This window comes from Gilvimarinus sp. 1_MG-2023 (assembly GCF_030548285.1).
The window spans coordinates 288,358-403,700 of record NZ_JAUOSC010000002.1 but is presented as its reverse complement, the minus strand read 5'-3'; the positions used below and the strand labels follow the sequence as shown (position 1 = coordinate 403,700).

The window sequence follows — 115,343 nt, the reverse complement described above, 5'->3', positions numbered from 1 at the left end:
GGCGTTATTTGCCGATTCTGGATTGGTCGCGCACCTACACCAAAGCGACGCTGATGGATGACATGCTGGCGGCCAGTATTGTCACCGTTATGTTGATCCCGCAGTCGTTAGCCTATGCGCTGCTAGCGGGTTTGCCGCCGGAGGTGGGGTTGTACGCCTCGTTATTGCCACTGCTTTGCTACGGTTTGTTGGGCACCAGTCGCACCATGGCTGTGGGCCCCGTAGCGGTCGTGTCACTGATGACGGCAGCCGCAGTGGGTGGTTTGGGCTTGGCTAGCCTTGAGCAAAAGCTTGCCGCGGCCGCTGTCTTGGCTCTGGCCAGCGGTGGCTTCTTATTGTTATTGGGCTTGCTTAAGTTGGGCTTTTTAGCCAATTTTTTATCTCACCCTGTGATTGCCGGCTTTATAACGGCCTCGGGAATACTGATTGCTTTGAGCCAGGTGAAGCATTTGCTTGGGGCAAGTGTCGCCGGTGACACCTTACCGGAGTTGCTGGAGGGGCTATGGCTGGCCCGAAATCAAATCAATTTGGCGACGTTGTTGCTGGGAAGCGCAACCTTATTGTTTTTATTTTGGGTGCGCGCAGCGCTCGCCCCACTGCTGCAAAAGTGGGGCTTGAGCGCGCGCAGTGCTGCCATACTGGCCAAGACCGGCCCAGTGGTTGCGGTGGTCGCCGGGGTGGTGTGTGCCCGATGGTTTGACTTGGCTTCCCAGGGGGTGGCTCTGGTGGGTGAGGTGCCCGCGCGCTTACCTGCTCTGAGTTGGCCGCAACTGGATTGGGCACTGTGGCAGCAGTTAGCTGTGCCCGCCATCTTGATTGCGGTAATCGGTTTTGTTGAGTCGGTTTCTGTCGCACAAACACTGGCGGCCAAGCGGCGCCAGCGCATCGATCCCGACCAGGAATTAATGGCGTTGGGGGCGGCTAATATATCCGCCGGCCTCAGTCAGGGCTTTCCGGTTACCGGTGGCTTTTCCCGTTCTGTGGTCAATTTTGACGCCGGCGCACAAACGCCGGCGGCGGGTATTTTTACCGCACTAGGGATGGCGTTGGCGGTGCTGTTTTTAACCCCCGCGTTGTACTTTTTACCTAAAGCCACGCTGGCGGCCACCATTGTGGTGGCGGTTTTATCACTGGTGGATTTGTCGATTTTAGGCCGCGCCTGGCGTTTTTCGCGGGCCGACTTTCTCGCGGTCGCCTCGACCATTGTGATCACTTTGTTGGCCGGCGTGGAGTGGGGGGTAAGTGTCGGTGTGCTGAGTTCCATAGGCGTCTACTTAATAAAAGCCTCGCGTCCCCATTTGGCGGTGGTAGGTCAGGTGCCGGGCACCGAGCATTATCGCAATGTCGAGCGCCATCAGGTGATTACTCAGTCGCATGTGTTGTCCATTCGGGTCGATGAGAGTTTGTTTTTTGCCAACGCTCGCTTTTTGGAAGAGCAGATTTATCGCAAGGTGGCGGACAACCAGCAGATTCGCCACGTTATCTTGCAGTGCAACGCTGTGAATGCGGTGGACTTAAGCGCGCTGGAGTCGCTGGAGGCGATAAACCAGCGGCTGGCGGACGGCGGCATTAAGCTGCATTTGTCTGAGGTTAAGGGGCCGGTGATGGATCGATTGCAACGCAGTCACTTTTTAACGGCTTTAACTGGCAATGTTTATTTGTCACATCACCAAGCGGTAGCGGCGCTGGATGAGGAGGACTTTGTTATTTAAGCATTGAACTCTGAGTGGGCGGTCTGATCCAACAATCATACGGCGCTGGGCGAGGACAAAGGCCGGGTGTTATCATGCAACCCTGTTTGGCGTTGATCCTACCTGTGTTGTGCAACGTATTATCGACTGGGCCAGGTGTTATCGTCGTGTTTTCCCGGGCAGTCGTGAGTGTGTGGATTTCGCCTGCAATGCGCAACTCTTGCAAGTGCCTCTCGCCATTTATCATTTTTATAAGCAGGGTTTCGGAGTTATATGTCGCCAGCGTTTTCCCGCAGTTTGATTTTCGCTTTTTTGATGCCGCTCTGCGCTCTGGCCGCCACCCCCTCTCTCGAATTGACCGGTGCCGAAGGATCGCTGCGCGATAATATCCACGCTTATCTTGGTATCAGTGGGCAGGACTGCGAGGCGACCTCTTGGCGTTTAGCCTCTTACGCAAATCAAGCCGATACAGAAATACGGGATGCCGGCCGAGCTTTAGGCTATTACCAGCTCACGTCTCAAATGCAGATTGAGCAAACCGATGATTGTTGGGTGATGCAGGTAGAGGTGACACCCGGGCCGCGCGTTACTTATGTCAGTGTGACGGCTCAGCTTGAAGGTGAAGGTAAAACGAATGCTGCTATGCAGCGAGCGCTGGCATCCAACCCTATGGTGGAGGGTGGTTATTTCCATCACGGCCAATACGAAAGTTTTAAAAGTGCTTTGTTGCAACAGGCCAGCGTGCAGGGCTTTTTCGATGCCTCGTTTGTTAGTGCGCAAGCGCTGGTGTCTCAGCAGGATAACAGCGCCCGGGTCAGTCTGGTGTTGGACACCGGCCCGCGCTACCGTATTGGTGATATTTCTATTTCGCACGACATTCTCAGTCGCTCGTTAATCGACCGCTATGTGAATTTAGAGTCCGGCCAGGCGTATCGGTCCGGCGACTTGGTGGATTTAAAAAGTGAGTTTCAAGCCAGTCAGTATTTTTCTTCGGTGGCTGTAGAGCCGCAGTTGGATGAGCTGGCCGACGGTAAAGTACCTATCAATATTGATTTGCAATCCGGCGCTAAACACCACTATTTAGTTGGTGCCGGTTATTCGTCCGACACTGGGGCAAGAGTGCGTTTAGGTTATGAAAATCGATACATAAACGACGCAGGTCACCACTTAAACCTTAATGTAAATGCATCGGAGGTGATTACCACTTATCAGGTGGATTACTCTATCCCGATGTGGCGCCCAGCTTATCAGACATTACGCTTGTACACCGGTTTTAGCCAAGAGGATATTAATCAGAGTGTGAGTAATCGTTTGGCCAGTGGCGTCAATTACTCTAGCTGGAATAACAGCGATTGGTTTAATCATTATGGCTTGAGTGTAGAGGAAGAAGAATTCTATTTTGGTGACGGCCCCATCACGACATCGGAGCTGATCATTCCTATGTTTAGCACCACCTACACCACAACAACTGACAGTGTGAAGTACCCTCGGCGGGGCTGGAGTGTATTTGTTCGCTTAAAAGGCGCCAGTGAATCAACGGGTTCGAGCACTAACTTTGCACAGGCATTTGGCCGCTTCAAATTTATATTGCCCGCGGGGGAGGGGCGGTTGTTATTCCGACTTGATGGGGGCATAACCGAGGTTGATGATTTTTCGAAGTTACCTATATCGCAGCGTTTCTTTGCTGGTGGCGATGCCAGTATTCGCGGTTATGACTACAAAAATGTGGGGCCGCTCAACGACGATGATATCGTCATCGGTGGTTCGCGCTTGCTGACGGGCTCAATTGAGTACGACCGCAAAGTTTATGGTGATGTTGTCTTGGCGGCATTTGTGGATGAAGGCAGTGCTTTTAATGGAAGCTATGTCGAGTCCTATCGCGGTGTGGGGATGGGGGTGCGTTGGTTGTCTCCTGTTGGGCCAGTGCGTGCGGACATCGCCAAAGCACTTGATGGTCATAAAGGCTGGCGATTGCACTTAAGTGTGGGGCCGGATTTATGATTAAACGTTGGTTGAAGCGTGTCCTGCTGAGTGTTGCATTATTCTTAATGTCGACGCTGCTTATTATTGGTTCTGTGCTGGCGACTGAGCTCGGTACACACTGGTTGTTAACACAGGTGAAAAGCTTTACCGGTGTACAGTTTACCTACCAAGGTGGGGCTTTGATTCGAGGGGTGCGCTTAAGCGATGTTCGTTATCAAACGCCGGGCTTGGATCTTTCGATGCAAAAGCTCACGCTGGATTGGCATCCTAATAGAATTTTTTGGGGCGCACTGTATATCGATCAGCTCGATGTCCATGGTGTGGCAATAAAACTCAGTGCAACCGAGTCGTCGTCTGAGCCTAGTGCGCAATGGCCCGAACCAGACCTGCCGTTTAAAGTTATCTTAAAACAACTCAATGTCCGTGAGCTAAGTGTGCAAAGTGCCGAGGCCGATGCTGTTGTGGTTGATCATATCGCGGCTGAGGCAAGTTACGGCGTCGGCGAGCTTGACGTCAGGCGATTGCGTATCGAGATTGATAAGAGCCACATCCAGTTAGACGGGAGTGTTCAATTGGCCTTTCCCTATGCTTTGGATGCAAACCTTGAGTGGCAGTTGCCATCGCTTGACGCCGATGTTGAGTCTTGGCGTTCAAAGCTGCCAGAGATTGTGAACAATAATATCTGGCAAGGAGAGCTAACGCTCGGTGGTGACCTGCGCAATTTACAATATTCGGTGAATACCCGCATGCCGCTTGTTGCCAATTTATCGGGCGATTTAATGACGGCGGCGAGCCAACATAAGATCGAATTTAATCCTGAGCTGACAGCTCAGTTGAACTTGCCTGAACAACGTCTACCCCAATCGATTATTGACTTAGGTGAGCAGCAACCGGACTTAATAGCGGGCGAGGTTCAACTGCAAGGCTGGCTGCCTGCCTACCAAATAAACGCCGATGTTAATGCAAGCTTGCCCGAGCTCGACCCATTGCAGCTGCAGGTAAGCGCTAACGGTAACCTTGAGCGAATGACCGCGCAATTATTTGAGTTGTCCTTGGGGCAGGCGTCGCTGACGGCAACCGGCGAGCTAGGTTGGCAGCAAGGCGTTCGTTGGCAACTAAACGTGCAAGGTGAAAATATAAACCCCGGCGTATACGTCAGTGACTGGCCGGGCAATATTCAGTTTGCCTTGCAGTCGCAAGGGCATAAGACTGAGCAAGCCTTATCGATGTCGGCCAACATCGAAAATTTGGAGGGACGGCTTCGCTCATTAATGGTCGCGGGGGCAGGGCAGGTTGAGTTTGCTTCTGGCCAGTGGCAGATACAAAACCTAATGGCATCTCTGGGTGGTAATCAATTGAATATTGAGGGTGCTTGGGGGGAAACTGTTGAATTGACGGGGAATATTAACGCTCCATTGCTTGCGCAAATAGACCCCGCCCTCGGCGGTCAATTGCAAGCGAATGGTCAGCTGTCAGGAACATTTCCCAACCTAACATTTACCGGTGAAGCCAATGCAGAAAATGTTCGTTGGCAGGGATATTCGGTTGAGTCTTTACAGTTGCAGTCGGGCTCAGATGATGTAAGTGCTCAGTCTTTGAGGCTGCAAGCTCGCGCCCTTGGCATTAACTTAAATGGTCGAAAGTTACAGTCGGCATCACTCAATGCGCAAGGTGATGCCGGTCAGCATCAACTTGATCTAGAGCTGGAAACCAATCTCGATAATCAGCTGCAGGTCAGTGTGCAAGGTGCGTGGCAACAATCTCAGTGGGCTGGTAACTTGCAGTCCTTGCGCTTGCGCTCTCCCTATGTTGAAGATGTCACTCTAGCAGCACCAGCCGCCATTGAGCTTTCTTCTACCCAGGCATCACTGGAAGCCTTATGTTTGCAAATGCTACCTGCCAGTGATGCGGCTAACACTCAAGCCAGCAACAAGCTTTTGGCCGCCTGCTTTGAAGGGCGCTGGCAGACGGCCTCAGGTATAAAAGCGCATTTTAATTTGGAGCGCTTGGCGCTATCGCTGTTTGACCCCTGGGTACAAAAAGACATGAGTCTAGCTGGGTATCTGCACGGTGCTGGTGAAGTTGATTGGCTGGGTGATGAGAGCAAAGTGAGTGTCCACGTTGATTCTTTTGAGGCAGAAATAATTCACGTTGCCAGTAAAGGTAAGGCCGAGCGTTATAAGTTGGGTCAAATTCGAGCTGATATTCAAGGCGACGACACCTCCATAGTAGCTAAGGCAATAACCACGGTGGAGGGTTTTGCCGAGGTTAAAGCTCTGGCTAATTATGAGCTGGCCTCGGGTAAAGTCGAGGCCCAGTTGGATGCCAATGTTGATAACTTGCGACCCTTCATGGCGTTCGCCCCCGGGGTGAGAAATTTGCGCGGTGAGCTTATGGTTGACGCCAGCCTTAACGGGCTTTTGTCTCAGCCAGAGCTGGCACTTACTGTTGATCTTAACGAAGCCTCGATGGATTTGCCGCCCTTGGGTATTCAGTTATCAGCCGTTAATGCCAGTCTGCGCGGCGATCAAAATAGTTTAATGCTCGATGCCAGTGCCAGCCCTAGTGAGGGGGCTTTGAAGCTGCATGCTCAAGTGGAAAATCCATTGGGCAGTGACTGGAAAATTGATGGCGAGTTAAATGGCGAGCGTGCCAAAGTCGTTCAGTTGCCTGAATTAAATTTATGGGTCAGCCCTGACATCACCCTTGTCGCGTCTGAGCAGTCGGTGAACATCAAAGGTTCTGCCGCTATTCCTAAAGCAAAAGCGGTGATTAAGACACTGCCTACGGGGGCGGTTAAAGTATCGAATGATGTTGTGGTGTTGGATGATGAGGCGTCAACAGGCTCGAGTCTACCTATTAACATGAACCTGCAAGTTGCACTTGGGGATGAAATTGAGGTGGAGGCTAGCGGTTTTAAAGCGGGGCTGGGAGGGAAGTTAACCTTAAATAAAACGCCGACAAGAGCACTCTACGCCACAGGCGATATTGTTGTGCTCGATGGGAAATACGAAGCTTATGGTCAACAGCTTGCTATTGAGCGAGGCACGGTCTCATTTCAAGGTCCGCTGGACAACCCTGGGCTAAACGTCACGGCTACACGCAAAGTTGAGGATGTGGAGGTCGGTATCGTCATCGGTGGCACATTGCAAAAGCCAGCGACTGAAATCTATTCCAGCCCTCAGCAAACCGAAAGCAATGCATTGTCGATGTTGTTCACGGGCAAAAAACTGAATTCTGCCTCATCGGGTGAAGCAGGCATGTTGATTAATGCAGTAGCGAAATTGGGGGTCAAGCAGGGCCAATTCTTGGCAGATGACATTGCCAATAAATTTGGGCTGGATGAGTTGACCATCAAATCCGAAGACAGTGTTGATAACAGTCAGTTGTGGCTGGGGAAGTATTTGACGAAAGACATCTACATTCATTACGCCATCGGATTATTTGATAGTGTCTCGACTTTAGGGCTGACCTATTTTATATCCGATAATTTTCAAATTGAGGCAGAGTCTGGGGTGGTTCAAAGTGCGGATCTAATTTACACATTAGAGCGCTAACTCCAGTGAGATCGCCCTATATTGGGTTGGTAAAATATTTTGGTGCACACGCAAGCTCCAAAGTGGTGCTTATTGGTTGGGTTCAAATTATTGTCGGGTTAGTAGTGAGGCGTTTGGTGGTGCATTGTGCGTTAAGTTGGTGCCATTAAGCCGTTTTTATATGCCTGTTAGCTGCCTGACGTGTTAGCAAAATTTAATAATAACAATAGGTTGGCTGTTTTTTTCGGAGCTTGGCATAGCCGTTGCTAACGTCATTGCAACTCTGAGCAAACTTCTAAGGAAAAGACAATGGCCTATATAGAACCCTCCGAATTCGTTACCAAGATGGTTGATTCGGGCGAACAAAAAGTATTTATGTCCACCAAAGACACGCTAATACGGGCCATTATGGCTGGTGCCATTTTGGCGCTGGCGGCCATGTTTGCGATCACCGTTACCGTGAAAACCGGCTCGCCACTGGTTGGGGCGTTATTATTCCCAGTGGGTTTTATCATGTTGTATCTGATGAAGTTCGACCTGTTAACCGGTGTGTTTACCTTAGTGCCACTGGCGTTGTTGGATAAGCGCCCAGGCGTTAGCTTCGCCGGTGTGATGCGCAACTGGGGGTTAGTGTTTATTGGTAACTTTGCCGGCGCTATGATGGTCGCCTTTTTTATGTCATTTATCTTGACCTATGGGTACAAAGTGGATGGTGGTTTACTCGCGGCGAAAGTTAGTGCTATCGGCGAATCGCGTACGGTAGGCTATCAGGCGCACGGCGTTACCGGTTGGTTAACTATCTTTATTCGCGGCATGTTGTGTAACTGGATGGTATCCATGGGTGTTGTGGGTGCCATGATTTCCAGCTCGGCTGGCGGTAAAATGGTCGCCATGTGGATGCCGATTATGCTCTTCTTCTTTATGGGCTTTGAACACTCAATCGTTAATATGTTCTTATTCCCCTTCTCAATGATTATGGGCGGCGACTTTACCGTTAGTGACTACCTGCTGTGGAATGAATTGCCCACGGTTTTGGGGAACTTGGCTGGTGGCCTCTTATTGGTGGGCTTACCGCTCTACCTAACACATGTTAAAACCAGCCCTGAAAGGCAGCTTGTATAAGGAGCTTAAGCGCTTGCCCGATGAATGCAGTAAGCGCTTATTAGCATGCCAAAACAATTAAAGATAAGCCTCGGCCAATACACGTGCGCCGGGGCTAAGTCGGTTAATCAAGATGCGATGGGTGCCTGCATACCTAAAGAGCCGCTACTCGGCTATAAAGGTGTGGTGGTTGCGATTGCCGATGGCATCAGCAGTAGCGATGTCAGCCAGATCGCCAGCGATATGGCAGTCACCAGTTTTCTTACCGATTACTATTGCACCTCAGAGGCCTGGTCGGTAAAAAAGTCGGCAGTGCGTGTTCTGCAGGCAACCAACTCATGGCTGCACGGCCAAACCTATAACAGCCCTCATCGCTATAACAAAGACAAAGGGTACGTCAGCACTTTTGCCGCTCTTATTCTTAAGTCACACAGCGCACATATTTTTCACAGTGGCGACAGTCGAGTTTATCGGGTTGTTAGCGGTGCCCTAGAGCAGTTAACTCAAGACCACCGCCGCTATGAATCACGCAACAACAGTTATTTAACTAAAGCTTTAGGCATTCATGATCATGTTGAATTAGATTATTGTGAGCGGGATTTAGCCGTGGGTGATATATTTTTTCTGGCCACTGATGGGGTGTATGAATATATAGAGACGGGTGATGTGAGCCGTGCTATTGATGAGCAGTCGGATTTGAATGCAGCGGCACGGGCATTAACCGAGTTGGCGCTTTCGCGTGGTAGTCAGGATAATCTCAGTGCCCAATTGATAAAGATTGAACACCTTCCCGAACGACAGTTGTCTGAGGTTCAGCAGCAAATCACGCAATTGCGACCGCCGCCTAGGTTGCAAGCGCGCATGGAATTTGATGGCTACAAAATTTTGCGTGAGCTTTATATCAGTAGTCGCAGTCATGTGTTTTTAGCGCAAGATATGGATACGCAAGAGCGCGTTGTGATTAAAACACCATCGCAAGAAATGCGCACTGATCCGCTTTATTTAGAAAGTTTTTTAACGGAAGATTGGATAGCACAGCGTATCGATAATGCCCATGTGTTGCGGTGCGTTACGCCGACTCGGGCTCGACAATATTTATATTTAGTGAGCGAGTATATCGAAGGTCAGACATTGACCCAGTGGATGCAAGATCACCCTGAGCCCAGCCCCGTCGATGTGCGAAATATACTCGAGCAAGCAATACGGGGTGTGCAGGCTTTTCACCGGCAAGAGATGCTGCATCAGGATTTAAGACCTGCGAATATCATGGTCGATAATCAAGGCATGGTAAAAATCATCGATTTTGGCGCGGTGCGAGTGGCCGGTGTGCAAGAGTTAACACAAGCATCACAAAAGATTGTTGGTACGGCGCAATACACAGCGCCGGAATACTTTATTCAGGCCAGAGCGAGCCAGCGCTCAGATATTTTTGCTCTGGGCGTGATTGCTTATCAAATGTTAAGTGGTGGCCATTTGCCCTATGGTGCGAGTGTGTCCAGGGCGCATTCAGTGACCGCGCAAAGGCGATTAAAATACACCAGCTTGCTTTCGCACCGGCCAGATCTACCTAGCTGGTTGGATGAAACGCTTAAGCGGGCAGTCGCTATTACACCGCTCAAACGCTACGCCGAGTTGAGCGAGTTTGCCTTAGATTTACAGCGCCCTAATCCAGAGTTTTTACGCCAAACCCAGCGCCCGTTTATTGAGCGTAATCCGGTCAGGTTTTGGCAAGGGGTATCACTTTTGTTGTTAATTCTTTTACTCTGGCAGTGGGGTGGGGATTACCTCTGAAGGCAAGTTAACAGGAACTGGAAGTTTTTGCGTGGAAATAAAAACGGCGAGCATTGGCTCGCCGTTTTTATTAATGGCACTGTTACATTGTAGGAGGCTAGGGGGTGAAGGTCACCTTAACGCTGCCGTCTACTTCGCTGGCTTCAATGTAACCAATCGCGCCTGGTGTGCTGGCTACCGCCGCTTTTACCGAGGCGGAAGAGTCGAGCATACGCGGTGGCTGACCCTTGCCGGTAAAAACCTGCTTAGACCAAAACGCATTGAGCTGAGCCTGTGAGCGACCAGTGACTTTGGTGTGGAACTCATCGCGCAGTTGCTGCCCCTGAGCAAGATCAATCGGGTCGGCCGTTTGTCCGCCGGGCAGTTGTTTGCTGCGGCCAATGTATAGGTCGCGTATCTGATTTTTCTCCATGCTGTCGGGGCCGGAGGGGTGCACAATGACCACTACCTCGGCTAGAGCCGCAGAGGATGCTAGCAACAATGTCAGTAGAAAATATTTCATGGCTGATCCTCCCTTAAAAGGCTGCGTCGAGTTTAATCGAGAATATATCGGCATCGTCATAATTAATCACTGGGCCAATGTTGCCATTTAAATTGCCTCCGGTATCACCGAAGCCAGATACACGGCTCAAGTCAAACTTAATCGCGATATTGCTCATTGCATCCCAACGCACGCCGACACTTTGCGAGGTGCGCTCGATATTTTGAATGTCTGAGGCGACGACTAACCCATATACCGGGCTGCCGGGTGTGGTGACTTGTGCCCGGGTAAGCGGGCGCTCTTCGTCATCGATGGACTCTTTTACTGAGAGTGTTACATAAGGGCTAAAGCTGCCAAAGGTACGGGCCACGGTAATATAGGCCGAGTCGCTATCGACAATCGGGCCATCCACTTCAAAGCGGGTCAGCTCGGAGATAACTTGCCAGGTGCCATTATTGAAGCTTAAGCCAACACCGTAAAAATGAGTGTCAAAGGTATCGCCACTAACCGCTAATTCTGCTGTGGCATAGTTACTGCGCACAGTCCAAATAAAATCGGTCCAGCTAACAGCGCCGCCGTACAGGTTGTCAACATTGACATCAACCAGTTGTCCGGCGATATCCACACTGTCGTCGGTTTCGCCACCAAACCCCTGTAGGCTTAGAGTCGATGTGTCGAAATTTATATCGTACAGTGCGTCAACCCCGGTATAGCTGGTAATGGGAATGCCGCCGTAAACATCAATCGGTGGGCGGCCCCATGGCTGTGCGTAACCCACTTCGAGCGAGTCGGAGTACATAAAAAGCGGCAGGCGCATTTTGCCGGCGCGCATTTTTAAATTGGGAGAAAACTGGTGGCTAATGTAGGCCCACTCAAAATTCGGATCCCACTCATCATTGCCACGGCCAACCAATTGCATGGTGATATCCGTGGTGTCCGAGATCGTGAAGCTGCCCTGTAAGCCAAACAAGCTTTCGTTGGAAAAAGTGCCGTCTTCGGTGTAACCGGCGAAACCGCTGTCGTTACTGGCAACACCATAGGCGAGGCTCATAAAACCATTAAAACGCAAACGCTCTTGAATAGGTTTGTTCACTTGTTGCTGCAGCACCTGAATCTGTTGCTCCAGGTTATCTAAACGGGCTTGATCGTCGGCCATAGCTTGACCGCAGGCTAGAGTGAGCCCTGCGATACACGCGTTGGCAATCAAGAATTTAGGGTGGTTAAGGGTCATAGCTCTCTCCTAAGAAGCATAATGATTACACCTTAAACTGAGAGGCGACATCTCCCAGTCGTTTGGAAATATTGTCTATATCCTGACAAATAGAATTCGTAGTACCGGTGCTTTCGGTGACGGTTTCGGTATTTTTATGGATGTCGGTCACGTGTTGTAGCACCTGATCGAACGTCGAACTTTGTTCGTGTGTGGCGCGGGCGATCTGATCGTTAAAAGCACTGATTTCTTGCACGCTGGATAGAATGGTTGCCAGTGCTACTTCTGATTCTTGTGTGGCTTCGACACCGCTATTGACGCGGTCTACACTGTTTTCCATGGACTCAACCGCACTTTGTGAAACGCTTTGCAGCTCACTGATCACCGAGTGAATTTCTTCGGTGGCCTGGCGGGTTCTCACTGCTAAATCACGTACTTCATCGGCCACCACGGCAAAACCCCGACCGTGCTCCCCGGCGCGGGCGGCTTCAATGGCGGCATTGAGGGCGAGTAAATTGGTCTGTTCGGCCACCGTTTGAATGGTGTTGAGCAATTGTCCGACATCGGTGCTGAAAGTATCGAACTTATTGACCACCAGGGCTGTTGATTTTACATCTTCGGCCAGAGCGGTAATCGTATCGACATTTCTGTTTAGGGTGGCTTTGCCCTGTGCGGCAGTGGCATTAATTTCGGTGGCTTTTTCCGAACCACTGCTGGACAGTTGAGCAACTTCTTGCACGCTGCTCATTAACTCTTCAATGGCATTGCGAGTGGCTGAAATGGCTTGTGCCTGAGCGCTAATTTCGCTGACATTCTTGCCGCTGGTATCGGTTAGCCGGGCGGATACTTGTGATAGTGCCTGCACGTCTTGCAAAATTTCCCCGAAAGACTTGTGCAGCTTTTCGACAAAGCGATTGAAGTTTTCGGCCAGCGGCTGAATTTCATCTTGGCCTGGGTAATCAATGCGGCACGTTAAGTCCCCCTCGCCCGATGCCATGTCGTGCAAAGATTGGGTGACTTGATTTAAGTTGCGGGTGATAGAGCGGCCAATAATAAGGCTCATCACTATCAAGACTATGATGGCAATAACGGCAATGGCTAGAGAGATACGCGACGCGCTGGATGCACTGGTCAGAGTATCGGCAATGGTGTTGGTAAAGCTTCTCTCGGTGCTGGCTTTCATGCTCTCCAGCGAGGCCCTGAGTGTTTGCAACCGCTGCGCATTTTGTTTGGCATCGTTAGCGACCTTGGAGAAATCCACCGTACCATTGATAAAGCCTGTGGCAATTTCGGTGGCGGTATTAAACCAGCTGGTTAATTGGCTTTCGGCCTGATTGACCCCAGCGGTGCCCAGCTGACCCAATCGATATAAATTGTCTGAAATTAGCTCGCGCTGCTCTTGGGCTTGCTCCAAAATATCTGGATCGCCCGTGGTTACGGCCGAGTTAATATTCTGCTCCATCGACAGCAAGGTGCCTAAGTTGATAGTGGTCAGTTCCAGTGAGGGGTAGAGGTTGTCTTGCACCTCGGCTAATCGCTCGGCATTGTTGCGTTCGACAAATAGTGAATAGCCCTGGCTAATAACAAAGGCCAGCAGCGCAATAGCGACAATAAGCAGTAATTTATGGGAGATTTTTAAACCAAACACGCTAACTTCCTTTGTGGTTATGCCTATATAAGACGCGCCCTGATTATAGAATAGTCAAGAAAGGCAATAAATGTGCGTTTGTTTATAACAATATTGCTCTAAACGGCCCTTCGCTCTGTTCTATATCATCAACGTCGTCTTACTCGGCGCAGTGTGCGATTGATTCGTTATCGACCAAATATAGGAAGTCTATAGTGTTACTGTGACATATAGGCTCATTTACATATTTGTCGCGAATAGCTCTAAGCTATCAAGATTATAGGTTTGATTGTCTTAACTAGCGTCTTGAGAATGGTTATTATTTCCTTAGTGCATTAATGCTTAATGCTTAATGAGGTGGAGGAACTGATATGACCAAGACAATGACTTTTGCCGTTTTACACTTTAGCGTCGCCTTTTTGGTGACCTACGCCCTGACCGGCGATCTTTTGATTGGCAGTGCTGTTGCTTTAATTGAGCCGGCTATTAATACGGTAGCGTTTTATTTTCACGAGCAGGTATGGCAGCGCTGGGTGGAAAATCGAGCCGTAGTGGCAGAGGTGTTTGCGCAACGTATAGCGTAAAGAGTGTGAGCTTCTGCTATGACGGGGATGTTGGATTTTCGCGCTTTTTTTGCAAAATACGACCAAAGAATATACCGGCTTCAAATAATACCCACATGGGTAGGGCCAGTAGAGTTTGGGAAATGATATCGGGCGGGGTGAGAAGCATGCCGATGATAAAACAGCCCACCACGACATAGGGTCGTTTGCGAGCCATGCCGTCGGCAGAGATAACGCCTGCGAGTATCAATAAGATAGTGGCGATGGGTATTTCGAAGGCTACGCCGAAGGCAAAAAATATCTTCAATACAAAATCTAAATAGCGGCTTATGTCGGTCATGATGGCGACATTGGCCGGTCCCACCGACGTGAAAAAACCAAATATCAATGGAAAGACCACAAAATACGCGAAAGCCATACCCAGATAAAACAACATCACCGACGAAGCCAAAATGGGTAAAGCCAGGCGTTTTTCATGTCGGTATAAGCCCGGCGCTATAAACGCCCATATTTGATAGAGCACAAAGGGCACGCTCACAATAAAGGCGGTAAACAGCGTCAGTTTAAACGGGGTCAGAAAAGGCGAGGCCACATCTGTGGCGATCATGCTGTTGTTGTCGGGCAAATAAGCTTGCAGCGGCGCCGAGACAAACTGATAAATTTCACTGGCGAAGGGCAGCAAACAGGCACAGACTACGCCGATCACGAGCAGAGCTTTGAGCAGGCGGTTGCGCAGTTCAATTAAATGCTGAACCAGCGGTAGCTCCTGATCGTTTGAGTTGCTCATGATTTTTCGCTGTCTGTGGTTGCGTGTTCTGAGTCGCGTGTTACGGGTTGCGGGTGAGCGTGGTCGGGCGCCTCAACTGGCGCCTGGTAGCCTTGCTGTATGCGGTGGGCGCGCTCAGGGTCAATGGATTGCTCAATGTCGCGTTTGGTGGCTTCGAGGTTGCGCATCACATCTTCATTGTGCAGTTGGCGGCGAATATCGTCGGCGCCAATTTGCTTTTCGATTTCACTGCGGGTTTCACGCAGGCTGCGCTTCAACCGGCCTATCCACAAACTGACAGTGCGTACCGTCTCTGGCAGGCGCTCCGGGCCAATAACCACCAGTGAGACGATGGCAATCAACAGCAACTCGAAAAAACCCATATCGAACATCGGTGTCCGGCCTACTGGTTGTTGGTTTTGTCTTTAGTTTCTGTGTCGCTGCCGGCAGGCTCTTGCTCCTTTTGCAAAGACTTGGTCTCTTGCTCTGTGGAGTCGTCATCGCTAACGGATTTTTTAAAGCCCTTAATGGCTTCGCCTAGATCGGAACCCATGCCGCGCAAGCGCTTGGTGCCGAACAGCAGAAAAACGATTGCCAGAATAATCAATAATTGCCAAAGGCTGATGCCAGCCATAGATCTACCCTCAGTTAGTGTTGGGTGGGTTTAGAGGAACGAGAGGCTTTTTCGTCGTGGCCCGAGACGCCAAAGCGTCGGGCCAGCTCTTGCAGAACACTGTCGGCAGACTCGTCTAGGTGTGACAGTAAAACCAGCGAGTGAAACCATAAGTCGGCGGTTTCTGCGATCAGTTCTTTAGTGTCACCGGTTGCCTGAGCGTCTTTCGCCGCGATAATGGTCTCAGTGGCTTCTTCGCCCACTTTTTCCAGAATTTTGTTCAGCCCTTTTTGATGCAGGCTAGCGACATAGGACTTATCGCCCGAAGCGGCATTTTTGCGTTCAACCAAAATGCGGGTTAATGCGGCGAGTATGTCTGAGTTATCGGTCATTGGTAAATCTCATCTGGGTCTTTAATGACGTTGTCTACGCTCTGCCACTGTTCGCCGTCGAATTGGCGATAAAAACAGCTCTCGCGACCAGTGTGGCAGGCAATACCACCGAGCTGTTCCACCGACAGTAATACCACATCGGCGTCACAATCGAGGCGCATCTCATGCAGTTTTTGTACATGACCGGAAGATTCACCTTTGCGCCACAGTTTACCTCGTGACCGTGACCAGTAGATAGCCCGCCCCTCTTGGGCAGTTAGTGCCAAAGCGTCGCGGTTCATCCAAGCCATCATCAAAATGCGGCCACTGGCGGCATCTTGGGCAATGGCGGGTACTAGGCCTTTATCGTCCCATTTTACCTGGTCCAGCCAGCTGATCGGTGCGTTGTCGGTCATTGTGTATGCTCCGTGCTGCCCGAGCGATACTATCAGGCAAAAATTGCAATTTAACGATTTCCCCCAATGTGCCGCGCTCGGGGAGGGAGAGTATACCTTTTCCCTGCATTCATTGGGTAAAACTCGGGCGAAATTTCCAGTCGTAATATGGTTGATGCGCCAGTACATCAGGCGACTCAAGCCGTGTGAATGCGATCACAGTCAAGCATGCGAACCCCGCTGGGGTCGTTTTAAAGGGTAAGACAGACAACGTTGTCTGTGGTAGTGTTTAGCGCGAAAATTTTAGGGGATACTCTCATGCAGGGAAAGTCGCGGCTTGCCGCTGTCGTTATTATTCTAACTTTTGTTGTCATTGCGGGCCTGTATACCTGGGCTGGAGGTGAGCGTGCCCGCTTAACCGCCTATGGCTTTTTGAGCCTCGACCGCGAGCAAATGGTGGTTAACTTCGACCACCACTGGATTTGGTTCGACGTCACCGGCCGAGAGCAACGCTCGGTGGACTTATCGGCGGAAGGCCTGCGCCCGGTGGGGGATTTCGATTTTTTTGCCAATGGCGATTTACTTGTGTTGCACCGCGCTGCGCCGCGTTCTACCGGTCAAAATATCAGGGCTTTTTTGCGGTTGCAGTCGGCGCCAGAACCTGCGCATCAATCTGAAGGCGAGCGCAGTGACGGCTTTTATCGCTGTCGGTTAACCCCTCTACATTGCACTCATCTGGCCACTATAGACTCGCTGCCGGCGCGCAGTTCGCGGCTGTTGATTGATCGACAGAATGATCATATCTACCTCGCTGACACCTCCGATCACGCTCTTTATAAGTACAGCGATACGGCCCGGCTATTGGCACAAAAACGCACTGGATTTAAGTTTCCTAACCAGCTGGTGTGGCACGATAATGGCCTGTGGCTGGCCGATACCAATCACCATCGGGTCGTGCAGCTAGACACTCGGGAGGAGTATTTCGCTGAGGTGTTACAGGCTCACAGTATTGAGCTCGGCGGCAATTATCGCTGGCCTCATCAACTGGCCTCTTCCGCCAGTGGATTGTGGGTGTTGGTTGGCAACAATGCCATGGCTCGTGGCAAGCTGCGCCTGCTGGATCAACAAGGCGAGCTGAATGCACCACTTAATGCTGGGTTGCTTAATCAGGCTGGGCTAAACGACCCGCAGGCGTTGCATTATTGGCAAGATTATTTGTGGTTGACTGATTTTACTGAGCCCAAATTGGTCTTGGTGAATTCGAACGCGGGGTTGACCGAAGAGGTGCAGTCCCCCACCTTGCGTCAGTTGGAGCAAGCATATCATGCGGCCAGTATGGGTTATAAATATTGGCAATACTTAGCAGGCGCATTGTTTATTGTGTTGTTAGTGCTGGGCTTTGTGGCAGCCTGGCGCCTGGAGAAGCCGCAAACGCAGGCCAAGTTTAAAGCGTTCAAAGGTGGCGGTAAGCTGCCCACAGATGGCGAGATAACCCCAACGGGGCAAGATGGTGTGTTGTGGGTAAGCTCGGGGCTCAAGCCTTGGCACCACTGGGCAGTGTATATTTTATGGGGCGCTACCTTTATTTGCTCCGTTTTACTTATCTGGTTGTATGTCACAAGCGATAAGTTAGGTTCGGATTTTTTTACCATAATGCTCGCAATGATAGCGTTCTTAGTGTTGGTCAGTGTTGCGGCGAGTAAATTGTTTCACAGTATTATGCGGGCAAAGCTAGGCGTAGTGGGTGAGTCTTTAGTGCTGGACGACGGCGCCGGTCGCAGCACTGTTGCCAAAGGCGAGGCCTTGGCCTATACCGCGCATTATATATTTGCCGATAATGTGGTCATTGCTTTGGGTAACCAGAATCTATCTTTTTTTGCTCAGCACGAGTTGGAGCGATGGGTGTTCCCGCGTCTCAGGAACGCGCAGAAGCTCTCGGTTGTGGAGCAAGCTAAGCGCCTGTGGCAACTGCGCCATCCGCAGTTAATTTATACGGGTTTGATTTTGGGCTTTATGCTGATATTACTGCTCGTACTTGAATGGTTTGGTTGACGGTGTCGCACAGCGAGAAAATTCTTGTTAGGTGAAAAATTGTGCAATAGGTCTTGAAATTGTGACGCCTTGCCCTCACTCTTGAATGATAGAGCCTCACAAGGGCACTTTCATACACTGCGGACTGATCATGTTAAAAGCAGCACAAGCCATTAGGGCGAAAGCCCCAAATCTCACAGGTTACGCCTCGGGCGTTGCTCTGTGTATTTGGCTTGCTTTATCTTTACTCTCTCCGGTGGCAGTGCAAGGGGCAGGTTTTGACTTACCCTGCGGTGCGGATCTCGTCGATAGTGTTCATCCTCCTGTTAGTAGTGACACCTCAGAGGGTGCCGAGGATGACACCGTTTTTGCCAAGCCCTCACTTGGCCTTGAGCTGGTACCAGCGGCTCAACCGTTGTTATTTGCCACGGTGGCGAGTTACGGCCCCATCATTCCCGCCTTTGCCGCGCGTGCCCCTCCAGTTTGATACACATCTAACGTTTTAAATTTTGTGTGTCGATTCCGCCTGTGGGCGGTTTATAAACTGTGAGGCTGTACTATGAAACCTGTACCCCGTATTCCTGTATGTCGTTTGAATCATTCGCTTAATTTATCCGCTGGGCAAAAACCCGAAATCACCTTAGCGAGCCCCGCCGAATCGGTATTTTGGGACTTTGATAGCCGCTCGCCCATGCTTATTAACCCGGCGGTAAGCGTCGATGACGCCGCGTATTTAATGCATGTCACCCATTCTAAAATTAAGTTGGTGGTTGATGCCCGCAATCGCTTGTCCGGTATTATCAGCCTGCGTGATATAGAAAGTGTAAAAGTTCTGGCGACTGCCTCTGCCATGGGGGTAGAGCGCAAAGATTTGACCGTTAAAGATATTATGACTCCGGTCGTACTGTTGCACGGCATTCAGCGTGAAACATTAGAGCGTTCCCGGGTTCGTGATTTACTCGATGTATTGGAGTTCGAAGGCCAGCACTACCTATTAATATTGGATGGTCAAAGTGAGGTCTGCGGCTTGGTCAGCGCCGAAGAAATATCGCACCGGCTGGGACAGCCAGTGAATATTGAGCCGGTGGTGCACAACTTTAGCGATGTTTTCACCGCGCTTAATGTAAGCAATCACTAAATCGAACCTTCAGGCGGCCTTTCCCTTGGCCGCCTGTACCGCTATCCTGTCGTTTTTTGCGACGGTGATTTCCCCATGCGGCTTTTGTACTCTTTGCTTTACTCTCTGGCTATATTGCTGGTTCTGTTGCATCAGTTATGGTGCGCGCGCCGCGATCGCCGCCATATTGAACGCCTGCCAGAGCGGTTTGGTTATATTGCTCCCATCACTGGCCAGCAAACTCGTATTTGGCTGCATACCGTCTCGGTGGGCGAATTTTTAGGGGCCCTGCCGCTAATCTACCGCTTACTGGCGCGCCCGGATACTGAACTCATTGTTACCTCTACGACCCTGACCGGCTCCGACCGAATTCGCGCAAGCTTAGGTGACCGGGTGCATCATTTTTATATGCCCTACGATTTCACTCGCGCGATTCGGCGTTTTATTTATACCGCCGAACCCGACCTGTTGGTCATTATGGAAACCGAGTTATGGCCGAACACCCTGGCCGAATGTCATGCCCGAGGCGTACCCACACTGTTAATTAACGCGAGGCTCTCGCAGCGTTCCGCTCGCAGTTATAGCCGAGCGGGGGGGTTAACCCGAGCTATGTTGTCGCGTTTAGGTGGGGCAGGTATTCAACAGCAAGCTGATGCCGACCGCTTTATCGGGCTGGGTTTGGGGCCGGATAAAATACAAATAACCGGCAATATTAAATTCGATCAAACGCTGTCCCCGACACAGCGTGAACAGGCCGCCGAGCTTTCTGACGAATGGTCGCTGGACGGTAAGCGCCGGGTATGGGTGGTTGCCAGTACCCACCCGGGCGAAGATGAAATTGTGCTGGAGGCGCTTAAGCTGCTGCGCCAGCGCGGCCTTAGCGCTGAGCAATTATTGTTGGTGTTGGTTCCGCGTCACCCAGAGCGATTTGATCGGGTGCATAGCTTAATCGGGCGCAGTGGATTGAGCAGTATACGCCGCTCGGTGGAAGAGCAGCCCAATGCCGATGTTGATGTGGTGCTGGGCGATACCATGGGTGAGCTACCACTGATGTTGGGCGCCTCTGACTATGTATTTATGGGTGGCTCGCTGACTCCAGTAGGTGGGCATAACTTTATTGAGCCTGCTCTGTGGGCTAAACCGCTGATCAGCGGGCCGCACTTATTTAATTTTTCGGGTGTGGCGAAAATGCTAACGGACGCACACGCCTTAACACTTGTGAACGATGCTGCCGAATTGTCCAGTGCCGTGTACGGCCTTTATCGTGATAATGAGCAGGCACAAGTCATGGGGCAGGCGGCACTTGAGGTGGCCGAGTCTAATCGCGGTGCGTTGGATAAAACCCAGGCGATGATAGAGGCGCTGCTATAGAGGGCAGGTATTACCCAATAACCTCGCTGATGGCCGTTAAAAGCCAATTGTCGGGCACAAAAAAGCAGCCATTTAGGCTGCTTTTTTGTGAGTGTGGTGCCTTGGGTTACACGTCGTAATCGCTGCGGCGTACCGTTTGGGCATCCAGTAAAAAGCTGTCGATACGCTCGATATCGGCCGGAGTCAGCATGCCGGCTGCCTCGCGCAAACTGATCAGCTGAATAATATAATCGTAGAGGGCGTTGGAGTAATCGCGGCGCGCCTGAAACAGCGAGCGCTGCGCCAGCAACACTTCCACCAGGTTGCGTGTGCCCACTTCAAAACCGGACTGAGTGGCTTTTACCGCACTTTCGTTCGACACAATTGCCTGCTTACGGGCTTTTACACGAGCGACTCCAGTTTCAACCGCTAAATGCAGTGAGCGTGTGGCCTGAATAACATTGCGCTGCTGATAGTTGAAGTTTTCGTCCGCTTGCATGGCCTGAGCATAGGCTTGACGACGGCTACCGGAGGTACGCAGACCGCTAAACAGAGGGACTTGCAGGCTGATACCAAAGGAGTGGCCTTCACTGTCCGAGCGGTTGTAGGGGTTGTTGTAAATATCCGTATCCGTATCGGTTTCTGTGTAGCTGGCCGAGGCACTTAAGGTTGGTAGGTGATTGGCACGGGCGGCTTTTGCCTGCTCTTCGGCGGCATTCGCCGCGGCGCTGGTCGCTTTTAGAGTAAAGTTATTTTCCAGAGCAAATTCGACCCAGTCGTGGCGGTTAGCCGGGCTGGGGGGAACCACGGGGAACTCGTCGCTGAGCGGAGCAATGGCGTCGTGCGCCTGCCCGGTAAGCACTTCCAGAGATTCGTATTGAATACCTAGCTGACCGCGGGCTTCCAGTGATGCCGCTTGGGCGGTATCGAAGGCTGCCTGGGCATCGTGGACATCGGTAATCGGGGTTAGGCCCACTTCAAAACGCTGTTTGGTTTGCTGTAGCTGCTGCTCTAGCGCTTTCTCTTCGGCCATGGTGGCTTCGAGATTGTCGACCGCACGCAGTACATTAAAATACGCCTCGGCAACGCGCACAATCAGGCTCTGCTGGTCGGCCGAGTACTGCGCTTTGGCCTGGTCGCTCAAGGCGATGCCCTGCTGGTAGATGTGCCAGGCATTGAGGTCGATTAGCGCCTGGTCGAGGCTGACACTCCAGCTGACAACATCGGTGTCGCTGGTGGTGGAGCCATCGTCCACAATAACGCCTTCACTGACGGTGGCCCCTGAAGTTGACTCGCTAATGGTGTAGCTGGCGCTGGCATTAATTTGTGGCAACAGGCCCGCGCGGCCTATGGTTTTATTCTCAAGCCCTGCCCGGTAGGCGGCCTGATCGGCTTTTAACAGTGGATCGTTTTCCAGTGCCAGATTATAAATATCGAGAATAGAATTGGCTTGAGCACTGCCAGTGGCAGTAATCAGTGCGGCCAATAGGTAGCGTTTCATGGTTTTCATGGTGTTTCCCAGTGGTATAGCTTCCGTAAAAAGTCAGTGCTCGGGGTGATCGCCATAGGCGCACCCAGAAAAGGCGCTTCAGTCAGGACCTTGTTCAGAGCATGAGTGTAGCGATTTGTGCGGATAAAATACAGATGAATGTTCATTCATTTTTGCCCGAAAGGGGTAAAAAACCGTAAATCGGCCGCTTTACACACCTGCAAGACTTCTCTAGACTGCTTGCTTTCTTGTCGGGGTGCTTCGATTGTCGAGGCTGAGAGAGTCCCGTCGACCTGATCCGGTTAGTACCGGCGTAGGGAACGAGAGCGTAGCAATGATAACTGCCGATCTTCACAGTTCTGTACTGTCACTGTTTCTTCCGCCCGTGGCCTCTGCCCCGTGCGCGCGCCTTGCGGCTTGCTCTGGTTCCTGTTCTTTTGACTGGAGCCACCCATGTCCAATTCCCATCATGCAGTAACCGCCAATACGCCCATAGCCCTGACCATTGCCGGTAGTGACTCTGGCGCCGGCGCCGGTATTCAGGCCGATTTAAAAACCTTTGCCGCCTGCGGTGTCTACGGCACTAGCGCGCTTACGGCTATTACGGCGCAAAACACTCAGGGCGTGCAAGGCCTGTGGCAAGTCCCCATCGATAGCCTCAAAGCCCAGATAACCTCGGTGCTGAGCGACATGCCTGTCGCCGCGGTGAAAACCGGGCTGTTGGGCAGCGCTGAGGCGATCAGGCAAATCTGCCAGGTGTTGGATGGTGAGCGAGCACTGTCTCTGGTGGTGGACCCGGTGATGGTTGCCTCCAGCGGCCACCGGTTTCTCAGTCCCGATGCGCTCGGTGCTCTGCGCGAACAATTGATTCCCCGCGCCAGTGTGATTACCCCCAACACTCACGAAGCCGCTCGCTTGCTGGGTGAGCCCGAGGCGCACACCTTAACTGCCATGCAGGCACAGGCCGAGCGCTTACTGATGTTGGGCGCGCAGGCGGTACTGATAACCGGTGGCCACTTAGGTGGGGCGCAGGCTGTCGATGTTTATTGCGATACCGCCGGGTTACAGCTTTTTGCTCGCGAGCGTATTGCCACTGAAAATAATCATGGCACTGGTTGCACATTAAGTGCGGCCATTACCGCTTATCTCGCCCGGGGCGAGCCTCTGCCCGAGGCCTGCCGCCTTGCCAAGCATTATCTTCACCGTGCACTGCTTGCCGGTGCCAACCTCAAAGTAGGGGCCGGTTGCGGCCCGCTCAATCATTTTCCCGAAAAATTACAACTTTGCTCAACGCAGGAGCCTTTATGAGCCAGAATACCGTCGAACATCTAAGCGAAAGCGCCGTGGTGGATACCGCCTCGGTGCAGCCCTTCCCACGCTCTAGTAAACAGTATGTGCAGGGCAGTCGGCCCGATATCCGTGTGCCCATGCGCAGTATCGCCCTGGACACCACTCCCACTGAGTTCGGCGGCGAACACAATCCCGATGTGCGGGTTTACGATACCTCAGGGCCCTATACCGACCCCGAACAAAAAATTGATCTGCGCCAAGGGTTGGCCGATGTGCGCCGCCAGTGGATTACCGAGCGTCAGGACACCGAAGCGCTCGAGGCAGTGAACTCTGACTATACGCGGGCGCGTCTGGCCGACCCTGAGCTAGACGCTTTGCGCTTTGCTCATCAGCGTCGGCCCCTGCGCGCCAAAGCCGGTAAAAATGTCAGTCAGATGCACTACGCTCGCCAGGGGATTATTACCCCAGAGATGGAGTACATCGCCATTCGCGAAAACATGGCGCTGGCGCAAGCGCGCGAGCTAGGCATTATGGATAAGCAGCACCCGGGTAATAGTTTTGGGGCCAGCATTCCCGATGAAATTACGCCTGAGTTTGTGCGCAGTGAGGTGGCTCGCGGCCGCGCGATTATTCCCGCCAATATTAATCACCCGGAGTTGGAACCGATGGTTATCGGCCGTAACTTCCTGGTCAAAATCAACGGCAATATTGGCAACTCGGCTCTTTCGAGTTCGATTGAAGAAGAGGTGGAAAAACTCACTTGGGGCACCCGCTGGGGCGCCGACACCATTATGGATTTGTCTACCGGCAAAAATATTCACGAGACACGCGAGTGGATTATCCGCAACTCTCATGTGCCCATCGGTACGGTGCCGATTTATCAGGCGCTGGAAAAAGTCGGCGGTGTGGCCGAAGACTTAACTTGGGAGATTTTCCGCGACACGTTGATTGAGCAAGCCGAGCAGGGGGTGGATTATTTCACCATTCACGCCGGTGTCTTACTGCGCTATGTGCCGCTTACGGCAAAGCGCGTTACAGGTATTGTCAGTCGCGGCGGCTCTATTATGGCCAAGTGGTGTTTGGCGCATCATAAAGAGAGCTTTCTCTATACCCACTTTGAAGATATCTGCGAAATCATGAAGGCCTATGACGTGTCCTTCTCCTTGGGCGATGGCTTGCGCCCGGGCTCCATTGCCGATGCCAACGACGAAGCGCAATTTGGCGAGCTGGAAACCTTGGGCGAGCTGACGCAAATTGCCTGGAAGCACGACGTACAGTGCATGATCGAAGGGCCGGGGCATGTGCCAATGCACATGATTAAAGAAAACATGGACAAGCAGCTAGAGTGCTGCGGCGAAGCGCCGTTTTACACTTTGGGGCCACTGACCACAGACATCGCCCCCGGCTACGATCATATTACATCGGGCATTGGCGCGGCCATGATTGGCTGGTACGGTTGTGCCATGCTCTGTTACGTTACCCCCAAAGAGCATCTGGGGCTGCCTAACAAAGACGATGTAAAAGAAGGTATCATTACTTACAAAATCGCGGCCCATGCGGCAGACTTAGCCAAGGGCCATCCCGGTGCGCAACTGCGCGACGACGCCCTGTCGAAAGCGCGGTTTGAATTTCGCTGGGAAGATCAATTTAACCTGGGGCTGGACCCGGACACCGCGCGCGAATATCACGACGAAACCTTGCCCAAAGATTCGGCCAAGGTGGCGCACTTTTGCTCCATGTGCGGGCCAAAGTTTTGCTCCATGAAAATTAGCCAGGAAGTGCGCGAGTACGCCGCCGACAATGGCTTTGGTGTCAGCGATAGCGGTGAGGATGTGATTCGCATGATCGATGTCGAAGCTGAAATGCAAGCCAAGGCGCAGGAGTTTCGCGACACCGGCGCCGAGTTGTATCACAAAGTTTAGCGGCGTTTATAGCTGTGTTTATAGGTAGCTTATGAGTGAAAACCCCGAGTTAGTTCCGACCCAGTTCGGCCTCAGTGATGTTGATGTTATCGAGCGCAAAACACTGTATCGGGGTTTTTACTACGCCGAAAAAGTCACCCTGCGTCACCGGTTGTTTCGCGATAATCAGTGGTGCGAACCCCTGACCCGCGAGCTTATCCATCACAAGCAAGCGGTGGGGGTGCTGTTGTACGACCCAGCGCTCGATCAGGTGGCGCTGGTGGAACAATTTCGCATCGGCGCCATGGCCGAAGCCACCGGCCCCTGGCTGTTGGAAGTGGTGGCCGGCATGGTTGAGGCGGGCGAAACCCCGCAAGAGGTTGCGCGGCGCGAGCTTGTAGAAGAGGCCGGTATTGAGCAGGTGGAGTTGCACTATATCGGTAACTATCTGGCGACCCCGGGTGGCTGTGACGAAAAGCTCTACCTTTACTGCGGCCTGTGTGACTTGAGCGGTGGCGGTGGCCTGTTTGGTTTGGCCGAAGAAAACGAAGACATCAAAATGCATGTGTTGGCGGCTGACGAGGTCTTTGCCCAGCTTTACACGGGCCGTTGGAATAATCCTGCTGCCCTAATCACCCTACAATGGTTACAATACAACAGAGATTCCTTAACTCAATCTTGTGAGGGTTAGCTCATCGCCGTAAAAGAACGCTACAAAGTCGACTTCCCGCAGCACATGGCGCAGTGTGAGGCTAATTATTGGTTGTTGCAAAAGCTGATGCCCGCATCTGAGGTGCGCGACAGCTGGGAGTTCGCTGTGGAGCGGGCCAAGGGGCGTTGGGAAGTTCGCATTCATATCACCGAACGCATGCGCTATACCACCACGGTGCAGGTGTTCCGCCAGGATGCCGATGACAGCGAATGGTTGCGCGCGCCGCGTTTGACCGTGCGCCTATACCATGATGCCCATCTGGCCGAGGTGCTGGCCTGCGAAGAGCACCGCCGTTTAAACGTGAAATACAGCTACCCCAATCACAAAATGTATCAGGCCGATGAAAAGGCTCAATTTAACCGTTTTTTGGGGGAGTGGCTGCGTCACTGCCTGGCTAACGGCCACTCTCTGCACGAAATATCCCTGCCGGTTCGCTGAACAATCACCGTGTTTCCCTGTTAAATTGACGCAAATTTGAGCTAAATATCATACTTTTTGCATTTGAGCCGGCCATTTACTGGCGTCTTTTTCCGTAAGCGTTTATCGTTACCCAAAGCGTATACCGCAAACAGGATTGAAAAAAGGAAGCTCAAGCTCAATGGTGGGTAAGCTCAGCACCTCACATACCGATGATCGCCCAGTGCGTCTGGTGCAAATTACGGATACCCATCTCGGCAGCGCAGACGGGGAAACCCTTTTGGGCCTAAATACTGATCAGAGCCTGGACGATGTGCTGGATATCGTTCAGCGCGAACAGTCTCATATAGACGCAATGGTCTGTACCGGTGATATCGCCAGCGCTCCCAACCCCAGTTGTTACCAGCGCTATATTGAGCAAATCAACAGCCGTTTTTCTTGCTCGCAAGGGTGGCTGCCGGGCAATCACGATTTGGCGGATGTGATGTTTACTCTCGATCACCCGCAGCGTCCGGCCCATCGCACCATGATGTTGGGCGCTTGGTTGGTGGTATTGCTCGACACCAGCGTGCCGGGTTTTGTCCACGGCGAGCTGTCCCGGGCCGAACTGGCTTTTTTAAGCCAAACCTTAAACGAGCACAGCAACACACCCACCATAGTGATGCTGCATCATCAGCCCGTTGTTGTCGGCAGTGAATGGATTGATCAATACATAGTGCGCAACAGCGACGCCCTATTTGCCATTACCGATAGACACCCACAGGTTAAAGCGATCAGCTGGGGGCATGTGCACCAGTTGTTCGAGCAGCGCCGGGGCGAAACTCTGCTGTTGGCGACGCCCTCCACCTGTGTGCAATTCAAGCCGGACTGTGACGACTTTACCGTCGATACCGCTATGCCGGGTTACCGCTGGTACGACCTTTATCCGGACGGGCGTATAGAAACCGGTATCTCGCGCGTCACCGATAAAGCCTACGTCATCGATTATCGCTCAGCCGGGTATTAAGCGTATGGCTTGCGTGGTTTATCTGCACGGGTTTTTAAGTTCTCCACTGTCGCACAAGGCGCAGGTTGTTAAACAGTGGCTGGCCCAGCAGCGGCCAGAAATCCGCTTTATCTGCCCACATTTAACACCCTATCCGGCGCACACCGCCGACGAACTCAAAGCCCTGATGGAGTTTTTGCAGCCCGAGCCTATTTGGCTGATGGGCAGCTCGCTGGGTGGCTATTGGGCCACTTGGCTGGCGGAGCAATACAATCGCCCGGCCGTGTTGATTAACCCCTCGGTAGCCCCCTGGCAATTTATGCCCGAGTTTTTAGGTATTGACCTGAAGAGCTATCACACCGATGATAGCTATCGCCTAACGGCCGCCCATATTGATGAGATAAAAGCGGTGGATGTTACTCCTATAACCCGCCACGACAATTTCTGGCTGATGGTACAAACCGGTGATGAAACACTGGATTATCGTCAGGCAGTCAATGCGTATCAGGGCTGCCAACAGCTGGTAGAGTCGGGTGGGGACCATAGCTTTGTCGACTTTGAGCGACACCTTCCCGACGTAATAGAATTTTTTCAGGCGTTTGAAGCAAACCCGCGCGCAGAGTAATCGCACAGCGCTTTGCCTAAGCCCTAGCAATAACAGAAGTGATAGATACCACTCATGGCCAACTATTCCGCAGAAGATATTGAAGTCCTCACCGGGCTGGACCCCGTTAAAAAACGCCCGGGCATGTACACCGAAACCACCCGCCCCAACCATTTAGCGCAAGAGGTGATCGACAATAGCGTGGACGAGGCGCTGGCCGGTCACGCTAAAACACTCACAGTAACTCTGCACAAAAATCACTCGGTTACCGTGAGTGACGACGGCCGCGGTATGCCTGTGGATATTCACCCCGAACAGGGCAAGCCCGGTGTCGAGGTTATACTTTCTACCCTGCACGCCGGCGGTAAATTCTCCAATAAAAACTACCAGTTCTCCGGCGGCTTGCACGGTGTGGGTGTGTCTGTAGTGAACGCCTTGTCGGACTTGTTAGAGGTGACTATTCGGCGCGATGGACAGGTGCACCAGATTGTCTTTTCCAACGGCGAGAAGACATCCGAACTAACCGTGATCGACACCTGCGGCAAGCGCAATACCGGCACCAGTGTGCGCTTTGTGCCCAATGCCAGCTATTTCGATTCGGCTAAATTTTCCGTCAGCCGCTTGCGCCATGTGTTGCGAGCCAAAGCGGTGCTCTGCCCCGGTTTAACCGTGTTGTTTAACGATGAAACCTCCGGCGAAAAAGACACCTGGTACTATGAAGATGGTTTGCGCGATTATTTAAGTGGCAACACCCAAGGCTTTGAGGTGTTGCCCAGCGAGCCGTTTGTGGGCGAGTTTTCAGGCTCAACCGAAGCGGCCAGTTGGGCGATACAGTGGCAACCCGAAGGCGGTGAGCTGACCCAAGAGAGCTACGTTAACTTAATCCCGACCGCTCAGGGTGGCACCCACGTCAATGGTCTGCGCACCGGCCTGCTGGACGCACTGCGCGATTACTGCGAGTTTCGCAATTTATTGCCGCGCGGCGTTAAGCTGGCGCCGGAAGATATTTGGAGCAACTGCAGTTATGTGTTGTCTTCCAAACTGGCCGACCCGCAATTCTCCGGCCAAACCAAAGAGCGTTTAAGTTCGCGCGAGGCGGCGGCGTTTGTCTCCGGTGTGGCCAAAGATGCTTTTGCATTATGGCTAAACCAGCACACCGAAGAGGGCGACAAAATCGCCGACTTGTGCATTTACAATGCGCAAAAGCGCGTGCGCTCTTCGAAAAAAGTCGCCCGCAAAAAAATCACCCAAGGTCCCGCCTTGCCGGGCAAGTTGGCCGATTGCTCCAGCAGCGACCCGAGCAACAGCGAATTGTTTTTGGTGGAAGGGGACTCGGCCGGTGGCTCTGCCAAGCAGGCGCGCGATCGAGAGTGTCAAGCCATTATGCCGCTGCGTGGTAAAATTCTAAACACTTGGGAGGTGGACTCCAGCGAAATCTTCTCCAACCAGGAAGTGCACGATATTTCAGTTGCTCTCGGTATCGACCCCGCGACTGATGTGTTGGAAGGCTTGCGTTACCACAAAGTGTGTATTCTTGCCGACGCCGACTCCGATGGCCTGCACATCGCCACCCTTCTGTGCGCCCTGTTTGTGCGTCATTTTCGCCCCTTGGTAGCGGCGGGCCATGTCTATGTTGCCATGCCGCCGCTGTACCGCATCGACGTGGGCAAAGAAGTTTACTACGCGCTAGACGATAGTGAAAAAGCCGGCATTTTGGATCGCATCGAAGCGGAGAAGAAAAAAGGCAAAGTTGGCGTACAGCGCTTTAAAGGTCTGGGCGAAATGAACCCACTGCAACTGCGCGAAACTACCATGGCCAAAGACACACGCCGATTGGTACAGCTGCGCGTCGAAGACGGTGACGACACCAATCAAATAATGGACATGCTACTGGCCAAAAAACGCGCCGCCGATCGTAAAAGCTGGCTGGAAGAAAAAGGCGATTTGGCGGAAGTGGTGGTTTGATTGTATATCCTCGCATAAGTTTGAAAAAATATGCGATTGTTTAAAATAAGTCATCGACAGGACTACGAGTGCCAGCACGACGCTGGCCAATAACGTGAGTGTAGATCTCAGTTGTCCTCAAATCAGAATGGCCGAGTAATTCCTGTACTGTACGGATATCGCTACCGTTAAGCAGTAAGTTTGTCGCGAATGAATGCCGAAAAGTATGTGCGGTGACTCGTTTATGGACCCCACTGGCTTTAACGGCTTTGCGTAAGTTTTTGGCAAAGGCTGTTCCATGAAGATGATGCCGACAAATATAGCCATCATAGGGATGTTGACAGCGAGTTGTAGAGGGAAACAAGTATTGCCAGGCAAAATCAGTTAACGACTTACCATATTTTCGGTGCAGGGCCGGAGCAATCGAGGTAGATCCATACCCTTCAGCCAGATCGGTTTGATGAATTTGTTGTGCCTCTGCCATTTGTTGTTGAATTGGGGAGATAAGTGCCGCTGGCAACAACGTATATCGGTCTTTGGCTCCCTTTCCTCTGAAAATGTAGATAGATCTATTCTGAAGGTCAATGTCCTTAATGCGTAATGACAAAGCTTCGTGAATACGAAAACCACAACCATAGAGTAATGCCGTAATAAGCCAATACTTTCCTCTGAGCTGATTTAATATGGCGGATATCTCCGCAGGAGCCAGTACCGTCGGGACATTTTTGGGGCGCTTGGCGAAACCGTATTGCAAGTCTTCTATTTCCCGTTCGATTATGTACCTATATAAAAAGACAATTGCGCAGAGTGCTTGATTCTGAGTCGCAGCACTGACCTTGCGATAAACCGCGAGGTAGCTCAGAAACCCTTCAATTTCAGCGTTCCCTAACACCTCGGGGTGTCGTTTATCATTAAACAAGATGAAATGACGAATCCAGTAAAGATAGGTCTTTTCTGTGCGTAAACTATAATGGCGAGTACGAAGCTCGGACCGGACCCGCTCAATGAAAGGTGAAGGTTTCACAAACAACTCCCTAAGTGCTGTATGTATAAACAGTTATAATGGAAATATGAGTAAATTCAAGGGAAGGGTCCTATGAGTAACAAATTCATTAGTCTTTTTTTCTCTATAAACTAGACGCTAACACTCTGATATATATGTATATTTTGTGTCTTCATGGGTGCATAGAAGACCTCGTAAGGGTCTCGTTAAACACAATGGCTTTGTTTTCACAGTGACAAAACACAGAAAAAGATGCGCTAACCTGTTGAACTTGATATGATTTTTTGCAAATAAGCGGAGAAAAACGGTGGGTTTTAGTGTTGTATAAACGAAATTCTGCCTAATACACTGTTATGTAAGTTCGAGCTAATTCTGGTAAAGAGAAAAAATATGTTTAAATTATTTTCAATATTTGGATTGTTAGTTTCCTATCAGACTTGGGCGTGTACATGTGCTCCTATAAGCGTGGACGAAGCAAAGGACTCCTCAGATGTGGTTTTTGCAGGCATAGTGAAGAACTACACACTCATGGACTCTAAAGAGGAATGGGAACCTAGGATTCTATTGGAATTCGATGTTGCTAGGGTATGGAAAGGTGATATTAGCAGTGAATTTACCATGCACACTAATGTGGAAGGTTCTAGCTGTGGAGGTTTTTTTCGTGATTTTTTAAAGCCGGGGACTAACCTAATAGTTTACGGTTTCGGTAGAAAAGCAGAAAACTGGAAGAACAATCAAATAGATGGAGCGCCAAATGCTGCCTCCCTTAGCGTTATTGGAGATAGAAAAAAAATTAGGAATCACAAGTCTATTGATGAATTGGCCGATGAGGAAATCGTATATACGACCAACATCTGCACTCGAACCGGTTTAGTTTTATACGCTGTAGATGATTTTAAAGAGCTAGGTGAATTTAAAGAATATCGAAAGCTAGATGTGAAGCCAGATTCTATTGCTTTAGATGCTATTACATGGAAACAAAATAGTCTACCGGACGGATGTGGCGAGCTTGGTAATGCTCGTCGCTGGGAAGCTATTAACAAGCCGCCAAGAAATTCTATGGAGCTAATCTCACTTCTAGAAGATGGCTCGATGTACAAGAGTATACCCAAGCCACGAATCACGAGGTACAAGGATTATTGGGTCTCTGACAAAAATGGAAATTATGGGCTTTGTAGAAGATCAGAAGACCCGGAGATAGTTTGTGGGCAGGCCACAATAGAGTATTCATTAGTGTCTGCTGACAGTGAACCTAAACAGAATCAGTGGAAGGTCGCATCTGGCGGCGTACAAAATTATTGCAAACTACGTGAGTAATTCACATAACAAAAAGTTCAACCTGACCTCCGCTGCGTCGTTTGTTTTTGTGGCTTGTCGCTACGCTGCCACAAAAATCAAACGACTCCACTCCGGCAGGTTAACTTGGCGTTATGCAGCGGGAGAGGTTGAGTGAAATGCTACATTTGTAAAAATGAAGCGAAAGAGATTAAGCCTCTCGGTGATTATGTGCATCTCAAATGTCGCTTGTGTGGAGAATATAAAGTGGATGCTAAAGCGTTACTTAGCGATGGTATACATAGGATGAACCCAGATCGAATACTTGGGAAATTAGCGCAGAAATTTCAGAAAACAAAAGAAGTGCCTGTGATTTTAACCGAAGATCTTTAATAACTGCATAACAAAGCCAGCCAATTCGCCAGCAAGCTGGCTGGACTCGTAAACTCGCCATTGCTGGCAGGCGTTAGGAGCCACTTAAGTATTGTGCATACTCTTGAAGACAAATCTATAAGGTTTGATGATGGTCGACTTGCATTTGTAAGTGTCGATAGATTTCGAGACCTAGTATGTTCTGGGAAGTGCTGTCTAGTATGTGCCGATGAAAATACAGATCTTTCGTCCCGAGAGCACATTATTCCCGACTGGATTCTTAGAGCATTAAATCTACACAATCAAAACATTACTCTTCCCAATAGCACACTACACCGCTACGGACAGTACGTCGTTCCCTGTTGCTCCAGTTGCAACGCATTAATGGGATTGGAATTAGAGGGCCCCATCAGTGAAGCTTTTGTGTCCGGATTCTATTCGATGGAAAAGTTTCTTCTTAGCCCCAATGGAAAACTGAAGCTGTTTGCTTGGGTGTCTTTTCTTTTCATTAAATCCCATTACAAAGATCTTTCCTTGGCCCATGAGAGGGATCTAAGAATAGCAGCCGGATCAATAGCAGAAGAACTTGAGTATGATTGGGGCGATTTGCACCATATTTATTGCTTAGCTAGATCCCCATACGTAAGAGCTAGTGTTCAACCCGATACACTGGGCTCATTGGCGATTATTCCTATATTCAAAGAAAATGAGAGAGAGCCGTTTGACTTTATCGATCTAACGGTTGCTCGAACAATAGGGATTAGGATTGGAGAAGTTGGGGTTATCGCCGTTATTGGCGATGGCGGTGCCGTGCTTGACCAGATGGACAGGCGCATCTTAGACAAGATCACCGGCCCGCTTGGTTTTGCGCAATTTCGCGAGTTGGTCGCGAACTTTGCTTGCTGTAGCCTGCACCACAAGAATCCTCCTAGCTACGCCTCCTTTCCTAATATGTTTGGCCCTGAAACAATCGGTGTAGCCTGCACCAGCAGAGATTCTCACCCTCAATTTGATGATTTTGAACCAAAAATTCTAGGAAGTCTTATGGAAATGTTACTATACCAATCTATGAAAGGCGTCATTGACGAATCAGATTTTCAGGCGAAACTCAGGGATGGTTCAGCAACGTTTTTGTTCGACGGAGATGGTAGCTTTGTAAACCTGAAGGAGCGTACCAATGTCTCCTAACAAACGCCTTCAATGCGACGCGGCAAGCCCGCGCACTTGAGGCGGGCGTTAGCTGGGCGAGCCCTTTACCAAGGAGTTTCACAGTATGTATGTGCCGAGCCACTTCAAGGAAGACGACGTAGGCAAGCTTCAGCAGTATATTCGTGACTACAGCTTCGGACTGTTAGTGGTTGCGGATGATGATGGAATTGAAGCGAATCATGTCCCCTTTCAGCTGAACTCTGAGCAAGGCGGCACTTTGGGGCAGCTTCAGTGTCACTTGGCTCGAAACAATCCGGTCTGGCAACGTCTGCATGATGGAGCTCGGGTTCTTGCGGTTTTTCAGGGGCCTGATGCCTATATTTCACCCTCGTGGTACGAAACCAAGGCAGAAACGGGGCGGGTTGTTCCCACATGGAACTACCTGGCTGTCCATGCAGAAGGGAGCGCTCGCGTTATCGAGGATCCGAACTGGCTGAAACTTCATCTTCACCAACTTACAGACAAACATGAGTCAGGCATGGCCAAACCTTGGTCTGTTGATGACGCGCCAACGGATTTCACCGAACGTTTGGTAAAGGCTATCGTTGGTGTAGAGATCAAAATTGAGACGCTGACGGGTAAGCTAAAAGCGAGTCAGAACCAGCCAGAAAAAAACCGGGCCGGTGTTAAGGCCGGGCTCGACGCCGGAGAGGGAGCGCACAACCGTGCCATGGCTAAGTTCATCAGCTAACAAATGGCTGTTGCCGGACGGTTTCTCCGTCGCTCCGCTCCTCCAAAACCGCCGCAAAGCCCGGCGTTAAATATTCAGCCCGAGTCGACTGCCAATGTCAAAAGACAGTATTTCGATGGTCTATACAAAAACTGCGAAATTTGTTCAAACTTATGTGGTATAAGTTGTTCAATGTTATGTTGAGCGGGACGGCTTTAGGGGCCTACAGAGGATTTTTTTTCAAGCTATTGAGCGAATTTACATTGATTATATATCCGCGCATAAGTTTGAAAAAATATGCGATTATTTAAAATAAGTCATCGACAGGACTACGAGTGCCAGCACGACGCTGGCCAATAACGTGGGTGTAGAGCTCCGTTATCCTCAAGTCAGAATGGCCGAGCAATTTCTGTACTGTGCGCAAATCGCTACCGTTAAGCAGTAAGTTTATCGCGAATGAATGCCGAAAAGTATGTGCGGTGACTCGTTTATGGACTCCACTGGCTTTAACGGCTTTGTGTAAGTTTTTGGCAAAGGTTGTTCCGTGTAGATGATGCCAGCAAATATGGCTATCAGTAAGTGGGTGTCCTCGTTTCCCGTTTCTTTTCGATATATGGTGCTAATGTGAGGATAAGTACAGAATATTTTTCTGTACACAATCGCTATCAGCCACAAATTGGGAGCCCCAGCCAGACCAACCCCGAGACCTCATCGAGGCAACGATTAGGTTATTGATGCTATCGACAATCTTAGGCGGGTTGTCCTCAAACCGAGGTAGTCTTCTTTTGACGCGCTCCTTGTTTAAATTATCGTATATCGTTTTCGCACGGGCTGAGATAATGTTTTCATCACCGGGGGCTAGCGCCATGACCGTACGTCCTTTCATTAGCCGTGCTACAGTACCTTTTACATGGATATAATCTCCTCTCATAGCCGCGTATTCTTGCCAAGCTAGTGAGTTGAGCCATATGTCTTTTGCTGAGTCGAGATCACCACTCTTTTTAAGAGTTTTCGCCTGATACTCATAGTCGACCAATATAGGCATTAGGGCGCGACCAGTAAGCCCATAAATTGCAGCCTCATAGGAAGCCTCCAGTCTTACTTGTTTTTTCCCCTCTTCCGCTAAGGCTGAAAGGGCTGTTGTATCACCGGATTGACCCAGCTTTTTTAAAGTATCTATGGAGTAACTCTTGTACGCCTCCAGCTCCTCTAAAAGGTGGCCGTGTTCTCGAAGCCATTGGTTATGCTCATCTGCAGCTTGATTCTTTCCTGACTCAGTTAGCTGAAGTTCGTTACACCAGTTCTCTTGATAGTCCATTTTTTCGCTAAAAATATCGTCAGCACTCGATGATTTAGGCGTTGCTTTCGCCGTGCGAGGTGTCATATCGACAATAATGCTAGTTGATCGATCGATTTTTGGCTCGCCTTTAATTAAGTCTGTACTACTAATTGGCTCTGGATTAAGGCTCTCAGGGGAAAAACCTTGCCCGGCAAAAAACCATACACAAAGCATGAAAACGGCTCCAACAAGTACGCCGCCGCCCAATAATTTATATTTCATACCAATTCTCCTTAAAAATTAGGGCAGCTCTGATCCAAAAACGTTTCGTAGTTCAACCTGCAACATAGCAACTCTAACTCCTTTTTTGTGTTTACGGTGGAGGTGCATGACTGCAGTGGTGTCCTATATTTCGTGAATTTTTTGGCGAATGCGCCGTGGGTAGTTAAGGAGTTTAGGGCTGTAAGTAGCAATCGTTTAGGATATTTTCAACCAATATGAATTTCATATCCCCTTTTGGGTAATTTGTTAGATGTCGCAGATATATTATCCCAATAGTGATGAACCTAGTATTTCAGAAGCGTCGATAAGGTTGCACTAGGCCTCCGCTTGACACCTAATAACATCTTTCATAAAAATTTAATCTATTTTAATTGGTGTTTTAGGAAATATTGGGCACCAACATACTGGAAAACTCTCACTGGCAAGTATGTGGGGGCACGTTTTAGATGTCTGTCCCTGCTCGATCACTTGGCACACTTAGTCCTGCACACGTTTCGGTACTCTGGCCCGTATGCTCCCACGACAAAGCGCCGCCGCTTACTGGTCTATAGCTACCTAAAAGGCACATCGTCAGGTTGCAATGGCTCGATCGTAAAAGATGTGGTACTTTCTTGTTCTATATGCGGAATACGTTGCGAAGTGGAGGCATAGTTTTTGTAATAATCAGGCGCTAAAAGAAATTTTCATCAATAAGAAACCGGCGTCCACTTTCGGTGCGGGGGTTATAACGCAAGACGATGAGGACATCCCGATCGGTACAAATTTGCCGGATACGTGCTTAATAAGTTACAAGATGCATTTTTTGGGCCGACGGGGATACTTATCTAAACGTTATATGTTTTTCGAGTTTAGGTGATTGAATGGATACAAGCGTAAAGAAAAAATTTAGTACCTATCCTGCAGATATTTTTATTTCACTCAACACAGTGCGCGATCTTATTTTTAGTGTTGCGATGCAAGATGGTATTACCGATATAACAGAAACCTTAAAATGGGGTGAGCCTAGTTATGTTTCTAAAATAGGAAGCACCATTAGAATTGACTGGAAAGATAAGTATCCTGAACAGTTTTGTATTTATTTCAACTGTAAAACATCACTAATAGAAACGTTTAAAGAAATTTATGGTGATACATTTACATATGAGGGTAATCGTGCAATTGTACTTAAAAGAAATCAGGTTATACCTTATAAAGAGCTGGCGCATTGCTTGTCAATGTCACTACGTTATAAACAAATTAAGCACCTAGTTCTGCTCGGTGCATAAACATATAACAAGTAAATAATGGAATTCATGTGTCAGCCAATGTGTGGGTATTCCGGGTTTTCCGCAGTGATTTCTCCGTGATTGACTTGCTTTTAATCATAACGATTACCAAATTAGTACCCAGCCCAATACCCCGATACCGAGCCAAGCCAGTACGTTAATGACAAAACCGGTGCGGGCCATTTCACCCACGGTTAATCGTTCGGCGCCGAATACAATGGCGTTTGGCGGGGTGGCCACGGGCAACATAAATGCACAGCTGGCTGCTAACGCGGCGGGAACAACCAAAGCTTCGGGCGGTGCGCCCACCGCCACGGCCAAGGAGCCAATTAAAGGCAAAAAAGCCGCTGCCGTTGCCGTATTACTGGTTACTTCTGTCAAAAACATTATGACACCCACCACCGCAAAAATCAGTGCCAGCAAAGGCCACGAGCCAAGCCCTTGTAGTGTTTGGGCAAGTGTTTCTGCCAAACCGCTAACAGTCATTAAGTGAGCCAGTGCCAAGCCACCGCCAAACAGCAATAATACTCCCCACGGCAAGCGGCGCGTATGATCCCAGTCCATTAAACGTGAGCCTTTGCCATCAGCGGCTGGAATGGTGTGTAAGGCAACGGCTGCTATCAGTGCAATACTCGTGTCGGAAAGGCTGATATCTGGCAGGGCGTTTTCAAACAGGGGGCGGGTAATCCACAGCCCGGCGGTAATAATAAACACCAGTGCCACGCGCCATTGCATTGGAGTCATTGGCCCCAGTGCCTGCCATTGTTGGCGCAGTGCCTCTAGTTGTATCGAACCGTCACCGCGTGGAAGCTGACGACTCAGCCATAACCAAGCTGCCAACAACAGCGCGGCGCTTAAAGGAACAGTCATTGCCATCCAGCCGACAAAGCTCAAATGTATATTGTGTACATCCGCCAAATAAGCCGCCATTAAAGCATTGGGTGGTGTGCCAATTAATGTCGCGATGCCACCAATGCTGGCACTGTAGGCGATGCCCAATAATAGAGGGCGATCTTGCCGCGAGTTCGACGGGTCAGTATTGAGTGACAATATAGACAGTGCGATGGGTAGCATCATAATTGCCGTTGCGGTGTTGCTTACCCACATGCTGAGAAATGCAGTGGCGCCCATGAACGTCGCTAACTGGCGACGCATTCCGCCACCAAAAAGCACGGTCAGCCCCAGTGCGATACGCCGGTGAAGTGACCAGCGCTCCATGGATAAGCCGAGTACAAAGCCACCGAGAAACAAAAAAATCAGCGGGTGACCGTAATTGGCTCCCACGGATTTAAGATCTGTCAGCCCCAGTATTGGGGCAATAATTAACGGCAGCAACGCCGTAATCGCCAAGGGCAGGACTTCGCCAATCCAAAACAGTGCCATCATCATCGCAAGGCCTGCGGTCCACCAGGCGTGCTGATCGAGTTGCGCCGGTGCCGGGAGTACTATAGTGGCAGTAAACACTGCAATCCCTAATATGGCAGTGATAGTTTTATGGTTCATGTTTATGAGTCATCCAAGTCATATTCACTGATGACACTTTGGCGCAACCATTAAAGATATTCAAGAAAAACAAAGATAATCAGGACGCTTTGACTGAGCTTATAGTGGCGGTTTTTACTTGTTGATGCAGGTTGAGTTAAGTACTTCAGCTCAGAGGCTTCCATGTTAAATTACCAAATACTTTTGCAGTGCTGTCTCTCGCAGGGTTGACCGTCGTTATTGCCGTCTATCTGAGTATTTGGGCAATTGGCTAAGTAAAATCTTGCTTCATTGCAAGATGTCATCTGGCTACAGTGCGTTTTGCCTTGGCATTTGAACCCCATATCTTCGTAAGCCGGAGTTGGTTGCAGCTTGATAAAATGAGTATAGATTGCAAAAGCAATCGCAGCACATATGGAAAAAATGATTATGGTTGATAAGAACGAACGCTGATTTGAGCGGTATGGTGGAACATCAACCAGTGAAATTGATACAGCTTTTCTTTTGCCTTTCTCAGTTTTTATTTGAAACGAGACTGAATCACCATTCAATGGTCTACGATAGCCGGGCTTAAAATCTGAGATGTGCGCAAATATATCGTTTTTAATGCTTTTTGACTCAATAAAGCCAAAGCCACGGTTATCATTCCAGCGAACAATCTTACCTTCCATGTGTTAGTTCTCGTAATTCGTTTAGTGGTTCAGTTGCTCAGCAGCCCTGATAAAATTGATTACCCTGCATTCTCTGGGGTGCCTATTTAAGATCTGAAATATACCATTTAATTACGAATATCAACATGCTGAATAAGTGGTTGTGAGGTTTGGTGTGTTCGTAACGGATTGAAATTTAGAAGGGGTTGGGGGCTATAAAGGCTCTTATAGTGCTCAGTCGCTGCGACTAGCTCTAGACTGCCAAGGTGTGCGCTTGAATTAAATGACCACTGACTCCGCCAGTAACCTGCACCTATAGTGGACTGCTTATCTTAATTGAGTAACCAGCTTCGATTGCACTTGATCGTCAGGCTATAACGAACTTTACCGCTGTTGATGGGTCAAACTCCATTGGATGAATCAATCGGACGTTTGCGTGATATAGGCTATCGTAGTGTAAAGGCCTAACGTTGAGTAAAGCGATGGGTTTACAGCCGTTAAAGAGTAGGGTGATTGATGGGCGTTATGACTCATGAAGCGTTGATACGTGGCACAGTGTTTTTAGCGGTGCTGATGGTGATGGCGCTGTGGGAGACGTTTGCGGGTTTTAGGCCGCAGAGTGTAGGTCGCTGGCAGCGTTGGCCGCATAACCTGATGGTTGTGGTGGTGGGAACGCTATTGTTGCGTTTGGTATTTCCTTTGGCTGCGGTGGGGGCTGCGTACTTGGCGGCCGATCGGGGCTGGGGGATTTTCAATAGTATTGCGATACCCCGGTGGCTGGCGGGGCTTGTATGTTTTGTAGTGTTGGATGCGGTGATTTATTTTCAGCACCGGGCCTTTCACAAGGTGCCTTGGTTGTGGCGGCTGCACCGTATGCATCATACCGATTTGGAGTTTGATGTAACGACGGGCCTGCGCTTTCACCCGTTTGAGATTATGTTGTCTATGCTGTTAAAGGTCGCCGTTGTGATTCTGTTGGGCGCTCCGGCGGTAGCCGTGTTGGTGTTTGAAGTTGTGTTAAGTGCTACCGCAATGTTTAACCACAGTAATGTGAGCTTGCCTGGGCGATTGGATCGGTATTTGCGATGGCTGGTGGTAACCCCTGATATGCACCGCGTGCACCACTCGGTGGTGCGCGCTGAAACCGATAGCAACTTTGGGTTTAACCTACCGTGGTGGGACCGGCTTTTTGCTACCTATCGCCGCCAGCCTGCTGCCGGCCAGAGGGGGATGATTATTGGCATCAATGCGTTCCGCGAGCCTCGTTGTTTACGGCTCGATAAGCTGCTGGTACAGCCTTTTGTCTCTCCACCGCCATCGCACCTGAATGATCAGGACGTTTGAGGCGCTTTTCTTTCGCATTCTCCGTGTAGGGGCTGCACCAGTCTTGATTGTTGCCTGGCTTTTTATGATTGCTATTGTATTTGAGTGATCGCTCATGTATTGTCACTGCAGCCGATATAATGGTCGCCGTAGTGGGGTCATCTCTGTGCCTTTCGCCCCAGAGCCGTATATCGTCACTTACATAAGTGTTCCCGCGGGTTGCCGGCGGGTTTGAATATGACAATGTAGTCAATTTACTAATCGGAGCTCTATATGCTACCTAATACGCGTTTAACGTGGTCTCTGCTGCTATTGCGGCTGGGTGTTTTTGTTGTCATGTTTATGTGGACAATCGATAAGTTTGTTAACCCAGGTCATGCCGCCCGTATCCTGGATAAGTTTTATGGCTTGAGCGGATTTGGAACTGAGATCGTCTACGTGTTGGCGGCGGTAGAAATGGTTTTGATTTTGGCTTTTGTTGCCGGTATGTGGAAGCGTTGGACGTATGGCTTTGTTTTAGTCTTGCACGGTTTGTCGACTTTCTCGGCTTATAAGCAATACCTTGATCCGTTTGCGCACCTACTGTTTTTTGCCGCTTGGCCCATGCTTGCAGCTTGCTTTGCGTTATATCTACTGCGTGATTTAGACACACGCTGGACAATCACACGGTCGGGTTCTGGCCGGTAAGTCTGATTTGTCTATTTGAGTAACGACGCCAGTTTGTATTTATGCAAGCTGGCGCTGTCCTTACCGCCCTGTCTTTTTCCGTAGCGCCACTATTGCGGCTATCTAAGTATCGGGTTCACGACCGATTCGAGCGAGTCGCCTCCGACTCAACTAATATTACGTTATACGTCTTTAGCAGGCTTTCCGAGCCGGCCCTGCCTGTAGGCGCGAGCTTTAGTGCGGGCGATGAGTGAGTACAGTGAAATAATTGAGCCGAGTAACTATTTTAGAAAAAAGTTTGTAACAAAACGGCAGCTCGAACGCCTATGTATATACATAAAGCTGATATGCCCGGTTGGGCTAAAGTACGCATTAATGGGATCTTGTATGAAGCGTGTATTAATCGTGGCGATTATCGCTGCACTATTTGCCACCTTTTTTGCTTTGGGTCTGAACGACTATCTGACCTTAGAGCAACTTAAAAACAGTCAGGCTCAATTTGACCAATGGCTTGAGGCCTACCCTCTAGCGGTGCCGTTGGTGTTTTTTGCCGTTTATGTGCTGGTAACGGCACTATCGCTCCCCGGTGCTGCCATCATGACGTTGGCCGGCGGTGCTTTGTTTGGTTTGGCTCAAGGGCTGTTGTTGGTCTCTTTTGCCTCTAGTATTGGCGCTACACTGGCATTTTTGGCCGCGCGCTTTGTGTTGCGAAACTCGGTAGAAAACCGGTTTGGCGACCGGCTTAAGGCCATTAACCGAGGCGTGGATCGCGAAGGCGCCTTTTACTTGTTTACCCTGCGTTTGGTGCCGGTATTTCCGTTTTTTATTATCAACTTGGTCATGGGGCTCACCCGATTAAACGTGTGGACTTTTTACTGGGTGAGCCAGTTGGGCATGCTGGGCGGCACCATTGTTTATGTAAACGCGGGTACGCAATTGGCCGAGATTGAAAGCGTGGGCGGAATCTTTTCCCCCGCCTTGATATTGTCTTTTGTTTTGCTGGGAGTATTCCCTTGGGTTGCCAAAGCCATCGTGCGCTTTGTGCAGCGTAAGCGCGTGTACAAAGGCTGGCAAAAGCCCACGAAATTTGACCGCAACTTAGTGGTTATCGGTGGTGGTGCTGGCGGCTTAGTGTCGGCTTATATTGCGGCAACCGTTAAGGCTAAGGTTACCCTGGTCGAGGCACACAAAATGGGCGGCGATTGTCTGAACTATGGTTGTGTTCCCAGTAAAGCACTGATTAAAAGCGCCAAAGTTGCCCACCAAATGAGTCACGCCAATGAATACGGCTTGACCGCTACGCAGCCTGAATTTAGTTTTCGCGCGGTGATGGATCGCGTGCATCGAGTGATTAAAGAAGTAGAGCCGCACGATAGCGTCGAGCGCTACACCAGCCTTGGGGTCGATGTAGTACAGGGCTATGCCACTATTGTTGATCCCTGGACGGTGGATATCGCCCTTAACGATGGCGGTACTCAGCGCCTCACGACTCGCAGCATCGTCATTGCCGCTGGGGCGCAGCCGCTTATTCCCGAGTTGCCAGGGTTGGAGGATTCTGACTACGTCACCAGCGATACACTGTGGGATCGTTTTGCCGAACTTGATACGCCGCCTAAACGCTTGATTGTGTTGGGTGGCGGGCCTATCGGTTCGGAGCTCTCTCATGCGTTTGCCCGTTTAGGCTCTCAAGTGAGCCAAGTTGAGCGGGGCGAACGTATTATGGCCAAAGAAGATAAAGAGGTTTCCGAGTTGGCGCGCCAGGCTATGGCGGCCGATGGCGTCTCGGTGTTAACCGAGCACGAAGCCCTGCGCTGTGAGCGCGAAGGTGACGAAAAATTCTTAGTGGTAAAACACCAAGGCTTAGAAAAACGTTTGCCGTTTGATCAATTGTTGGTGGCCGTCGGGCGCAAGGCGCGCTTAACCGGCTACGGCTTAGAGACCTTAGGCATCCGCACCGAACGCACAGTGATTACCAACGAATACCTGGAGACGCTTTACCCCAATATTTACGCTGCCGGCGATGTAGCTGGCCCTTACCAGTTCACTCATACCGCCGCTCATATGGCGTGGTATGCGGCGGTTAATGCCCTATTTGGGCAGTTTAAGCGCTTTAAAGTGGATTATCGCGTTATTCCCTGGGCAACCTTTGTTGACCCAGAGGTGGCCCGCGTAGGTATTAGTGAAACTGAGGCAATCGAGCAAGGCATTGATTATGAGATTGCCCGCTTTGAGTTAGACGAGCTGGATCGCGCCATTGCTGATAGCGCGACAACCGGCTTTATCAAAGTGATAACACCCAAAGGCAAAGACAAAATTTTGGGCGCGGTGATTGTCGGCGCTGAGGCCAGTAACCTACTAACCGAGTTTGTACTTGCCATGCGCCACGGCCTTGGCTTAAACAAAATTTTGGGTACGATCCATACCTACCCTACGTTATCCGAGGCCAATAAATACACGGCGGGCGAATGGAAAAAAGCGCACAAGCCCGAGACGGTTTTAAAATGGCTGGAAAAATATCACACATGGAAGCGAGGCGGCGCCAAAAAATGAAAACCGTGTTGTTGTTTTTAATCTTTTTGTTCGGTAGCCATGTTGTCATCGCGGCAGACTTTGACCATCAGCATTCAGTTTATGCTGATGTGCTCAAAGAAAACGTTGGTTGGACTCGTGACGGTGTGGCCTCCGAGGTTAACTACGCGCTGCTAAAAAGTAACCCCAAAACGCTAGAGCAATATGCCGAGCAACTCTCTGGGGTTAAGCGAGATACTTTTGATGGCTGGACTAAAAATCAACAGTTGGCATTTTTAATTAACGCCTACAATGCTTACACGTTACAGCTGATTGTCGAACACTACCCGCTAGCGTCTATTAAAGACATCGGCAGCTTTTGGCAAAGCCCCTGGAAGCAATCGTTTTTTATCCTGCTGGGCAAAGACATGAGTTTGGATGAGCTTGAGCACGAAATTATCCGGGCGCCAAACCGCTATAACGAGCCGCGCATTCACTTTGCGGTTAACTGTGCCTCTATAGGTTGCCCAGCGTTGCGGCCCGAGCCTTTTACGGCCGATCAATTAAAGCAACAGTTAGAGGATAGCACTAAGCGGTTTTTGCGCGATACAACGCGCAATCGCTACCGTGATGGCGAGTTTCAAGTCTCGGCGATTTTTAAATGGTATCGGCAAGATTTTGAGCAAGGCTGGTTGGGTTTTAATAACCTGCGTGATTTCTTTTTGCGCTACGCTGATGCGATGTCACTGACCCAGCCTCAGCGAGAGCAACTGAGCTACGCCCAAGCCAAGTATACATTTTTACCCTACGACTGGAGTTTGAACAGCTCCGCTGAAAAATAATAACTAAACTCCCTAGGGAGTTTGTATAGAACGAGTCTAACGGAATGAAACTTCTTAGTTTATTACAAAAAGTATCAAGGACACCTGTGCCCACTTTATGTGCTAGTGCGGTACTGATGGCGAGCCTGTCCACCCACGCCCAAGTGGACCGTATCGAAAGCGTATTGGTGGTGGGCGAAGCCCTTAGCGGTATGGGTAATGTGCGCAGTGAGGACGTCGACAATGCCTTTGGGCTAGGGCAAACCATTGCCGATATTGGTCGGTCGGTCACCCCGATAACCGAAGGACTGCTCAATGAGGCTGCTATCGACGACTTGCAGCAGTTGCAAAGGGTCGCCCCCAATACCTTTCAAGCCAAGGGTTTTGGTGCCCCCAGCTTACCGACTTTGCGCGGCCAGCTGGGGGAGTTGTTCTCATCAGGGTTACGCCGGCAGGCGGGCAACAACGGGTTGGGCCTGCCGCTGTCGTTTAACTCGGTGGGGCAAATTGATATCGTACGCGGTACGCCATCGGTCATACTGGGAACCACGCAACGCACGGGTGGATTCGTTAATATTACACCCAAACGCTCCAATTTAAATGCTCCAGAAGGGCGGCTTAGCCTCACTGCCGGCGAGTGGGATCAATACGGAGGCCAACTGGATTACGCTTGGGTGATCGAGCCCGAGCGTCAAGGCGCGCGTATTAGTGTAGAGGTTAAAGATGAAGGCAGTTTTTACGACTACGCGGGCTTAGATAGCACCAACCTGTTTGCTTCTTATCGTCTGCTGCCCTCCGATAACATCGAGTGGAATCTCTCATTTGAATACTACGATGTTGATTGGACCGATAACGCGGGCATTAACCGACCTACGCAAAACCTGATTGATAACGGCTTTTATGTGCAGGGCCAAGGAGTACAACCTGGCGGCTCGACCGTGCCGGCGGCCCTGTCGGTAGTTAGCCCCACCGGTGAAATAAAAATCCCCCGCAATAGGGTCATGACTCACCCCGACGATATTAATGGCGCCGAGACTGCACTTCTGCACTCGGTTATTTCGGTTGATCTTGCCGACTCAGTCCGATTGGTAAACCGAACTTACTACGAGCATCTTGAGCGCGAAGAGATTGCGCAAAACAGCTTTGTTGAAATTATTGATGGCGCTGATACGTTTGATAACCGCCTGGAGTTGCACATTAATAACACCATTGTTGGCGCCGCCGTGCGTTACAACGATGTCTTGGGTTACAGCCAATTTAGCACCGAGGCCGATTCACCTACCGACTTGACCGGCCCCCTGAGTAATCGCGAAATTCCATTAACCGCCGAACAACAAGCGCGGTTAGTGCAACTGCGCCCCGGTGTGTTTGTCTCGCCGGGCGGTCAATATGACCTTAATGATGACGGGGCTGGAGATTTCAATCTGTCTGACACAACAGACTCCACCAGTGTGCAAACGGGTGTGTTTATTCAGCACAGACAGCCACTCAGTGAGCACTTGCAGTTAACTTTGGGCGCGCGTGGCGACTGGTACGATGTGGCCGCACGCGATCCGATTGCCCCCGCAGGCGTAACGCCTGGCCGCGATACTCATAACGATTTTCTAAAGGCGGGTGAGGCGACATTGCACTATCGCCCCAGCGAGTCGGTAACCTTGTATGCCACCGGCAGCTACAGCGAGTCTACCTCTAATAGTATGGCGGGTGGCACGGTGTTGGGAGCACAAAACCAAATTGATTCGCTCAACTTTGCTACCGAAAACACACTGTACGAGCTAGGGGTGAAGTACGCGCCCGCCGGCTCGCCGTGGTACGCCGATGTCGCCGCCTTTGAGCAAACCCGCAGTTTGCGCAATCGCGATGGCAGCAACAGTGGGATTGCTACTCGCGGCTTGGAAGCGCAAGTTTTTTACCGCTCTGATAATGCCTGGGCAAGCATGGGCGCCAATTGGCTGGAAGCACAATTTGATCACTCGGCGGCGTTTCAGGTCTCCGGCCAAGTGGCCGATATTTTTGATGACTCACGGCCCGATATTATTGCAGGTACTGGGGTTGGTGCGCCTAATTTCACGACGTTTGAGGCCTCTAATCAGCGTTTACAGGGATTGCCAGAGTGGAGTGTGTCAGCGTCTGGCGGTTATTCGCTGACTGATAACTGGTCTGTGGGTGGCTCGACGGTGGTAACCGGTGAATACCCGCTGGACTACTTGCAAACTGTCGAGGTGGGCGAGCAGTTCACCATTAATGCCAACCTAGCCTATGAGTTTAACCAAGGTGCCAGCCGTATTCGCTTAGATGTGTTTAATCTGACCAACGAAGAAAACTGGACACCGGTATTTGAGGGCGGGTATTTTGGCTCTTCTTTGGTCTTTCCGGAATTGCCGCGTTATGTACAAATTCAATTTAACCAGTATTTTTAAGCGTTTATTGCCGGCGTTGTGGCTGCTGGCAAATACCTGCACCGCCGCCGATTGGTCTGAGGTACAGGCCGAGGCCCGTGGCGACACGGTGTACTTTTACGCATGGGGCGGCTCTGACGATGTTAACCGTTATTTGCGCTGGGTCGACGGCGAATTAAATCGCCGCTACGGCGTTCGGCTAAAGCACGTTAAAGTGCCCGATATCGCTCAAGCTGTGCAACGCTTGCAAGTCGATGCACAGGCTGGCCGTCTTGATGGCGGTGCCATTGATCTTTTGTGGGTCAATGGCGAGAACTTTCACGTGCTAAAGCGCGACAACCTCCTGCTGCCCGATGTGTTAACAGACGTACCCAATAGCGCCGATTTACTGCACGATAAACTGCCACTGGCAAGCGATTTCGGCGTGCCGGTCGATGGCCTGGAGGTGCCTTGGGGAATTGGTCAGTTTAATCTTATCGCCCGCGATAACAGCTTTGCCGATGCCGCCATAAATGCCGCACAACTATTGGACTTTGCCAAGCAAAACCCCGGCAAATTAAGTTACCCCAAGCCGCCGGATTTTATTGGCACAACACTTTTAAAATCGTTGTTGCTGGATTTAACCGACAGCGATCCGCGCTTGTATCAACCTGCCTCCGAGGCCGCCATGGCACAGTTGTTACCGGTGCTGTGGCAATACCTGGATAAGCTGCATCCAATGTTGTGGGAGGAGGGCACCGTCTTTGCGCAAAGCTCAGCGCAGCAACTGCAGTGGTTGGCCGATGCCAAACTCTCGGTGGCGTTTAGTTTTAATCCGCAAGAGCTCGCCGCCAAAGTCGAGGCCAGCCGGTTGCCGACAAATGTGCAGCAACATTATTTTTCGGTCGGGGCGATTACCAATAGCCATTATTTGGCCATTCCTCGCAACGCCTCGCATTCGGCGGCGGCAAAAGTTGCCATTAATTTTTTAATCTCTGAGAAAGCGCAGCAGCGCAAAGCTGATACCGCGTACTGGGGTGATCCTGCCGTTGTGGACTTACCCGAGGGCGGTACGCTGTTGCCGAGCGCGACCGAGCTCCATGCCAGTTGGCAAAACGCACTTGAGCAACGCTGGTTACAGAGATACCAGCGGTGAACAACTCAGCGCGTCTGTTTACCCCCGCTGCAGTCGTTAGCGTGCTGGTGCTTATTGTCATTCCTTTGGGTGTGGCGCTGCTGAGCTTTGGTCAACAATTGGGGGCGGTAACCGCCGCAGAATTACTCAGGTTTAGCAATGCCCCAGGGCTTGTGCCCGCCACGGTTTATTCAGTGGCTCTGGCGATTGTTGCGCCGCTTTTAGCGTGTTACATGGCGCTGGCGTTTAGTGCACGCACCTCTCATAAAATGTCCGTGTGGTTGTCACCACTGTTGTCGATTCCGCATTTAGCGTTTGCGGTGGGCATCGTTTTTTTGTTTAGCCCCAGTGGCTGGTTGGTGCGGGCACTGCACAGTGTGAGTGGCGCATTTGCAGTGCCGCCCGAGGTGGCGCTGCTGCCCGAGCGGTCTTTTACGACCTTGTTGGTGGTACTAATACTAAAAGAAGTACCGTTTTTATTGCTGATGATTTACAGCGCATGCGCCCAGTTGCCTATTGCCCGATACCGCCAGGTGGGCTGTTCATTGGGGTATTCGGCTACCGCCAGTTGGTGGCAGCTTATCGTGCCGGAGCTTTTGCGCCGCTTAACATTGCCCATGGCCGCGGTGATGGTTTATACCGTCTCTGTGGTCGATATCCCTTTGTTGATTGGGCCCAATTTACCCGGCGTGTTAGCGCAAGAGGTACTGGCGTGGCAGCGAGACTTCGCGCCTTATGCGGGCGTTAACGCCCTGCTTGGCTCGGCTTTATTGCTGGGGATTACGCTCTGTCTGTTGGGCCTTAATCGTTTACATCAGCCGCTTTATGCGTGGGCGTTAACCTGGGTCTGGCGTAGTGGGCGGGCAATGCCTAAGGTGCTGCACGTGCTCGGTGGCACGGCTATGCACGTAGCGCGGCTTTGGCTACCAATGATGGTGGTGCTGTCGATTGGGGTGTTAGTGTCGCTGGCCGTTTGGTCGCTGGCCTCGGGTTGGTTTTATCCTCGCGTATTACCCAGCGCAATTAATGCTGATTTATGGCAGCGCGAATGGCTGTATGTGCAACCGATGATTTGGACTACTCTCAAGTTGGCCGCCGCCAGCGCCACCATTGCGCTCGTGGCGGCGCTAGCCTGCCTGGAAGCACAGCATACTAGCCGCCGTCGTTGGCCCCAGTGGCCTATGCTGTTAGTGCTGCTGGCCCCGCAGTTGCCACTGGTGATGGCTTGGCAATACGGCGCGAGTATGTTCCAGCTGGCGCCGCACCTGGGTTGGGTGTTTTGGGCCCACTGTGTGTTTGCATTTCCCTACGCCTATTTGGTGGTGGCGGGGGATTACCAACGTTATGATCGGCGCTGGTTGTTGGTGGGCCAGTCGCTGGGGTATTCGCCGTTGGGCTGTTGGCTGAGATTGTTATTGCCGATGTTGCGCAGACCCATTCTCTACGGTTGGGTGATTGCGTTTTCGGTCAGTGTGGCGCAGTACGTACCCACTCAGTTGTTGGGCGCGGGGCGAGTGGTCACGTTAACCACCGAGGCGGTCAATGTGAGTAGTGGCGGCGATCGGCAATTGCTGAGTTTTTATGCCTTATGGCAATTTATTTTACCTTTGGCCGCACTGCTGGCCGTGGCGCTTTATTTGGCCCTGGTAACAAGGAGACAGAATGCTTGAGTTGCAGCAGGTACGCATAGCCCAAGCGGGGCAGACGCTGCTTGAGGTGCCCGAATGCTGCGTAGCACCGGGTAAGGTTGGCATGATTATGGGCCCCAGCGGGAGCGGTAAATCAACCTTGCTGTTGTGGCTGCTCGGTCAAGCACCGTCGGTGTTTGATATCACCGGCAGCGCTCGATTAAACAATGAGAGTATCACGCAACAGAGCGTTAGCGAGCGGCGCATTGGCATGTTGTTTCAGTCGGCGCTGTTGTTTCCGCATTTGTCGGTCGAGCAAAATTTATTGTTTGCTTTACCTCGGCGTGCGCCATACCAGTCGCGCGCTGCGCGGGCCGAGCGGTTAGAAACATTGCTGGTGGCGGTGGGGCTGGCCGACAAACGCAAAGCCATGCCCGCCACACTTAGCGGCGGCGAGCAAGCGCGCATTGCGTTGTTGCGTGCGCTTATCAATGAACCTAAAGCGTTGCTGTTGGATGAGCCCTTTGCTGCGCTCGATCAGCACCGGCGAGAAGACGTACGGCAGTGGACATTTGAGCAAATTGCCCAGTGGCAAATCCCCGCGCTCATGGTGAGCCACGATTTGCACGATCGCCCAACGCTGCCAGAACAACGCGGGCCGCTATTAAGTATCGACAATGCTGCCGCAAACGTATTACAGGAGTAACCATGTTTGATACACGCCTAGTACCGCTGACGCGAACCCCGCTAAAGCGGTTGGCGATTTACCTAGACCGATGGAATGTTAAGGCCGACCAAATCACACTTATAGGCTTTATGATTGGCATGCTCGCCGTACCTGCACTGGCATTAAACTGGTACAGCGTTGCCCTTGTTGCCATTGCGTTAAACCGATTCTTTGATGGCCTGGATGGGGCGCTTGCGCGAATCCAAGGCATCAGCGATGCCGGTGGCTATTTAGATATCGTATTAGATTTTATTTTTTACAGTGCCGTGTGCTTGGGCTTTTTGTTGGCCGACCTGGATCGCAACGGGGGATGGGCAGGCTTACTGATGCTCTCGTTTATGGGCAGCGGAGCCACCTTTTTAGCCTTTTCGGCAGTTTCCGGCAAATACAGCATCGACAACCCCGACTATCCACAAAAATCCCTTTATTACATGGGCGGCTTAGCGGAAGGCTCCGAGACCATATTATTTTTAATATTGTTTTGCCTGTTTCCGCAGTATTTTCCAATACTTGCAGGGGTGTTTGCCGTTTTATGCTGGGTAACAACAGGCTCCAGACTTTGGTCGGGTTACCTGACGTTAAAGCAATTGGAACGCGAGCACGATCAAGACAGCAATTGATCGAGAAAGTGAGCTACTCTCTTACCGGCATTCAATGTGGATTTTTTAAGCTTGGGCTGCACACTGTCACATCCTTAATGTTTTTGGTTTGCACGCGCTGTGCCTACGCTTTAGGGTAAGTAGGTATAGAGCACGCTAATCCACTACAAAAACCGAGTGAATTGATGACAAGTCTCGCGCTTTTTCAGATGATGTTTGGAGTGGCTTTAATCGGTTTTACACTGTTTGATGCCTTTGTCACCATACTTAGCTTGCGAGGTGGTGGTCCAGCAACCTCGTTTATCTCACAAAAGCTATGGCGGCTTGCGCTGCGCTTTCACCAGTATAAAACCTCACATAGACTGTTGTCGGCCAGTGGCCCGGTGTTGATGATTCTGGTGGTGATGTTTTGGTATCTACTTTTATACCTGGGCTGGTTTTTAGTTTTCCAGTCGGTTCAGGGCAATGTCATTAATGGCAGTACCTACACGGCGGCCACAGGGCTCGAAACCTTATATTTTACGGGCGTAACACTCAGCGGTTTGGGCTATGGTGATTTTACCGCCGAGCACTTTCCCTGGACAATCTATAGTACGTTGGCGGTGGCCACCGGAACACTACTGACCTCGGTGGGTTTGTCTTATATTATTGCCGTCGTTCCTGTGGCACTCGAGAAGCGTCAACTGGCTCGCCAAATCAATATTGTTGCAGGCGACTCTGAGCAACTGCTAAAGCGGCTTGATGATCAAGACAATGTAGAATTTATTTGGCAAAAGCTATTTGAAATTCAGCTCGACGGGACAAAGTTTGCTAATAAATACAGTGCCTATCCGGTTGTTGCGTATTTTCATACATCTAACGCAAATAGTGCATTTTCACTGGCCTATTTAAAGGCTTCCGATCTATTGTTTTACCTTGCCAATCATCCCAATAAAGAGCTAAGACCATCGGCGAGTGCTGTGATAGCCCTTAAAAATCTTATGGTCTCCTACGCTGAAAGTTTGCAGCATATTGTCGATGACCACGCTGATGGTGAGTCCGATCAGCATGAGCGCTATCGGGTTTATTCGTCCATAGAGAAAGTGGAATCAGAGTTGTTCACCTGGCAAGAATTCTCCAGCGTTCGGCGCGTGTTGGTCACAACTTGTCTCTACGATGGTTGGTAGCCTGGTTTAAATCGCGCTGCTTTTTTTACGACTTGTCACCGACACGGTTAAACCAACGCCAACCTAACCAAAGAGCCGCGGTAAAATATGGCAGGCCGCCCAGTACCCACATTAGTAACCCAGCAAGCTGCTGGTACTCTAAGGGTCGCGCGGCTCCATACCAGGATGTTTGCGAAAAGGTGAGTAGTGCGCCTAAAAAACCGGTGTGCATTAACGTAAATAATAAGGCCAATAGGGCGGCCGGTGTATTGCGCTGCTGGCTTCGTAACACCGCCCACCAAAAGGCGCCAGCGCTGACTAAAAAGCATAGGTGCTCAAACAAATGCCACCAAAGATTGTCCAGTGCCAGTATGTAGAGTTTAGGCGTGTGCCAAAGCCAGATAAAGGCGCCGTGAATAACCGCAGCGGCCATTGAGTGGCGTGCCAACAGTAGTAATGGCGCACACAGGGCGGAGGCAATCGGTGCATTCAGTGCGTAGAGCTGAGGTAGGGGCCTGGCAACTACCCACATGGGGGCAATGACCACCATCATAATCATATGCTGCACCATGTGGGCAGCGGCATTGGTCTCGGCCCACTCGTCCAGCGGGCCAAATAACGTAAAGACGCTCAGTATGGCGGCGGCGTTAAACAACCAACAACGATGACGCGCAGGCCGAAGCTTTAAACAGCCCCACCCGTAAGCTAACCAAAGCGCTAACAACATTAAGGCGCCGGCCACCGTAGCACTTTGTGTCGGGTCGGTTATTGGGTTGTGAGCAAAAGCCTGAGTCGGGCAAAAAGCCACCACACATAACAAAAACGAACGAAGTGTGAGAGTCGAACAGATTAAACGCATGGGGTTAATATCATTGTCGGAGCGCCGACCAGTATGGTTGCCAAAGCGGCGACGAGATACACAGCACAACCGAGGCCAGCGATAAATCGTTTGGCTGGGGGCAGCGAGCGGGGCGCACGCTTAAGTGCGAGCCAGCCGCGCCATACTTGATACATTAAGCCTAGAGCAACGAGTAGAGTAAAGGCTAGCAAGGCAGCATTGAGCCAGGTAAGAGGCCCGTTGCCAGGAGTGAAATGTGTGCAAGCGATGGAAGTGCTTGCGTAAACCACAACGAAATACACACTCCAGGCGATAAGGCCCAAGGCGAGCTGAAGGGGATGAAAAGGCGATAACATTAAGGCACCACCCACATCATTGGCAGCACAATAATGGCCGCGTAGCTAATCCAGAATACGGCGGCGGTGTACACCCACCAACGCTCTACCACCACAGGCTCGTAGGGCGCCTTGTGGCCGACATAACCTTTGCCCACTCTAAGCGCTTGCAGCGCAGTGATAATGACGGCTAAACCGCTATGTAACACTTGATACACCAACATAACGGTAATGACCGCATCGTGCGAAGTTACTTGCGGTTTTAGCGCGGCTGTTTGCCAAGTGACTATAAGTGTAGCGAGGTGGATAAACCCCAGGCCGCTAATACCCCATAGATGCGGCTGTAAGTGTGCAGTGACTTTGTTACGCAACCGTTTGATCACGACTTTGAACCACCACAATGCAACAGACAGGCAAACGCCCGACAATAACAAGGCTAACCCATCAACGGGTGGTTTGGTCGGTAGCTGCCAGTTCGGTGCGACCGTCCATAGGTAAAGCCAGCCAAATAGTAATGATAAATACAAGGAGCCGTTGGTCAGTAGGGTGACTGCCATGCCCCACAGCCCCGGTCCATCGTGGGTGCGAGAGTGTAGCGGCGGATCATTTTCAACTCGCCTTTGATTGGGCGCTGCCTGCGGGTGTGCGCCGTTCTCCCACGACCAACGCAGTAGCAATGCTACGCTACACAATGCAGCCACGATTGCCACCATATAGTGCTTGGTTAATAAACTCATACACAGTGCCGCCGTGGTCAGGGCGGCAAAAAATGGCAGCCAGCTATTGCCTGGTAAATGAATAATCTCCCGCGTTTTGGCGGTGAGTGGGTCCGAGCCCCAGGTCTCCCGGCGACCGTGATCAATGGTGGCGAGATCGTGATGGCCTTGCTCAATAGTACGCTGCAGATCGGGGTTTTCCCACAATGGATGCCGGCTAGTTACTTCGGGCAGAGTGGCAAAGTTGTAGGCGCTTGGCGGTAGCGACGTGCTCCACTCTAAGGTGTCGGCATTCCACGGATTGGCTTTGGCTTTTTCGCCAAACCGAAAATGCAACGCGATATCCAGTAGGCAGGTGGCAATTCCCGTGGCCATAATAAAGCTGCCCACAGATGAGATCATATTGGGAATATCCCAGCCTAGGTTGGCATCATAGGTGTAAATACGTCGCGGCATACCTAATAAGCCTGTGAAGTGCATGACTAAAAACGTGAGGTTAAAGCCGATAAATACCAGCCAAAACCCCCAGCGGGCGAGCTGGCGGTTGGGCATGCGGCCGGAGAAGTGCGGTAGCCAATAGTAAATCCCCGCCATTAACGGGAAGAACATGCCCCCAACCAAGACGTAGTGAAAGTGCGCTACCACAAAGTGGGTGTCGTGAACTTGCCAGTCAAACGGTACCAACGCTAGCATAACGCCGGTTAAACCGCCCGCGACAAAAATAATTAAAAACCCCAGTATCCATAACATTGGTGGCGCATACACCGGGCGTCCATTCCACAGAGTCGCCAGCCAGACGAATACCTGAATGGCCGTGGGTATTGCCACCATCATGCTGGCGGCTGAGAAAAATGCCTGAGCCAACTGCGGTATACCCACGGTAAACATATGGTGTACCCATAAGCCGAAGCTGATAAAACCCGTGGTGATAATAGACAGCACGACCCAGCGATAACCAGCAATAGGGCGCTGGGCAAACACCGGCAGTATGGTGGATACCATTCCCGCTGCTGGTAAAAATAAAATATACACCTCGGGGTGACCAAACAACCAAAATAAATGCTGCCATAAAATAGGATCGCCACCGCGGGCTACATCAAAAAATGGCATACCAGCGGCGCGCTCAAGCTCAAGTAAAATACTGCCTAAAATCAGCGGCGGAAACCCAAACACAATCATTAAAGCCATGGCCAGAATATACCAAGCAAACAGCGGCATTCTTTGTAAGCTCATGCCTTTGGTGCGCGTGCGCATAATCGACACCACCAACTCAACTCCGGCAGATACCGCAGAAATCTCCACAAAGGTAATGCCTAGCAACCAAAAGTCAGAGCCGGGCCCCGGCGCGTAAACGGCACTACTGAGTGGGGTGTACATAAACCAGCCGGAAGCAGGGGCGATCTCCATAATTAAACTGGAGGTAAGAATGATGCCGCCAAATAAGTAACACCAATACCCAAAAGCGCTTAAACGCGGAAACACCAAATCGCGTGCGCCAATCATTTTGGGAATTAAATAAATGGCAAAACCTTCCATCACTGGCACCGCGAATAAAAACATCATAATGGTGCCGTGCATGGTAAATACTTGGTTGTAAATTTCGGGCGTTAGCAGGTCGTGCCCAGGCAGCGCGAGCTGGGTGCGAATCAGCATAGCCAGTAGCCCGCCGATTAAAAAGAATACGCCGCCGGTAATTAAAAAGCGCAGGCCAATGGTGGTGTGATTAACGATGGTAAACGCGCGCCAGCCGCGCGGGTTGCCCCACACTTTATCAAACTGATTGTGAAAATCACTCGCTGCCTGCGGGTCGTTATCCATTAATCCAAAGTCTCCAGCCAGGTGACGATGTCCGCCATTCGGTTCGGGGCTATTGTTTTATGATGAGGAGTTTGGCCGCCGCGCAGCCAGGTAGGATGCGTCTTCATCCACTGCTCGATACTAATATCTTGCTTGAGGCGTGCACCTACATTCATCAGGCGGCGCGCGCCAATATTGCTAAGGTCGGGCGCTCTATTACCTTGACTTACACCTTTGATGGTATGGCATTGACCGCAGTGCTCAGCAAATGCTTCGGCGGCCTTTTGGTGCTTGCTAGGTATGCTCGCGGGCTGCCGTTGACGCTCTTGCCAAAGGGCAAAATCGTTTTGGCTTAGCACTTTTACCTGAAACACCATGTGGGCATGCCCTGTGCCGCAAAACTCCGCACACTGACCGCGAAAGAGGCCCGTTTGAGAGGCGCGCAAGCGTATGGTATTTACACGCCCTGGGACTACATCAATTTTACCGCCTAACTTGGGCACCCAAAACGAATGGATAACATTGTCGCTATGCACATAAAATTCAATGGGGGTGTCCACTGGAATGGTGAGCTGGTTGGCCGTGGTGATATCGCCATCGGGCTGATGAAACGACCACCACCAACGATGTGCGTGCACATCAACGCGCAGCGCAGCGCGCTCGTCCGGCAAGGTTAATATTTGCTGGCCGGCAGGTATGCCGACCCCGAGTAGAACAATGATGCTCACCAGTGGCAGAGCAATACCGCCGCCGATAATCCAGCGTTTTGTTGTTATGGCTGCATCGCGGGGGCTAACGTCTTGCGGGTGACGCTGCATGGCATAGAGCCACAAGCCTGATACCACCAATAATACCAGTGTAAAGAACGCAAACATGCCCCACCACAGCCAAATGATAATATCGGCCGCGGGGCCAGCTGGTTCCAGCATTGATTGTGGTCCGCTGCAACCGGTACAAAAAAACGGTAAGGTAGTGGCCAACCATTTAGTTGCTTGCGCTTGGTTGTACTTAATTGTGGGAAATAATTTATGGCTCGATCGTCTATTCCTAGCCGCACGGCTGTGGCAGGTCACCCCATCCACCCGATGCTGATTCACTTTCCCGTTGCCGCTTTGGTGGGATTGGTGGCGACCGACCTTGCCTATATATTTACCGGCGATGAGTTTTGGGCGCGAGCCAGTTTGTGGCTGGCGGGCGTCGGAGCGGTGGGCGGCTGGGCGGCGGGTTTGATTGGTTTGATTGACCTGGTATCGGTGGTGCAAATTAGGCGTTTGATAACTGCCTGGAGTCACGCTCTGGTAGCGGTTATGTCGCTCTCTATTGTGACGCTTAACTGGCTGTTGCGCTGCCAGGATATGTTGGCGTGGGTCAGCCCATGGGGCGTCACACTGTCTGTAGTGACGGCTGGACTGATTTCGCTGGCTGGAATATTGGGTGGCCAGCTTGTCTACGAGCATGGTGTGGGGGTTGATACCGACTCCTGAGCCATTCGTGATAAGTGCCATATTAGGTGCCACGTAAGGGCTTGGCCAGTACCAGCCAAATAATAGCGGTCATAATGACACCGGCCAGCAGCACTGTGCTGTAGCACCAAAGCGGTAAGTGATTGGGTGGCTGCCGTTCAGCGCGCGCGACCAGCCAACCAAGTAATAGATGCACAAGCACCAGTGCCGCGACTAACAGCAGTTTTGCGATCAGCCAAATATCCCAAATACGATAAAAGCTAAAGACTAACGTGCCAGCGATAATAGCGGCGAGCGCGGCGGGTGTGGCAATCAGGCTATATACGAAGCGCGGTGGTTGCAGATCTAGTTCGGTGTTAATTGCTGTGCGCTGTTGTGTCATAACCAGCCCCGGCAGGTAGAGAAGAGCTCCGCACCAGCACAAAAGCGCCGCAATATGGAAAGCTAATAGCCAAGGCATATTTGTTACTCGTCCTCCTCTTTGAAAATTGGACCCTGTGTTCTCGCACTAACTTGCTAGGCACGAGAGAGGTTCGTCAGCGGCTTACTAGCCTACTGAATAGTGAGCATCTAGGCAAAGTGGTGGGTTGGTGTCTGTGAGCCAGCTATCATTCGAGGCTATTTGCTCTCTAGTGTTGGGGTGTCTTATCAGAGGATAGGTTCGCAGCCTTTTTATAGGCTTTAGTGACAAATTGCCGACATTGTTGCTTTCGCCACAGACGAACATTATTATAACCAACTCTTGGCTAGATCTTGCTTGTTTGCAGCGCCTGGCGCATATTTGCAGCACTCGATCGCCTATATAACGTTATTAAGTCGTTTCCCCGGAGAATCGATGCAGCCCACACCTGTTTGTAGTGAGGAAGAGCGTTTAAACGCCTTGTACCAGTACGACATTCTCGATACTCCCACCGATCATGCCTTCGATGAGCTTGCCTCGTTGGCTGCGAACTTGTTTAACGCCCCGATTGCGGTGGTTAACTTCATTGATCGCAACCGCCAGTGGTTCAAATCGGAAGTTGGCTTAGGCGTTCGCGAAACGCCACTGGAGACTTCGTTTTGCGCTCATGCCTTACTTGAGCAAGACTTACTGGTAGTCCCGGATACCCGTTGTGATAGCCGTTTTAAGAATAATCCTCTGGTAACCGGCGAGCCACACCTACGCTTTTACGCGGGGGCTTTGTTGCGAGGTGTTACGGGACACGCGCTGGGAACCCTATGTATTTTGGATTATCAGGCGCGCGATTTTACCGAGTGTGAGCGTCAGACTTTACGAGTGCTCGCCAATCAAGTGATGTCTCAGCTGGAGCAGCGGCGGCTGTTTCTGGAATCTGAAAAAGCGCGAGTTGAGCTCGCACGGCTTAACCATCGTCTCCAGGGGCGCGAGCGAAGCAACGATCAATTTTTGGCGATGATCTCTCACGAGTTGCGCAATCCTTTGTCGTCGCTCACCATGGGGTTGGATTTTCTTGGTTTAAAAGGCAAAAATTTCGATCAAGATGTTATTGACTCCATTGAATCGATGGGGCGCCAAACAAAGCTACTAGTGCGGTTAGTGGATGATTTGCTCGACACATCGCGAATTGCGACCGGTAACATCTCCTTACAGCGAACGCTGTGTGATATAACGACTATTATTGACGACAGTGTGGCTGCGAATCAAAAGGCTCTGTTACAAAAAAATCAACAGTTTTCCTTAACCGTACCAGAGAACACGTTAACCCTTTCCGGGGATCAGGTACGCCTAACTCAATTAGTCACCAACTTACTTGCTAATGCTGTTAGATACACACCTACAAATGGCCATGTGCAAATAGAAACGAAAGCCATCGCTGATGATTATATTGAAGTGAGAGTCACTGATAATGGTTGTGGTATTTCCTCTGAGTTTTTAGAGCGTATCTTCGACTCTTTTGTGCAGGCGCCCAACGCCTGCGGTCAATTGGGTGGGTTGGGGATTGGTCTACATCTGTGCAAGCATATTGTGCAGTTGCATGGTGGCACTATTCAGGCCTTCAGTGAAGGAGAAGGCAGGGGTGCGGTATTTGTCATCTTATTGCCTCGCAATCCTAAGTAAACCCAGTATCTTCCGCTGAGATCCTCCCGAAGTCTTCCATTCCAGCTTACAAATTTCTGTGCTTTTTTGGTGCGTCGGGGTTTTGTGTGCTCCATATTTGGGTGTATTTCAGGGAAAAGGCTTGAGTGGTTGCGGGCCAGAGCGGTAGGTTGCGGTGTGTAGACGGTTGGCACGAAAACTGTAACAAGTTTTGTGTCCGCACTCTTGGTAAGTTAGGACATGCCTAGTAGGCATCACAATTTGGCAATGGAAAGCTAGGGTTCCGGTTGCACCAACGCAACGACTGGTCCGAGAGCTTTCGACCTTTTTCTATAGCGATTTAAGTCGCCACGGAGCAGGTTACACGGCGGGACAAAAGCCCGGGAGACGATCGGCAGAATTTGCCAGGAGTGCTCTATTTTACCGCGTAATTTATGCCGGAGGCAGGCGATGAAAAAAATAGCCACGCTATTACTGTTACTCTCTTTTTCTTCTTATAGCTCAGCCGCAGATAGCTTTAAGGTTTGTTGGTCTATTTACGTAGGCTGGATGCCCTGGGGTTACGGTGACGAGCAAAAAATCGTCGACAAGTGGGCTGAGAAATACGATATCGACATTGATGTCGTACAGATCAATGACTACGTCGAATCCATCAATCAATATACCACCGGCGCTTTTGATGCCTGCGCTATGACCAATATGGATGCCTTAACCATTCCCGCGGCGGGCGGTGTAGATAGCACCGCTTTAATTGTAGGGGATTTCTCCAATGGTAATGACGGAGTTGTATTAAAAGGCAGTGATTCACTGGCTGATATTAAAGGCCAGCGAGTTAACTTGGTTGAGCTAAGCGTGTCACATTATTTGCTTGCTCGTGCTCTGGATAGCGTGGGTATGAGTGAGTCAGACGTGACTGTGGTCAATACTTCCGATGCCGATCTAGTTGCTGTTTATCCAACCAATGGTGTGTCCTCGGTCGTCACCTGGAACCCACTGTTGAGCGAAATTGTGGGTATGCCCGGTGCTAGCAAGGTGTTTGATTCATCAAAGATACCGGGTGAGATTATTGACCTAATGGTTGTCAATACTGAGGTGTTGGAGCAAAACCCTGCTCTGGGTAAAGCCCTTACCGGCGCTTGGTATGAAATCATGGCGACCATGAGTGATTCTGGCGCAAAAGGTACCGCCGCCCGCACTGCTATGGCGAGTGCATCAGGCACCGATCTGGCCGGTTACGAGTCGCAACTGGCCAGTACCCAAATGTTTTACCAGCCTACCAATGCCGTGAGCTTTACTCATAGTGACGATCTAAAAGCCACCATGCAGAACGTAGCGGAATTCTCCTTTGAGCATGGACTCTTGGGTGAAGGGGCTGCGGATGCTGGATTTATCGGTATCGAAACTCCCGCCGGTCTTTACGGTAACCAAAACAATATTAAGCTTCGTTTTAATCCTACTTATATGCAAATGGCTGCTGACGGTAAGCTGTAAACCGGTGCGATGAGCGGTGTTTTACACCGTCCAAACTCCTCTATAGTTGGGATACTTACATGAAACGATTAATCAACCAACAACCATCAAGAGTGTGGGGCGTTGCATTATCGCTGCTGCCCTTTGCAATTTTACTGCTGATGTATGTGTTGGCCTCTGATGCCCGATTGGCAGAAAACCCACAAGACAAACTGCTGCCAAGCTTTGAGCAAATGGGCGATGCTATTTATCGGCTGGCTTTTGAACCAAGCCGGCGCACAGGGGAATACTTATTTTGGCAAGATACGCTTAGTAGCTTGACGCGCTTAGGCTTAGGGATGTTAATTGCCGCATCGCTGGGGCTTGTGTTTGGTTTAAGCACCGGCGCTTTTCCTATGGTTTACTCAGGCGTTGCGCCTTTGGTCACCGTTGCTTCGCTGATTCCGCCCATGGCAATACTGCCGATACTTTTTATTGTATTTGGTCTGGGTGAAGTGTCCAAAGTAGCTCTGATTGCTATCGGCATCACCCCGTTTATTGCTCGTGATATTCAAAAGCGTTGCTTAGAAATCCCCCGGGAACAACTCGTTAAAGCTCAGACATTAGGGGCTAATAGTGGCCAAATATTATTGCGAGTTTTGCTGCCGCAATTAATGCCGCGTTTGATTGATGCCGTGCGTCTATCGCTCGGCAGTGCCTGGCTATTTTTAATTGCCGCCGAGGCTATTGCCTCCACCGATGGCCTAGGTTACCGGGTATTCTTGGTGCGCCGCTACTTATCTATGGATGTGATCTTGCCTTACGTGGCTTGGATTGCACTGCTGGCTTTTGTTATTGACTTTGTACTGCGAAAAGTCAGCTTATGGGCCTTCCCTTGGCAGGAGAATCGCTCATGATTGACATTCAAAATGTTTGGAAGCGTTACGGTGACAGCGTTATTTTGGAAGACATTAATGCCTCGGTCAAAGAAGGCGAGTTCGTCACTTTAGTGGGGGCCTCCGGCTGCGGCAAAAGCACTTTCTTGCGTATGTTGTTGGGTACTGATATTCCCAGTAAAGGGGAAATACTACTGGATGGTAAGCCCATACTTGATGAGCCCGACTCTGAGCGCGGTGTGGTTTTTCAGCAGTATTCGGTATTTCCCCACATGAGTGTACTGGAAAATGTCACTATTGCTCGCGCTTTTGAGGGCTCCGTTTTAGGGTTTTTGTGGGGCGCTCGCAAACGCGCCGCCCGTGAAGAAGCAATGACCATGCTTGAAACGGTAGGCTTGGCGCACATGGCGGATCGCTACCCCGATGAATTGTCTGGCGGTATGCGCCAGCGCTTAGCGATCGCCCAAGCGCTTATCCTGAAACCTCGTATTTTACTGCTCGACGAACCCTTTGGTGCACTTGACCCAGGCATCCGTGCGGATATGCACAAATTGGTGTTGTCCTTGTGGCGCAAGCACAAACTCACCGTATTTATGGTGACGCACGATTTGGCTGAAGGCTTTCACCTTGGTACGCGTTTGTGGGTTTTCGACAAGCTGCGTGTTGATCCGCAAGCGCCCAACAGTTATGGCGCCGGCATTACTTATGACTTGCCCGTGGGGGCCTGTGAGCCGGAGTTACTGGAAAAAATTGATAGTGGCCTGAATAGTACGGGCCAGGAGTTAAGCGAATGAATCATTACCAAACTACAATAGCACCGGGTGGCCATTGGTCCTTGGAGTTGCGCCGTGGCACTGTGTTGCGATTGCAAGATCTCGATGGCAATGGCAATGCCGGTGTACTGTTTTACAACTCGCGTAATTTACTTGAGCGCTACAACGCGCCGGATACGCTTAAGTGTCAGCACACCTTTAAGTTAACGCGGGGCAATTGTTTGTATTCTGATATGGGGCGGATTTTTGCCTCAATCATTGAAGATGATTTAGGTTGGCACGATACCGTGTGCGGCAATAGCCACGCCAGTCATATTGAAGATCGTTGGGGCGCACGCGATTATCAAACCGATCACAACGATTGGCGCCAGAATGGTTACGATGCATTTTTAGTCGAACAGGCAAAGTACGGGCTGAACGCTGCCGACTTGGCTGCCAATATTAATGTATTTAGTAAAGTGGTCACCGACAGCGAAGGCAATATGAGTTTAGTGGACAATCACAGCCCAGCCGGCAGTGAAATTGCTTTGCGCATTGAAATGGATTGTCTGGTTCTGATTCACGCCTGTCCCCATCCGTTAAACCAGTCCCCCGAGTACCCGCGCTGCAGAATCGGCGTCTCGCTAGGCTTGGCAGAGCCTATGACTGAGGATGATGTGTGTCTCAATCACTGTGACGAAAATCGGCGCGGCTTTGCCAACAATGCGCTCTACCATTTAGGCGCTTGAGGAGAATATTATGATTAAACACAGCGAACGTGTAGCCGACACTGCCAAAAGCCGCGCGCAGGTCGATGCTGGAGATTACTTTTTAGAGACGTTAAAAGCCGGGCAGGTGATGCGCATTCTCGATATAGAGGGTAATCAAGCTGCCGATACTTTGTTTTTTTGTGCCGATGACCCAGCTGAGCGCTACAGTGCAACCGACACCATTCGCGAGCAGGGCAACGTGTACCTCACCGCGGGGTCAATATTGCGCACGACCCGTAACCGCCCAATGTTAGAGATCGTTGCCGATACTTGCGGCCGACATGACACGCTTGGTGGCGCCTGCGCGACCGAAAGCAATACCGTGCGTTACGATTTGGAAAAACGCTGTATGCACGCGTGCCGAGACAGTTGGATGCTGGCCATTGCCGAGCACCCGGAAACCGGCCTGAATAAACGCGACATTGGCCATAATATCAATTTTTTTATGAATGTCCCCGTTACCGAGCAAGGTGAGCTGACCTTTGCCGATGGTATCTCTGGTGCAGGCAAGTACGTAGAGTTTAAAGCGCTGGTAGATACCATCGTTTTAATTTCAAATTGCCCGCAATTGAACAACCCTTGCAATGCATATAACCCAACACCGGTTGAATGCTTGACTTGGGACTCGTAATTGAAAATGTACAGCCGAATAGATCAACAGTGAATCAACGACTTCAGTGGACGGCCACTGTCGTATAACAAAGCGGGACGACCCGTAACGGACCAGTATGTTTAAAAAAGTTTTGATAGCTAACCGAGGCGCTATTGCCACTCGAATTATTCGTACTCTGCGAAAAATGGGCGTGACTTCAGTGGCGGTTTACGCCGAAGTGGATGCCCAGAGCTTGCACGTTCGTCAAGCGGATGAAGCTTACAGCTTGGGGGAAGGTGGTGCCGCAGACACCTATCTAAATAGCGAAAAAGTACTGGAAATTGCCCGCGCCTGTGGCGCCGAGGCCATTCACCCGGGGTACGGTTTTCTCAGTGAAAATTCCGCGTTTGTTACCGATTGCGAAGCCGCTGACATTGCTTTTATTGGTCCTACACCGGAACAAATGCAAAGCTTTGGTCTTAAGCACCGGGCCCGTGAAATAGCCGCAAACGCGGATGTACCCTTGCCGCCAGGTTCAGGCTTATTAGCGAATATTGAGTCGGCCTGCCAGACGGCGGCCGACATTGGCTATCCCGTTATGCTGAAAAGTACCGCTGGCGGTGGGGGCATTGGTATGCAGGTTTGCGAGTCTGAATCTGTACTGCGCGAAGCCTTTAATAAAGTAAAACAGCTGGGTAAAAATAATTTCGCTGACGATGGCGTCTTTCTAGAAAAGTACATCGCCCGCGCCCGGCACATTGAAGTGCAAGCTTTTGGTGACGGCAAGGGCGGCGTGTTGGCCATTGGTGAGCGTGATTGCAGTGCTCAGCGTCGCAATCAAAAAGTCATTGAAGAGTGTCCCGCTCCCAATCTACCAGAACCCGTGCGCCAGCGTTTGTATCGACTGGCCGAAACGTTGCTGTCCAGCGTTCGCTATCGCAATGCGGCGACAGTGGAATATATATACGATGCCGATACCGAGCAGTGTTATTTTCTGGAAGTGAACACGCGCCTACAGGTCGAGCACGGTGTAACCGAAATGGTTTGGTCGGTGGACTTAGTCCAATGGATGTTACAGCAAGCAGCGGGTGAATTGCCGCCACTAGAGCAATTGCGCGAAGGCTTAACACCCAGTGGTCACGCCATTCAATTGCGAGTGTATGCCGAAGACCCCTACCGCGATTTTCAGCCTTGCGCGGGCTTGTTGAGTCATGTTGAACTTCCTACCCCTAGCGATAAGCTGCCGGGGCTGCGCATTGAACATTGGTTGGATAGTGGTATTGAAGTATCCCCGTTTTTTGACCCCATGCTTGCCAAAATTATTTACTGTGGTGACGATCGCGCTGAGGCGATTCAAGGTTTGCGTAGCACGCTGGATAAAACCCAGCTCTACGGTATTGAAAGCAACTGCGCCTACTTGCGCCATTTGCTGGACGACAGCGTCATTACTCGCGGCGAAGTCACCACGCGCTATTTGGCTTCGGTTGACTGGTGTCCGGCTCGCATCGATATTCTACAAGGCGGCACTCAGACCACCATTCAAGATTACCCCGCACGCGGTGGTTATTGGGATGTAGGCGTTCCGCCTTCGGGCCCATTTGACAATTACTCCTTTCGCTTAGCCAATGCGCTGTTAGGTAACTTGCCCGATGCCGCCGCACTCGAGATCACCCTGCAGGGGCCAACACTGCAATTTAGTACCGCTACTCGTATTTTAGTCACCGGTGCCGAGATTCCTTTAACACTGGATGGTGAGGCCGTGGCCATGTCGACGCCGGTGGATGTCGCCGCGGGGCAAACCCTGGTAATGGGGCGCATCGAGAGGGGTGCTCGCGCTTATTTGGCTGTGGCCGGCGGTATCGATTGCCCCACTTATTTAGGGTCGCGTTCGACTTTTACCTTGGGGCAGTTTGGTGGTCATAACGGCCGCGCACTGCGCACCGGCGATGTATTGGCGCTGGGTCAAATGATCGGTGAGCCCACCGCGCAACAGGCGCCTCTGGCTGATATCGGTTCTTCGTGGGAATTGCGGGTGATTTACGGGCCGCACGGCGCGCCGGATTTTTTTACCGATGCCGACGTGCAAACATTTTTTAGCGAACATTGGGAGGTGCATTACAATTCCAGCCGCACCGGTGTACGTTTGATTGGCCCTAAGCCCGAGTGGGCACGTCAAAGTGGCGGTGAGGCCGGTATGCACCCGTCTAATATTCACGATAACGCTTACGCCTTTGGTACGGTAGATTTTACCGGTGATATGCCAGTTATTCTTGGCCCCGATGGCCCGTCATTGGGCGGCTTTGTTTGCCCTGCTACCGTGATCACCGCCGATTTATGGAAGCTCGGTCAGCTGCGCGCGGGCGACACCTTGCGTTTTGTGCCGGTGAGCTATGCCGATGCGGTGGTCGCTGAGCAACAGCAGCAGGCATTGTTTGTCGATAATAGCGCTCAGGTTGCCACAACCGACCCGGCGCCCATTGATCTGAATGAATTACCCTCTCCCATTGTGCAGCGTCTTAGTGCTGCGGAGGTAGGTGACGAGGTAGTGTATCGTTTGGCGGGAGACCATTTTCTATTGGTGGAGTACGGCCCGCTCGAGCTTGATATTCGTTTGCGTTTTCGCGCGCACGCCTTAATGCAAGACTTACAGAAAAATCCGCTGCCGGGTTTGCGTGAATTAACGCCAGGCATTCGCTCTTTGCAACTGCATTACGATTCACAACAGTTGCCACTCGATAAACTGTTGGCAGAGTTGGCCGAACGTGAGCGCCATTTATCGCAACGGTTAGACTCACTAACAGTACCCTCGCGTACGGTATGGTTACCGTTAAGTTGGAACGATGAAGCTTGCCAATTGGCGGTGGATAAATATCAACAATCGGTGCGCGCAAACGCACCTTGGTGCCCCGATAACTTAGAATTTATTCGCCGTATAAACGGCCTCGATAGTATCGATGACGTAAAACGTATCGTCTTCGATGCCGCCTATTTGGTCATGGGGTTGGGCGATGTGTATCTCGGTGCGCCCGTGGCCACACCGGTGGACCCGCGCCACCGACTGGTGACCACCAAATACAATCCCGCCCGCACCTGGACGGCGGAAAACTCAGTGGGTATTGGCGGTTCTTATCTTTGTGTTTACGGTATGGAAGGGCCGGGGGGGTATCAATTTGTCGGTCGCACCATGCAAATGTGGAATCGTTACCGGCGTACCGAGGCTTTTACCGAGCCTTACCTGCTGCGCTTTTTCGATCAAATTCGATTTTACGAAGTAGGTCACGATGAACTCAGTCAAATCCGTCGTGATTTTCCTTTGGGCGATTACCCGCTTCGCACTGAGCCGGGGGAGTTTTCATTGGCGGGGTATCAAGCGCATATTGAGCAGCACAGCGCAGAAATTGAGGCGCATACCCAGCGTCGCGAGCAAGCCTTTAGCGATGAGTTAGCCCGTTGGCACGCCGATGGCCAGTTCCATTACGAGGCGCCAGAGGTGGTGCTAAATGACGATAGTCTAGTGATTGGCGATGACGATATTGTGGTGGATAGCTCGGTCGCGGGCAGCGTTTGGCAGCTTAATGTAGCACAGGGCGATCAGGTCGAAGCTGGCCAGTGTGTGATGCTATTGGAATCGATGAAAATGGAAGTGGCGGTTGTTGCCACTCAACCGGGCACAGTAAAAACGGTGGTGGTAAAAGAAGGGGGCCGGGTGAGTGCAGGCCAGCCGTTATTAATTTTGGACGGAGGGCTTGAGTCATGAGTACGCCTACCTTAACGCGTCATAGTCTTCACCTCGCGTATCGCGATGGTCGTCTTACTCCCAGAGCGCTACTGGCAGAAATCACCAAACGCTGCGAGGCTTTAACGGACCATAATATTTGGATCTATCGCCTTAGCGCCGCCGAGCTTGAGCCCTATTTGCAGGCGCTAGAAGGGCAAAGTCCCGACAGCCTGCCACTGTATGGCTTACCTTTTGCGATCAAGGATAATATTGATTTAAAGGGTGTACCTACCAGCGCTGCCTGCGAGGCATTTACTTATACGCCGCCGCACTCCGCCACCGTGGTGCAGGCATTGATTGATGCCGGGGCCATTCCTGTTGGGAAAACCAACCTCGATCAATTTGCCACCGGTTTGGTCGGTACACGCTCCCCCTGGGGCGCGTGTAAGAATAGCGCCGACCCTAATATGATCAGTGGCGGTTCCAGCTCTGGTTCCGCCGTAGCCGTGGCCAAGGGGCTGGCTTGCTTTAGTCTCGGTACCGATACCGCCGGCTCGGGGCGCGTGCCCGCCTGTTTTAATAATTTGGTGGGACTTAAGCCTAGCATTGGTTTATTGTCGGCCACCGGTATGGTGCCCGCTTGCCGTTCGCTGGATTGCATGACCGTATTTGCTCTCAATACCGATGATGCCCATGCGGCGCTGTCAGTCGCCGAGGGTGATGACGAAAGCGATGCCTACAGTCGCGTCAACCCTTTTGCCAATAGTGCTCGTCACTACGGCCGCCAATCTGGCCCTCTGCGTTTGGGGGTTATGTCCGCAGAGCAGTTGGCGTTTTTTGGCCACGAGGGTTATCAAAGTGCCTACCAATCCAGTTTAAGTGCGATAGAAAAGCTTGCTGATATAGAATTGATTGAAGTGGATATGTCGGCGTTTTTATCGGCCGCTAAACTATTGTATGAAGGCCCTTGGGTGGCCGAGCGCTACCTCGCGTGTTCCCCGTTAATTGAGGAACACCCCAACGCTTTATTGCCGGTGACCAAGGCGATTATCAGTGCCGGTGCCGCACCGTCTGCGCGAGATGGCTTTACCGCGCAGTACCGCTTAAAAGCGCTGCGCAAAGAGGCACAACGTGTGCTCGACTCGGTGGATGCTTTGCTCACGCCAACCGCGCCACGGCCTTTTTCTATTGCCGAGCTTGAGGCCAACCCGATTGAGTTAAACAGCCAGCTCGGTTACTACACCAATTACATGAACTTGTTTGATCTTTGCGGTTTGGCGTTGCCAACGGCTTTCACCGAACAAGGTTTCCCCTTTGGCCTGACACTCGTGGCCGAAGCCTTTAGTGACCGCAAGCTGTTATCCATTGGCAACCGCCTTCAGCAAAGTTTCGCGTTGCCACTGGGCGCGAATAAAAACGCCTTTGAGGCGTTATCCGATAAGCCTGCCGGTGGTGCCGAGCGCATCGATCTGGTGGTGTGCGGCGCACACTTAAATGGGCAGCCGCTTAATTGGCAGCTGCGCGAGCGCGCGGCAACCTTGCAGCGTTGTACTCAGTCGGCGCCGGAGTATCAGCTTTATGCTCTGCCTGGTGGGCCACCACTGCGCCCAGCTATGGTCTTGGCAGAAGAGGGCCAAGGTTGCGCTATTGAGGTGGAGGTATGGTCAATGCCTGTGGCGGAGTTAGGCAGTTTTGTCGCCGGCATTGCCGCCCCTTTAGGAATCGGCAAAGTGCGTTTAGCCGACGGTACGCAGTGCGCGGGGTTTATTTGTGAGCAGTCGGGTATTGAGGGGGCTATCGATATTAGTCAATTCGGTGGCTGGCGTGCCTACCTAGGCAGTAGTTGAAAATCACGAGTGTCACCTAAGCAGGGCGAGCATCTCTGCTGTATGAAACAACGGCCAGGGGGCCTGTTTACTTATCTCTATGCTGCTATCTCTAATGCCCGAGGGCATTAGAGATAGCTTGTGGCTACGGCGCCGCCCTCTACCTTTGTTTCGAAAAAATCGAAGGCGACTGGCTGTTTGTTATTGGGCCGATTTGTTGGCCAGCGCACAAATTTCAGCGAAGTGTTCGGGATCTAAGCTAGCACCGCCAACGAGCACGCCATCGACGTGTGGTGTGGAAAGGAGCTCTTCAACGTTGTCTTTATTGACGCTACCACCATAGAGTATGTGTACTTTATTGGCCCGTTCTGTGCCAAGTATTTCTACCAGCTCTTGATATATAAAACTGTGTACTTTTTGAACTTGATCGGCCGTGGCCGCTTTGCCGGTGCCTATAGCCCATACGGGTTCGTAAGCGATGCACAGCTCTTTCCCTTCAAGGTTAAGGTCGGGCAGCGATTGGTGTAGTTGACGATAGAGTATGTCATTGGTTAGGCCGAGCTCGTATTGCTGTAAATTTTCACCGACACACAAAACCGGTATCAGGTTATTATCGAGCGCCTTTTCCATTTTGGTGTGGCAAGAGTTGTCGTTCTCCAAAAATACTTGGCGTCTCTCCGAATGGCCTATAAGACAAAATTGGCAGCCCACTTCGCTCAGCATTTGTGCAGAGGTTTCTCCAGTAAAAGCGCCAGAGGCAAATTTACTGACATTTTGACTTCCTACCATAATGTCAGAATTGCGTAAAAAGCTCACCATATCGCCGATGTAGACATAGGGTGGTGCGATGCCGATTCTAGCCTCGAATTTTCGGTTCAGCATGGATGCGACCGAAGTGCAGGTAAGATCTATCCCTCCGTTGAGCTTCCAGTTGGCAATGACGAAAGGGGCTTGTTTTTTCATTTGATTAAAACCTCAGTGGCTCGTGGATGTAATGGCGCGCCGAGTTGTGTGGGCTGCCAGTTACCGAGTGTTTGTTCGTATGAATAAGTGAGTTAGTTATTGTTTGCTTGGTCAGGTCGTACCGTTACTCGTCGAGACTCCAATGCATGGGAAGTAACAGTGATCATGTGACTTACCATACAGTTGGATGTGGTTGGTCTGAGTAAGTAGAGCAGTTCATGAGCGATAGTGAATGGCTTTGACTGACCGTCTGATAAGGTTTGTGAGTTATGCTCGGCCTGTTGAATAAAGGCCGAGCACAATCTTATTCAGTCATATACTGAATGCGGTTGAGAGAAAATCGCTCGCGCCGTTCACTTAGCTGCCTTTGGATCTCTTCAACCGCCCGCTGCTCAGTCGTGGCGTGCAGTGCATCGAGCGAGCGAGAAAAATGATTTCTCATGGATAGGCGTGCGGCGTGCGGATCGCGTGCTTTGAGTGCCTCCAATATTACCCTGTGTTCTTTGATACGTCTCTCGCCGTCGGTTTTACACACCGACTGATGAGCAACTTTTAAGTCAGGTAAGTTGGCCTGAATCTCCCAAAGGTGTTGGATGATACTGATTAGGGGGCGATTTTGGGTGGAGTTGGCGATGACCAAATGAAATTTTCGATCGGCTATTTCTGAGGTGAGGTTGCCATCGTTATTTTCTTTGTTCATTTCTTCCAGCGCGGTGTTGAGCTCTTCGAGTTGCTCAGCCGTGATGGTAGATGCAGCCAATGCTGCGGCTTCCGATTCGATCAGTACCCGCGCCTCAGTTACCTCAAAGGGACTGTACTCGCGCGGATTAGTGCTGTTAGCCTTGAAGGATTTTAGGGCGTAAACACCTGAGCCGGTTTGAACCTCGACTCGACCCATTACCTCAAGAGCAATAATGGCTTCACGAATAGTTGGACGGCTGACACCGTAGCGCTCCGAAAGCTCGCGCTCGGGAGGCAAGCGAGCCCCGGCGGGAAACTCCCCAGAATCGAGGGCCGCCAACATTTTCTGCGCAACCTTGCGATAGGTGCGTCTATTACCGCTATTACTGCTATCGCTCATTTAATCCACTCCTGACTTGTAATGTTCTCTAATTATTAACCTTGCAATCATAGCACAGAATCGTTAATTGGTAATACAGGTTGGTTGACGGAACCATGAAAAGCTGAGAGCGACGTAACAAAAGGCACAAAAAACGTGTGGAATTATAGTGGGGGGTGCTCAACTCATGCTCTAAAACGTAACAGTCTTAATGCGAATAGCTAGTGATTTGGCGCATATCGCCGCAAGGTTTGATGAGTCTGTACCTTTTATGAGGTGATACAATCCGGTAATAATAATTGGTTGACACTTTGGGTGTATCGTTGGTAGTCTAACTGTTCAGTCGAAGGTGGTGGCTGAGCCTAGTTCTGTGTGCGGCGTATGCCAGTACTAATAAGGGCTTAGGGCTCGGTTGATCATTTCCCGCTGATCAGACTAGAAGTTGGCTGATCCGCTAAATTCTAGTGTGTGGCTCTCCTTGGGTCGGGCCTCCCTTTATTGGGTAGGCCCGATCTATTTTTTGAGCGATAATGTGAAGCTGAGAGTTTGGCACATAAAAGCCTGCTTTTTCTCAATCAAGGCTTCTTTGCCCTTTGGTGTTTCACAGCGGCAGTAAGAATTACCTTAAAACGATTTTTCTTCGCGGGGCTTTATGCTTTTGCGGTGGCAGCTCGTTTAATTTTGTTGCTCGCGGTTGCTTTAATCTCCGCGAGGACTCAGTATTCTGCGCTCATGCGTCGAGTTTCAAATGTATATTTTAGGAGTCAGATATGACTAAACCTGTTATCGGATTTATCGGTTTGGGCCTTATGGGCGGCAACATGGTTGAAAACCTGCAAAAACGAGGTTTTGAGCCGGTTGTAATGGATCTTAATAAAGAAGCGGTTGATGCCGTTGTAGCACGCGGCGCAACTGCGGCGTCTTCAGCCAAAGAGTTGGCTGAAGCTAGCGACATTATTATGTTGTGTCTGACCACCTCTAATGTGGTAGAAAAGCTGGTATACGGCGATGACGGCATTTTAGCGGGTATTAAAGAAGGTGCGGTACTGGTTGACTTCGGTACTTCAATTCCTGCCTCAACCCGCAAGATTGGCGCTGATTTGGCCAAGAAAGGTGCCGGCATGGTTGACGCTCCTCTGGGTCGTACACCTGCTCACGCGAAAGATGGCTTGCTTAACATTATGGCCTCTGGTGACAAAGAGACTTTTGAGAAAGTTAAGCCAGTACTAGAGCAGCAAGGTGAGAATGTTTTCTACCTGGGCGCGCTGGGTGCCGGCCACACCACTAAGTTGATTAACAACTTTATGGGTATGACGACCGTTTGTGCTATGTCTCAAGCGTTTGCAGTTGCAGATCGTGCGGGTGTTGATCGTCAGCAGTTGTTCGATATTATGTCTACTGGCCCATCTAGCTCACCTTTCATGAACTTCTGTAAGAATTACGCTGTTGATGGTGTGAGTGATTTGGGATTCTCGATTGCTAACGCTAATAAAGATCTGGGCTATTTCCTTGAGATGGTCAACGATCTGGGTACTCAGGCGCCAATCGCCGAAGGTACTTCTAAAGGCTTGCAGGACGCTGTTGCTGCCGATATGGGCAATGGCAATGTTCCAGAGATCTTTGATTACTACCTCAAGTTAGCAAAATAATTTGAGCGGTAATAAAAAGCCGCGCTTGAGCCTCTCGGCTCAGCGCGGCTTTTTTCGTTCTGATAGCTTACCTCTTAAGATAGTTTTATTGAGCTCGGCCGGAAAGGTTGAGTATTTTGCTCTGTCCCCTCTGCTTAACTCCCGTTTCACTGATCTGCTTTTTAGGCCTGCCTTTTAGGGAGCGTCTGTTGGCGCTGGCGTGTTCCTGCTCGGTCTCAAAATGCTTAATCTTGCCCGCTTATCCGGCCTTTGATTTGTTTGGCTCTTATCCCCCTTAATTCGCTGCCTGTATGGCGGTCCATGCACTTGGCTCGTGAGGCTTGAAGTAGGCTCTTGTTAGATAGGTAAGGTCACTGTGTATCGCGCATAGTCGCTGCCTGTAGGTGGATGGTGGTGCTGCAAAAGAGAGTTTGAGTTGAGTGGTGGGCGGTTTGCTCGCTCGCCTGTGTTAACAGTGGGCATTGTGGGGGAGGGGGCGTGTTCACAGGGGCGGCTGGGATAAGCTTGGGCGGTAAGGGGGTAGGCTCAGGCAATAAAAAGCCGCTCACATAATGCAGGGCATTAGTGGTGAGCGGCTTGGGTGTGCTGCAAGCCGAGGGGCTTGCGGGGCACAGTTGAGGCTTAGTCTCTTGCTTTCAAAGGCTCAACAGTTGGGATAAGAATCCAGATTGCCGCTAGGGCGATAACGGCTAGTGACGCACCAATGATAAAGGCGGGTGCGTAGTTGCCACCAGAGGTTAACCAAGGAACGAAAATGGTTAGGCCCCAGGCTGAGAACTTGGCAGCCATACCGGCAAAGCCCGATAGCGTGCCCACTGATTTTTGGCTCAGCATATCTGCAGGCAGTGTTTGCACGCTGCTGATAGCAGTTTGGAAGCCAAACAGGATCACACCCATCAGCAGTACCGCGGTAACTGGGCCGCCAGGGCTGGCCATGGCCAGCAAGCAAGGCAGCATCAGCAGGCAGCCAAGGGTGATGACGAATTTGCGGGTTTTGTTGATGGTCCAGCCAGCGCCAATACGGTTTTGCGAGAGAAGGCCGCCAAACCAAGCGCCGAACATTGCGCCCACGTAAGGTACCCAGCCGTATAGGGCGATGCCTTTAACATCCATATTGTAAACTTCGGCAAGGTAGGTGGGAATCCAAAAAACAAACAGCCACCAGATGGGGTCGATAGCCGCCGAGGCAATAATAACCCCCCAGCTTTGCTTGCGCGATAGCATTTCTTTGGTATTGGGGGCGTATTCTGTTTCGACGTTGTTGTCGTCGGTGGCCGGGGTGGTTTTCTGGCCGGTAAGAATATATTCGCGCTCTTCGGCGGTGATCCAGGGGTGTGTGCCAGGCGGAGACTTGACCAGAACGAGCCAAGGCACGAGCCATAGCAGGCCAAGCAGACCGACGATAACGAAGATGGCTTGCCAGCTGAAGTGAATGGCCAAGAAGGCAATGATTGGAATCGATACCAGGCCGCCAATAGCCGCGCCGGAGTTGAAGATGCCCTGCGCCAGTGCGCGCTCTTTGGACGGGAACCATTCGGCGTTACCTTTGGCAGCGCCAGGCCAGTTACCGGCCTCTGCTACACCGAGTAGGCTGCGGAAAATACTTAAAGAAACCACACCTTGCCCGAACGCGTGCAGGGCGGTAGCGATTGACCAAACACCAATAGATAGGGCGAAGCCTATACGAGTGCCGACCCAGTCGAAAATTTTCCCGAAAATTGCTTGGCCGAGGGCGTAGGCGAGAATAAAGAAGCCGGAGATGGTGCCGTATATGGCTTTGCGGCCATCGGCGTCTAGGTCTGGGTATAGCTCTTCACCCATACTGGTTGCCCAGAGGACGTTCATCGTTTGGCGGTCGATATAGTTAATAATGGTGGCAAGTGCGATCAGAGAGATCACCCACCATCGTAAGTTTTTGATTTTCATTGTTTACTCCCTCAGGGCTAATTTTCGTCTTATCTATTTTTGTGGATCGTTATTAACTCGAGTGTACTCGAACTGCTTGCGATTTTGCCGGCTTCGGTGAGCCGGTGCCGGAGCTGTTGGCGGCCTCTGGGTGAGAGGGGGAGCCTTTGGGTATGCTACGCAGCTATCGCCACTTTATAAAGACCTCGTGAGTCAGGGTGGTTTTAGCATAGCGGCAACCTCTTTATTGTTGTGTCATCGTTAGCTCTGAGACCTTAACGGCAGAGTTCCAATGTGGAGACTACCATTAAGGTGCTGACGACCTTTCGGAGCTATAGCAGCCGCGATGGTCAGGTGCTGGACGGATTGGGCTTGGCGTAATACCTGGTTGGGTGAGACGCCGCTCCGACTTATGCACAGGCCATTTCTTAGTTGAGGCTGCAAGGTAAATCCTACCATGAATCGTATTAATTGGTAATACATATTGGTAGACGATTTGTTAAGTTTTTTTGTCTGCATAAATTGATGTATGTACAGCAGTTGGCAAGGGTGGCGTAAGAGGGACAATTGAGGTGGTTTTGGTGATGCGAGGGTTTGTTGGCGGGGCTTGCGAGCCCTAGGGGTTAGGCTGTTGACCAGAATTGTAAGATAGATTGGTTGACACTTTTATTCCTTCGGTGATAGCCTTTCGGTGTATAAGTTCCAGTGGGGCTGTAAGCGTAAGATGTGGCCTTGGCGGCTGGCTTAGAAGTGGGCTGCTTGACTCCTTATGTGCTTGATTCTGGGGGCGTCTTTCCCCTGTGTGTACCAGCTGTTATAGCGGTCGCAGGTCTTCCATTCTAAGTTGTCGCTGAGCATGGCTTTAACGGTTGCGGCCGATTTTTGAGCGTAATTGTGGTGTGATAAATATGAATAATAAGCTTTCTACCCTTTCTGGTGTTGTTGCCCTTACTCTTGTTCCGGCATTATGTGCGGCAAAAGATTACTCCGTTGCTGACTTCTCTGAGTATCAAAAAGTCGCAGGCGACTTAGAGCCTGGTGATCGAGTGTTGCTAGAAGATGGTGTTTGGCGTGATGTGGAATTCGTTTTTTCTGCCAAAGGTACCGAGCAAGAGCCCATTACCCTAGCGGCAGCTAATCCGGGTAAAGCGATTATCAGCGGACGCTCAAATCTCCAGCTGGCCGGTGAGCACCTAGTGGTGCGCGGGCTGGTGTTTAAAGACGGCTATACGCCAACCGATTCCGTTATTTCCTTTCGTACGGCCAAGCCAAAAGATGAATCAGATTACTCGACGATAGCGGTTGACACTCGCCTGACAGAAGTGGTGATCGATGACTTTAGTAACCCCGATCGTTACGAAACTGATTACTGGGTGAGCGTCTACGGTAAAAATAACCGCATCGATCATAACCATTTCAGCTTTAAGCGTAATAAGGGCGTCACCATGGCGGTTAAGCTCGACACGGAGCACAGTCGCGAAAACCGTCATATCATTGAGTACAATTATTTTGGCCCGCGCCCTGTGTTGGGTTCAAACGGTGGCGAAACCTTACGTATCGGCACCAGTCATTACTCGCTAAGCGACTCTTTAACAACCGTGGCTCACAATTACTTTGAGCACTGCGATGGTGAAGTTGAGATTGTTTCCAATAAGTCAGGTAAAAACGTCTTAAAAAATAATGTGTTCTTTGAGTCGCGTGGCACCCTGACGTTGCGTCACGGCAACGGTAATCTGGTTGAAGGCAATGCGTTTATCGGTAATGGGGTTGATCATACCGGTGGCATTCGCGTGATCAATGCTGACCAAGTTATTAAAAACAACTACCTCTCTGGTTTGGCTGGCTCGCGTTTTGGCGGCGGTTTGGTTGTTGTGAATGGCGTGCCCAACTCTCCGATTAACCGCTATCATCAAGTGGATAACGCACTGATCACAGGTAACACCTTGGTGAATGTTGAGCGTATTATTTTCGGTGCTGGTAGCGATGAAGAGCGCAGCGCCGCTCCTTCAAACAGCCGCTTTGTTAACAACACTGTCATTAACGATTCTAAAGAGTCGCCCTTTGAGCTGCACGATAGTGTAAAAGGTATTGATTTTAGCGGTAACAAATCGAACTTCGAAACTGGTGACGAGTTAGAAGGTGGGTTTAAGAAAGTTGCCGGGCTCGATGTGTCAGCACCAGTGCTGCCTGTGCAGAAAACTGAGGTGGGTGTTTCATGGTATCCAAAATTTGAAAAATCCGATCGCTTTAACACAGAGCAAAGTGTCAACGTGAACCCCGGAACTGACACAATTCTAGACGCTTACGCCTCCTTGGATGGTGCGGGCGAGCTGGTGCTGGCTGCGGGTGATTTCCACCTGTCAAAAACGTTACTGCTAAATGAAGCGCTGGTAATTCGCGGTGCAGGTAAAGGTGAGACTCGCTTAACGTTTGGCCGAAAGTCTCTGGTGGATTTACTGAATGGTAGCGCGCTGCGCTTGCAAGATTTGTCGATCAGTGGCGTGCGCGCTCCTGATGATAAGGCCAATGCGGTGATTCGCTCTGACAGTAAGCCTATGGGGAAAAACTCTCGGTTGGAGCTGTTGGGTGTCGAGGTGAAGGACTTGGATATCAATAAAGACTTTGATGTAATCAAGTTGCGCCAAAGCACATTCGCTGACCATGTGATTGTCAAAGATTCCAGCTTTAATAATATTAAAGGTACAGTCTTAAAGCTGGATTCGGAAAAAGACGATTACGGCATGTATAACGCCGAGTATATTACGGTTAAAAATAGCCAGGTAAATAACGCCACCGGTGGCCTGATGACAGTTTATCGTGGCGGAACCGACGAAAGTACATTTGGCCCACACGTGCACGTAGATGGCGTGACCGTTACTGCATCCCCGGCTGCTGATAAGTCCGGTAGCAGTATTGTGCTGCACGGTGTTCAGCGTGGATTAATTGAAAATAGTCATTTCGAAGACAGTGCTCCAATCCTAGTTCAGCACACCGTTGGTGGGCCTGTGATTCGTATCGACAATAACACTTATAATCAAAAACCATTGTACAAAGTAGAAAGTGTCGTGCCAGGCATGGAATCTACCTTTAACGCTGACAATAATAACTTTTCTGAGTAAATTTTATGAAAATGCCCTCTTTTATCGTTAAAGCCGGTGGCGTTGCCTGCCTGCTAATGAGTGGTGTAAATGCCACTGCTGCAGAATCGCCGTCACTGGTTATTAGTGAGAATGATATTGTTGCCTTGCAGTCCGCCTCGGGTGGCTTGTTAGAGCAATCATTGCAAAGCAACAAGGGTGTGGCTGATGCCGCCATTGCCGAAGGTATTGTAGTGCCTTGGCCTAAAGATGCTGGTGGTGGTTATACCCACGAGCAGCATAAGCGCAACTATAAGGCCATGCACGCTGCTGGTTTGCAGTTCCAGCTTAGTGGTGATAGTCGTTACAGTGACTATGTTGTTGAAATGCTAAATACCTACGCTGAAATGTACCCACAGCTGGGCTTGCACCCTGAGAAGAAAGAGCAAACGCCGGGCAAATTATTTTGGCAGAGTCTAAACGAAGCGGTTTGGTTGGTTTACACCAGTCAGGCGTACGACATGGTTTCGGAAACGTTAAACGGCGAGCAAAAAGACAAGATTTTGAACAACTTGCTGTTCCCGGTTGCTGATTATCTGTCTGAAGGTCAGCCGCAAACTTTCGATAAGATCCATAATCACGGCACTTGGGCTGTGGCAGCTGTCGGGATGGTGGGTTATGCCACCGGCCGAGACGATTATGTGGAAAAGGCGCTTAAGGGTTTGGATAAAAGCGGCAACTCTGGCTTTCTAAAACAGTTGGATGAGCTTTTCTCTCCTGATGGTTACTACACCGAAGGGCCTTATTATCAGCGTTATGCGTTAATGCCTTTCGTTTGGTTTGCCAAGGCTATCGAAACCAATCAGCCTGAAATCGGCATTTTTGAGCATCGCGACGGTATTCTGCTCAAGGCAATTAAAACAACTATCGAGTTGAGCTATAACGGCTTGTTTATCCCAATTAACGATGCCATCAAAGACAAAGGCATTAAGACCGAAGAATTGGTGCAGGCGTTGGCGATTGCCTACGATATTACTGAAGATGAGTCATTAAGTGATATCGCCCGTCAGCAAGGGCGCGTTAGCCTAAGTGCCGGTGGCGTCGCTTTGTCAAAAATTCTTGCCAGTAATAACGTCGAGCCATACCCCTATGAGTCGAAAGTGTATAGCGATGGCGCTAAAGGTGATCAGGGTGGCTTAACATTAATGCGCTCTGGTGATAATGAATCGGGCTCCTTGATTGTGGCAAAAAATACAAGCCAAGGTATGGGTCACGGCCATTACGATCGTTTGGGTTGGCAGTTTTATGATAACGGCAAAGAGGTTGTTACCGATTACGGTGCTGCACGCTATTTGAATGTGGAAGCCAAATACGGCGGCCATTATTTACACGAAAATAACACCTGGGCTAAACAGACGGTCGCTCATAATGCATTGGTTGTCGATAAGACGAGCCAGTTCAATGCCGATTTGGCGGTGGCCAATACAAGGCCTGCCGAGCAAGTTTTCTTTAGTACTGGTGATGCAGCTGATGTAAGCATTGGTCGAATTAATACCGCTTATGACGGGGTTGCAATTACCCGCGTACAAGCATTGGTTAAGCCTGAGTCAATCGAGCCATTTGTTATCGATGTCGTGTCTATTCAATCTGATGACAAGCACCTGTATGACTTGCCGTTGCATTTTAATGGCCAGGTGATTGACCATAATCTTAAAAATGCAGAGGCCTTCGATGTCTGGACAGCGATGGGTGACGATAATGGTTATCAGCATATGTTGCTGCGTAGCCAGGGCGATTCGGCGTCTGAGGGCAATCGTTTGACATGGCTTCTGGGTGATCGGTTCTATTCGTATACCTATGGCAGCGAGGCGAGTGATGGCGAGTCGGCGCAAACACTGTTTTTCCAGTTAGGCGCCAACGATCCAAACCACAATTTGCGTCGCGATCAAGGTGCTGTGCGTCGATTGCAGGCGAGCAATGCGGTCATGTACTCGATTGTTGAGCCACACGGCGAATACAATGGCACGGCTGAGTTTGTTACTAACGCTTATAGCCGTGTTAAGTCTTTGGACTACAATACAACTAAGTCTGGCGCCGAGCTCATTGTTAATATGGGTGATGCAGGCACCTATACGCTGGTGCTCACCACAGGTAAGAAAGGATCTGCCCCAGTTGAGGCTGAAGTCTTACAACAGTAGAATTGATGTTTAGAACTGCCTCTCATTGGAACGATAGGCAGTTACTTTTAATATTCCGTGATAGTAAAAGGTGAAGAGAATGCTGATCGAATCAAGTAAATTTATTGAAATGGATACCATCGAAGAAGAAGATGTGGCGCCGGGTGTTAAGCGTCGCATCATGGGCTATAACGAGCAAATCATGGTTGTTCGCGTTACCTTTGATGAGGGCAGTGAAGGCTATGTTCACAGCCATTTCCACTCTCAGGTTGCCTACGTTGAGCGTGGCAAATTTGAAGTTATGATTGATGGTGAAAAGAAAATACTGAAAGGTGGTGATTGTTTTTATGTTCCGCCGAACGAAGAGCACGGTGCCGTTTGTTTAGAGGCCGGTATTCTGATCGATATATTCAGCCCAATTCGTGCTGATATGGTGGGTGGAAAATAAGCTCAACCTATCTAAAAGCCTAAATTGTAAGAAATTGGTAGTTGTAAACGGGGCGATAGTGCCCCGTTTTGCTCGGTTATTTATTGGTAGAGTGACCGCCTAAAACCTGATGGACAGTCGCTTTGTTGAACTTGAGGTGGTGTTTAGTATGAAGCTTGAAAATAGAGTTTGTATTATTACCGGTGGGGTTCGCGATATCGGCAAGTCAATATCGCTGAAGCTGGCCCAGGAAGGAGCAAAGCTTGTTATTAACTATTTCAGCAATGCCGAGCAGGCGCAATCTACTCTGCAGGAAGTTAAAGCGCTAGGCGTGGATGCTATTCTAGTCCAGGGCGATATGACCGATGCGCAAGATGTACAAAATTTAGTGGCTAAGGCGCAAGAAGCATTTGGTCAAAAGATTGATCTGTTGGTGAATGTGGCGGGCGGTTTGGTTCAACGCAAAACCATTGATGAGATGACCCCCGAATTTTTCGATTTGGTAATGCGCTTAAATCTTACCAGCACCTTTATGTTGACCAAGTATGTAACCCCTCATATGAGTAAGGGCGGTTCGGTGGTAAATATTGCTTCACAAGCGGGGCGCGATGGAGGCGGTCCGGGTGCATCGGCTTATGCCACGGCCAAGGGGGCGGTTATGACGTTCACCCGTGCCATGGCAAAAGAGCTAGGCCCTAAAGGTATTCGGGTCAACGCTTTGTGTCCAGGTGTCATCAGCACCACATTTCACGATACATTTACCAAAGATGAAGTGCGTCAAAACATTGCGGCGGCAACACCTTTACGACGTGAAGGGGCACCCGATGAAGTGGGTGATGTGGTGGTGTATTTGGCCTCAGATGAAGCATCGTTTTTAACTGGCTTGAATTTAGATGTTAACGGCGGCCTGCTGTTTTCCTGAGTGTAAGCTTTTGATCTCGACTGAAGCTCGAGAGACAATACATTGAAGAGGTAGAGAGTGAAGATTGCAGCGATTGGCGAATGTATGCTGGAAATGTCCAGTGGTAGCTTATCTCCGGATCAAGCAAAAATTCCAGCGGTGATTGGCTACGGTGGTGACACACTGAATACATCCGTCTATCTGGCCCGCCTTGGTACCCATGCAAGTTTTGTGACTGGCATGGGGGATGATCAAGCGAGCCGTTGGATGATGGCCCAGTGGGAAGGCAATGGTGTCGACACCAGTTTGGTGAAGGTTGACCCTGCTAAGCGCCCAGGTGTTTACCATATCAGTAACGATGCTGAAGGTGAGCGCCATTTTATTTATTGGCGCAATGATTCGGCCGCGAAATTCTTGTTTGATAGCGATGAAAAGCAGCAGGCATTAACCAATGAGTTATCTCAGTTCGATTTCATTTACCTGTCCGGCATCAGTTTGGCCATTGTTGATGAGCCCTCATTGAATCGTTTATTTGCGATGTTGCAGCAGTTGCGTTCCGCGGGTAAAAAGATCGTTTTTGATGGTAACTATCGCCCTGTACTTTGGGCCAACATAGAAGATGCCAAGAAGGCTTTTAGCCGCGCTTACGCATTGAGCGACATTGCTCTGCCCACCATTGATGATGAAACCCTGTTGTTCGGCGAAACCGATAAAGATGCGGTTATTAATCGTATTCGCCAGTGCGGCGCACAAGAAGTCGTACTGAAGATGGGCCCTGAAGGCTGTTGTGTGGATACAGGGGAGTCTCGCCAAATGGTGAGTGGGCGCCGGGTTGAGGTCGTCGATACCACTTCGGCGGGTGACTCATTTAATGCTGCGTATTTACATTTTCGCGCCCAGGGCGAAAGCCATGAAATTGCCGCACAAAAAGGCCATCTGTTGGCCTCTACGGTGATTCAGTATAAAGGTGCCATCATTGCTGAAAGCGATATGCCTAGCTTTTAAGTTTTCGACACCACATACCCACAGACTAAAAGTGAGTTGTCCATGATTAACAAATTGAATTTAACTGATAATGTCATCCTCGGTGATGCGGTTAGCCAAACTTTTGCCTATGCCAAAGCGAATCGAATGGCGTTGCCCGCTGTGAATATCACCAGCTCCAGCACTGTTAATAGTGTTATGGCGGTTGCCTCTGAATTAAATGCTCCAATCATTATTCAGCTGTCTCACGGCGGCGCTGCATTTTATGGTGGTAAATCTGTCTCAAATACCAATCATCAGGGCTCGATAAAAGGCGCGGTTTCGGCGGCTTTGCATGTACATTCTATGGCGTCCACATACGGGGCTTTTGTCATGCTGCATACAGACCACGCTGCGCGCAAATTATTGCCTTGGATTGACGGTTTACTTGATGCCGGTGAGGCGTATTTTAAGCAGTACGGCAAGCCTTTGTTCTCGTCGCACATGATTGATTTGTCCGAAGAGCCGCTAGAAGACAATATTGACACCTGCTGTGAGTATCTCAAACGTATGAGTGCTATGGGTATGACCCTTGAAATTGAGCTAGGTGTTACCGGTGGCGAAGAAGATGGGGTAGATAATACTGGTATTGATTCATCACGCCTATATACGCAGCCTTCAGAGGTGGCTTATGCCTACGAGAAGCTCAGTGCTATCAGCGATAAATTCACTATTGCGGCCTCATTTGGTAACGTTCACGGTGTTTATTCGCCGGGCAATGTTTCTCTGCGTCCTGAAATCTTGAAAAACTCTCAAGATCATCTCAGTAAGCAGTATAAGCTGGGTCACAACCCTGTCGATTTTGTGTTTCATGGTGGGTCGGGTTCTTCCGCTGAAGATATCGCTCTAGGTATTGATTACGGTGTTATTAAAGTTAATGTGGATACCGATCTTCAGTGGGCCTACTGGAATGGCGTACGGCAATTTTATGAAGACCGTAAAGGCTACCTGCAGGCTCAAATAGGTAATCCTGAAGGTAAAGATGTGCCCAATAAGAAGTTTTACGATCCGCGTGTTTGGATGCGTAAAGCTGAAGAGGGTTTTTCATCGAAACTTACCGACATTTGTCGGCAGTTAAATTGCGAAAGCGTTTTTTGATCGGCGAGAAATGTGATGAGTGCCAATAGCAGTCAGTTTGCCGCGAGCCCTTATCGGGTATTTCTCTCTGATGTACATGGTCAGGGGGATGTATTTGATTATCTGGTGCAAGAAAAATTCGGGATCGTAGAGAAAATTGTGATCGATGCATCGGAACATGATGACTCGCGTGCAGGCGTGCTCAGGCATTACTTATTGCCACGACAGCGAACGGTAGATGCTGAATATAGTGCCGTGAGTGATGTTGTCATTATGATGGATCTGTTGCTCACATTTAAAAATGAACGTCGCTTTTGGCCTGTATGCGTTGATGCATTTGTTAACTGTAGCTGGCTATTGCCTGTTGTTGATCAGTGCGCCATACAGGCTGAGGTGAGTGAAGTTGACCTTGAGGCAGTTTCCCGTCTTGATGCATTCGATCGAATATCAGTTTGCAATCTAATCGCAGAGTCAGTCCACAGTCTGATTGCTTATCGAGTACAGCTGGTGGGAGATATTTTTGACCGTGGTGCAAGTGCTCCCCATATTATTGATCAGTTGGAAAAGCTGCCCGCGGTTGGTATTCAGTGGGGCAACCATGATGTTTTGTGGATGGGAGCCGCCTCAGGCTCGCTTGAGTGTATTGCCACGGCTGTTCGTCTTTGTATTCGGTATGGGCATGTTGAAACGCTGACGGACGACTATTCAATTGACCTGTCAGATTTGGCCACTCTGGCTGAGCAGGCTTACGCTGACGACTCTTGCGAGCAGTTTATGCCTTTGTCTGACGCGGCGCAGTGGTCTCAGTTGCAATTGGCTGCGATGCATAAAGCAATTGCGATGATTCAATTTAAGCTTGAGCATCATATAGTTGAAAGGAATCCAGATTATTCAATGGAGTCCAGGCTCTTGTTGAATAAAATCGATTATACGCATGGACAAATCAGCCTGCAGGGCGAGACAGTTGACTTAATTGACTCGTCGTTGCCAACGGTTAACCCGCACTCTCCAACATCCTTAACCGATGCTGAGTGGTCGGTCATTGAGAAATTAAAGCAACAATTTGTCGGTTCTGAACGCTTACAGCGGCACGTTAACTTTTTGTTTGCTAATGGCAGCTTAGTGGATAGCGATGGTGAATATTTATTGTTTCATGGTTGCATGCCGGTGGATGATGACTTGGAGTTTTTGCCGGCCCCAGTTGCTGGTCGCCAAGTAACTGGGCGGGCGATGTTCGATGCCTTCGAGCTGCAAATGCGCAAAGCCTATTCACGTCGACACTCAACCAGCTGTAAGTATCTATCGGATGTTGCTTGGTATCTTTGGTGTGGGCCCAACTCGCCTTTGTTCGGAAAAGAACAAATGACGACGTTTGAACGCTACTTTATTGCGAATAAGCACTTCCATAAAGAGGGTAAGAACCCATATTTTGATGCCAGAAACGATGCTAATTTCGTTGCCAAGGTGGCAGAAGAGTTGAGTGGAGATGCTGGCAGTATTATTATCAATGGCCATGTGCCGGTAAAGTTAAAAGCCGGAGAGTCGCCGCGGTATGCTAATAATCAATTGTTATGCATCGATGGGGGGTTTTCTCAAGCTTATCGATCTCGCACAGGTGCCGCTGGCATGGTTTTAATTGCCAATGATCAGAGTGCCCAATTATTCAAACTTGATGCTGAGACTGCTGGTTTTAGCTTTAATGAAATATAACTGAACAAAACCACCCTTTAAGAAAATTTTTTGGGAGAAAATTATGATAAAAAACGTCAAAAAAACCGTTCGCTCTATGCCGATTATTGCGCTGTCTGTCGTATCTTCTGTGGCTCTGTTGACCGCTTGTCAGGGTCAGACCGAAACAAAACAGAGCAGTGCTAGCCAGCCGTCTCTTGCCGGTAAACGTATTCCTGGCTCTGTCATAGATCTTTCTCAATGGAAGATTACCCTGCCCATGGATAGTAACCGAGACGGTAAAATTGATGAAGTGGGCCCGCCGCACATTGACCGCTTGCTTGAGCCACGTTTCTTTTATGCCACCGATGCCGGTGTAGTGTTTGCCGCCCCCAATAAAGCGGTGACGACATCGGGCTCTACCAATACCCGCAGTGAGCTGCGTCAAATGATCGATGCTAAAGGCTCTACAAAGGCGCCTGGTAATAATTTTGCGTTGGCAGCGCACCCTAAAGCTTCGCGCTATGGCTCTATTGGTGGCAAGCTGTCAGCAACTCTAGCTGTTAATCATGTTGCTGTTGAGGCCAAAAACCCAAATAAAAAGCCTGCCTTTTCAGTCGTAGTCGGTCAAATACATGCGGGTAAAGATAGCAAAATGGCCAAAGGTTTCGGTTATGGGAATGAGCCGTTAAAGATTTACTACAAAAAGTGGCCCGATCATGAGTACGGTTCTGTTTTCTGGACTTACGAGCGCAATCTTGAACAGGATGATCCCAACCGTACCGATATTGCTTTCCCCGTGTGGGGCAATGTGTGGGATAACCCGGAGGACCCCGGTGAAGCGGGCCTGAAGCTCGATGAAACGTTCAGCTATGTCGTAGATGTCGATGGTAGCGTCATGAACCTTACTTTCACGGGTGAAGGTAAGCAGACCATAGAATATTCGGTTGATTTGTCAAATAATGTCGACCCCTATGGCAAGGTGGATGAGTTAGACAATCCTAAAGGTTACAGTGGTGACTGGTTCTACTTTAAAGCGGGTGCTTACAATCAGTGCAGCAGTAAGGATCAAGAGGGTATGTGGTACGCAGGTTGTGCCGGTACTGGGCTTTGGGAGAAAGACTCTCAGGCAGGTCATTACGCTCAGGCCACTTTCCGCTCAATTACTTTAAACTAGTGTTGTTCTGCTCGACCATCACGGCTCCAGTTAGGCTGAGAGTCGTGATGATCGCCACTTCAGCTCCTCTCTTTTGCACTAAATCTCTACCTTTGTGAGTATTTCGTATTTTGGCCTGCCGCTGAGCGCATGGCGATAAAAGCTTCTATTGATTGGCTGGTTTTAATGATTATTTACTATTTGTCGAGGCTATCTTATTGATATTGTGATGGTTTTTTTGGGGGCGTGACCGGCTTTATCTTTGGTTGAACCTAATGTATGTCAAATCGGTTGACAATGCTGCAGCCAATTCGGTAATGTCAGCTTATACAGGCAGATTATCCCTACTAATAAGCATAAACTAGGGAGTTAAGCTTAATTTCTTATCAAACATAGGCTCGCTCAACAACTAAATTGCTTTTAGCAGAGGGTAAACGCAGCGCATAAATATAGGTACAGAATGCTGCCACAGTAAAAGTGGCTCCTGTGGTGGGTGAGGCTACAGGACAAGATATGCAGGCTAACCGTTCGGTGCAGTTTCTCTTTTCTATAAATTAAGTCGTGGTATCACAGTCAGTTGCGTTTTTGCTGTGGCATCAATTTATAAAATAATAGTGAATAAAAATAGGTTGTGTATGATTTTTTTACGGTATTGTTTGTTACTTTCAGTTTCTGTGCTTGCCGCTTGTGGTGGTTCTGGCGGTGGCAGTTCTTCGCCGAGCTCGTCGGTAAGCAGTTCTTCCGAGCCAATTTCATCTTCTAGCTCCTCTGTGTCCACCACTAGTTCTAGTAGCTCTAGTACTTCGGATCAGTCTTCTTCGCAGAGCAGTAGTGTAAGTAGTAATTCATCATCGCAGTCGAGCACACCGACGCAGACCGGGGACGCCCCAGTTGCCGGCGACTTCACTTATGAAGACTCAGTGCCAGAGATCAACTGTACCCAAGTGGTTGCCTCAATTTCAGCATTAGAAGATGCTGCTGGCGGCGCAATGGCGCCAGGTACCACTTTATGTCTGGCGGATGGTCAGTATTCAAATCTCGATATAGACATCGGCGGTGCTGGTACGCCAGAACAGCCGATTACGGTGGCCGCGCAAAACCCAGGTCAGGTAACCATCGGTGGTGAAGTGAAAGTGGAGATGGGTGGTTCTTACGTCGTACTTCAGGGCTTTATCTTTAAAGATGGTGAGTCGGCCAGTAGTAATATGATTGCGACCCGTTTGGGTAGCGGCGACTTATGTAGCCATTGTCGTATCACCGAAAACGCCATTATCGATATGGACGTAGGGCGCGATAGCAATACCAAATGGGTTTATGATTATGGTGAGTTTACTCGAATTGACCATAACTGGTTCGCAGGTAAAACAACCCGTGGCGCACTGCTGGTTGTTGATCGTTGGATTCCCGATGGCCAGGATCCGAGTACAGCACAAGTCGATTACACTAAAATCGATCACAACTATTTTGGTGATAGAGCGCCCACAGAGGGCAAAGCTTACGCCGACAGCGGTGACAACGAATATGAGGCGGTTCGTATTGGTTTGAGTACCACACACGAGGGGGACTCCTTCTCTGTGGTTGCACACAACTATTTTGAGCGTATTGACGGCGAAGCCGAAGTTATTTCTAACAAGGCGACCAATAACAGCATCGTTCACAACACTGTGCGCGACAGTTATGGCTCAATCACCACTCGCCACGGTGGCAATGCCACTATCGCTCACAACTTTATGTTTGGCGACGGTCACCCATTTGCGGGCGGCCTGCGACTGATTGATGGCGGTCACCGTGTGGTTAATAATTACATTGAGGGTGCGCGCTATAAAAATACGACTCACCACGGCGGCATTGTACTGATGGGGGCAGATTCCAGCCCAAGCGCAAGCGGTTACCAACAACTGGAAGATTCTTTAATTAGTTACAACACGGTTGTGGACAGTATTAATAGCTTGAATGTTGACGGCGGTAAAAAATCCAAGAACCCTAAAGATTTGTTCTTGGTGAATAACTTGATTGCCCAAGGCATCGGGCCGGTGTTAACGCAGATGGGTGATGGTATGCCCAGTGGCTCGGAAATAGCGGGCAACATTATTTATGGCCAAAGCTTAGCGGACGATGGTTCAAATGCCGTGTCTGGAATGAACTTTGTCGACGCTAAGCTGGAAAAAGGCAATGATGGCCTTTGGCGCCCGAGTGATAACAGCCCTAACTTAAGTGCTGTAGCCGCTGATATGGGCAGCTTCGCCAACGTCGATATCGATATGGATGGTCAGGCGCGTGGTTCTAATACCATTGTGGGGGCCGATCACGTGGCCTCGGGTAGCGCGACTTGGTTCCCTATTACGCCCGATCAAGTGGGGCCTAAAAGCTACACACCCTCCTTCAGTGCTGGTTTTGTGAAGCGTATATCACTTGAGAACGTTGACTTCGATGACGGTGGGCAAGCTTGGTCATTCAGTGGTTCGGCGCAAGTGTCAAACGATAGCGATAAGGTATTTTCGCGCGGCGCCTCTGCCGTTGTGTCGGGCGCCGGCCAGCTTAGTCAGAGTGTCGACCTAGAAGCTAATACCCTCTACACCTTGTCCGCCTTTGTGAAAGGGCCGGGAGAATTCGGTGTCAAGCTGGCAAATGGCGATGAGTTTATGGCAACAGACGATTCAAGTGATTTTGAATTCCGTTCGGTAACCTTTAACTCGGGAAACAATACCTCAGCCGATATTATTGGCCGTATGCCTGCCACGCTGAGTAAGCAGGCTGATATTGAAAATCCCGATTTTCCAGAAGGCACGGATGATTCTGATATCACCGGTTGGGAAACCATCGAAAACGTTGGCGATGATCAAGGCTCGCAAGGTTTAGGTAATGTTGGTAGTTCGAATAACTCGGCATTCGGTGATAAAGGTTCGGTGCAATTGGGTTATAGCTACCCAGAAGATGAAAACAGTACACCTACGTTGTACCAGATAATCGATGGTGTTCTTCCCAACACCGAGTACACACTGAGCATGTATTTGCTGGTGAAGTCTACCTCAAACTCCACGGCAACCTTTGGCGCACAAAATGAAGCAGGTAGCGTGACATTAGGGGAAAAAATAGCCGATTACGATCAGTTGGAAAGCAGCGGGGCACCCGAATCGTCAGAAGATGGGTACTACCAAGCATCAATGACCTTTAATAGTGGTGATAATACCTCAGTGAGAATTTTTGCTCAATTTAACGCCGAGTCTATCGCTAATAACCCTGGCGGCACGGAGCAAATGGACAGCGACACTCGAAAAATATATGAGTTGCGTGTTGATAATTTTGAGTTGACTTATGAGGCGGCCCCATCGTCTGACGATGAAGCCAGTTTTGATGGCTTTAGATTGGTCAGTCATGTTGGTGGTGGTGATAGTTAGAAATAATAAAACCTAAGGTAGGGCTCCCCGCTGGGCCCTTGTCTTAGGTGAAAACTAGGCATTTGTTATTCGTGACATTTTAAGTGCGTAGTACGTTTAAATGATTCGCATAAAAACTTAGCTATAAATAAGGGTGCAAGCTTATGAAAATGAAAATTTTAACCGCGTCAATTTTGGCCATAACTTTAGCGGGTTGTGGGGGTGATGGCGAGGATGTTTTTGAAGCGCCAGCCAATACTTCAAGCGCAGGCCCAGTAGAAAATGTTCCAGCAACGTTCACCGGTTTGACGGGTACTACTAACAATAGCACTGCAGGCGCTGTCGCAGGTTTAGTGTCGGTTACCGATTTAGATGAAGGCGAAGATGCAGTCGTGCCGTTAACGAATGAGAGCACTATGTACGGCACCTTTTCGATCGAAGCCAGCGGCGTGTGGAGCTACACCGTTGATGCATCCGACACCACGGTTGCAGGTCTGGCCGACGCTGATGATTCAGTAGTCGACTCGATTGAGCTTGAATCAGTAGATGGCACTACGGCAACCTTAGAAATTACTATTACCGGTGCCAGTGAAGCGGTTGAGACCTCTCAGGTTGCGCGCATTACCGATAGCATGACCAGCGATGCAGGTGAGCTGCGTTATAAGTTTGGCGAAGCTTTGGAGCAGGGTAAGCTGACCGCTTCATTTATGAAGGACGACAATGCTGAAACCGCCGATGGTTCAGCTAAAGATGCCTATATCGGGCTGTACGGCACAAGTACTAGTACCAGCGAGGCTTTAGTTGATTTGCGTATTCAGGAAGATCAATTTGTAATTCGCGATCAAGACGATATCGAGGTGTCAATTCCGTTTGAGCCCGGCGTGTGGACCGATGTTGAAATGACTTGGGATGCCTCTGCCGCCGATGCTAGCACTCCGCCTTTGGTAACCATCACCATTAATGGTGAGAGCGTTACTACCGATCCTTTCTCATCTGCTGCTAGTGTTCCGACTAATGTAGAAGCCGGTGTAGAGGTTGTCATCTTTAAGTTAGGTGATGATGGCTCGGTGCTGCCGGATGCCGCCTATCACGTGGATAATGTAAAAGTGTTCTCAGATATTGCCGGTACTGAAGTCGCTTTTGAAGATGACTTCGAAAGCTATGAGGCAGGCACCAAGCTGGATCCAGACGAGAATGCAGACTCTGTCTACCACAGCAATAGTGCCGAGGTAGAAGTGGCAGCGGTTGCAGTGAATGGTACTGGTGGTGGTGGAACAGGTGCCGAGTCAGGCCCTGGTGCTGCTGGCAACAAAGTGGCCCGCATGACTGACAGCATGACCAACGACAACCCCGAATTGCGTTACAAGCTTGATGAGGCGATGGTAGAGGGTAAGATCACCGCTTACTTTAACAAAGATGATATGGCTGAAACTGCCGATGGTGTTGCTAAAGATGCCTATATTGGATTATTTGGTAACAGTACCAGTACCAACCCAGCGTTACTTGACTTGCGTATTCAGGCTGATCAATACGTAATTCGCAATAAAGATTACGAAGTGCCTGTAGTTTACGAGCCGGCGGTATGGAACTATGTGGAAATCACTTGGGATGCTTCTGAGGCTGATGCGAGTACTCCACCGTTGTTGACAATTACCATCAATGGTGAAGATGTCACTGACGAGCCCTTCATGTCGACCTCGAGCATACTCACTGCGGTAGAAAATGGTGTTGAAGTAATCGCCTTTAGATTTGGTGATACCAGCTCAGTGATCCCATCGGCACAATACCGAGTGGATGAATTCAAACTTTATTCTGATAAAGAAGGCACTGTTTTAGAGTTTGAAGATGATTTCGAAAGCTACGATATTGGTATTTCATTGGATCCGGATGTTAATGAGGGTTCTATTTACCACAGTAACTCTGAAGAAGTGGTTATTGATGTAGAGTAACCGTTCCATATTTTTTATAACTGTCTTGCCCGCCCTGTGTATGCAGTGGCGGGCTTTTTTATGTCTTTGGGTGCTACTTTTATTTTATATATTTATTCTGGATTTGCGATTCGGGTGGTCAAATTGGTTAACCAGAGTGACTGTTGGTTTACAGGCGGTAATGGTATTTCTGACTATATAGCTGGCGAGTTAGGCAGGTTTGTAGCGTTGAAAGTGGGTAGAATTGTAACGCTAACAATTGAGAGAGAAAATAGCGTAACTAATTGAAATTAAAGAATATAATGGATTGTTGTCTGATGGTGTATCAAGCTTGTGACCAGCTGTATTCAAAATGGTTGACAATAAGGCAGCTGTTTGGGTAATGTTCCTGTGGCGAGAGAAAAAATTGTTCTGCCAAAAAACATATAAAATGGAGAATGAGAAGTGAGCAACGATAATAAATTTAATTTGTCCAAAGCCGTTGCGGCCATCAGTGGCGCAATGATGACGGCGTCAGCCCTGACCTTTGCCCAGGTTGCGGTTGCACAAGAAGACGACGCTATGCTGGAAGAGGTTGTCGTAACAGGCATTCGTGCCTCTCTGGCAAATGCCCTCGAGGAGAAACGCGAGTCAACTAAGCTAGTCGAAGTAATCATCGCAGATGACATTGGTAAGCTACCTGACCAAAACTTGGCTGAAGTAATGGAGAACATCACTGGTGTTCAAATTACTCGTACAGCGGGTGTAGGTACTGGTGTACAAATTCGTGGTACTACTTCAAACCGTGTAGAAGTTAATGGTGTGTCTACAGTAGGTTCTGGCTCAGGCCGTAATGGTATCAATTTTGAAGATGTTAATGCTGCAATGATTGCTGCAGTTGAAGTTATTAAATCTCCAGAAGCGAAAACTATTGAAGGCTCTGTAGGTGGTACTGTTAATTTGCGTACCATTCGTCCGCTTGATCTGAAAGAGACTTTGGGCTCAATCAGAATTCAAGGCGAAGACAGCAGTCTTAGCACTGAAGGTATTAAGCCTCGTATCTCAGGCGCTTATGGTGATAACTGGTCAACCGATGCAGGTGATTTTGGTTTCGTTATTAGCGGTAGCTACACTGAGCAGGAAGCTGTATCTTTCCGTCCTCGTGTCGATGTTGATGTTCTAGTTCAGCGTGATAATGTTGCGGCTAACGGAGTTGATACTACCGGTGCTCCAGCACAATGGCAGGGCGTTAATTTCTTAGTCCAAGAGCAAGAGAATGACGACTATGAAACCAAAAACATAGCCGCTACTTTTGAGTGGGCGCCTAGCGATAGCCTTAAGTTCTACACTGATGTGGTTATAACCGAGCAAGAGCGAAGTCGAGATCAGTATCGCTTGCAGGCATCAGGTATTGGCGGTCTGCTAAATTTCAATACCCCAACTGATTATGAAACCATTAGTTATGGCAATTTGGAAGGTCAGCAATTCCCTACTTACGATGTAGCAGTTGCAGGCGATATAAACCCAGTTATTCCAGCTAATGGAACGTTTGTTGATAAATCGGTCAACCCAAGTGATGGTAACTTCCGTACATCAAGCGAGACCGGCTCGCGTGTTACTGATAGTGAGATCTTCTCGATTGGTGGTGAATGGACTGGTGACAAGCTTACTGCAAGTTTTGAACTCGCTTCAACTACATCGGACACTTTTAGTCCTACAGTAAGTAACACCATGAACTTCCTGAACCCCAATACGCCATTGATTGCGCCAGTTGGTAGCCACTATTACGCGCTTAGTGATGCTCAACGTGCGTTGGTTATGGACGACTTTGGAGGTAATATCGCAGGTGTTCAAAATGAAATTGCAGCTGCATATCTAGCCGCTGAAGGGACTCAAGTAGATCCTTCAAGTATCCGGATTTATAATGATAACGCCTTGCCATACGAGTACGACCTAAGCGGTGGTTCTTTAGCCTTTGGTATTACAGAGGGTGGCATGTATAGTCCTTCGGCTGCTGAATTGACTGATGCAGCTAACTACGTGTTAGACGGTTATGAAATCACTTTCGATGAAACGACAAACTCGGAAGATGCGTTCCGCTTAGACTTCTCGTATGAACTCGAAATGTTTGGTGTGAACTCAGTTGATTTTGGTGTTCGTTATAATGAGTCCGAGCATGAGTATGGTCGTTCGCAAGCCAAATCAGGTTATTCCTATTTAGATGATAGTCCATTTGCTGCTAATTTTGACGATTTGCTAGTGGTTGGTCCGGATAACTTTGGTGATGCCGATGGCAGGTCGTTGTACATTTCAGACTTCATGTTGGTTGATCCTGATGCCTCTTTCTCTAATTCAGATTATGTAATCTCTAGGCTCGAAGAAGAGACGCAGGCGCACGATTCAAGCCCATCAAGCTTCGTGCCTACATTTGCAGAGTCTGGTTACCGTAAAGCGAAGGAAGAAACTACAGCGCTTTATGCACAAGCAAACTTTGAGTATGGCATCGTGCGCGGTAATGTTGGTTTCCGTTATCTTGAGACAGATGTAGCCTCTACAGGGTATGGTCCATCAGGTTTAGAGACCTTTACTGGTGGCTATGACTTTATTCTGCCACGGTTGAATTTAGTAGTTCAGCCTACTGAGGATGTCTTGGTTCGTATCGGTTACGGCTCGGATATCAGCCGTCCAAGCTTTTCTCAGCTAGCTGTAGGTTATACCTTAAGTGATAACGAAAACACCACAGTAGCGCTGGGTAACCCAGGTCTTGAGCCAGAAGAAGTAGATTCATTTGACATCGGTGTTGAGTGGTACTTTGCTCCATCTGCGGTAGTAAGCTTAGGCTACTTTGAAAAAGAGCGTACCAATATCTTCGGTACAACTTTGGAAGGTGCTAAGTTGACCCCAGTAAACAATGGCTTTGTGCGTGAAACTGACCCCAACTGTCCTGGTGGCGGTTTCTACAATCCAATTGTGAACCCAAATGTTCTGGGAACTCCTGGTCAGCTTGGGATGTGTGTTGATTTCTCTATTCCAGGTAATGATCCTGTAACAACCACGCAGTCAGGTTTTGAGTTTGCATTCCAGTATGACTTATCAAACTTTGAAGACACTCTGGGTTGGGCATCTGGCTTTGGTGTATTAACTAACTACACCATGCAAGAGTTCTCCGGCGGTTCTGCGGTAGATATTACCACTGGCCGTGGTGAGCAAGTACTTGGTTCAGGCCTTGAGTTGAAAGAAGGCCTGCTTGAGTTCTCTGAAAATGCTTATAACATCACTGCATACTATGAGAAGTACGGCTTATCTGCTCGCTTGCGTTACACCTGGCGTGAAGCGTTCCGTTCAGAAGATTTCGCAGGTGGTTCAAGTACTAACAGTACGCTGAGCTTCCCTGTTGTAAACGAAGATCGTGGACAGCTGAATGCAAGTGTATCGTATGACATCAATGACCAAATCACCGTTGGTGTTGAGGCTGTGAACCTGACAGAGGAAGGCGTGACCCAGCGTTGTGTTTCTGAATCTGGTCCGGTTTGTTTCTCAGGTTATCCTGATCGTCGTATCACCTTTGGTGGTAGCTACAGATTTTAATCTATAGCTTTGCTCTAAAGGATTAGGTGTCGCCTATGGCGGCATCTATAACGAAAAAAACCCAGCATTAGCTGGGTTTTTTTTGTTTGGGGTTTTTACATCAACGACAGTCCTTAGTCCTTTCTTAGTGTTTTCTGCGCGTGGATGTGGGTGAATATATAACATAGACGATTCACGCCACGCCACACCACATCCACATCACACCCTTTAGGTGGTTGGGTAAAGGCCTTTTTCGTATTGGTTTCTTGCAGTTTGATTGTGGGCTTTTTAATTGGCTGCAGGAAAAGAGTTTGAGGTGTGCTATTTATTGTGCTGAAGGGCATTTGCGTGATTAGTGTGCCCATATTGCAATGGTTAATTGGGTGTGACTGTTTGCGTAAATATTTAGTTTAACGTGTTCTGTTTTGCTTGAGGGAATCATAAATTAGAGGGTGGGCGGGTATTTGTAGGTGGGTTTGGCGGGTGCCGCTCAGCTGCGATTGCTTATTGAGAGGCGTTAGTAAAAGGTGTTTTAAAAGATACTGCCTGAAATGTTGTAGGACATTACCTGAGGCTAGGTGTTGGGTCTTTTGTGTGGGCGAGAAAATATCAAAGGTCTAAAGTGAATAGGTAAAAAAATGGCCCGCAAGGCGGGCCATTTAAAAGCCGCCCCGTAGGGCGGTAATTGTTGCGGGCTATTTACTGAAACTTAGCTTTTACGCCAAAGTAAATACGAGGTCCGTAGCTGTTAACCTCACCCAAGTTGTCATTGCTAAAGTGGTATTGAACCTTAGGCTCATCCAGCAAGTTAATGCCTTCCAGGCTTAGGCGTACGTTGTCGGTAATGTAGTAAGACAGGCGAGTTTCCCAGACTCCGGTATCGCCCACAAAGCGTAGGCGAGTGCCATTGGTGGTGTAGGGCTGGAAGTATTCGCTGCGGTATTTGTAGATCAAGCTGGCGTCAAAGTCGCCTACCGAGTAGTACAGCTGACCTGAGAAGACGTGCTCAGAGAAGCCCGGTACGTTGCCCGGTTCTACAATGCCAATTTTCTGAGAGGTCACTTCACCTGCTTCATTGCGAATAGTGATGTCACCGTACAGGCTGTCTTCAAACTCAAAATCTGAGTCGGCGTAGTTGTAGCTGGTTTTGAAACCAAAGCCGCTCAGGAAGCCTGGCAGGTAAGAGAAGTTGTGCGTTGCGGTTACTTCAAAGCCGGTCAGGTTGCTGGAGTCTTCATTGGTTTCGGTCAGATCGAAAGAGGCAGGCAGGATTTGCCCGTCAATGTTGAATTCCTCGGTGACGTGATTAGTCTCGAAACCACCTTGGAACTTCTTATGATACAGGCCAAAGGTGAGCATCGTGTCTTCATTGGGATACCACTCGATAGCGGCGTCGAAGCTCCACGAGGTCAGGGGGGCCAAGTAAGGGTTGCCGTCGCCACTCACGTTATTAAGCAGCTGGTCCAATGATGTGATGTTCTCTTCGTCATTGGGGGTAAAGCTACGTTGGTAGCTCATGTCGGCAGGCTCTGGGCGAGACAAGCCGCGGTAAATGGCACCGCGCAACATCAGGTCTTCACGCAGATCGACGATCACGTTTACGCTGGGCAATACTTCGGTGTAGTCGTTGCCGGCTACAACGCGTTCAAGGTCTGCGCCATCAACGGGGACTAGAGCAAGCCCAGTTTCACTGGCCGAGTCTTGAATGGTGTAGTCGGTACGGAAGCCAACAGATTCAACTTCGGTTTGCACAACGCGCACGCCAAAGTTACCACGTACAGTCTTGTTCATCAGCTCGCTGTCAAAGTCGGCCATAATGTAAGCGGCAGTAGTCGACTCGCTAACATCGGTGATGTTGGCTTTGTTGAGGGGCAGTTCGCCAAAGGCTAAATCTGTGTCATTTTCTTCTGCCAATCGCTCGGCAACACAGGCTGTATCAAACGTTGCCCAGCTGTTGGTTTCTTTAACAACATTGCCTTGTGGGTCAACGATTGTGATTAAAGCACCGTCGCGCTCGGCACCCAAAAAGTCGTCTTCCGGGAAGTCGATATAACAGCTTTCGTTAATGCTCTGAACAATACGATGATCGCTGGTGTCTAGTAAAATTTCTCTGCGGTTTTCTGGGCCCATGTCAATATATTGAAGCTCAGACTGACGAACACCACCTTTAACTCCGGTGATAACACCGTTTAAGCTTAAGTCAAAGTCTAAGCGACCAGCTTCAATAGTATTGGTGCGGTCCAGGTCATTGTCGAGACGAAGGCGGTAGTTGCTAGAGAACAAGGTGGGGTCGGTAACATCGAAATCAACGATAGTGTACTGACGAATACCCGAGTCGGTATCCCACTGAACCATGGGGCGATAGGTCGAAGTGCCAGGCTCTAACGAGGTGTCGAAATTGTCCGAACGTAACCGAAGCTTATAAAGCTGTGATTCACGAGTGGTCTCAGAGAAAGAGTAATCAGCAGAAACCGTCAGGTTATCGGTGAAGTCATAGGCGACGTTTAAACCGTAACCTGTGTACTCTTCATCTTGATAGAATAGTTCACTATTGGACTCAATTGCGGTTTCACCCTGCCAGTTGGATATGGCACCAGTATCGCTTACTACTAAGTTCTCTGGCGTGACACCGGGGGTGGTGCGCTTCATGTTGGCGAAGTTTAAGTCTTGACGTTTTTCAGCGCGAATACGCTCTGAGACTTGATAGTCAACGTTAATATCCAGCTTGTCGGTGGGCTGGAATTGTATCGCAGCAAAAATGGCTTCACGCTCGTCCGACGTGTCATTCTGGCGATAGCCGTTAGAGCTTGGGGCGAACGCATAGTTTAAGCCGTCATCGTAAGCTTTGCCTGTTTCTGGGTCTACCACGGTGTTGTAGTCGTCGTCGTCGCCAGGACCTTCACAATCATTCGCATTAGCTAGGTAATAACCACGATCTGGCGCATTGGGGTCATTGATACAGGCAAACTGGGATGTGCCGCTGGGGCTAGACATGCGCATTTCAGATTCTGGCTGAGAGATATCGCTCTGCTCGTAACCGAGAGAAATACCCAGTGCGGCACCGTTGTCGAACTCAAACTGGTCGACGTAGCTGGCACTGCCGCGCACATCAATATCGCCCGACATGGAGTTATCAATATTTTGCTGGTTGGGTTGTATGCCGCCTTTTACTTCAACCTGAAAGCGACGCTTACCGTAATCCAGTGGCTTAACGGTCTCTAGAGCGATTAAGCCGGCAACACCGCCTTCAATCAGGCTGGCGTCTTGGGTTTTGTAAATGGCGAGCTTGTTGATCAACTCCGAGGGGAACTGAGAGAAGTTAACCGAGCGGTCACCACTGCCGTTAGAAGCGGTACGTCCATTGAACGTTGTAGCGCTTAGGTAAGGGCCAAGGCCGCGAATAGAGATTTCGGTGGCGCCGCCATTTTCACGGTGAGACGAAGCGCCTGTGATATTTTCCAAGGCTTCACCGATAGACAGTGCGGGCATATCACCGATGTCGTTGGCGGACATACCGTCGACAATAGTGGTTGAGTTGCGCTTGATATCAATGGTGGTTTGAATGGTGGCGCGAGAACCGGTAACAAATACTTCTTCTACTATTTCAGAAGTGTTGTCTTCGCTGGTTTCCTGTGCCTGGGCTGCATGAATACAGGTAAGAGCGGCTAGCGTGGTAGCCAGCGCTGTGCGCTTAAATTGGCCTCGATTTTGAGCCGTCAAAGGGTGTCTATTTTTATCTTGCATGAATTCCTCCAAGGATGCCGCTATTGATTATTGTACGATAAGCGCTCTTTGGCGCCCAATTTAGTCTTTCGTGGCAGATAATATTGTCGACCAAAGTGCCTACATAAGGCAAGTGTTTTGGTCGAAAAAGGTTCAATATGGCCGACTTATTTCTATAATTGATCGATGACAGTCAATTGTGCCAAATTATAGTCGATGTGAAACATGAATAGCCCTTTGTTTAAAAGGCCTTTAAAGGGATTGAGCAGAGACAGTTGAGGTTGGTTAGACCACTTAAAAGCGTGTTTAAAAGACACCAGAATTGGTAAACCAATATGGTTGGGGCGGGCTTTGCGGGCTAATAGAGGTTGATAGGGCATTGAAGCCTATTTGTGGAAGTTTAGCCCCTATGTGTGATAGGTGAACCTTGCAATTAGCAGTTGCAGTTATATGGCGGCTGGATGGGAAGTTGTGCTTACTAACTTTGTGAAAATCCCATAAACTGCTGACCCCTTATATATTTAGGTAGAGTGAGAATATGGACTTTGGGCAATACCAATGGGCTGCAGTGGGTGTGCTGGTGTTTTCGGCCGAGGTGAGGGCTGATTTTACCAGTGAGTGGGGGGAGGCAATGGAGCCGACTTCGCTGGCGGTGTTAATTAGGGGCAGGGATCACAACGCCTCGCCTTTTGCTGGCTCAACGCTATTGAGCAATCTAAAAGAGCCGATATTGACTGACGACGAGAGCGCTCATTGGCAACAGTATCAACTTGAGTTTGAAGTGCCGCCAACCGGGGAGGTCTCACTGGAATCGCTGGAGGTGAGCTTTCTAATGACTGAGGGGGGTACTTTGTATATTCGAAACCCTGCATTAACCGAAGTCAAAGATTGAGGCGAGTTTACTAGACTTTTTTTGAGGAAGTTACACGATAGCCTAAGGGGGCTGAGTGGCAAAACAAAAAATAGCCTTTGTCTGCAATGAGTGCGGTGCCGACTACACCAAGTGGCAGGGGCAGTGCGCCGAATGCGGCAGTTGGAACAGTGTCGTTGAAATGAAGCTTGGGCCGGCCACTAAGGCGGGCGCACGTGGCGCTCAGTTTTCCGGTTATGCCGGCAATACCACTGCCAAGGTGCAGCCGTTGGCAGAAATCAGTTTGCAGGATGTTCCGCGTCTATGTTCGGGTACTGGCGAGTTTGACCGAGTGCTGGGGGGCGGTTTTGTGCCGGGCTCGGTGGTGTTAATTGGCGGCCACCCTGGTGCTGGTAAAAGTACAGTTTTATTGCAGACGCTGTGCAAGCTGGCAGAGCGGATGACCTGTCTGTATGTGACCGGTGAGGAGTCCTTACAGCAGGTGGCTATGCGGGCGAAGCGTTTATCGCTGCCAACTGATAAGCTCCAAATGCTGTCGGAAACCAGCGTTGAGCTAATAGGCCAGGCGGCGGAGCAGCTGCAGCCCCGTGTTATGGTGGTGGATTCGGTTCAGGTGGTGCATCTGGCGGAGATACAATCTGCACCTGGTTCGGTATCACAGGTTAGGGAGGCCGCGGCCTTTTTAACCCGCTTTGCCAAACAAACGGGAACGGTAGTTATTTTGGTGGGGCATGTCACCAAAGATGGCAGCCTCGCAGGGCCTAAGGTGTTGGAGCATATGATTGATTGCTCCATTTTGCTAGAGGGCTCTCACGATTCACGCTTTCGTACACTGCGGGGCAGTAAAAATCGTTTTGGGGCGGTTAATGAGCTCGGCGTTTTTGCCATGACCGAGCAAGGCATGAAAGAAGTAAGTAACCCTTCGGCCATTTTTTTGCAGCGTAGCGACGACGTATCGTCGGGCTCGGTGGTAATGGTGATGTGGGAGGGGACGCGCCCGCTGTTAGTGGAGATCCAAGCGCTGGTGGATGACAGTCATTTGGGCAATCCACGCCGGGTGGCAGTGGGGTTGGACCAAAACCGACTCTCAATGCTGCTTGCCGTGCTACATCGCCATGGAGGGGTGCTGGTGGGCGATCAGGATGTATTTGTCAATGTAGTGGGGGGCGTGCGTGTCAATGAAACCAGCGCCGATTTGGCTTTACTACTGGCCATTGTGTCCAGCTTTCGTGATCGTCCGTTGCCGCGCGACTTAATGGTGTTTGGCGAAATAGGCTTGGCGGGGGAGATCCGCCCCGTTCCCAGTGGGCAAGAGCGACTGCGCGAAGCGGCCAAACATGGCTTTAAGCGGGCGATAGTGCCCGCTGGCAATGCCCCCAAGAGCATGGAGGGCATCGAGATTGTCGCGGTGAATAAATTGGCCGATGCCTTGGCGGCGATTGAATAACCAGAAGGCTATAGCAGCGAAAGCAAGCGGTTAAAGCGCTCAACATCCGCTTCATCGGCGGGCTGACATCGAATCCCTAAAATATGCTGCTTTATATGCACCGCCTTGGCTTGCAGTGACAAGGGTAATTGTTGGCTGAGGGCATCGGGTAAATTTTCAGGTTCTAAGGTTAGGGTAAAGTCATCGCCTGGGTTGATTGCGTGATCGACCAGCAAAGCGATCTTTGCCCCAAATTGGGATATGTCGATCAAGTGTGCTTCGTAACGTTCCGTGGCGTGGGAAAGCTCGGCGTAGGCGCGTAGTGGCAACCGATCGTAATCGCGACGCTCTGGGGCTGTAAGCGTGTCTTGGGTTGAAATGTCTTGGGTCATTGTTGCAGTAACTCGGTTAATTCTCTTTCCGCCTGCTCGGCGCTGCCCAAATTTAATTCTAACAGGCGGCGCAAGTGGCGAATACTTTCTACATCGATAGATTTGCAGGCGAGCCCCACCCCGCGCTCCGATTGATGTGCCACAACAGTTTGCATGGTGATCGTGGTCTGATTGGAGAGAACCACTTTTATTTCAATAGGGTCATCTTGTTCGCAAGCATCGGGCAGTTGCGCTGCCAGTAGTGCACCCTTTATGGAGATATCGACTAACTCCGATTGCCAGTGTAGGCCGTGCTGAGACAGCTCTACTTTGACATCAAACTCTACTCTGTGAAAGCGGCGGCGCTCTTGTTCTGACATGGGCTATACCTGCTGATCTGGCATTGGGCTGAGTGCGAAAAGACGTGGTGCTTATTGGGGTAAAGTTACCTTGATCGCGATATTCGGAACGATGGTAATGGGTATAAGCGATAGTGTAGCCGAATATTGGCCGGTTTTCTGCCGGGGGCTTGGCGGCGTGGCCGCCTGATAAAGCAGCGCCACTAAAATGTGGCGTTGAGATAAAATATTAGCGGGAGCTAATGGGGCGCCCCCGCTGAATGGCTACAGTGCAATGTTAATGTTCAAACATGCCCGCGTTCAGCCACAGATGCAGAGCCACACTGGCGGCGTAGCCTAAGGCGATGACTGGAGACCACTTGAGGTGGCCAAAAAAGGTGTAGGCGCCACGCGCCTGCCCCATCAATGCCACACCTGCAGCGGAGCCAATTGATAATAAGCTACCTCCAGTGCCGGCCGTTAATGTAATGAGTAGCCAGTGACCGTGAGACATTTCAGGCTCCATGGTCAGTACCGCAAACATAACGGGGATGTTATCAATGACCGCCGAGGCAATACCTAAAATAATATTGGTATTGGTCGCGCCAAAGCCTGAATACAAAAGCTCCGACATATAGGCCAGATAGCCCATATACCCCAAGCCACCGACACACATCACTACGCCGTAAAAGAACAATAGCGTATCCCACTCTGCGCGAGCGACCCTGCCGAAGACGTCAAACGGCACCACGCTACCCAGGCGCTCCAGTGCCTGTTGGTCGCCTGAGCGTTCGGCCATAGCACGTTTGCGCGCCAAGGAGCCCGGCAGCGTGCGGCGTAGAAAATAGCCAAAAAACTGCAGGTAGCCGAGGCCGGTCATCATGCCGAGTACCGGTGGCAAGTGTAGTAATAGGTGGCACAAAACGGCGGTTAGGATGGTTAATAAAAATAAGCTCATAATGCGCAAAGCACCGCGCTTAAGTTCAACTTCTTCTTCAACCGCGACAGGTTTTCGGTTTTCCACGAAAAAGCTCATGATGGCCGCAGGAATTAAAAAATTGGCCAGTGAAGGAATGAACAGGGCCAGGAACTCGTGGAAGTCGACAATACCCGCCTGCCATACCATCAAAGTGGTGATATCGCCGAAAGGGCTGAAAGCACCACCGGCGTTAGCGGCAACGACCACATTGATACAGCACAGATTGATAAAGCGAGTGTCGTCACCGGCAACCTTAACGATCACGGCGCACATCAACAGTGCCGTGGTGAGGTTGTCGGCGATAGGGGAGATAAAAAACGACAGAAATCCTGTGAGCCAGAACAGTGTTTTATAGTTAAAGCCTTTACGTACCATCCATGCGCGTAAAACATCGAACAGGCGGCGCTCTTCCAAAGCGTTGATGTAGGTCATGGCGACCAATAGGAACAGCATTAGCTCGGCAAATTCCAGCAGAGTGTGGCGGAATGCATGCTCTGCATCGTGTGGCAAGCCGGCTTGAGAGTACATCCAGCCAATACACATCCAGATGATACCGGCGGCGATCAGCACCGGTTTGGATTTGCGTAAGTGCAGCTTCTCTTCCAGCATGACCACTATGTAGGCTACGGCAAATAAAATCAGTGCAAAATAGCCAATAGGTGAGGTGGTTAAGTCGAGCGCGCCAGTTGCGGCGTAAGTTTGCGGAGAAATGACGAGTAGGCACGCGCCAAGAATCCCCAAGACGCGATGGGTCAGTGTCAACATGATAAGTGTCCAGTGCTATGTAGTGTGGGCCGGTCGAATCATTAGGTGTTGCAAAGGGCTTGGGCTGCCCAGGTGCCGACTAATATCTAGGAAGGCGGATTTTATCATATTTTGGGGTTGGGTAAATAAGTGCAAAGCGATTGATTTTAGGGGGGAATGGTAGCGCTACCAGTCACGCCCCTGTTGAGATCTGTCAGGCATTGCCGAAAATTGTCAGAAAAATTGGCTCGCAGTGTCGGTAAGTTCACAGTTTGACCAAAACCCCGGTGCTAAGGTGCTTGCAACACGATTCATTGAGCACTGGAGTTTGCCATGATGTTTAATCGCAAAACACCTCAAGCGGCTACCGAAGCCATTCAACACGCGGGACTGGGCGCAATGAAAAGCGCAACAAATGGCGCGACGAGAGTCACCACCGGTAACCCTTTTATCAAAGATGAGGTTCAAGACAAGCGCATTACCGATGTGCCCACCTCATTGGTAAGTGCGCACGCGAGCTGGAAACCTGCCGGCTCGTGGCAGGGACGGTTTGATTTAGCCGCTTGGATGCGTCTACCTCAAGGGTGCCCAGTGCCTTTACATTTGGCGCTTCGTTATACGGATCAGCGCGGTGAACATACCGTTATGGTCGATATCTGCAAGCCGGGTTCTTACAAAAGTGTATTGCTCAATGGCAGCATTGAGGTTGTGGTGTCCGGTCGTGTGAAAGATATGGGATTGTATTTGGTCAACTTGCCGACAGACATCCCTCTCGGTCTCGAAGAGTGGCACTTTCAACCCCAAATTAAGCGCTAGTGGGCGACTAAACTTCTCTCATCCGTGGGGCTGCTATACTTCCGAAAAGGAAACCGAAAGGTGCAATTCTCGGATGAATATTGGGTCTGTATTTAGAGCGAATGCTGCCATCGTGGCATTAATGGCATTTGCGCTTCAAGCGAATAGTGAACAAAGCGCAGATCAGCAGGTGCTGATGGGCACCAACGAGGCTTCAGCTTATTCAGCGGAGTCAGTGTCGAAAGGCCAGCAAGGCGCACTCGTCTATGTCGATTGCATTTTTAACCGACTCCCCTATCGGTTAAAAATGCAATTTCAACCTTGGCGACGGGTTCAGCAAGAAGTGCGCAAGGGTGCAGTGGCGGGCTTTTTTACTGCCATGCCCAGTCCGGTTTTTGATCAGTTTGCTCGTCTATCGAATCCCTTGGTTTTGGAGAAATGGTATTGGTTCTCACGCACTGGTACCTCGTCAGTGGCCGACCTGAAAAACATTCGCACCGGGGCCATTCTAGGAAGTCACCAGCAGCAGTGGTTGGAGTTTAACGGGGTAACCGACTATTTGGCCGCGCAAGATTTGCCGCAATTGATCAAGTTATTAATGGCGGGCCGAATAAATGTCATTTTGGCAGACTTCAACCACTTTCAACAGGCGGCGGCTTCGCTAGAGTTGTCGCCGGATGTCTATCAATCCCAATTCTTCCGCTATGTGCCGCTCGGCGTCTATTTTGGGCATCACTTCTTAGAGCAAAATCCACGTTTTTTTAAGCAGTTTAACCAGCAAATCCCACGTTGTGTGCCAAAAGGTTTTGCCTTATCTAAACAAGAAAAGTCACTGATTTACGACCGCCTCAGTAAGGTCGTTAACCATTGGCTGGGGCATCAGCTGTTACAGGAAAGGCTGCTATGGCATAAAAAACAGGAACCTCTTAGTAAAGCAGAGATTCATAGCCGCGATCATACATGGCGTAAAGCCTTTGCCGAGGGTGATTTTGAGCCGATGCTGGCAATGCAAGACAGTAAGCTCGCAGGGTTTGTCTCACTTTGGCAAAACCAAGAGGCGTATATTACCGAGCTTATTATCACTAATCGCCAGGGCGTGAACGTAGCGGTGGCACCTTACACATCAGATTACTGGCAAGGTGACGAAACCAAACATATTAAAGGCATGGCGCTGAATGTAGGGCAGTGGTGGTTTGACGATGTGGTCTACGACCAATCTACCCGCCGATTTCAAAGTCAACTTAGCTTGCCAATCGACATTGACGATGAACGGCTTGGCGTTATAACAATCGGTATCGATATCGAAAAAGCCCTAGAGGGCCTTGAATTCTAAGCGCTGTGAATATGGTTCGGCTATAGATCGATAATAAGACGGGTAGCTTTTGCCAATGTTTTACTTACATATAACCGATTGATTATTGTAAAACTTGCACAGGCTTTATTGGTATTGTCGCTAAGCTGCCGTGTGGCATGGCTTACAATACAGTGGTAAATCGGTCTTAATTTTGCACTTTGTTGTGGTGGCAACGAGGGATCCCAACCACCGACAATAGAGTAAGTTATGGCAGACGCGACGCAAAAACCCATTGTTATCATCACCGGCTGTGCTGGCAATCTAGGCAGCAGTTTGGTCACCAAGTTACAGCAGCAATATACGGTTGTTGGCCTCGATCGGAACGAAGCTCCCCTAGCTGATGCCAGCTACCCACTTGATTTAACCTCTGCTGACTCGGTTAAGCTCGCACTCGAGCGCTTCGCACACGATCACGGTCGCACCGTTGCAGCGGTTATCCACTTGGCGGCTTATTTTGATTTCACTGGTGAGAAGTCTCCGCTGTACGATGCAGTAAACGTGCAGGGAACTAAAAACTTACTACAGGCGCTCGAAGGTTTTGAGGTCGAGCGCTTTGTTTACTCGGGTACAATGCTCGTTCATAAACCTGGTGTGCCGGGGCAAAAAATCACCGAGCAAACGCCTATTGACCCCAGTTGGGCCTACCCAGAATCCAAAGCTGAAACCGAATCGGTCATTACCGAATATGCCAGTATGCCCTATAGTTTGCTGCATTTAGCGGGGCTGTATGACGAGCAAATGGCGGTGCCGACGCTGTCGCACCAGATCGCGCGCATTTATGAAGACAGCTTAAAAAGCCATGTGTACGCGGGCAACGTTGGGGCGGGGCAGGCGTTTATTCATCGCGATGACCTAATGGCGCTGTTTTCTCGCGTGGTGGAAAAGCGCAACGATCTACCTCGCGAGCACGTCTTACTCGCCGGTGAAGAGCAAGCCATTAGCTATGAAGCATTGCAGAATCGGATCGGTGCGCTTTTGCATGGTGAGGAAAGTTGGGAGACCCGCACAGTGCCCGAGGGTTTGGCAAAAGCAGGGGCATGGCTAGAGGCGCGTGCAGAGCCGGCGGTGCCTGACGATTTTGATAAAGGCGAGAAGCCTTTTATTCGCGCCTTTATGATCGATATGGCCTCCGATCACTACGAGCTGGACTGCTCTAACGCGAAACAAGAGCTCGACTGGACGGCTCAAAAAAACGTGTACGACGAGTTAAAAGCGCTGATTAACAGTTTACATGATGACCCGCTCAAGTGGTACAAAACTAACGGCATTACGCCACCAGACTGGATGACATCAGCGGCGCAAAAAAAGCAAAACCCCGATAACCTATTAAATAAGTATCACGACTATATTGCGTGCGCCCACTATCGCAACTTGTGGGCACCGTTTTTAACCATTGCTCTCGGGCTTTGGCTGATCGCCTCGCCCGAAGCAATGGGTTACGGCGACGCCCCGCTGGCCATTAGCGATCGAATCTGCGGCGTTTTGTTAGCCTTGCTTGGTACCATGGCGATTAGCTGGCGCTTGCGAGCCGTACGCTGGGCTAGTGTACTGGTCGGGCTATGGTTAATGTTCGCACCACTTGTGTTTTGGACACCCAGCGCCGCGGCGTATTTAAACGGCACCGTCATGGGGATGTTGGCAATCGGTTTTGCGGCTCTTGTCCCCCCAATTGTCGGAGTGTCACCTGCCGCCGAAATGAGCGGCCCGACGACTCCACCCGGTTGGCGTGTTAACCCCTCTAGCTGGTTTCAGCGCGCGCCTATTATTGTATTGGCCTTAGTTGGGTTTCTTATTTCACGCTATTTAACCGCGTATCAGCTGGGGCATATAGATGGCGTATGGGAGCCATTTTTTAGCGGGCCTAACGCGGCCGACAAAAATGGTACCGAAGAAATCATTACCTCTAGTGTCTCCGAGGCGTGGCCAGTACCTGATGCGGGGCTCGGTGCGCTTACCTACATGTTAGAAATTCTTACTGGTTTGCTCGGCTCTACCAGGCGCTGGCGTACTATGCCGTGGCTGGTGGTGTTATTTGGTTTTATGATTGTGCCGCTCGGTATCGTCTCCATTACTTTTATTATTATTCAGCCGATAGTCATTGGCACTTGGTGTACCTTGTGTCTAATTGGTGCGTTGGCCATGCTAGTGCAAATCCCTTACTCCTTGGATGAGCTTATCGCCACGGGGCAATTTTTAAAACGCTGCAAAAAAGACGGCAAGCCGGTACTAAAAATATTCTTTGTGGGTGATACCGACGAAGGAAAAACCACCCAAGAGCCGGATGATTTTACCCGATCACCGCTCACAATAATCAAAGACATGGTGGGCGGCGGTGTTACCGTACCCTTAAGCTTATTCGCCGCAATACTTGTTGGCCTGTGGTTAATGTTTACTCGTTTAACCTTAGGCCACGATGGTGAGCTTGCCAATTGGGAGCATTTAATCGGGGCATTAGTCTTAACTGTGAGTGTTTGCGCTTTCGCTGAGGTTGCCCGGCCTTTGCGTTATGGGTTAATTGTGTTAGCCCTTATGCTATTGCCCGCGCCATTCTTTGCCGGTGCAAGCCTAGTCGCGTATATAAGTTCTGGGGTTTGTGCTCTAACACTTATTGCCTTGGCCTTAGTACCACTGTCAGTAAAGGGTGAGTACGGCGATTGGAGTAATTTGTTACAGAGAGAAAAGATTTTCGGTGGTTAATGGTTATGGCGTGTCCTACAGCGAACGCAGGGCACCTAGTAATAATAGTTGGTACAGCTTTTCAGTCGGCTTACTGGGTGCGGCAAGCTCCATTCGGGTGAGTTCATCGAGGTGATTTTTCGGATGAGTGGTTAAGCCAAGGCGCAACAAATTAACGGTAGCTTTATTGGTGCCAACTGTCTCAGATAGTAAGTTTAATGCACGGCTTAATCGTTGCTCGGTATCTGTAAAATCGCTCCCTAAAGGAAAGTGCTTAAGAGTGTTCTCTTTAAATGCTCCCGCTAACAGCCCATTTAAATGCTCGGGCGTATTGCGGCAAAAGGCGGCCGGCACTTGATAGCTCTGGGGCAGCTTACCCCACGCTTTGGCCTCGCTTACCAGTTGCTCTTGAAAACGCGAATCGGCAATCTCAATCATAGCGGCAATAACTTCGGCATCGCTCTTACCGCGTAAATCAGCCACGCCATATTCGGTAGCCACGATATCGCGCAGGTGGCGCGGAATCGTTGTGTGACCGTACTGGCTTACAATATTGGATGAAACTTTGCCAGCGCGCTTACGTGTCGCTCGCACCGTAATAATAGAGCGTGCGTTTTGTAAGGTATGAGCTTGCGCCACAAAGTCGTACTGGCCACCCACACCACTGATTACTTGGCCATTTTCTAAGCCATCGGATGTGACTGCGCCGTCGGTGGTGGCTTTCATAGCACAGTTTATAAATCGAGCGTGTTGGCGCGCTTGACGTTTGTCCTGTTCGCTGCCGTGGGCGTGATCATGCACATCGTTAATATAGTTGACCGGCATCATCGCGATCTGATCGCGCTTGTTTTGGGGGAGCGCCTGAAGCTGACGATAAAACAGCGGGCTACCCATAAAAAAACCTGCGTGCAAGCAGTAGCCGTTGACGGTGCGTTTAAGAATCCCCGCCTCCAATAATTCGATAAATCCTTCCACCAGCATTTCACTTAAGCCGTATAGGCCTTGTTTAAAGGGTTCGCTCTCGCCGTTTGGCCAGCTGGCCGAACACTGCAGCTGATCGGTTAACTGTTTAAAGGCTTGGGGCGAGTTGTGTCGCAGCACGAGTGCTGCGGCAATAGCATTGCCGATGGAGCCAATGCCAATCTGCAGGGTGCCGCCGTCCGGTATCAAGCGCGTGCAGTGCAGAGCAATAGCGTGATCGGCGTTGCTTACCGGTTGGTGTGGCGGCATAAAGAGTGCAAAATCATAGGCTGGGTCGTCCAACACCAAATCGAGCTCGGAGCTGTCGCGTACGGCTGCGCCGCCTAAAAATGGCAGCTGGCGGTTTACTTGCGCGGCCATAACAAAGTCGATTTTGCCGCGGCTGCGTTTATCGAGTAAATCCACACTAATGTCTGGGTTAGAGCTTAAGCTGTAATGCTCGCCCAGTGCGCCGTGCGAGTGCTCGGGCGCGACTTGCTGGGTAATCACGTTAACCCCTGCGCTTATTAAGTAATCCAACGCGTGGGTATAGTTAACCGAGGTGTAATTTTGTTGCACTGAATTGCAGCCTATCCAAGCGGCAGGTTGCAAGAAGAATTCGGTTACAGAGATATTGCTGGGCAGAGAATTATCTTTTAGCGCTTGAGCGTATTCAAGTCGCGGGTAGCCGGCAAAAAATCGTTCTTGGAGTGGCTCTAAAAAGCGGCGGCCTAACTCGTTGGGTGCGGTAGGCGGCTCTAGTGTTAGGGCAGTATAAATATTGAGGGTTAGGCTGGTATCTATACAGGCCCGCTGGTAAAGCGCGTTGACTAGGTGGTTGGCTTTACCCAAACCGAGCGGTAGGCCAAGCACAATGTGCTTACCTACCCGCTCGATTATTTCATCAACGACTGTATCGGGGCTGCTGCAAGGCTTCATTGCACCTCGGTAGACCAGCCGGCGTCGGGTGTATAACGTTCACCGTGTTGTTCGGCCAGTGTTTCCAGCTCAGCTTTAATGGCCATGTAACCCCGACTTTGGCTGTAGTGCATGGGGCCACCTCGGAAGGGCGCAAAGCCGGTGCCAAAAATCATGGCGCCGTCGAGCAAGTCGGCGTCGTCAATCACGCCTTCACGCAAGCAAGCCATGCAGGTGTTGAGCATGGGCAGTAACAAGCGGTCAGTAAGGTTGTCCGGCCCGCTGGCGACATTGGCCAATTTTTTGGCTTTACCTTTTTCCCACACGTACAAGCCTTTACCCGACTTTTTACCGACATCGCCTTTTTCAACTTTATCGGTTAACCACTGCGGTACTGCAGGCATGGGTTGTTCTAGCCCGGCATTGAGCATCTCGGCGACGCCCATGCAAATATCCAGGCCGACGATATCCGCCAGTTCGACTGGCCCCATTGGCATGCCAAATTTCTCGGCGGCGCGGTCGATGGTTTCGGGGGCAACGCCTTCATCCATTAAAACCATGGCCTCCAGCAAATAAGGGGTTAACGCACGGTTAACCAGAAAACCCGGCGTGCCGGTCACTGGGGTGGGTAATCGTTTGATCTGCCCGGCAAATGCCAATGCTGTGTGATAGGTGATGTCGCTAAGCTTACTGTGGCGCACAATCTCCAATAGTTGCATTTGCGATACTGGATTAAAAAAGTGTAGGCCCACTAAACGACTCGGGTCTTGCAGCTCTTGTTGTAAATCATCCAGTGGAATACTGGAGGTGTTGGTAGCCAAAATGGCACCGTCTTTTAACAGTGGCTCAACCTGGCTATACACCTGCCGCTTAATCTCAATTTTCTCGGGTACCGCTTCAATCACAATGTCCGCGTGACGAGCGCCACTGTGAGTTAAGTCGGGAATCAATCGGTCGAGTACCGCGCGTTTTTCGGCGGGGCTTAAGTGTTTTTTATCGCACAGCTTGGCAGTTCGAGCCACGGCTTTACCGATGATCTCGGCCTTCATGTCAAACAGTGTGACGGTTAACCCTTGCAGTGCGCACCAGCCAGCGATGTCACCACCCATGGCGCCGGCACCGATAACATGTACGTGTTGAGCGGGTGTGATGGAAGTTCCGGTTTTCGCCTGTTTTTTTAAGTTCTCTTGTAGAAAAAACACGCGTACCAAGTTGCGCGATGTATCGCTGACCAGTAACTGGCAGAAAGAGTCAATTTCCGCATGTAGCATGGCTTGGGTATCACTGCCGTGGGTAAGCCATAAATCAATGAGCTGATTGGGCGCAGGGTAGTGCTGCGGTGGCGCTTTCTTTTGCGCTTGTTGGCGCATTTTCTTAGCTAGCAGTTTGCGTGCCGGTGCGCTGTTTAAAAGTTTGAATGTAAGTCCGTGTTTTTTGTGCGACAGTTTTCCCTCAATGGCGGCTGCCAGGGCATTTTCCAGATGTCGCTCAGGAACCAATGCATCAATTAACCCTTGTCGCTTGGCTTGTTTGTCGCGCAAGTTTTTACCGGTAAGCATAAGTGTCATGGCATCGACGGGGTTTAGCAATGCTAAGCTGCGTGCGGTACCACCAAGGCCAGGGTGCAGTCCCAACAGTATTTCGGGAAATCCGTAGCGCGATCCGGTGACCCCAATACGGTAATCGCAGCATAATGCCAGTTCAAGTCCGCCGCCAAAGCAATGCCCGTGTACAATTGCAACGGTGGTAAAAGGGAGGTCTGCTAATCGATTGGCAATGCCGTGCGCCGCTTCTAATTTTTCGTGTGCGGCCTCAACCGAGTCGAGTTGACCAAACTCTTTGATATCCGCGCCCACGCAAAAATTGCTCTGCTTGGCGGATCGAATGACTAATGCAGCGGGTTTATCCACTTGCAGCGTCATCACTATTTCATCCAGTTCTTCCAGTACGGCTTGTGATAGGACATTGACATCTGAGTCTTCACAGTCAAACAACAGCCAAGCGATTTTGTGCTCATCCAGTTTGAGTTGCCAGTGTTTCCAAGCTGAGGTCAGTTGTTCATTGTGCTCACGAAAGGGACCGAGTAATTTTTCGCGCCCGGCCAAGCTGTTAAGTATGATACCGTTCATAAATCCTCCAGGCCCTTAAACCAGTTCAATTAGCATGGCGCCAGCTTGGCCGCCACCGATGCATTGCGTGGCGATGCCGCGTTTGAGATTGTTGCGCTTTAGAGCATTCATTAAATGCAGCACAATACGGTTACCGCTGGTGCCTACGGGGTGCCCCATACTGATAGCGCCGCCGTCGATATTTAGTTTGTCGGTGTCGAATTGCCCCAGCACCTGATCACTGTTGAATACCGCCTGGCAAAAGTCAGGGTCATTCCACGCTTTTAAACAGCCCAGAACTTGAGCGGCAAATGCCTCGTTTAATTCCAGCAAATCAATATCATCTAGCGTCATTTTATTACGTAGAGCCAATCGCCCTGCGCTGACGGCCGGCCCCAGGCCCATAATCTCGGGTTCCAGCCCGGACCACTCGCTGTCTTTGATTTGCGCGATAGGCGTTAGCTGGTGTTTTTCCAGTGCCTCTTCAGAGGCCAGCATTAGCCAACTGGCGCCATCGGTAATTTGTGAACTGTTGCCCGCGGTGACTTTGCCGTAAGGGCGTTCAAATACTGGGCGCAGCTTGGCGAGCTTCTCGACTGCACTGTCGGGTCGCACACCATCATCCTCACTAAAGACACTCCCATCGGGGGCAAATAGTGGCACGACTTCATTGTTTAGCCAGCCTTCCTCTTGCGCCCGGTGTAAACGCAAATGGCTGGCGACAGCGTATTCATCGGCCTCTTGCCGACTGATATTGAAAAGATTGGCCACGACTTCTGCGGTTTGCCCCATATTAAGCTCTACCACTGGGTCGGTCAGCCCCAATTTGAGGCTGAGCACGGGCTTGAGGTAGCCGGTCTTGAAGCTAGCCAACTGCTTGAGTTTGGCTGGTAGGCTGCGCGCAAGGCCGAACTCGGCGAGCCACTGGGTGGCGTGCGGAGTCAACATAAGTGGCGCGTGACTGAGTGCCTCGGTACCGCCGGCGAGCACCAAGTCCTGTCGCCCTTCGCGGATATAGCGATAAGCGGTATCAATGGATTGCATACCCGAGCCGCAATTAATTTGCATGGTAAATGCGGGTGTGGTTTCACTTAGTCCCAGCCTAAGTGCTGCGATACGTGCCGGATTCATCTCGCTGGCGATGACATTGACACAGCCTAAGATGACCTGATCAAAAGCATTGCTCGGTAGTGCGTGACGCTGCAATAGAGCTCGGCCGGATTGCACCGCGAGATCGACCGGGCTAAAGGGGCCCGGTTTACCGCGTGCTTTGATAAAAGGCGTGCGCGCCCCGTCTACCAGATAGACGGGGCGCGCACGTTCTGCAGCCTTAGTTGTTGGGCTCATGGTCATTCCTATAGTCCTATCGGCAGTTGGTCGAACAGCAGGCTCGGCCTCAATGAACCGAGCAGCCATGATGATCAAGTATGGCGCAAAATCAATGAGTTTGCTAAAGCATAGAGTGTTCCAGCTCGCTTGCCCACCTATTGGCAATGGGGGCGGTATAGCGGCTTGCCAGTTTTGCAATTTTTTCGCCGGGCAGACGCAAAGCTTACAAAAATTGAGAGTTTACAGCCAATAACCTGCCTATTAAGCGCGTTTGGTGGCTTGGCCCTGACTTTGCAGAATTCTGACTGCCAAACATGATTATTCCATCCCGAAGGAGGATATATGCAAGTGCAAGATTTGATGACCAAAAAACCGGAATATCTCGATTCGGAGGCAACCATTCGCGAAGCCGCCGAGCGCATGAAGGACACTGGGCGCGGTTTTACCCCGGTAGCCGACAGTGAAAAGCTGGTTGGTATTATTACCGATCGTGATATCGCTATTCGCGCCACCGCGCAAGGCATGAGCCCAAATGATAAAGTCGGCTCGATTGCTACGGCCCAGGTTTTGTATTGTTATGCCGAAGATGATGTGCGCGATGTATTACAAAATATGCACGATCAAAAAATTCAGAGGTTGGTGGTGCTTAACAACGAAAAAAATAAGGATTTTGTGGGGGTGGTAACTCTTGGCGATATTGCCACGGCTTGTAATGATGACGATATTGGCCGCCGGGTGGTCACCGCTTGTCGTCACTATCATTAGGCGGGCTTAGTGGCGCTCAGCCTTACTGCGCTTTGGTAATCCAACTGTCTAAGCGATTGGCAAAGCGCTGTTTATCCGTTTGCGATAGAGCGGCCGCTCCACCGGTGTCGACGCCGCTGGAGCGCAAAGTTTCCATAAAGTCTCTCATGTTTAGACGCGCTCGAATATTCTCTCGCGTATAGAGCTCACCGCGTGGGTTTAGCGCCACGGCACCTTTGTCTATAACCTCGGCAGCCAGTGGAATATCGCCGGTAATAACGAGATCGTTGGTGGCAACACGCTGGCTAATAAAATGGTCTGCCACATCAAACCCTTGTTCTACCTGAATGAATTTTAAGAAAGGAGAGTTGGGGATGCTCAGTGTATGATTAGCCACGAGCGTAACTGAGATGTGGGCGCGCGTCGCGGCGCGAAACAGCATCTGTTTCATCGCTACCGGGCAGGCGTCGGCATCAACCC

General features: G+C 50.2%; 89 protein-coding genes and 2 riboswitches (2 of these 91 only partly in view). Of the genes, 59 read left to right on the top strand and 30 right to left on the bottom strand.

The features are described from left to right. The 5 genes from Q4563_RS04550 to Q4563_RS04530 form a co-directional block, all read left to right on the top strand. On the top strand, positions 1-1,712 hold the 3' portion of the coding sequence (locus Q4563_RS04550) for a SulP family inorganic anion transporter (RefSeq protein ID WP_303603748.1). It extends 25 nt beyond the left edge of the window; 1,712 of the gene's 1,737 nt are visible here — the last part of the coding sequence; its start codon lies beyond the left edge, outside the window; its stop codon occupies positions 1,710-1,712. Between the two features lie 252 nt (positions 1,713-1,964). Then, positions 1,965-3,692 carry an autotransporter assembly complex protein TamA gene (locus Q4563_RS04545; RefSeq protein ID WP_303603747.1) on the top strand — a complete coding sequence of 576 codons (1,728 nt, stop codon included), beginning with the start codon at positions 1,965-1,967 and terminating at the stop codon, positions 3,690-3,692. Beyond that, positions 3,689-7,231, top strand: a complete 3,543-nt coding sequence (locus tag Q4563_RS04540; protein ID WP_303603746.1) for a translocation/assembly module TamB domain-containing protein — start codon at positions 3,689-3,691, stop codon at positions 7,229-7,231. The genes Q4563_RS04545 and Q4563_RS04540 overlap by 4 nt, the downstream gene beginning before the upstream one ends. 288 nt (positions 7,232-7,519) lie before the next feature. Continuing rightward, entirely contained in the window at positions 7,520-8,332 is an 813-nt protein-coding gene (locus Q4563_RS04535) for a formate/nitrite transporter family protein (protein ID WP_215975979.1), read from the top strand. Positions 8,333-8,377: 45 nt separating this feature from the next. Beyond that, entirely contained in the window at positions 8,378-10,102 is a 1,725-nt protein-coding gene (locus tag Q4563_RS04530) for a bifunctional protein-serine/threonine kinase/phosphatase (RefSeq protein ID WP_303603745.1), read from the top strand. Positions 10,103-10,199: 97 nt separating this feature from the next. Here Q4563_RS04530 and Q4563_RS04525 read toward each other — a convergent pair whose 3' ends face one another. Genes Q4563_RS04525 through Q4563_RS04515 form a run of 3 tightly spaced genes read right to left on the bottom strand, consistent with a single transcriptional unit; the run spans position 10,200 to position 13,441 of the window. After that, on the bottom strand, positions 10,200-10,604 hold the full coding sequence (locus Q4563_RS04525; RefSeq protein WP_215975977.1) for a phosphate ABC transporter substrate-binding protein: 405 nt from the start codon (positions 10,602-10,604) through the stop codon (positions 10,200-10,202). 13 nt (positions 10,605-10,617) lie between these two features. Beyond that, on the bottom strand, positions 10,618-11,814 hold the full coding sequence (locus tag Q4563_RS04520; protein WP_215975976.1) for a hypothetical protein: 1,197 nt from the start codon (positions 11,812-11,814) through the stop codon (positions 10,618-10,620). A 25-nt stretch (positions 11,815-11,839) separates the two neighbouring features. Then, a complete protein-coding gene (locus Q4563_RS04515) occupies positions 11,840-13,441 on the bottom strand; it encodes a methyl-accepting chemotaxis protein (RefSeq protein WP_215975975.1) in 1,602 nt (533 codons plus the stop codon). 350 nt (positions 13,442-13,791) lie between these two features. Between Q4563_RS04515 and Q4563_RS04510 the strand changes: the two genes are divergently transcribed. Then, entirely contained in the window at positions 13,792-14,004 is a 213-nt protein-coding gene (locus tag Q4563_RS04510; RefSeq protein ID WP_215975974.1) for a DUF2061 domain-containing protein, read from the top strand. 16 nt (positions 14,005-14,020) lie between these two features. Here Q4563_RS04510 and tatC read toward each other — a convergent pair whose 3' ends face one another. From tatC to hisI, 5 genes are read right to left on the bottom strand one after another with little or no spacing between them, the layout of a single operon-like run. Further along, positions 14,021-14,770: a twin-arginine translocase subunit TatC gene (tatC, locus tag Q4563_RS04505; RefSeq protein ID WP_215976024.1), complete on the bottom strand. Its 750-nt coding sequence runs from the start codon at positions 14,768-14,770 to the stop codon at positions 14,021-14,023. Next, positions 14,767-15,141 (bottom strand): Sec-independent protein translocase protein TatB, encoded by a 375-nt coding sequence (tatB, locus tag Q4563_RS04500; RefSeq protein ID WP_303603744.1) that lies wholly within the window; start codon positions 15,139-15,141, stop codon positions 14,767-14,769. Before tatB ends, tatC begins: the two co-directional genes overlap by 4 nt. Positions 15,142-15,152: 11 nt before the next feature. Further along, positions 15,153-15,383 carry a twin-arginine translocase TatA/TatE family subunit gene (gene tatA / locus Q4563_RS04495; RefSeq protein ID WP_215977991.1) on the bottom strand — a complete coding sequence of 77 codons (231 nt, stop codon included), beginning with the start codon at positions 15,381-15,383 and terminating at the stop codon, positions 15,153-15,155. Positions 15,384-15,397: 14 nt separating this feature from the next. Continuing rightward, positions 15,398-15,754: a phosphoribosyl-ATP diphosphatase gene (locus tag Q4563_RS04490; RefSeq protein ID WP_215977990.1), complete on the bottom strand. Its 357-nt coding sequence runs from the start codon at positions 15,752-15,754 to the stop codon at positions 15,398-15,400. After that, a complete protein-coding gene (gene hisI / locus Q4563_RS04485) occupies positions 15,751-16,149 on the bottom strand; it encodes a phosphoribosyl-AMP cyclohydrolase (protein WP_303603743.1) in 399 nt (132 codons plus the stop codon). Before hisI ends, Q4563_RS04490 begins: the two co-directional genes overlap by 4 nt. Before the next feature lie 297 nt (positions 16,150-16,446). Here hisI and Q4563_RS04480 point away from each other — a divergent pair, with 297 nt between their 5' ends. The 4 genes from Q4563_RS04480 (at position 16,447) to waaA (ending at position 20,647) form a co-directional block, all read left to right on the top strand. Further along, entirely contained in the window at positions 16,447-18,180 is a 1,734-nt protein-coding gene (locus tag Q4563_RS04480) for a hypothetical protein (protein WP_303603742.1), read from the top strand. A 130-nt stretch (positions 18,181-18,310) separates the two neighbouring features. After that, on the top strand, positions 18,311-18,646 hold the full coding sequence (locus Q4563_RS04475; RefSeq protein ID WP_303603741.1) for a hypothetical protein: 336 nt from the start codon (positions 18,311-18,313) through the stop codon (positions 18,644-18,646). 72 nt (positions 18,647-18,718) lie between these two features. Then, positions 18,719-19,297 carry a CBS domain-containing protein gene (locus tag Q4563_RS04470; protein ID WP_215977986.1) on the top strand — a complete coding sequence of 193 codons (579 nt, stop codon included), beginning with the start codon at positions 18,719-18,721 and terminating at the stop codon, positions 19,295-19,297. 75 nt (positions 19,298-19,372) lie between these two features. Beyond that, positions 19,373-20,647: a lipid IV(A) 3-deoxy-D-manno-octulosonic acid transferase gene (waaA, locus tag Q4563_RS04465; protein WP_303603740.1), complete on the top strand. Its 1,275-nt coding sequence runs from the start codon at positions 19,373-19,375 to the stop codon at positions 20,645-20,647. Between the two features lie 106 nt (positions 20,648-20,753). On the opposite strand, the gene Q4563_RS04460 is transcribed toward waaA, so the two are convergent. Next, positions 20,754-22,136 carry a TolC family outer membrane protein gene (locus Q4563_RS04460; protein ID WP_215977984.1) on the bottom strand — a complete coding sequence of 461 codons (1,383 nt, stop codon included), beginning with the start codon at positions 22,134-22,136 and terminating at the stop codon, positions 20,754-20,756. 221 nt (positions 22,137-22,357) lie between these two features. After that, a riboswitch (TPP riboswitch) is annotated at positions 22,358-22,452 on the top strand. Positions 22,453-22,568: 116 nt separating this feature from the next. On the opposite strand from Q4563_RS04460, the gene thiD reads away from it, so the two are divergent. From thiD to parE, 7 genes are all read left to right on the top strand, one after another. Then, positions 22,569-23,423 (top strand): bifunctional hydroxymethylpyrimidine kinase/phosphomethylpyrimidine kinase, encoded by an 855-nt coding sequence (gene thiD, locus Q4563_RS04455; RefSeq protein ID WP_215977983.1) that lies wholly within the window; start codon positions 22,569-22,571, stop codon positions 23,421-23,423. After that, positions 23,420-25,327: a phosphomethylpyrimidine synthase ThiC gene (gene thiC / locus Q4563_RS04450; RefSeq protein ID WP_215977982.1), complete on the top strand. Its 1,908-nt coding sequence runs from the start codon at positions 23,420-23,422 to the stop codon at positions 25,325-25,327. Before thiD ends, thiC begins: the two co-directional genes overlap by 4 nt. Positions 25,328-25,358: 31 nt before the next feature. Beyond that, complete coding sequence (locus Q4563_RS04445) at positions 25,359-25,997, top strand: NUDIX domain-containing protein (RefSeq protein WP_215977981.1); 639 nt, start codon at positions 25,359-25,361, stop codon at positions 25,995-25,997. Positions 25,998-26,084: 87 nt separating this feature from the next. Beyond that, a complete protein-coding gene (locus tag Q4563_RS04440; protein WP_303603739.1) occupies positions 26,085-26,456 on the top strand; it encodes a DUF1249 domain-containing protein in 372 nt (123 codons plus the stop codon). A 136-nt stretch (positions 26,457-26,592) separates the two neighbouring features. Then, entirely contained in the window at positions 26,593-27,441 is an 849-nt protein-coding gene (gene cpdA, locus Q4563_RS04435) for a 3',5'-cyclic-AMP phosphodiesterase (protein ID WP_303603738.1), read from the top strand. Between the two features lie 4 nt (positions 27,442-27,445). Continuing rightward, the gene (locus Q4563_RS04430; RefSeq protein WP_303603737.1) at positions 27,446-28,045 is read left to right on the top strand and encodes a YqiA/YcfP family alpha/beta fold hydrolase; all 600 of its coding nucleotides are present in this window, start codon (positions 27,446-27,448) and stop codon (positions 28,043-28,045) included. A gap of 54 nt (positions 28,046-28,099) precedes the next feature. Further along, positions 28,100-29,989 carry a DNA topoisomerase IV subunit B gene (gene parE / locus Q4563_RS04425; protein ID WP_303603736.1) on the top strand — a complete coding sequence of 630 codons (1,890 nt, stop codon included), beginning with the start codon at positions 28,100-28,102 and terminating at the stop codon, positions 29,987-29,989. 40 nt (positions 29,990-30,029) lie between these two features. Here the strand turns inward: parE and Q4563_RS04420 are convergent, their stop codons facing one another. Continuing rightward, on the bottom strand, positions 30,030-30,992 hold the full coding sequence (locus Q4563_RS04420; protein ID WP_303603735.1) for an integron integrase: 963 nt from the start codon (positions 30,990-30,992) through the stop codon (positions 30,030-30,032). 369 nt (positions 30,993-31,361) lie between these two features. Between Q4563_RS04420 and Q4563_RS04415 the strand changes: the two genes are divergently transcribed. The 4 genes from Q4563_RS04415 to Q4563_RS04400 all read left to right on the top strand — a co-directional run bounded on the left by Q4563_RS04415 (position 31,362) and on the right by Q4563_RS04400 (position 34,518). Further along, a complete protein-coding gene (locus Q4563_RS04415; RefSeq protein WP_303603734.1) occupies positions 31,362-32,288 on the top strand; it encodes a hypothetical protein in 927 nt (308 codons plus the stop codon). A gap of 132 nt (positions 32,289-32,420) precedes the next feature. Then, a complete protein-coding gene (locus tag Q4563_RS04410; RefSeq protein WP_303603733.1) occupies positions 32,421-32,639 on the top strand; it encodes a hypothetical protein in 219 nt (72 codons plus the stop codon). Positions 32,640-33,059: 420 nt separating this feature from the next. Continuing rightward, positions 33,060-33,806, top strand: a complete 747-nt coding sequence (locus Q4563_RS04405) for a hypothetical protein (RefSeq protein WP_303603732.1) — start codon at positions 33,060-33,062, stop codon at positions 33,804-33,806. Between the two features lie 85 nt (positions 33,807-33,891). Continuing rightward, on the top strand, positions 33,892-34,518 hold the full coding sequence (locus tag Q4563_RS04400) for an FMN-binding negative transcriptional regulator (RefSeq protein ID WP_303603731.1): 627 nt from the start codon (positions 33,892-33,894) through the stop codon (positions 34,516-34,518). 286 nt (positions 34,519-34,804) lie between these two features. Here Q4563_RS04400 and Q4563_RS04395 read toward each other — a convergent pair whose 3' ends face one another. After that, positions 34,805-35,062: a tyrosine-type recombinase/integrase gene (locus tag Q4563_RS04395; RefSeq protein ID WP_303603890.1), complete on the bottom strand. Its 258-nt coding sequence runs from the start codon at positions 35,060-35,062 to the stop codon at positions 34,805-34,807. Positions 35,063-35,116: 54 nt separating this feature from the next. After that, entirely contained in the window at positions 35,117-36,058 is a 942-nt protein-coding gene (locus Q4563_RS04390; protein ID WP_303603730.1) for a hypothetical protein, read from the bottom strand. A gap of 860 nt (positions 36,059-36,918) precedes the next feature. On the opposite strand from Q4563_RS04390, the gene Q4563_RS04385 reads away from it, so the two are divergent. After that, positions 36,919-37,323 (top strand): DUF1801 domain-containing protein, encoded by a 405-nt coding sequence (locus tag Q4563_RS04385; protein WP_303603729.1) that lies wholly within the window; start codon positions 36,919-36,921, stop codon positions 37,321-37,323. A gap of 105 nt (positions 37,324-37,428) precedes the next feature. Here the strand turns inward: Q4563_RS04385 and Q4563_RS04380 are convergent, their stop codons facing one another. Both Q4563_RS04380 and Q4563_RS04375 read right to left on the bottom strand, forming a co-directional pair. Next, entirely contained in the window at positions 37,429-38,826 is a 1,398-nt protein-coding gene (locus Q4563_RS04380) for an SLC13 family permease (protein ID WP_303603728.1), read from the bottom strand. Positions 38,827-38,996: 170 nt separating this feature from the next. Beyond that, on the bottom strand, positions 38,997-39,476 hold the full coding sequence (locus Q4563_RS04375; protein ID WP_303603727.1) for a cold shock domain-containing protein: 480 nt from the start codon (positions 39,474-39,476) through the stop codon (positions 38,997-38,999). 495 nt (positions 39,477-39,971) lie between these two features. On the opposite strand from Q4563_RS04375, the gene Q4563_RS04370 reads away from it, so the two are divergent. From Q4563_RS04370 to Q4563_RS04325, 10 genes are all read left to right on the top strand, one after another. Then, positions 39,972-40,799, top strand: coding sequence for a sterol desaturase family protein (locus Q4563_RS04370; protein ID WP_215975250.1), 828 nt, complete (start codon positions 39,972-39,974; stop codon positions 40,797-40,799). A 252-nt stretch (positions 40,800-41,051) separates the two neighbouring features. Then, a complete protein-coding gene (locus Q4563_RS04365) occupies positions 41,052-41,465 on the top strand; it encodes a hypothetical protein (protein ID WP_303603726.1) in 414 nt (137 codons plus the stop codon). A gap of 366 nt (positions 41,466-41,831) precedes the next feature. After that, positions 41,832-43,994, top strand: coding sequence for an FAD-dependent oxidoreductase (locus Q4563_RS04360; protein WP_303603725.1), 2,163 nt, complete (start codon positions 41,832-41,834; stop codon positions 43,992-43,994). Continuing rightward, positions 43,991-44,794 carry a DUF547 domain-containing protein gene (locus Q4563_RS04355; RefSeq protein ID WP_303603724.1) on the top strand — a complete coding sequence of 268 codons (804 nt, stop codon included), beginning with the start codon at positions 43,991-43,993 and terminating at the stop codon, positions 44,792-44,794. The genes Q4563_RS04360 and Q4563_RS04355 overlap by 4 nt, the downstream gene beginning before the upstream one ends. A gap of 86 nt (positions 44,795-44,880) precedes the next feature. Then, the gene (locus tag Q4563_RS04350) at positions 44,881-47,193 is read left to right on the top strand and encodes a TonB-dependent receptor (RefSeq protein ID WP_303603723.1); all 2,313 of its coding nucleotides are present in this window, start codon (positions 44,881-44,883) and stop codon (positions 47,191-47,193) included. Then, the gene (locus Q4563_RS04345; protein ID WP_303603722.1) at positions 47,162-48,307 is read left to right on the top strand and encodes an ABC transporter substrate-binding protein; all 1,146 of its coding nucleotides are present in this window, start codon (positions 47,162-47,164) and stop codon (positions 48,305-48,307) included. The genes Q4563_RS04350 and Q4563_RS04345 overlap by 32 nt, the downstream gene beginning before the upstream one ends. Continuing rightward, complete coding sequence (locus tag Q4563_RS04340) at positions 48,304-49,956, top strand: hypothetical protein (RefSeq protein ID WP_303603721.1); 1,653 nt, start codon at positions 48,304-48,306, stop codon at positions 49,954-49,956. Before Q4563_RS04345 ends, Q4563_RS04340 begins: the two co-directional genes overlap by 4 nt. Continuing rightward, positions 49,949-50,620 (top strand): ATP-binding cassette domain-containing protein, encoded by a 672-nt coding sequence (locus tag Q4563_RS04335; protein WP_303603720.1) that lies wholly within the window; start codon positions 49,949-49,951, stop codon positions 50,618-50,620. Before Q4563_RS04340 ends, Q4563_RS04335 begins: the two co-directional genes overlap by 8 nt. Positions 50,621-50,622: 2 nt before the next feature. Next, positions 50,623-51,261: a CDP-alcohol phosphatidyltransferase family protein gene (locus Q4563_RS04330; protein ID WP_303603719.1), complete on the top strand. Its 639-nt coding sequence runs from the start codon at positions 50,623-50,625 to the stop codon at positions 51,259-51,261. A 164-nt stretch (positions 51,262-51,425) separates the two neighbouring features. Then, positions 51,426-52,406, top strand: coding sequence for a hypothetical protein (locus Q4563_RS04325; protein ID WP_303603718.1), 981 nt, complete (start codon positions 51,426-51,428; stop codon positions 52,404-52,406). Positions 52,407-52,431: 25 nt separating this feature from the next. Here the strand turns inward: Q4563_RS04325 and Q4563_RS04320 are convergent, their stop codons facing one another. From Q4563_RS04320 to coxB, 3 genes are all read right to left on the bottom strand, one after another. Beyond that, on the bottom strand, positions 52,432-53,244 hold the full coding sequence (locus Q4563_RS04320; RefSeq protein WP_215976838.1) for a cytochrome c oxidase assembly protein: 813 nt from the start codon (positions 53,242-53,244) through the stop codon (positions 52,432-52,434). Positions 53,245-53,578: 334 nt separating this feature from the next. Further along, entirely contained in the window at positions 53,579-56,092 is a 2,514-nt protein-coding gene (gene ctaD, locus Q4563_RS04315) for a cytochrome c oxidase subunit I (protein WP_303603717.1), read from the bottom strand. Beyond that, positions 56,092-57,000, bottom strand: a complete 909-nt coding sequence (gene coxB, locus Q4563_RS04310; RefSeq protein WP_303603716.1) for a cytochrome c oxidase subunit II — start codon at positions 56,998-57,000, stop codon at positions 56,092-56,094. The genes ctaD and coxB overlap by 1 nt, the downstream gene beginning before the upstream one ends. A gap of 99 nt (positions 57,001-57,099) precedes the next feature. Here coxB and Q4563_RS04305 point away from each other — a divergent pair, with 99 nt between their 5' ends. Further along, positions 57,100-57,555 (top strand): DUF2231 domain-containing protein, encoded by a 456-nt coding sequence (locus tag Q4563_RS04305; protein WP_303603715.1) that lies wholly within the window; start codon positions 57,100-57,102, stop codon positions 57,553-57,555. A gap of 22 nt (positions 57,556-57,577) precedes the next feature. Here Q4563_RS04305 and Q4563_RS04300 read toward each other — a convergent pair whose 3' ends face one another. Further along, the gene (locus Q4563_RS04300; protein WP_215976842.1) at positions 57,578-57,994 is read right to left on the bottom strand and encodes a CopD family protein; all 417 of its coding nucleotides are present in this window, start codon (positions 57,992-57,994) and stop codon (positions 57,578-57,580) included. 375 nt (positions 57,995-58,369) lie between these two features. Here Q4563_RS04300 and Q4563_RS04295 point away from each other — a divergent pair, with 375 nt between their 5' ends. From Q4563_RS04295 to atzF, 8 genes are all read left to right on the top strand, one after another. Then, positions 58,370-59,611: a GAF domain-containing sensor histidine kinase gene (locus Q4563_RS04295; protein ID WP_215976843.1), complete on the top strand. Its 1,242-nt coding sequence runs from the start codon at positions 58,370-58,372 to the stop codon at positions 59,609-59,611. A gap of 243 nt (positions 59,612-59,854) precedes the next feature. Beyond that, positions 59,855-59,979: riboswitch (guanidine-I (ykkC/yxkD leader) on the top strand. A gap of 61 nt (positions 59,980-60,040) precedes the next feature. Beyond that, on the top strand, positions 60,041-61,081 hold the full coding sequence (locus Q4563_RS04290) for a putative urea ABC transporter substrate-binding protein (protein ID WP_303603714.1): 1,041 nt from the start codon (positions 60,041-60,043) through the stop codon (positions 61,079-61,081). Positions 61,082-61,140: 59 nt separating this feature from the next. Beyond that, entirely contained in the window at positions 61,141-61,956 is an 816-nt protein-coding gene (locus tag Q4563_RS04285; protein ID WP_303603713.1) for an ABC transporter permease, read from the top strand. After that, entirely contained in the window at positions 61,953-62,729 is a 777-nt protein-coding gene (locus Q4563_RS04280; RefSeq protein ID WP_215976846.1) for an ABC transporter ATP-binding protein, read from the top strand. Before Q4563_RS04285 ends, Q4563_RS04280 begins: the two co-directional genes overlap by 4 nt. Next, positions 62,726-63,436: an urea amidolyase associated protein UAAP1 gene (locus Q4563_RS04275; protein ID WP_303603712.1), complete on the top strand. Its 711-nt coding sequence runs from the start codon at positions 62,726-62,728 to the stop codon at positions 63,434-63,436. The genes Q4563_RS04280 and Q4563_RS04275 overlap by 4 nt, the downstream gene beginning before the upstream one ends. 10 nt (positions 63,437-63,446) lie before the next feature. Further along, positions 63,447-64,088, top strand: coding sequence for an urea amidolyase associated protein UAAP2 (locus tag Q4563_RS04270; protein ID WP_215976848.1), 642 nt, complete (start codon positions 63,447-63,449; stop codon positions 64,086-64,088). Between the two features lie 97 nt (positions 64,089-64,185). Continuing rightward, on the top strand, positions 64,186-67,806 hold the full coding sequence (gene uca, locus Q4563_RS04265) for an urea carboxylase (protein WP_303603711.1): 3,621 nt from the start codon (positions 64,186-64,188) through the stop codon (positions 67,804-67,806). Then, a complete protein-coding gene (atzF, locus tag Q4563_RS04260; RefSeq protein ID WP_303603710.1) occupies positions 67,803-69,614 on the top strand; it encodes an allophanate hydrolase in 1,812 nt (603 codons plus the stop codon). Before uca ends, atzF begins: the two co-directional genes overlap by 4 nt. Positions 69,615-69,794: 180 nt before the next feature. On the opposite strand, the gene tpiA is transcribed toward atzF, so the two are convergent. Together tpiA and Q4563_RS04250 are read right to left on the bottom strand one after the other, a co-directional pair. Beyond that, the gene (tpiA, locus tag Q4563_RS04255) at positions 69,795-70,556 is read right to left on the bottom strand and encodes a triose-phosphate isomerase (protein WP_215976851.1); all 762 of its coding nucleotides are present in this window, start codon (positions 70,554-70,556) and stop codon (positions 69,795-69,797) included. A gap of 304 nt (positions 70,557-70,860) precedes the next feature. Next, the gene (locus Q4563_RS04250; RefSeq protein ID WP_215976852.1) at positions 70,861-71,637 is read right to left on the bottom strand and encodes a FadR/GntR family transcriptional regulator; all 777 of its coding nucleotides are present in this window, start codon (positions 71,635-71,637) and stop codon (positions 70,861-70,863) included. Positions 71,638-72,386: 749 nt separating this feature from the next. Between Q4563_RS04250 and Q4563_RS04245 the strand changes: the two genes are divergently transcribed. Next, complete coding sequence (locus Q4563_RS04245; RefSeq protein ID WP_215976853.1) at positions 72,387-73,265, top strand: NAD(P)-dependent oxidoreductase; 879 nt, start codon at positions 72,387-72,389, stop codon at positions 73,263-73,265. A 621-nt stretch (positions 73,266-73,886) separates the two neighbouring features. Here the strand turns inward: Q4563_RS04245 and Q4563_RS04240 are convergent. After that, entirely contained in the window at positions 73,887-75,191 is a 1,305-nt protein-coding gene (locus tag Q4563_RS04240) for an MFS transporter (RefSeq protein WP_215976854.1), read from the bottom strand. 887 nt (positions 75,192-76,078) lie between these two features. Here Q4563_RS04240 and Q4563_RS04235 point away from each other — a divergent pair. The 8 genes from Q4563_RS04235 (at position 76,079) to Q4563_RS04200 (ending at position 86,697) form a co-directional block, all read left to right on the top strand. Continuing rightward, entirely contained in the window at positions 76,079-78,289 is a 2,211-nt protein-coding gene (locus Q4563_RS04235; protein ID WP_303603709.1) for a polysaccharide lyase 6 family protein, read from the top strand. A 5-nt stretch (positions 78,290-78,294) separates the two neighbouring features. Continuing rightward, entirely contained in the window at positions 78,295-80,445 is a 2,151-nt protein-coding gene (locus Q4563_RS04230) for an alginate lyase family protein (RefSeq protein ID WP_303603708.1), read from the top strand. A 79-nt stretch (positions 80,446-80,524) separates the two neighbouring features. Next, positions 80,525-80,872, top strand: a complete 348-nt coding sequence (locus Q4563_RS04225; protein ID WP_084591621.1) for a cupin domain-containing protein — start codon at positions 80,525-80,527, stop codon at positions 80,870-80,872. Positions 80,873-81,020: 148 nt separating this feature from the next. Further along, positions 81,021-81,773 (top strand): SDR family NAD(P)-dependent oxidoreductase, encoded by a 753-nt coding sequence (locus Q4563_RS04220; protein ID WP_215976857.1) that lies wholly within the window; start codon positions 81,021-81,023, stop codon positions 81,771-81,773. A gap of 57 nt (positions 81,774-81,830) precedes the next feature. Beyond that, the gene (locus tag Q4563_RS04215; RefSeq protein ID WP_303603707.1) at positions 81,831-82,757 is read left to right on the top strand and encodes a sugar kinase; all 927 of its coding nucleotides are present in this window, start codon (positions 81,831-81,833) and stop codon (positions 82,755-82,757) included. A gap of 42 nt (positions 82,758-82,799) precedes the next feature. Beyond that, positions 82,800-83,873, top strand: a complete 1,074-nt coding sequence (gene fbaA, locus Q4563_RS04210) for a class II fructose-bisphosphate aldolase (RefSeq protein ID WP_303603706.1) — start codon at positions 82,800-82,802, stop codon at positions 83,871-83,873. Positions 83,874-83,888: 15 nt separating this feature from the next. Then, on the top strand, positions 83,889-85,562 hold the full coding sequence (locus Q4563_RS04205) for a fructose-bisphosphatase class III (protein WP_303603705.1): 1,674 nt from the start codon (positions 83,889-83,891) through the stop codon (positions 85,560-85,562). Positions 85,563-85,605: 43 nt separating this feature from the next. Then, entirely contained in the window at positions 85,606-86,697 is a 1,092-nt protein-coding gene (locus Q4563_RS04200; RefSeq protein ID WP_303603704.1) for a polysaccharide lyase family 7 protein, read from the top strand. A 580-nt stretch (positions 86,698-87,277) separates the two neighbouring features. Here the strand turns inward: Q4563_RS04200 and Q4563_RS04195 are convergent. Then, on the bottom strand, positions 87,278-87,457 hold the full coding sequence (locus tag Q4563_RS04195) for a hypothetical protein (protein ID WP_303603703.1): 180 nt from the start codon (positions 87,455-87,457) through the stop codon (positions 87,278-87,280). A gap of 139 nt (positions 87,458-87,596) precedes the next feature. Here Q4563_RS04195 and Q4563_RS04190 point away from each other — a divergent pair, with 139 nt between their 5' ends. The 3 genes from Q4563_RS04190 (at position 87,597) to Q4563_RS04180 (ending at position 95,548) form a co-directional block, all read left to right on the top strand. Then, positions 87,597-90,074, top strand: a complete 2,478-nt coding sequence (locus Q4563_RS04190; RefSeq protein WP_303603702.1) for a polysaccharide lyase 6 family protein — start codon at positions 87,597-87,599, stop codon at positions 90,072-90,074. A 143-nt stretch (positions 90,075-90,217) separates the two neighbouring features. Next, positions 90,218-92,002: a VCBS domain-containing protein gene (locus tag Q4563_RS04185; protein ID WP_303603701.1), complete on the top strand. Its 1,785-nt coding sequence runs from the start codon at positions 90,218-90,220 to the stop codon at positions 92,000-92,002. A 423-nt stretch (positions 92,003-92,425) separates the two neighbouring features. After that, complete coding sequence (locus tag Q4563_RS04180; protein WP_215976863.1) at positions 92,426-95,548, top strand: TonB-dependent receptor; 3,123 nt, start codon at positions 92,426-92,428, stop codon at positions 95,546-95,548. A gap of 678 nt (positions 95,549-96,226) precedes the next feature. Here the strand turns inward: Q4563_RS04180 and Q4563_RS04175 are convergent. Then, entirely contained in the window at positions 96,227-99,271 is a 3,045-nt protein-coding gene (locus Q4563_RS04175; RefSeq protein WP_303603700.1) for a TonB-dependent receptor, read from the bottom strand. 517 nt (positions 99,272-99,788) lie between these two features. On the opposite strand from Q4563_RS04175, the gene Q4563_RS04170 reads away from it, so the two are divergent. Then, a complete protein-coding gene (locus tag Q4563_RS04170) occupies positions 99,789-100,142 on the top strand; it encodes a hypothetical protein (RefSeq protein ID WP_303603699.1) in 354 nt (117 codons plus the stop codon). A gap of 55 nt (positions 100,143-100,197) precedes the next feature. Beyond that, entirely contained in the window at positions 100,198-101,568 is a 1,371-nt protein-coding gene (radA, locus tag Q4563_RS04165; RefSeq protein WP_303603698.1) for a DNA repair protein RadA, read from the top strand. Positions 101,569-101,576: 8 nt separating this feature from the next. On the opposite strand, the gene Q4563_RS04160 is transcribed toward radA, so the two are convergent. The 3 genes from Q4563_RS04160 to nhaD all read right to left on the bottom strand — a co-directional run bounded on the left by Q4563_RS04160 (position 101,577) and on the right by nhaD (position 104,000). Continuing rightward, positions 101,577-101,939, bottom strand: coding sequence for a PilZ domain-containing protein (locus Q4563_RS04160; protein ID WP_303603697.1), 363 nt, complete (start codon positions 101,937-101,939; stop codon positions 101,577-101,579). Further along, positions 101,936-102,298 (bottom strand): PilZ domain-containing protein, encoded by a 363-nt coding sequence (locus tag Q4563_RS04155; protein ID WP_215976868.1) that lies wholly within the window; start codon positions 102,296-102,298, stop codon positions 101,936-101,938. The genes Q4563_RS04160 and Q4563_RS04155 overlap by 4 nt, the downstream gene beginning before the upstream one ends. Positions 102,299-102,554: 256 nt before the next feature. Continuing rightward, positions 102,555-104,000 (bottom strand): sodium:proton antiporter NhaD, encoded by a 1,446-nt coding sequence (gene nhaD, locus Q4563_RS04150; RefSeq protein WP_215976869.1) that lies wholly within the window; start codon positions 103,998-104,000, stop codon positions 102,555-102,557. Positions 104,001-104,312: 312 nt separating this feature from the next. On the opposite strand from nhaD, the gene Q4563_RS04145 reads away from it, so the two are divergent. The 3 genes from Q4563_RS04145 (at position 104,313) to Q4563_RS04135 (ending at position 108,825) form a co-directional block, all read left to right on the top strand. Continuing rightward, positions 104,313-104,795 carry a hypothetical protein gene (locus Q4563_RS04145; RefSeq protein WP_215976870.1) on the top strand — a complete coding sequence of 161 codons (483 nt, stop codon included), beginning with the start codon at positions 104,313-104,315 and terminating at the stop codon, positions 104,793-104,795. 73 nt (positions 104,796-104,868) lie between these two features. Continuing rightward, positions 104,869-106,107 carry a substrate-binding periplasmic protein gene (locus tag Q4563_RS04140; protein WP_303603696.1) on the top strand — a complete coding sequence of 413 codons (1,239 nt, stop codon included), beginning with the start codon at positions 104,869-104,871 and terminating at the stop codon, positions 106,105-106,107. A 228-nt stretch (positions 106,108-106,335) separates the two neighbouring features. Then, positions 106,336-108,825, top strand: a complete 2,490-nt coding sequence (locus Q4563_RS04135) for a vitamin K epoxide reductase family protein (RefSeq protein WP_303603695.1) — start codon at positions 106,336-106,338, stop codon at positions 108,823-108,825. Between the two features lie 15 nt (positions 108,826-108,840). On the opposite strand, the gene Q4563_RS04130 is transcribed toward Q4563_RS04135, so the two are convergent. Genes Q4563_RS04130 through Q4563_RS04120 form a run of 3 tightly spaced genes read right to left on the bottom strand, consistent with a single transcriptional unit; the run spans position 108,841 to position 114,137 of the window. Then, on the bottom strand, positions 108,841-110,703 hold the full coding sequence (locus tag Q4563_RS04130) for an acetyl-CoA hydrolase/transferase C-terminal domain-containing protein (protein ID WP_303603694.1): 1,863 nt from the start codon (positions 110,701-110,703) through the stop codon (positions 108,841-108,843). Then, positions 110,700-112,811 carry a 3-hydroxyacyl-CoA dehydrogenase NAD-binding domain-containing protein gene (locus tag Q4563_RS04125; protein ID WP_303603693.1) on the bottom strand — a complete coding sequence of 704 codons (2,112 nt, stop codon included), beginning with the start codon at positions 112,809-112,811 and terminating at the stop codon, positions 110,700-110,702. Before Q4563_RS04125 ends, Q4563_RS04130 begins: the two co-directional genes overlap by 4 nt. 15 nt (positions 112,812-112,826) lie before the next feature. After that, positions 112,827-114,137 (bottom strand): acetyl-CoA C-acetyltransferase, encoded by a 1,311-nt coding sequence (locus Q4563_RS04120; RefSeq protein ID WP_303603692.1) that lies wholly within the window; start codon positions 114,135-114,137, stop codon positions 112,827-112,829. Between the two features lie 324 nt (positions 114,138-114,461). Between Q4563_RS04120 and Q4563_RS04115 the strand changes: the two genes are divergently transcribed. Continuing rightward, entirely contained in the window at positions 114,462-114,884 is a 423-nt protein-coding gene (locus Q4563_RS04115) for a CBS domain-containing protein (RefSeq protein ID WP_215976876.1), read from the top strand. Between the two features lie 22 nt (positions 114,885-114,906). Here Q4563_RS04115 and Q4563_RS04110 read toward each other — a convergent pair whose 3' ends face one another. Then, positions 114,907-115,343 carry the 3' portion of a YaiI/YqxD family protein gene (locus Q4563_RS04110; RefSeq protein WP_303603691.1) on the bottom strand. The gene runs 31 nt beyond the window's last position, so the window shows 437 of its 468 coding nt (coding positions 32-468); its start codon lies beyond the right edge, outside the window — the gene reads right to left on this strand; the stop codon is at positions 114,907-114,909.

What these genes read in the sequence shown, in the direction of transcription:
- tpiA (WP_215976851.1), bottom strand. Translation starts at nt 70,556, where the DNA reads ATGAAAAAACAAGCCCCTTTCGTCATTGCCAACTGGAAGCTCAACGGA.
- Q4563_RS04200 (WP_303603704.1), top strand. Translation starts at nt 85,606, where the DNA reads ATGATAAAAAACGTCAAAAAAACCGTTCGCTCTATGCCGATTATTGCG.
- Q4563_RS04325 (WP_303603718.1), top strand. Translation starts at nt 51,426, where the DNA reads ATGACAAGTCTCGCGCTTTTTCAGATGATGTTTGGAGTGGCTTTAATC.
- Q4563_RS04280 (WP_215976846.1), top strand. Translation starts at nt 61,953, where the DNA reads ATGATTGACATTCAAAATGTTTGGAAGCGTTACGGTGACAGCGTTATT.
- Q4563_RS04475 (WP_303603741.1), top strand. Translation starts at nt 18,311, where the DNA reads ATGTTAAAAGCAGCACAAGCCATTAGGGCGAAAGCCCCAAATCTCACA.
- Q4563_RS04170 (WP_303603699.1), top strand. Translation starts at nt 99,789, where the DNA reads ATGGACTTTGGGCAATACCAATGGGCTGCAGTGGGTGTGCTGGTGTTT.
- Q4563_RS04540 (WP_303603746.1), top strand. Translation starts at nt 3,689, where the DNA reads ATGATTAAACGTTGGTTGAAGCGTGTCCTGCTGAGTGTTGCATTATTC.
- Q4563_RS04440 (WP_303603739.1), top strand. Translation starts at nt 26,085, where the DNA reads ATGCCCGCATCTGAGGTGCGCGACAGCTGGGAGTTCGCTGTGGAGCGG.
- Q4563_RS04285 (WP_303603713.1), top strand. Translation starts at nt 61,141, where the DNA reads ATGAAACGATTAATCAACCAACAACCATCAAGAGTGTGGGGCGTTGCA.
- hisI (WP_303603743.1), bottom strand. Translation starts at nt 16,149, where the DNA reads ATGACCGACAACGCACCGATCAGCTGGCTGGACCAGGTAAAATGGGAC.
- Q4563_RS04525 (WP_215975977.1), bottom strand. Translation starts at nt 10,604, where the DNA reads ATGAAATATTTTCTACTGACATTGTTGCTAGCATCCTCTGCGGCTCTA.
- Q4563_RS04380 (WP_303603728.1), bottom strand. Translation starts at nt 38,826, where the DNA reads ATGAACCATAAAACTATCACTGCCATATTAGGGATTGCAGTGTTTACT.
- Q4563_RS04510 (WP_215975974.1), top strand. Translation starts at nt 13,792, where the DNA reads ATGACCAAGACAATGACTTTTGCCGTTTTACACTTTAGCGTCGCCTTT.
- Q4563_RS04320 (WP_215976838.1), bottom strand. Translation starts at nt 53,244, where the DNA reads ATGCGTTTAATCTGTTCGACTCTCACACTTCGTTCGTTTTTGTTATGT.
- Q4563_RS04335 (WP_303603720.1), top strand. Translation starts at nt 49,949, where the DNA reads ATGCTTGAGTTGCAGCAGGTACGCATAGCCCAAGCGGGGCAGACGCTG.
- thiD (WP_215977983.1), top strand. Translation starts at nt 22,569, where the DNA reads ATGTCCAATTCCCATCATGCAGTAACCGCCAATACGCCCATAGCCCTG.
- Q4563_RS04205 (WP_303603705.1), top strand. Translation starts at nt 83,889, where the DNA reads ATGAGTGCCAATAGCAGTCAGTTTGCCGCGAGCCCTTATCGGGTATTT.
- fbaA (WP_303603706.1), top strand. Translation starts at nt 82,800, where the DNA reads ATGATTAACAAATTGAATTTAACTGATAATGTCATCCTCGGTGATGCG.
- tatA (WP_215977991.1), bottom strand. Translation starts at nt 15,383, where the DNA reads ATGGCTGGCATCAGCCTTTGGCAATTATTGATTATTCTGGCAATCGTT.
- Q4563_RS04305 (WP_303603715.1), top strand. Translation starts at nt 57,100, where the DNA reads ATGGCTCGATCGTCTATTCCTAGCCGCACGGCTGTGGCAGGTCACCCC.
- nhaD (WP_215976869.1), bottom strand. Translation starts at nt 104,000, where the DNA reads ATGTTGACACTGACCCATCGCGTCTTGGGGATTCTTGGCGCGTGCCTA.
- thiC (WP_215977982.1), top strand. Translation starts at nt 23,420, where the DNA reads ATGAGCCAGAATACCGTCGAACATCTAAGCGAAAGCGCCGTGGTGGAT.
- Q4563_RS04445 (WP_215977981.1), top strand. Translation starts at nt 25,359, where the DNA reads ATGAGTGAAAACCCCGAGTTAGTTCCGACCCAGTTCGGCCTCAGTGAT.
- Q4563_RS04290 (WP_303603714.1), top strand. Translation starts at nt 60,041, where the DNA reads ATGAAAAAAATAGCCACGCTATTACTGTTACTCTCTTTTTCTTCTTAT.
- uca (WP_303603711.1), top strand. Translation starts at nt 64,186, where the DNA reads ATGTTTAAAAAAGTTTTGATAGCTAACCGAGGCGCTATTGCCACTCGA.
- Q4563_RS04545 (WP_303603747.1), top strand. Translation starts at nt 1,965, where the DNA reads ATGTCGCCAGCGTTTTCCCGCAGTTTGATTTTCGCTTTTTTGATGCCG.
- Q4563_RS04400 (WP_303603731.1), top strand. Translation starts at nt 33,892, where the DNA reads ATGTATGTGCCGAGCCACTTCAAGGAAGACGACGTAGGCAAGCTTCAG.
- Q4563_RS04175 (WP_303603700.1), bottom strand. Translation starts at nt 99,271, where the DNA reads ATGCAAGATAAAAATAGACACCCTTTGACGGCTCAAAATCGAGGCCAA.
- Q4563_RS04345 (WP_303603722.1), top strand. Translation starts at nt 47,162, where the DNA reads ATGTACAAATTCAATTTAACCAGTATTTTTAAGCGTTTATTGCCGGCG.
- Q4563_RS04460 (WP_215977984.1), bottom strand. Translation starts at nt 22,136, where the DNA reads ATGAAAACCATGAAACGCTACCTATTGGCCGCACTGATTACTGCCACT.
- Q4563_RS04530 (WP_303603745.1), top strand. Translation starts at nt 8,378, where the DNA reads ATGCCAAAACAATTAAAGATAAGCCTCGGCCAATACACGTGCGCCGGG.
- Q4563_RS04385 (WP_303603729.1), top strand. Translation starts at nt 36,919, where the DNA reads ATGGATACAAGCGTAAAGAAAAAATTTAGTACCTATCCTGCAGATATT.
- Q4563_RS04250 (WP_215976852.1), bottom strand. Translation starts at nt 71,637, where the DNA reads ATGAGCGATAGCAGTAATAGCGGTAATAGACGCACCTATCGCAAGGTT.
- Q4563_RS04145 (WP_215976870.1), top strand. Translation starts at nt 104,313, where the DNA reads ATGATGTTTAATCGCAAAACACCTCAAGCGGCTACCGAAGCCATTCAA.
- Q4563_RS04275 (WP_303603712.1), top strand. Translation starts at nt 62,726, where the DNA reads ATGAATCATTACCAAACTACAATAGCACCGGGTGGCCATTGGTCCTTG.
- Q4563_RS04390 (WP_303603730.1), bottom strand. Translation starts at nt 36,058, where the DNA reads ATGAAATATAAATTATTGGGCGGCGGCGTACTTGTTGGAGCCGTTTTC.
- Q4563_RS04155 (WP_215976868.1), bottom strand. Translation starts at nt 102,298, where the DNA reads ATGTCAGAACAAGAGCGCCGCCGCTTTCACAGAGTAGAGTTTGATGTC.
- Q4563_RS04140 (WP_303603696.1), top strand. Translation starts at nt 104,869, where the DNA reads ATGAATATTGGGTCTGTATTTAGAGCGAATGCTGCCATCGTGGCATTA.
- Q4563_RS04115 (WP_215976876.1), top strand. Translation starts at nt 114,462, where the DNA reads ATGCAAGTGCAAGATTTGATGACCAAAAAACCGGAATATCTCGATTCG.
- Q4563_RS04330 (WP_303603719.1), top strand. Translation starts at nt 50,623, where the DNA reads ATGTTTGATACACGCCTAGTACCGCTGACGCGAACCCCGCTAAAGCGG.
- waaA (WP_303603740.1), top strand. Translation starts at nt 19,373, where the DNA reads ATGCGGCTTTTGTACTCTTTGCTTTACTCTCTGGCTATATTGCTGGTT.
- Q4563_RS04235 (WP_303603709.1), top strand. Translation starts at nt 76,079, where the DNA reads ATGAATAATAAGCTTTCTACCCTTTCTGGTGTTGTTGCCCTTACTCTT.
- Q4563_RS04480 (WP_303603742.1), top strand. Translation starts at nt 16,447, where the DNA reads ATGCAGGGAAAGTCGCGGCTTGCCGCTGTCGTTATTATTCTAACTTTT.
- Q4563_RS04370 (WP_215975250.1), top strand. Translation starts at nt 39,972, where the DNA reads ATGGGCGTTATGACTCATGAAGCGTTGATACGTGGCACAGTGTTTTTA.
- Q4563_RS04160 (WP_303603697.1), bottom strand. Translation starts at nt 101,939, where the DNA reads ATGACCCAAGACATTTCAACCCAAGACACGCTTACAGCCCCAGAGCGT.
- Q4563_RS04490 (WP_215977990.1), bottom strand. Translation starts at nt 15,754, where the DNA reads ATGACCGATAACTCAGACATACTCGCCGCATTAACCCGCATTTTGGTT.
- parE (WP_303603736.1), top strand. Translation starts at nt 28,100, where the DNA reads ATGGCCAACTATTCCGCAGAAGATATTGAAGTCCTCACCGGGCTGGAC.
- ctaD (WP_303603717.1), bottom strand. Translation starts at nt 56,092, where the DNA reads ATGGATAACGACCCGCAGGCAGCGAGTGATTTTCACAATCAGTTTGAT.
- Q4563_RS04365 (WP_303603726.1), top strand. Translation starts at nt 41,052, where the DNA reads ATGCTACCTAATACGCGTTTAACGTGGTCTCTGCTGCTATTGCGGCTG.
- Q4563_RS04360 (WP_303603725.1), top strand. Translation starts at nt 41,832, where the DNA reads ATGAAGCGTGTATTAATCGTGGCGATTATCGCTGCACTATTTGCCACC.
- Q4563_RS04220 (WP_215976857.1), top strand. Translation starts at nt 81,021, where the DNA reads ATGAAGCTTGAAAATAGAGTTTGTATTATTACCGGTGGGGTTCGCGAT.
- Q4563_RS04130 (WP_303603694.1), bottom strand. Translation starts at nt 110,703, where the DNA reads ATGAAGCCTTGCAGCAGCCCCGATACAGTCGTTGATGAAATAATCGAG.
- atzF (WP_303603710.1), top strand. Translation starts at nt 67,803, where the DNA reads ATGAGTACGCCTACCTTAACGCGTCATAGTCTTCACCTCGCGTATCGC.
- tatC (WP_215976024.1), bottom strand. Translation starts at nt 14,770, where the DNA reads ATGAGCAACTCAAACGATCAGGAGCTACCGCTGGTTCAGCATTTAATT.
- Q4563_RS04535 (WP_215975979.1), top strand. Translation starts at nt 7,520, where the DNA reads ATGGCCTATATAGAACCCTCCGAATTCGTTACCAAGATGGTTGATTCG.
- Q4563_RS04240 (WP_215976854.1), bottom strand. Translation starts at nt 75,191, where the DNA reads ATGAAAATCAAAAACTTACGATGGTGGGTGATCTCTCTGATCGCACTT.
- Q4563_RS04225 (WP_084591621.1), top strand. Translation starts at nt 80,525, where the DNA reads ATGCTGATCGAATCAAGTAAATTTATTGAAATGGATACCATCGAAGAA.
- Q4563_RS04125 (WP_303603693.1), bottom strand. Translation starts at nt 112,811, where the DNA reads ATGAACGGTATCATACTTAACAGCTTGGCCGGGCGCGAAAAATTACTC.
- Q4563_RS04300 (WP_215976842.1), bottom strand. Translation starts at nt 57,994, where the DNA reads ATGCCTTGGCTATTAGCTTTCCATATTGCGGCGCTTTTGTGCTGGTGC.
- Q4563_RS04520 (WP_215975976.1), bottom strand. Translation starts at nt 11,814, where the DNA reads ATGACCCTTAACCACCCTAAATTCTTGATTGCCAACGCGTGTATCGCA.
- Q4563_RS04405 (WP_303603732.1), top strand. Translation starts at nt 33,060, where the DNA reads ATGGAAAAGTTTCTTCTTAGCCCCAATGGAAAACTGAAGCTGTTTGCT.
- Q4563_RS04415 (WP_303603734.1), top strand. Translation starts at nt 31,362, where the DNA reads ATGTTTAAATTATTTTCAATATTTGGATTGTTAGTTTCCTATCAGACT.
- Q4563_RS04135 (WP_303603695.1), top strand. Translation starts at nt 106,336, where the DNA reads ATGGCAGACGCGACGCAAAAACCCATTGTTATCATCACCGGCTGTGCT.
- Q4563_RS04270 (WP_215976848.1), top strand. Translation starts at nt 63,447, where the DNA reads ATGATTAAACACAGCGAACGTGTAGCCGACACTGCCAAAAGCCGCGCG.
- Q4563_RS04245 (WP_215976853.1), top strand. Translation starts at nt 72,387, where the DNA reads ATGACTAAACCTGTTATCGGATTTATCGGTTTGGGCCTTATGGGCGGC.
- tatB (WP_303603744.1), bottom strand. Translation starts at nt 15,141, where the DNA reads ATGTTCGATATGGGTTTTTTCGAGTTGCTGTTGATTGCCATCGTCTCA.
- Q4563_RS04470 (WP_215977986.1), top strand. Translation starts at nt 18,719, where the DNA reads ATGAAACCTGTACCCCGTATTCCTGTATGTCGTTTGAATCATTCGCTT.
- Q4563_RS04185 (WP_303603701.1), top strand. Translation starts at nt 90,218, where the DNA reads ATGAAAATGAAAATTTTAACCGCGTCAATTTTGGCCATAACTTTAGCG.
- Q4563_RS04120 (WP_303603692.1), bottom strand. Translation starts at nt 114,137, where the DNA reads ATGAGCCCAACAACTAAGGCTGCAGAACGTGCGCGCCCCGTCTATCTG.
- coxB (WP_303603716.1), bottom strand. Translation starts at nt 57,000, where the DNA reads ATGCTGGAACCAGCTGGCCCCGCGGCCGATATTATCATTTGGCTGTGG.
- Q4563_RS04355 (WP_303603724.1), top strand. Translation starts at nt 43,991, where the DNA reads ATGAAAACCGTGTTGTTGTTTTTAATCTTTTTGTTCGGTAGCCATGTT.
- Q4563_RS04230 (WP_303603708.1), top strand. Translation starts at nt 78,295, where the DNA reads ATGAAAATGCCCTCTTTTATCGTTAAAGCCGGTGGCGTTGCCTGCCTG.
- Q4563_RS04375 (WP_303603727.1), bottom strand. Translation starts at nt 39,476, where the DNA reads ATGGAAGGTAAGATTGTTCGCTGGAATGATAACCGTGGCTTTGGCTTT.
- Q4563_RS04295 (WP_215976843.1), top strand. Translation starts at nt 58,370, where the DNA reads ATGCAGCCCACACCTGTTTGTAGTGAGGAAGAGCGTTTAAACGCCTTG.
- Q4563_RS04430 (WP_303603737.1), top strand. Translation starts at nt 27,446, where the DNA reads ATGGCTTGCGTGGTTTATCTGCACGGGTTTTTAAGTTCTCCACTGTCG.